Source organism: Caulobacter sp. DMC95 (assembly GCF_056313785.1).
The window spans coordinates 259259-372861 of record NZ_JBQUZP010000001.1 but is presented as its reverse complement, the minus strand read 5'-3'; the positions used below and the strand labels follow the sequence as shown (position 1 = coordinate 372861).

The 113603-nt window shown below is 65.6% G+C and carries 100 protein-coding genes, 1 tRNA gene, 3 pseudogenes and 1 riboswitch (2 of these 105 running past the window's edge); of the genes and pseudogenes, 43 read left to right on the top strand and 61 right to left on the bottom strand.

Annotated elements, in window-relative coordinates:
• The 6 genes from recG to ACT53N_RS01780 all read right to left on the bottom strand — a co-directional run.
• Positions 1 to 742, bottom strand: partial view of an ATP-dependent DNA helicase RecG gene (gene recG / locus ACT53N_RS01805; RefSeq protein WP_476062279.1) — the beginning only. Its footprint begins 1340 nt before the window's first position; only the first 742 of its 2082 coding nucleotides appear in the window; the start codon lies at positions 740 to 742; its stop codon lies beyond the left edge, outside the window.
• A 153-nt stretch (positions 743 to 895) separates the two neighbouring features.
• Entirely contained in the window at positions 896 to 1198 is a 303-nt protein-coding gene (locus tag ACT53N_RS01800; protein ID WP_476062278.1) for a hypothetical protein, read from the bottom strand.
• Between the two features lie 66 nt (positions 1199 to 1264).
• Complete coding sequence (locus ACT53N_RS01795) at positions 1265 to 2005, bottom strand: amino acid ABC transporter ATP-binding protein (protein WP_476062277.1); 741 nt, start codon at positions 2003 to 2005, stop codon at positions 1265 to 1267.
• On the bottom strand, positions 2002 to 2661 hold the full coding sequence (gene tcyL / locus ACT53N_RS01790; RefSeq protein WP_476062276.1) for a cystine ABC transporter permease: 660 nt from the start codon (positions 2659 to 2661) through the stop codon (positions 2002 to 2004). Before tcyL ends, ACT53N_RS01795 begins: the two co-directional genes overlap by 4 nt.
• 4 nt (positions 2662 to 2665) lie before the next feature.
• Positions 2666 to 3451: a cystine ABC transporter substrate-binding protein gene (gene tcyJ / locus ACT53N_RS01785; RefSeq protein WP_476062275.1), complete on the bottom strand. Its 786-nt coding sequence runs from the start codon at positions 3449 to 3451 to the stop codon at positions 2666 to 2668.
• Between the two features lie 107 nt (positions 3452 to 3558).
• Positions 3559 to 4674, bottom strand: coding sequence for a beta-ketoacyl-ACP synthase III (locus ACT53N_RS01780; RefSeq protein WP_476062274.1), 1116 nt, complete (start codon positions 4672 to 4674; stop codon positions 3559 to 3561).
• Between the two features lie 238 nt (positions 4675 to 4912).
• On the opposite strand from ACT53N_RS01780, the gene ACT53N_RS01775 reads away from it, so the two are divergent.
• The 3 genes from ACT53N_RS01775 to ACT53N_RS01765 all read left to right on the top strand — a co-directional run bounded on the left by ACT53N_RS01775 (position 4913) and on the right by ACT53N_RS01765 (position 6858).
• Positions 4913 to 5446, top strand: coding sequence for a porin family protein (locus ACT53N_RS01775; protein ID WP_476062273.1), 534 nt, complete (start codon positions 4913 to 4915; stop codon positions 5444 to 5446).
• Between the two features lie 126 nt (positions 5447 to 5572).
• Complete coding sequence (locus tag ACT53N_RS01770; RefSeq protein WP_476062272.1) at positions 5573 to 5956, top strand: hypothetical protein; 384 nt, start codon at positions 5573 to 5575, stop codon at positions 5954 to 5956.
• Complete coding sequence (locus ACT53N_RS01765) at positions 5956 to 6858, top strand: sterol desaturase family protein (RefSeq protein ID WP_476062271.1); 903 nt, start codon at positions 5956 to 5958, stop codon at positions 6856 to 6858. Before ACT53N_RS01770 ends, ACT53N_RS01765 begins: the two co-directional genes overlap by 1 nt.
• Before the next feature lie 35 nt (positions 6859 to 6893).
• Here ACT53N_RS01765 and ACT53N_RS01760 read toward each other — a convergent pair whose 3' ends face one another.
• From ACT53N_RS01760 to ACT53N_RS01750, 3 genes are all read right to left on the bottom strand, one after another.
• On the bottom strand, positions 6894 to 7526 hold the full coding sequence (locus ACT53N_RS01760; RefSeq protein WP_476062270.1) for an NAD(P)H-dependent oxidoreductase: 633 nt from the start codon (positions 7524 to 7526) through the stop codon (positions 6894 to 6896).
• Between the two features lie 137 nt (positions 7527 to 7663).
• Entirely contained in the window at positions 7664 to 8644 is a 981-nt protein-coding gene (locus ACT53N_RS01755; protein ID WP_476062269.1) for an NUDIX hydrolase, read from the bottom strand.
• Positions 8645 to 8653: 9 nt separating this feature from the next.
• The gene (locus ACT53N_RS01750; RefSeq protein ID WP_476062660.1) at positions 8654 to 9298 is read right to left on the bottom strand and encodes a YfbR-like 5'-deoxynucleotidase; all 645 of its coding nucleotides are present in this window, start codon (positions 9296 to 9298) and stop codon (positions 8654 to 8656) included.
• Between the two features lie 106 nt (positions 9299 to 9404).
• Between ACT53N_RS01750 and ACT53N_RS01745 the strand changes: the two genes are divergently transcribed.
• Positions 9405 to 10217, top strand: coding sequence for a universal stress protein (locus ACT53N_RS01745; protein ID WP_476062268.1), 813 nt, complete (start codon positions 9405 to 9407; stop codon positions 10215 to 10217).
• A 31-nt stretch (positions 10218 to 10248) separates the two neighbouring features.
• Positions 10249 to 10623 (top strand): hypothetical protein, encoded by a 375-nt coding sequence (locus tag ACT53N_RS01740; RefSeq protein WP_476062267.1) that lies wholly within the window; start codon positions 10249 to 10251, stop codon positions 10621 to 10623.
• A 70-nt stretch (positions 10624 to 10693) separates the two neighbouring features.
• Here ACT53N_RS01740 and ACT53N_RS01735 read toward each other — a convergent pair whose 3' ends face one another.
• The 4 genes from ACT53N_RS01735 to ACT53N_RS01720 all read right to left on the bottom strand — a co-directional run bounded on the left by ACT53N_RS01735 (position 10694) and on the right by ACT53N_RS01720 (position 15089).
• Positions 10694 to 11512 carry a hypothetical protein gene (locus tag ACT53N_RS01735; protein WP_476062266.1) on the bottom strand — a complete coding sequence of 273 codons (819 nt, stop codon included), beginning with the start codon at positions 11510 to 11512 and terminating at the stop codon, positions 10694 to 10696.
• Positions 11513 to 11610: 98 nt separating this feature from the next.
• The gene (locus ACT53N_RS01730) at positions 11611 to 12480 is read right to left on the bottom strand and encodes an AAA family ATPase (RefSeq protein WP_476062265.1); all 870 of its coding nucleotides are present in this window, start codon (positions 12478 to 12480) and stop codon (positions 11611 to 11613) included.
• A 107-nt stretch (positions 12481 to 12587) separates the two neighbouring features.
• On the bottom strand, positions 12588 to 13169 hold the full coding sequence (gene pseH / locus ACT53N_RS01725) for a UDP-4-amino-4,6-dideoxy-N-acetyl-beta-L-altrosamine N-acetyltransferase (RefSeq protein ID WP_476062264.1): 582 nt from the start codon (positions 13167 to 13169) through the stop codon (positions 12588 to 12590).
• A 129-nt stretch (positions 13170 to 13298) separates the two neighbouring features.
• On the bottom strand, positions 13299 to 15089 hold the full coding sequence (locus ACT53N_RS01720) for a flagellar protein FlbA (RefSeq protein ID WP_476062263.1): 1791 nt from the start codon (positions 15087 to 15089) through the stop codon (positions 13299 to 13301).
• Between the two features lie 198 nt (positions 15090 to 15287).
• Between ACT53N_RS01720 and flbT the strand changes: the two genes are divergently transcribed.
• The 12 genes from flbT (at position 15288) to ACT53N_RS01660 (ending at position 25927) form a co-directional block, all read left to right on the top strand.
• Positions 15288 to 15713, top strand: a complete 426-nt coding sequence (gene flbT, locus ACT53N_RS01715) for a flagellar biosynthesis repressor FlbT (RefSeq protein ID WP_268067312.1) — start codon at positions 15288 to 15290, stop codon at positions 15711 to 15713.
• The gene (gene flaF, locus ACT53N_RS01710) at positions 15673 to 16035 is read left to right on the top strand and encodes a flagellar biosynthesis regulator FlaF (protein WP_096051364.1); all 363 of its coding nucleotides are present in this window, start codon (positions 15673 to 15675) and stop codon (positions 16033 to 16035) included. Before flbT ends, flaF begins: the two co-directional genes overlap by 41 nt.
• A gap of 248 nt (positions 16036 to 16283) precedes the next feature.
• Positions 16284 to 17105, top strand: a complete 822-nt coding sequence (gene fljL, locus ACT53N_RS01705) for a flagellin FljL (protein ID WP_476062659.1) — start codon at positions 16284 to 16286, stop codon at positions 17103 to 17105.
• A gap of 276 nt (positions 17106 to 17381) precedes the next feature.
• On the top strand, positions 17382 to 18203 hold the full coding sequence (fljK, locus tag ACT53N_RS01700) for a flagellin FljK (RefSeq protein ID WP_476062262.1): 822 nt from the start codon (positions 17382 to 17384) through the stop codon (positions 18201 to 18203).
• Positions 18204 to 18316: 113 nt separating this feature from the next.
• Positions 18317 to 18685 carry a flagellar protein FlaG gene (locus ACT53N_RS01695; protein WP_476062261.1) on the top strand — a complete coding sequence of 123 codons (369 nt, stop codon included), beginning with the start codon at positions 18317 to 18319 and terminating at the stop codon, positions 18683 to 18685.
• A gap of 182 nt (positions 18686 to 18867) precedes the next feature.
• Positions 18868 to 19704, top strand: coding sequence for a flagellin (locus tag ACT53N_RS01690; protein ID WP_310211550.1), 837 nt, complete (start codon positions 18868 to 18870; stop codon positions 19702 to 19704).
• A 65-nt stretch (positions 19705 to 19769) separates the two neighbouring features.
• Positions 19770 to 20324: a UDP-4-amino-4,6-dideoxy-N-acetyl-beta-L-altrosamine N-acetyltransferase gene (gene pseH / locus ACT53N_RS01685; protein WP_476062260.1), complete on the top strand. Its 555-nt coding sequence runs from the start codon at positions 19770 to 19772 to the stop codon at positions 20322 to 20324.
• Positions 20325 to 20403: 79 nt separating this feature from the next.
• Positions 20404 to 23268, top strand: a complete 2865-nt coding sequence (locus ACT53N_RS01680; protein ID WP_476062259.1) for a hypothetical protein — start codon at positions 20404 to 20406, stop codon at positions 23266 to 23268.
• A 61-nt stretch (positions 23269 to 23329) separates the two neighbouring features.
• Complete coding sequence (locus ACT53N_RS01675; protein WP_476062258.1) at positions 23330 to 24019, top strand: hypothetical protein; 690 nt, start codon at positions 23330 to 23332, stop codon at positions 24017 to 24019.
• A 17-nt stretch (positions 24020 to 24036) separates the two neighbouring features.
• Positions 24037 to 24435, top strand: a complete 399-nt coding sequence (locus ACT53N_RS01670; RefSeq protein ID WP_476062257.1) for a hypothetical protein — start codon at positions 24037 to 24039, stop codon at positions 24433 to 24435.
• Positions 24436 to 24590: 155 nt separating this feature from the next.
• Positions 24591 to 25097, top strand: a complete 507-nt coding sequence (gene ssb, locus ACT53N_RS01665; protein WP_476062658.1) for a single-stranded DNA-binding protein — start codon at positions 24591 to 24593, stop codon at positions 25095 to 25097.
• 149 nt (positions 25098 to 25246) lie between these two features.
• Entirely contained in the window at positions 25247 to 25927 is a 681-nt protein-coding gene (locus ACT53N_RS01660) for a hypothetical protein (protein WP_476062256.1), read from the top strand.
• Between the two features lie 235 nt (positions 25928 to 26162).
• Here ACT53N_RS01660 and ACT53N_RS01655 read toward each other — a convergent pair whose 3' ends face one another.
• On the bottom strand, positions 26163 to 26699 hold the full coding sequence (locus tag ACT53N_RS01655) for an N-acetyltransferase family protein (protein WP_476062657.1): 537 nt from the start codon (positions 26697 to 26699) through the stop codon (positions 26163 to 26165).
• A 321-nt stretch (positions 26700 to 27020) separates the two neighbouring features.
• On the opposite strand from ACT53N_RS01655, the gene ppdK reads away from it, so the two are divergent.
• Entirely contained in the window at positions 27021 to 29711 is a 2691-nt protein-coding gene (gene ppdK, locus ACT53N_RS01650; RefSeq protein WP_476062255.1) for a pyruvate, phosphate dikinase, read from the top strand.
• Positions 29712 to 29889: 178 nt separating this feature from the next.
• Positions 29890 to 30813, top strand: a complete 924-nt coding sequence (locus ACT53N_RS01645) for a DUF4861 family protein (protein ID WP_476062254.1) — start codon at positions 29890 to 29892, stop codon at positions 30811 to 30813.
• A 99-nt stretch (positions 30814 to 30912) separates the two neighbouring features.
• Here the strand turns inward: ACT53N_RS01645 and ACT53N_RS01640 are convergent, their stop codons facing one another.
• A complete protein-coding gene (locus ACT53N_RS01640; protein ID WP_476062253.1) occupies positions 30913 to 31611 on the bottom strand; it encodes a pirin family protein in 699 nt (232 codons plus the stop codon).
• A gap of 126 nt (positions 31612 to 31737) precedes the next feature.
• On the opposite strand from ACT53N_RS01640, the gene ACT53N_RS01635 reads away from it, so the two are divergent.
• Entirely contained in the window at positions 31738 to 32634 is an 897-nt protein-coding gene (locus tag ACT53N_RS01635; protein WP_476062252.1) for a LysR family transcriptional regulator, read from the top strand.
• A gap of 107 nt (positions 32635 to 32741) precedes the next feature.
• Here the strand turns inward: ACT53N_RS01635 and ACT53N_RS01630 are convergent, their stop codons facing one another.
• Together ACT53N_RS01630 and ACT53N_RS01625 are read right to left on the bottom strand one after the other, a co-directional pair.
• Positions 32742 to 35180, bottom strand: coding sequence for a hypothetical protein (locus ACT53N_RS01630; RefSeq protein ID WP_476062251.1), 2439 nt, complete (start codon positions 35178 to 35180; stop codon positions 32742 to 32744).
• An 89-nt stretch (positions 35181 to 35269) separates the two neighbouring features.
• Positions 35270 to 36610: an Hsp70 family protein gene (locus ACT53N_RS01625; protein ID WP_476062250.1), complete on the bottom strand. Its 1341-nt coding sequence runs from the start codon at positions 36608 to 36610 to the stop codon at positions 35270 to 35272.
• A 144-nt stretch (positions 36611 to 36754) separates the two neighbouring features.
• Between ACT53N_RS01625 and ACT53N_RS01620 the strand changes: the two genes are divergently transcribed.
• Together ACT53N_RS01620 and ACT53N_RS01615 are read left to right on the top strand one after the other, a co-directional pair.
• Positions 36755 to 37936, top strand: a complete 1182-nt coding sequence (locus tag ACT53N_RS01620) for a BaiN/RdsA family NAD(P)/FAD-dependent oxidoreductase (protein WP_476062249.1) — start codon at positions 36755 to 36757, stop codon at positions 37934 to 37936.
• 11 nt (positions 37937 to 37947) lie between these two features.
• Positions 37948 to 38056 (top strand): annotated as a pseudogene (locus tag ACT53N_RS01615) (hypothetical protein); the annotation flags it as partial.
• A 10-nt stretch (positions 38057 to 38066) separates the two neighbouring features.
• Here ACT53N_RS01615 and ACT53N_RS01610 read toward each other — a convergent pair.
• The 4 genes from ACT53N_RS01610 to ACT53N_RS01595 form a co-directional block, all read right to left on the bottom strand.
• Positions 38067 to 40301 carry a DEAD/DEAH box helicase gene (locus tag ACT53N_RS01610; RefSeq protein ID WP_476062248.1) on the bottom strand — a complete coding sequence of 745 codons (2235 nt, stop codon included), beginning with the start codon at positions 40299 to 40301 and terminating at the stop codon, positions 38067 to 38069.
• A gap of 235 nt (positions 40302 to 40536) precedes the next feature.
• Entirely contained in the window at positions 40537 to 40989 is a 453-nt protein-coding gene (locus tag ACT53N_RS01605) for a hypothetical protein (RefSeq protein ID WP_476062247.1), read from the bottom strand.
• A gap of 121 nt (positions 40990 to 41110) precedes the next feature.
• Complete coding sequence (locus ACT53N_RS01600; protein ID WP_476062246.1) at positions 41111 to 41755, bottom strand: DsbA family oxidoreductase; 645 nt, start codon at positions 41753 to 41755, stop codon at positions 41111 to 41113.
• Between the two features lie 81 nt (positions 41756 to 41836).
• A complete protein-coding gene (locus ACT53N_RS01595; protein ID WP_476062245.1) occupies positions 41837 to 43162 on the bottom strand; it encodes a diguanylate cyclase domain-containing protein in 1326 nt (441 codons plus the stop codon).
• 227 nt (positions 43163 to 43389) lie between these two features.
• Between ACT53N_RS01595 and ACT53N_RS01590 the strand changes: the two genes are divergently transcribed.
• On the top strand, positions 43390 to 44517 hold the full coding sequence (locus tag ACT53N_RS01590; RefSeq protein ID WP_476062244.1) for a CaiB/BaiF CoA transferase family protein: 1128 nt from the start codon (positions 43390 to 43392) through the stop codon (positions 44515 to 44517).
• Between the two features lie 140 nt (positions 44518 to 44657).
• Positions 44658 to 45644, top strand: coding sequence for a YihY/virulence factor BrkB family protein (locus tag ACT53N_RS01585; RefSeq protein WP_476062243.1), 987 nt, complete (start codon positions 44658 to 44660; stop codon positions 45642 to 45644).
• Here the strand turns inward: ACT53N_RS01585 and ACT53N_RS01580 are convergent.
• The 4 genes from ACT53N_RS01580 to ACT53N_RS01565 form a co-directional block, all read right to left on the bottom strand.
• Complete coding sequence (locus tag ACT53N_RS01580; RefSeq protein ID WP_476062242.1) at positions 45616 to 45849, bottom strand: sulfurtransferase TusA family protein; 234 nt, start codon at positions 45847 to 45849, stop codon at positions 45616 to 45618. The two genes, ACT53N_RS01585 and ACT53N_RS01580, sit on opposite strands and share 29 nt — an antisense overlap.
• Complete coding sequence (locus ACT53N_RS01575) at positions 45842 to 46582, bottom strand: pseudouridine synthase (protein ID WP_476062241.1); 741 nt, start codon at positions 46580 to 46582, stop codon at positions 45842 to 45844. Before ACT53N_RS01575 ends, ACT53N_RS01580 begins: the two co-directional genes overlap by 8 nt.
• Positions 46579 to 47487: a class I SAM-dependent methyltransferase gene (locus tag ACT53N_RS01570; protein ID WP_476062240.1), complete on the bottom strand. Its 909-nt coding sequence runs from the start codon at positions 47485 to 47487 to the stop codon at positions 46579 to 46581. The genes ACT53N_RS01575 and ACT53N_RS01570 overlap by 4 nt, the downstream gene beginning before the upstream one ends.
• Before the next feature lie 39 nt (positions 47488 to 47526).
• Positions 47527 to 47616: transfer RNA gene (locus tag ACT53N_RS01565), tRNA-Ser, on the bottom strand.
• Between the two features lie 103 nt (positions 47617 to 47719).
• Here ACT53N_RS01565 and ACT53N_RS01560 point away from each other — a divergent pair.
• From ACT53N_RS01560 to ACT53N_RS01535, 6 genes are all read left to right on the top strand, one after another.
• Complete coding sequence (locus ACT53N_RS01560) at positions 47720 to 48703, top strand: septal ring lytic transglycosylase RlpA family protein (RefSeq protein ID WP_476062239.1); 984 nt, start codon at positions 47720 to 47722, stop codon at positions 48701 to 48703.
• Between the two features lie 46 nt (positions 48704 to 48749).
• The gene (gene tmk / locus ACT53N_RS01555; protein ID WP_476062238.1) at positions 48750 to 49376 is read left to right on the top strand and encodes a dTMP kinase; all 627 of its coding nucleotides are present in this window, start codon (positions 48750 to 48752) and stop codon (positions 49374 to 49376) included.
• Entirely contained in the window at positions 49373 to 50383 is a 1011-nt protein-coding gene (locus ACT53N_RS01550) for a DNA polymerase III subunit delta' (RefSeq protein ID WP_476062237.1), read from the top strand. The genes tmk and ACT53N_RS01550 overlap by 4 nt, the downstream gene beginning before the upstream one ends.
• Entirely contained in the window at positions 50380 to 51168 is a 789-nt protein-coding gene (locus ACT53N_RS01545) for a TatD family hydrolase (protein WP_476062236.1), read from the top strand. Before ACT53N_RS01550 ends, ACT53N_RS01545 begins: the two co-directional genes overlap by 4 nt.
• A complete protein-coding gene (locus ACT53N_RS01540) occupies positions 51165 to 51977 on the top strand; it encodes an MBL fold metallo-hydrolase (RefSeq protein ID WP_476062235.1) in 813 nt (270 codons plus the stop codon). Before ACT53N_RS01545 ends, ACT53N_RS01540 begins: the two co-directional genes overlap by 4 nt.
• Positions 51978 to 52202: 225 nt before the next feature.
• Positions 52203 to 52409, top strand: coding sequence for a hypothetical protein (locus tag ACT53N_RS01535; RefSeq protein ID WP_096051306.1), 207 nt, complete (start codon positions 52203 to 52205; stop codon positions 52407 to 52409).
• A gap of 150 nt (positions 52410 to 52559) precedes the next feature.
• On the opposite strand, the gene ACT53N_RS01530 is transcribed toward ACT53N_RS01535, so the two are convergent.
• On the bottom strand, positions 52560 to 53192 hold the full coding sequence (locus ACT53N_RS01530) for an arylesterase (protein ID WP_476062234.1): 633 nt from the start codon (positions 53190 to 53192) through the stop codon (positions 52560 to 52562).
• Positions 53193 to 53249: 57 nt separating this feature from the next.
• Between ACT53N_RS01530 and ACT53N_RS01525 the strand changes: the two genes are divergently transcribed.
• Both ACT53N_RS01525 and ACT53N_RS01520 read left to right on the top strand, forming a co-directional pair.
• Positions 53250 to 53936, top strand: a complete 687-nt coding sequence (locus ACT53N_RS01525) for an ABC transporter ATP-binding protein (protein ID WP_476062233.1) — start codon at positions 53250 to 53252, stop codon at positions 53934 to 53936.
• The gene (locus tag ACT53N_RS01520; protein WP_476062232.1) at positions 53933 to 56455 is read left to right on the top strand and encodes an ABC transporter permease; all 2523 of its coding nucleotides are present in this window, start codon (positions 53933 to 53935) and stop codon (positions 56453 to 56455) included. The genes ACT53N_RS01525 and ACT53N_RS01520 overlap by 4 nt, the downstream gene beginning before the upstream one ends.
• Positions 56456 to 56477: 22 nt before the next feature.
• Here the strand turns inward: ACT53N_RS01520 and ACT53N_RS01515 are convergent, their stop codons facing one another.
• Entirely contained in the window at positions 56478 to 57497 is a 1020-nt protein-coding gene (locus ACT53N_RS01515) for a glycoside hydrolase family 43 protein (protein ID WP_476062231.1), read from the bottom strand.
• A 214-nt stretch (positions 57498 to 57711) separates the two neighbouring features.
• Between ACT53N_RS01515 and ACT53N_RS01510 the strand changes: the two genes are divergently transcribed.
• Positions 57712 to 58668, top strand: coding sequence for an alpha/beta hydrolase (locus ACT53N_RS01510; RefSeq protein ID WP_476062230.1), 957 nt, complete (start codon positions 57712 to 57714; stop codon positions 58666 to 58668).
• Positions 58669 to 58722: 54 nt separating this feature from the next.
• On the opposite strand, the gene ACT53N_RS01505 is transcribed toward ACT53N_RS01510, so the two are convergent.
• The 5 genes from ACT53N_RS01505 to ACT53N_RS01485 form a co-directional block, all read right to left on the bottom strand.
• Positions 58723 to 60132 carry a glycoside hydrolase family 30 protein gene (locus ACT53N_RS01505; RefSeq protein ID WP_476062229.1) on the bottom strand — a complete coding sequence of 470 codons (1410 nt, stop codon included), beginning with the start codon at positions 60130 to 60132 and terminating at the stop codon, positions 58723 to 58725.
• Positions 60132 to 62420 carry a beta-glucosidase gene (locus ACT53N_RS01500; RefSeq protein ID WP_476062228.1) on the bottom strand — a complete coding sequence of 763 codons (2289 nt, stop codon included), beginning with the start codon at positions 62418 to 62420 and terminating at the stop codon, positions 60132 to 60134. Before ACT53N_RS01500 ends, ACT53N_RS01505 begins: the two co-directional genes overlap by 1 nt.
• 23 nt (positions 62421 to 62443) lie before the next feature.
• Entirely contained in the window at positions 62444 to 63967 is a 1524-nt protein-coding gene (locus ACT53N_RS01495; RefSeq protein WP_476062227.1) for a tryptophan halogenase family protein, read from the bottom strand.
• A gap of 114 nt (positions 63968 to 64081) precedes the next feature.
• A complete protein-coding gene (locus ACT53N_RS01490) occupies positions 64082 to 66943 on the bottom strand; it encodes a TonB-dependent receptor (RefSeq protein ID WP_476062226.1) in 2862 nt (953 codons plus the stop codon).
• A 135-nt stretch (positions 66944 to 67078) separates the two neighbouring features.
• A complete protein-coding gene (locus ACT53N_RS01485) occupies positions 67079 to 68125 on the bottom strand; it encodes a LacI family DNA-binding transcriptional regulator (RefSeq protein ID WP_476062225.1) in 1047 nt (348 codons plus the stop codon).
• A gap of 201 nt (positions 68126 to 68326) precedes the next feature.
• Here ACT53N_RS01485 and ACT53N_RS01480 point away from each other — a divergent pair, with 201 nt between their 5' ends.
• Both ACT53N_RS01480 and ACT53N_RS01475 read left to right on the top strand, forming a co-directional pair.
• The gene (locus ACT53N_RS01480) at positions 68327 to 69397 is read left to right on the top strand and encodes an alginate lyase family protein (protein WP_476062224.1); all 1071 of its coding nucleotides are present in this window, start codon (positions 68327 to 68329) and stop codon (positions 69395 to 69397) included.
• A gap of 55 nt (positions 69398 to 69452) precedes the next feature.
• On the top strand, positions 69453 to 70028 hold the full coding sequence (locus tag ACT53N_RS01475; RefSeq protein ID WP_476062223.1) for a DUF2939 domain-containing protein: 576 nt from the start codon (positions 69453 to 69455) through the stop codon (positions 70026 to 70028).
• Here ACT53N_RS01475 and ACT53N_RS01470 read toward each other — a convergent pair.
• From ACT53N_RS01470 to ACT53N_RS01450, 5 genes and pseudogenes are all read right to left on the bottom strand, one after another.
• Complete coding sequence (locus tag ACT53N_RS01470) at positions 70025 to 71479, bottom strand: cobyric acid synthase (protein WP_476062222.1); 1455 nt, start codon at positions 71477 to 71479, stop codon at positions 70025 to 70027. The two genes, ACT53N_RS01475 and ACT53N_RS01470, sit on opposite strands and share 4 nt — an antisense overlap.
• A 70-nt stretch (positions 71480 to 71549) precedes the next feature.
• Complete coding sequence (locus tag ACT53N_RS01465) at positions 71550 to 73502, bottom strand: TonB-dependent receptor plug domain-containing protein (RefSeq protein WP_476062221.1); 1953 nt, start codon at positions 73500 to 73502, stop codon at positions 71550 to 71552.
• Between the two features lie 136 nt (positions 73503 to 73638).
• Positions 73639 to 73827: riboswitch (cobalamin riboswitch) on the bottom strand.
• Between the two features lie 116 nt (positions 73828 to 73943).
• Positions 73944 to 74063, bottom strand: coding sequence for a hypothetical protein (locus ACT53N_RS01460; RefSeq protein ID WP_476062656.1), 120 nt, complete (start codon positions 74061 to 74063; stop codon positions 73944 to 73946).
• Between the two features lie 275 nt (positions 74064 to 74338).
• Positions 74339 to 76390 carry a matrixin family metalloprotease gene (locus tag ACT53N_RS01455; protein ID WP_476062220.1) on the bottom strand — a complete coding sequence of 684 codons (2052 nt, stop codon included), beginning with the start codon at positions 76388 to 76390 and terminating at the stop codon, positions 74339 to 74341.
• A 473-nt stretch (positions 76391 to 76863) separates the two neighbouring features.
• A pseudogene (locus tag ACT53N_RS01450) lies at positions 76864 to 76934 on the bottom strand (hypothetical protein); the annotation flags it as partial.
• Between the two features lie 450 nt (positions 76935 to 77384).
• Between ACT53N_RS01450 and ACT53N_RS01445 the strand changes: the two are divergent.
• Together ACT53N_RS01445 and mazG are read left to right on the top strand one after the other, a co-directional pair.
• Positions 77385 to 78794: an MFS transporter gene (locus ACT53N_RS01445; RefSeq protein WP_476062219.1), complete on the top strand. Its 1410-nt coding sequence runs from the start codon at positions 77385 to 77387 to the stop codon at positions 78792 to 78794.
• Positions 78757 to 79584: a nucleoside triphosphate pyrophosphohydrolase gene (gene mazG / locus ACT53N_RS01440; RefSeq protein WP_476062218.1), complete on the top strand. Its 828-nt coding sequence runs from the start codon at positions 78757 to 78759 to the stop codon at positions 79582 to 79584. The genes ACT53N_RS01445 and mazG overlap by 38 nt, the downstream gene beginning before the upstream one ends.
• Here the strand turns inward: mazG and hflX are convergent.
• The 8 genes from hflX to dusB form a co-directional block, all read right to left on the bottom strand.
• Complete coding sequence (hflX, locus tag ACT53N_RS01435) at positions 79581 to 80921, bottom strand: GTPase HflX (protein ID WP_476062217.1); 1341 nt, start codon at positions 80919 to 80921, stop codon at positions 79581 to 79583. The genes mazG and hflX overlap by 4 nt on opposite strands.
• Positions 80922 to 80933: 12 nt before the next feature.
• The gene (hfq, locus tag ACT53N_RS01430) at positions 80934 to 81182 is read right to left on the bottom strand and encodes an RNA chaperone Hfq (RefSeq protein WP_010919613.1); all 249 of its coding nucleotides are present in this window, start codon (positions 81180 to 81182) and stop codon (positions 80934 to 80936) included.
• Between the two features lie 157 nt (positions 81183 to 81339).
• Positions 81340 to 82203, bottom strand: coding sequence for a D-amino-acid transaminase (locus tag ACT53N_RS01425; protein WP_476062216.1), 864 nt, complete (start codon positions 82201 to 82203; stop codon positions 81340 to 81342).
• A complete protein-coding gene (gene ntrX, locus ACT53N_RS01420) occupies positions 82204 to 83592 on the bottom strand; it encodes a nitrogen assimilation response regulator NtrX (protein ID WP_476062215.1) in 1389 nt (462 codons plus the stop codon). It lies immediately after the preceding gene.
• Entirely contained in the window at positions 83589 to 85832 is a 2244-nt protein-coding gene (locus ACT53N_RS01415; RefSeq protein WP_476062214.1) for a sensor histidine kinase NtrY-like, read from the bottom strand. The genes ntrX and ACT53N_RS01415 overlap by 4 nt, the downstream gene beginning before the upstream one ends.
• 63 nt (positions 85833 to 85895) lie before the next feature.
• On the bottom strand, positions 85896 to 87317 hold the full coding sequence (locus ACT53N_RS01410; protein WP_476062213.1) for a sigma 54-interacting transcriptional regulator: 1422 nt from the start codon (positions 87315 to 87317) through the stop codon (positions 85896 to 85898).
• On the bottom strand, positions 87314 to 88435 hold the full coding sequence (locus ACT53N_RS01405; protein WP_476062212.1) for a two-component system sensor histidine kinase NtrB: 1122 nt from the start codon (positions 88433 to 88435) through the stop codon (positions 87314 to 87316). The genes ACT53N_RS01410 and ACT53N_RS01405 overlap by 4 nt, the downstream gene beginning before the upstream one ends.
• Entirely contained in the window at positions 88432 to 89439 is a 1008-nt protein-coding gene (gene dusB / locus ACT53N_RS01400; RefSeq protein ID WP_476062211.1) for a tRNA dihydrouridine synthase DusB, read from the bottom strand. The genes ACT53N_RS01405 and dusB overlap by 4 nt, the downstream gene beginning before the upstream one ends.
• Positions 89440 to 89538: 99 nt before the next feature.
• Between dusB and ACT53N_RS01395 the strand changes: the two genes are divergently transcribed.
• Positions 89539 to 90687, top strand: a complete 1149-nt coding sequence (locus ACT53N_RS01395) for a bifunctional 2-C-methyl-D-erythritol 4-phosphate cytidylyltransferase/2-C-methyl-D-erythritol 2,4-cyclodiphosphate synthase (protein WP_476062210.1) — start codon at positions 89539 to 89541, stop codon at positions 90685 to 90687.
• Between the two features lie 38 nt (positions 90688 to 90725).
• On the top strand, positions 90726 to 91217 hold the full coding sequence (locus tag ACT53N_RS01390) for a CinA family protein (protein ID WP_476062209.1): 492 nt from the start codon (positions 90726 to 90728) through the stop codon (positions 91215 to 91217).
• A 3-nt stretch (positions 91218 to 91220) separates the two neighbouring features.
• Here ACT53N_RS01390 and ACT53N_RS01385 read toward each other — a convergent pair whose 3' ends face one another.
• Both ACT53N_RS01385 and lipA read right to left on the bottom strand, forming a co-directional pair.
• Positions 91221 to 91673 carry a type II toxin-antitoxin system RatA family toxin gene (locus ACT53N_RS01385; protein WP_476062208.1) on the bottom strand — a complete coding sequence of 151 codons (453 nt, stop codon included), beginning with the start codon at positions 91671 to 91673 and terminating at the stop codon, positions 91221 to 91223.
• 3 nt (positions 91674 to 91676) lie between these two features.
• The gene (lipA, locus tag ACT53N_RS01380) at positions 91677 to 92654 is read right to left on the bottom strand and encodes a lipoyl synthase (protein WP_096033277.1); all 978 of its coding nucleotides are present in this window, start codon (positions 92652 to 92654) and stop codon (positions 91677 to 91679) included.
• Positions 92655 to 92736: 82 nt separating this feature from the next.
• Between lipA and ACT53N_RS01375 the strand changes: the two genes are divergently transcribed.
• Both ACT53N_RS01375 and ACT53N_RS01370 read left to right on the top strand, forming a co-directional pair.
• Positions 92737 to 93813, top strand: a complete 1077-nt coding sequence (locus ACT53N_RS01375; protein WP_476062207.1) for an alpha/beta fold hydrolase — start codon at positions 92737 to 92739, stop codon at positions 93811 to 93813.
• A gap of 88 nt (positions 93814 to 93901) precedes the next feature.
• Positions 93902 to 95455 (top strand): AMP-binding protein, encoded by a 1554-nt coding sequence (locus tag ACT53N_RS01370; RefSeq protein WP_476062206.1) that lies wholly within the window; start codon positions 93902 to 93904, stop codon positions 95453 to 95455.
• A 14-nt stretch (positions 95456 to 95469) separates the two neighbouring features.
• On the opposite strand, the gene ACT53N_RS01365 is transcribed toward ACT53N_RS01370, so the two are convergent.
• The 8 genes from ACT53N_RS01365 to eno form a co-directional block, all read right to left on the bottom strand.
• Positions 95470 to 96927, bottom strand: a complete 1458-nt coding sequence (locus ACT53N_RS01365) for a DUF6880 family protein (protein ID WP_476062205.1) — start codon at positions 96925 to 96927, stop codon at positions 95470 to 95472.
• 19 nt (positions 96928 to 96946) lie between these two features.
• Entirely contained in the window at positions 96947 to 98347 is a 1401-nt protein-coding gene (gene lpdA, locus ACT53N_RS01360; RefSeq protein WP_476062204.1) for a dihydrolipoyl dehydrogenase, read from the bottom strand.
• A gap of 83 nt (positions 98348 to 98430) precedes the next feature.
• Entirely contained in the window at positions 98431 to 98913 is a 483-nt protein-coding gene (locus tag ACT53N_RS01355) for a glutathione peroxidase (RefSeq protein ID WP_476062203.1), read from the bottom strand.
• An 18-nt stretch (positions 98914 to 98931) separates the two neighbouring features.
• Complete coding sequence (locus ACT53N_RS01350; RefSeq protein WP_476062202.1) at positions 98932 to 100230, bottom strand: pyruvate dehydrogenase complex dihydrolipoamide acetyltransferase; 1299 nt, start codon at positions 100228 to 100230, stop codon at positions 98932 to 98934.
• Between the two features lie 141 nt (positions 100231 to 100371).
• Positions 100372 to 101730, bottom strand: a complete 1359-nt coding sequence (locus tag ACT53N_RS01345) for a pyruvate dehydrogenase complex E1 component subunit beta (protein ID WP_476062201.1) — start codon at positions 101728 to 101730, stop codon at positions 100372 to 100374.
• Positions 101727 to 102758 (bottom strand): pyruvate dehydrogenase (acetyl-transferring) E1 component subunit alpha, encoded by a 1032-nt coding sequence (gene pdhA, locus ACT53N_RS01340; RefSeq protein ID WP_062099884.1) that lies wholly within the window; start codon positions 102756 to 102758, stop codon positions 101727 to 101729. Before pdhA ends, ACT53N_RS01345 begins: the two co-directional genes overlap by 4 nt.
• 164 nt (positions 102759 to 102922) lie before the next feature.
• Positions 102923 to 103225: an FtsB family cell division protein gene (locus tag ACT53N_RS01335; protein WP_096033270.1), complete on the bottom strand. Its 303-nt coding sequence runs from the start codon at positions 103223 to 103225 to the stop codon at positions 102923 to 102925.
• A gap of 354 nt (positions 103226 to 103579) precedes the next feature.
• A complete protein-coding gene (gene eno, locus ACT53N_RS01330) occupies positions 103580 to 104860 on the bottom strand; it encodes a phosphopyruvate hydratase (RefSeq protein ID WP_310211404.1) in 1281 nt (426 codons plus the stop codon).
• Positions 104861 to 104973: 113 nt separating this feature from the next.
• On the opposite strand from eno, the gene ACT53N_RS01325 reads away from it, so the two are divergent.
• Positions 104974 to 105744, top strand: a complete 771-nt coding sequence (locus tag ACT53N_RS01325; protein ID WP_476062200.1) for an enoyl-CoA hydratase — start codon at positions 104974 to 104976, stop codon at positions 105742 to 105744.
• A gap of 12 nt (positions 105745 to 105756) precedes the next feature.
• On the opposite strand, the gene ACT53N_RS01320 is transcribed toward ACT53N_RS01325, so the two are convergent.
• The 4 genes from ACT53N_RS01320 to secG form a co-directional block, all read right to left on the bottom strand.
• Positions 105757 to 106755 (bottom strand): retropepsin-like aspartic protease, encoded by a 999-nt coding sequence (locus tag ACT53N_RS01320; RefSeq protein ID WP_476062199.1) that lies wholly within the window; start codon positions 106753 to 106755, stop codon positions 105757 to 105759.
• 112 nt (positions 106756 to 106867) lie between these two features.
• Positions 106868 to 107050: a 50S ribosomal protein L32 gene (gene rpmF, locus ACT53N_RS01315; RefSeq protein WP_010919589.1), complete on the bottom strand. Its 183-nt coding sequence runs from the start codon at positions 107048 to 107050 to the stop codon at positions 106868 to 106870.
• Between the two features lie 114 nt (positions 107051 to 107164).
• Positions 107165 to 108817 (bottom strand): CTP synthase, encoded by a 1653-nt coding sequence (locus ACT53N_RS01310; protein ID WP_476062198.1) that lies wholly within the window; start codon positions 108815 to 108817, stop codon positions 107165 to 107167.
• Positions 108818 to 108931: 114 nt separating this feature from the next.
• A complete protein-coding gene (secG, locus tag ACT53N_RS01305; RefSeq protein ID WP_476062197.1) occupies positions 108932 to 109393 on the bottom strand; it encodes a preprotein translocase subunit SecG in 462 nt (153 codons plus the stop codon).
• A 140-nt stretch (positions 109394 to 109533) separates the two neighbouring features.
• Between secG and ACT53N_RS01300 the strand changes: the two genes are divergently transcribed.
• Positions 109534 to 110049, top strand: coding sequence for a GNAT family N-acetyltransferase (locus ACT53N_RS01300; protein ID WP_476062196.1), 516 nt, complete (start codon positions 109534 to 109536; stop codon positions 110047 to 110049).
• Between the two features lie 470 nt (positions 110050 to 110519).
• Here ACT53N_RS01300 and ACT53N_RS01295 read toward each other — a convergent pair.
• Together ACT53N_RS01295 and mfd are read right to left on the bottom strand one after the other, a co-directional pair.
• A pseudogene (locus ACT53N_RS01295) lies at positions 110520 to 110894 on the bottom strand (hypothetical protein).
• Between the two features lie 66 nt (positions 110895 to 110960).
• On the bottom strand, positions 110961 to 113603 hold the 3' portion of the coding sequence (gene mfd, locus ACT53N_RS01290; RefSeq protein WP_476062195.1) for a transcription-repair coupling factor. The gene runs 825 nt beyond the window's last position; only the last 2643 of its 3468 coding nucleotides appear in the window; its start codon lies beyond the right edge, outside the window; its stop codon occupies positions 110961 to 110963.

Genomic DNA, 113603 nt, shown 5'->3' with positions numbered 1-113603 from the left:
GGCCAGGGTGGGAGCGCCGGGCGGCCTTGCGCTGCGCCAACGCCAGCTGATGCGCCAGAAGTTCATCATAGGCCAAGCGTCGGCGTGGCCGCGCCAGAGGGGATAGGTCTGCTTCGCTCGCGGGCGCATGCAGCGCCGCCAGGGCCTCTCGCCAGGTCGGAAGCTTTTCGCGCTCGCGCCAGGCCGCGTCCTGCCATTCCTGCAGTGCGGGCGCGCGCTCCAGCGACTCAAGCGCGAATTTTCGAAACGTCCGCGAGGGCAATCCATGGGTGGCCGGATAGACCGTCTCCACGAGTGGAATGTCGCCGGCCTTGTCCTCGGCGACGATGTAGTCGGGGTGGGCGATCTGGAGCTCGGAGGCGAATCCTTCTGGCCGCTCGACCTTGCCGCTGACGGCGCGGCGGGCGCCCTTGGGGTGTTGGCGCTCCAGATGCGGGCCGTGACCCTTGAACCAGACGAGCGTGAGAAAGCCCGTGCCGTCCCAGGCTCTGATCTTCCACGGCTGCCCCAGCCGATGCGGCGGCTGGTGACCGTCGATGGTGACGATGAAGGTCTGGACCTGATTCTCGATCGCTTGGTCGACCGTCGTGGTCGTGCGCCGGATCAGGCCCGACGGTGCGGTGAACAGCACGTCTCGCACGATCGGTCCGGCCAGCTTTTCGACCAGCGGCGCGACGCGCGGTCCCACGCCCTTGAGCGTGGAAACGGAGCTGAACAGGGGGAAGAGAATCTCCGGGCGCATGCGTCACGACCTTAGCCGCGTCACCGCCCGGCGGGCGAGCCTAGAGCGCGTTAGGTTTGAGAGTAAGCGGCTAAACCCCTCGAACGCGCTCTAAGTATATGAATTAGAGCCTGTTTCTCTAGTTTAAATGATTCCATCTAAACCAGACAGGCTCTAGTCGGCCTGATTCATCACAGGCTGAAGCGCGATCACCAGATCGGAATACTCCTCGGCGCGCGAGGCTCCCGAGACGTTGAGACGCGTGTACAGGCCCGTAGCGCCGTGGCGGGTATAGGCCTCGACCCAACGCGCCTTAGCGTCCACGAGATTGTTGGCCTGGCCAGCGAACACGACCGCGCCCTTGGCGTCGAGATAAACGAAGTTCCCGGCGATCGTCGTCCCAGGTTCGCCGTTCTCGGCCAGCTTATAGCGGTATACGGCGCCCGAGGCGCCCTTGAGTTCGATGTAAGGCTTCACGCTGTCCTCGCCATAAAAAGCCACCCGGCGTCGGCGGTCAGGTCCTGAAGCGTCCCGTGGGCCAAATTATGGCTGCAGAACGCCCGATCTGGCCAGAAACCGCCGAGTCCGCTCTTCGCGCGGCGAGGCGAGGAGCTTGCGGGATGGTCCTTGCTCTACGATCACGCCGCCGTCCATGAAAATCGTTCGCTCAGCGACGTCGCGGGCGAAATCCATCTGGTGGGTGACGATGACCATCGTGCGTTTCTCTGCGGCGAGGTCGCGGATAACGGCCAGAACCTCGCCGACCAGTTCGGGATCCAGGGCGGAGGTGGGCTCGTCAAAGAGAATGACCTCAGGGTCCATCGCGAGGGCGCGGGCGATGGCGCAGCGCTGTTGCTGACCGCCGGACAGCGCCGAGGGATAGGCGTCTGAGCGATCGGCCAGCCCGACCTTCTCCAACAGGGAGAGGCCCCTGGCCCGCGCCTTGCCGGGATCTTCCTTGCGAACGACGATCGGGCCCTCAATGACGTTCTGCAGGGCCGTGCGATGCGGGAAGAGGTTGAAGCTCTGGAAGACGAAGCCGACGCGTCCATTAAGGGCCTTGGCGAGGGGCGTCTTGGCGTCGGCGTTCACCCCGGCGATGGTCAGAGCGCCGCCGTTGATAGGCTCAAGACCGGCCAGGCAACGGAGCAGGGTGCTCTTGCCCGAGCCGCTGGGACCAATGATCGCCACCACCTCACCCGGCGCGACAGTCAGGTCCACGCCAGCGAGGACGGGTGTGTCGCCGTAGCTCTTTTTCAGAGTTCTGACGTCGATCGCGCTCATCGGCGACCCTCCGCGGCGCGGCGTTCAAGGCGCGTCTGAACGGCGGCCAGGATCGTGGAAAGGATCCAGTAGATCGCGGCTGCGGCCAGATACATCGTGAAGATCTCGTAGGTCCGAGCGGTGATCAGCTGCGCTTGTCGGAATAGCTCCGGCACCTGGATGGTCGCGGCCAGCGAAGTGTCCTTCACCAGGCTGATGAAGCTGTTCGAGAGGGGCGCGACGGCGGTGCGCGCGGCCTGGGGCAAGATCACGCGACGCAGGGCCTGGCCGCGGCTCATGCCCAGCACGCTGGCGGCTTCCCACTGCCCCTTGTCGACGGCGGCGATGGCGCTGCGCAGAATCTCGCAGCTGTAGGCGGCGACGTTGAGCGAGAAGCCGATGCCCGCCGCCATCAGGGGCGGCATCTCGATCCCGAACTCGGGCAGCCCGTAGTAGATCAGGAACAGCTGGACCAGCAGCGGCGTGCCCCGAAACGCCGACACATAGACAGCAGCGGGCCATCGCAGCAGCGCCGATCCCGAAAGGCGCATCAACGCCAGGACAAAGCCCAAGACGACCCCGATGCTCATGCCGATAACGCTCAGGATGATCGTGTAGCCCGCACCTTTCAGCAGGAGCGGGGCGGACTGGCGCAGCAGGTCGAGGCCGGTGTCCATGGCGCTATTGGGTGACGTCCATGCCGAACCATGTTTGCGAGATCGCGGCGAGTTTGCCGTTGGCTCGCAGGGCGTCGATGGCCTGGTTGATCACGACCTTCAGGCCCGGATCCTTCTTCATGGCGACGCCAGAACCTTGCGCGGCGAAAGGCTGGCCAGAGGCGACGAACTCCGGGGAGGTCTTCACGAAATCGGCGGCGACCAGACGATCGTTCAGCACTGCGTCGATCCGGCCGGCGCGCAGGTCCTGATACTTTGTGGGGTCGTCCTCGTAGCTGCGCACGTCCGCGCTGGGCACGTTGGCGCGGAGCCACTGCTCGTAGTTGGTTCCGAGACCGACCCCGACCTTCTTGCCTGCGAGGTCTTCAGGCTTGCTCGGCGCCGGCTTGCCCTTCAGCGCAATGATCTGGATGCCCGAGACGGTGTAAGGCTCGGAGAAGTCGTACTTGGCCTGCCGGTCGGGGGTGATGGTGATCTGGTTGATGACCACGTCGACGCGGCCCGACTCCAGAGCGCCCAAGAGACCGGCGAACGGCGCTGGGCTGAACTCGACGGTAAGGCCCAACTGCTCGGCCAGAGCCTTGGCGAAATCGACCTCGAACCCCGCCAGCTGGCCCGACTTGTCCTGGAAGTTGAACGGCGGGTAGGTGCCCTCCAGACCGACGCGCAACTTGCCCGACGCCTTGATCCGGTCCCAACCGCCAACATCGGCCACTGGCTTCTTGCCGCACGCGGCGAGCAGGGCGAGGCCAAGACCGGAGAGGACGGCGCGGCGGGCAGGGAATCGCATCGAACGGACCTTACGGCGAAACAATGTCGCGCATTTCTATACAGGCGCACGCGGTCCGCTAGCCTGCTTCTGGAGAAAGGGGGCGCATACGCCCCCGCAGGTCCAGATCAACGCTTGCGGACGAACACCGTGCCTGCCGAATAGCCCGCGCCGAAGCTGCAGATCAGGCCCGTCTCGCCAGGGGCAAAGTCGTCGTTCGCTGAGTGGAAGGCGATGATCGAACCGGCCGAACTGGTGTTGGCGTACTCGTCCAGGATGATGACGTTCTCGCCCGGCGCCGGATCGCGACCCAACACCTTGCGGCCGATCATCTCGTTCATGTTGATGTTGGCCTGATGTAGCCACAGGCGCTTGAGGCCCGTCGCATCGACGCCCAGGTCCTGGGCGTGCTGCACGATCATCTCGCTGACCATCGGCACGACCTCGCGGAAAACCTTGCGGCCTTCCTGAACGAAGAGCTTGTCCTTGGCCCCGATCCCTTCCGGCGCGGCGCGATTCAGGAAGCCGAAGTTGTTGCGGATGTTGTTCGAGAACTGGGTCTTCAAGCGCGTGCCCACGATCTCCCAGCCGCCAACGGCCTGGTCGGCGTCCTCAATGATAACCGCAGTGGCGACGTCGCCGAAGATGAAGTGGCTGTCCCGATCCTTGAAGTTCAGGTGACCCGAGCAGATTTCGGGATTGACCATCAGCACCGCCTTGGCGCTGCCGCTTGTGACGAAGTCGGCGGCGGTCTTGATGCCGAAAGTCGCCGACGAGCAGGCGACGTTCATGTCAAAGGCGAAGCCCTCGATGCCCAGGGCCTGCTGCACCTCGATGGCCATGGCCGGATAGGCGCGCTGCATGTTCGATGCCGCGCAGATCACCGCGCCGATCTCCGAGACGGGCTTGCCCCAGCGCTCGATCGCCTGCTTGGCCGCCTCAACGGCGATTTCGGCCAGGATCGAGATCTCTTCGTTCGGGCGCTCAGGAATGACGGGCCGCATCAGGTCGGGGTCGATGATGCCGTCCTTGTTGACGACGAAGCGCGACTTGATGCCCGAGGCCTTCTCGATGAATTCAGGCGAGGAGGGGGCCAGGGCCACAACGTCGCCGGCGGTGATGGCCTCTGCGTTGGCGGCGTTGTAGCGCTCGACGAAGGTGTTGAAGGCCTCGACCAACTCGGCGTTCGAGATGCTGTGAGGCGGGGTGTACAGCCCCGTGGCGGCGATGACGGCTTGCGGCAAGACGACGGTCCCGATGATGCGCGCGGACCTCGCTCCTGAGGGAGACGGGCCCGCGTTCTGACGCTTGTTTGAACCCGTAGATAGCACGGTTGGCGGCCTCGTCATCCACCCTCGGTCGGGCGATCGACACGCAATGGCCCCAAACGGGGCCGTGAACCGCCGCATGGTCGCCGCGTTATGATCCTAGCAAGGGATGGCTGAGTGGGCTGAAGACTACGCGTAGATTAGGAGTAAAAAAATGAAAACTCTCATCGCCACCACCCTGGTTGCTGGTTCGGTTCTTGCGGCCCCGATGTTTGCTCAAGCTCAAGCCTCGCCTGACATCTATGGTTTGGTGAACTATGGTCAAACTCGAACCAAGGGCGCGGACACTGGTGCAATTCAGGGGCGCGTCGGCGCCAAGATTACGCCTTATTTCGGCGTCGAGGGCGAGGTCGCTGGCGGCGTCGATAGCGACAAGGTCTATACCCCCGGTGGTCCGGCTCGCGTGAAGATGGAGCATCAGGTCGCTGGCTACGCCGTGGGCTATCTCCCGGTGAACCCGAACTTGGACCTGACCGCGCGTGTGGGCTACGGCACGACCAAGTTCAGCACCAACAATCCGGCCGCAACGCAGTTCGACGGCAGCCGTGACAGCTGGAACTATGGCGTCGGAGCCGAGTACAAGCTGGACGGCAAGAACGGCATTCGCGCCGACTGGACGAAGTCGGAGTACACCAAGAGCGACCTGAGCTCGAACACCGTGTCGGTCGGCTACGTCCGCCACTTCTAGTTTTACGGGTTCCCCAGCCCTGAGCGTGGCGCGTCCTTAGGGGCGCGCCATTCTCTTTGGGCGCTTGACGATGGTCCCCCGGTCGTCAATCTGAACGGCAATAAGTTACGGGGGAACGCGTCGGTCTTGGACAAGGCGATGTTGATTCAGTTAGGCGGCTCTGTTGTCGCCGTGACGCTGTTGGTGGCGTTCGTTCGTTGGCTGGGCGTGGCTCGCCCGACGCCGCCTCTGGACGCCGAGTCAGCCAAGGCGCTGCTTGATGTCGAATTCCCAGATCATCATCCCAAGGCGACCTGGATCGCGGCCGATGGTGCCGGTCTGATCGCTCGTGCCGCGGACCTCGCGCTGATCCTTTATCGGCGTGGCGACGGTTATGTCGCGCGCGACCTCCCCTGGAGCGCCGTCGCGGCGCTGAAGCCGACGGGCGGCCGCTTGGCTGTTCGCGTTTCCGACGCGCGCCCCACCTTCGCCGTCAACGACGACGCCTGGCCGCCGAAAGAGCTCGCCTGATGCTGAAAGCCCCCTTCGACCCCGTCCAGCTGGCTATTCCGTTCTTCGTGCTGGCCATCATCCTGGAAATCCTGCTGGGCCGCTTCGGCAAGGCCAAGGCGAACTATGAGACGCGCGATACGGCCATGTCGCTCAGCATGGGCCTGGGCAGCACCGTGGCCGGGATTCTGTTCGGCGGCGTGATCTTCGCAACCACGGTCTGGGTTTATCAGCATCGCCTGTTCACGATCCCGATGACGGCGGTCTGGGCCTGGGTCGCGGTCTTTTTTCTGGAGGACCTGACCTACTACTGGTTCCACCGTTTGGCGCACGAGCGGCGGTTCTGGTGGGCCAGCCACGTGAACCATCACACCTCGACCCACTACAACCTGTCGACCGCCCTGAGGCAGACCTGGACCGGCGGTGTGGCCGGGACCTGGCTGCTGTGGTTGCCGCTCACCTTCCTGGGCTTTCCGCCAGCCATGGTGGCGATCCAGAAGGGGATCAGCCTCGTCTACCAGTTCTGGATCCATACCGAGGCGGTGGGGCGCATGCCGCGCTGGTTCGAGGCGGTGTTCAACACGCCCTCGCATCACCGCGTCCACCACGCTCGCAACCCGCGCTATCTGGACGCCAACTACGCCGGCATCCTGATCATCTGGGACCGGATGTTCGGCACCTTCATCCCCGAGGTCGACGAAGAGCCCTGCCGCTATGGCACGGTGAAGAACCTCGGCAACTTCAACCTGCTGCATAACGTCTTCCACGAGTGGGTCGGCATCGCCAAGGATGTCGCCGGCTCAAAGTCGCCGAAGGAAGCGCTGGGCTATGTGTTTGGTCCGCCGGGTTGGAGCCCGGACGGCTCACGGGACACCTCGCACACCCTCAAGGCCAAGTGGCGGGCGCGGGTGGAGGCTGAGTAGCGAGCGCCCCTTTCGGGGCGCTCCACCTGTCGAGGTTACTTCACCTCGGTGACAAACTGGTCGCGCGGGCGGCGGACCTTTTGCAGATCGACCAGCCAGTCGCCCTCGGCCTGACGGTAGCCCAGCGGGGCGATCGTCACCGAGCGCAGGCCGCGCTCCCGGAGGCCGAGGATCTCGTCCAGAGCCTTGGGATCGAAACCTTCCATCGGGGTCGCATCGACGCCCTCGAAGGCCGCTTGAGCCAAGGCGAGGCCGAACGCGATATAGGCTTGGCGGGCGGCGTGCTCGAAGTTCGTCTCGGCGTCGCGCTGCGGATACGTCGACAGAAGCATCTGGCGATAGTTTTCCCAGCCTTCGTTCCGGAAGCCGCGAACCTCGTTGACGAGATCGAACATGTGGTTGATCCGCTCGGCGGTGTAGTTATCCCAAGCCGCGAAGACCAGCAGGTGCGAGCCGTCGGTGATGGGGCTCTGGTTCCAGCCGATGGCCTTGATCTTTTCGCGGACCTCGGCGTTGGTGACGACAATGATCTCGAAGGGCTGCAGCCCGCTGGACGTCGGCGCCAGTCGCGCGGCTTCCACGATCCGCTCGACCTTGTCTTCGGAAACGACCTTGGTCGGATCCATCTTCTTGGTGGCGTAGCGCCAGTTCAGTTTTTCAAGCAGCACAGGAAACCCTCGTTTGCTCCGCCCGAAGCGGTGAGAGCCCGGATGTGGCGTCGCGGATCGAAATCGCAACCGGTTCGGTTTCAAAAAACTCAGCAATCGGGCGCGTGGGTAAGGACCCGGCGCTGTCGATAAGGGCGCTAGTCCCGAAGCAGCGGCAACGACAGTCCTGTCGCCTGGCGCGTCGCCAGCATCTCGCGGCGGAAGCGGAACAGCTCGGCCGGGCGGCCGCCGGTTTCAGCGTCCAGGCGGCCCAGGCCTTCGACCAGCTCCTCGCGCTCGACCACTCGGCGGAAGTTCTGCTTGTGCAGCGGCACGCCGGCGATGGCCTCGACCGTGCGCTGCAGGGTCGAGAGGGTGAACTCCTCGGGCGTCAGTTCGAACACGACCGGGCGATACTTGATCTTGCCGCGCAGGCGCGACAAGCCGGTGGCCAGGATCCGCCGGTGATCTGAGATCATCGGCTCGCCCAGCGCCGCCGAAAGGGCGGCCGGCTCGGCGGGGTCCTGGCCGTCTGCGCGGGCCCGGTCGCGAGCGGCTTCGGGGGCTAGGCCGGCTTCGTAGAGCAGCTCATAGCGCTCCAGCACCCTTTCCTCGTTCCATGGCGCGCCATCTAGGGCGAAGGCCAGGCGCGCGCGGGACCACTTGCCTGCGTCGTCAGCGGCCCAGCGTTTGAGCGCAGGCGCGATGGCGTCGTCGAGCAGGGCGGGCCGGCCGGCGCGCCAGTCCTCCCACGGGAAGAACCGCGTCCACGGCGCCCAGGCGGTGTCGGGGGCGTCGGTGTCGACCGCCTTGGGGGTCAGACCAAGATAGCCGACCGAGACCACGCGCGCCGCGCCGGCCCCGACCTCGGCGCGCGGGGCGTCACGGCCTTTGTCGCCGAAGGTGTAGAGCTGCTCGACATAGCCCAGCTGGAAGCGCGTCTGCTGAGTGACGAAAGCTCTCAAACCGAGCTCGAAGGTGCGATGGGCCTCGGGATCGAACGGACCGAACGGAAGGCCCGACAGTGGTGAGGCGATGTCGGTGATCGCGTCGTGCGGTCGGACGGTCAGGACAACGGCTTCGCCGTCGCGGATCGCGACGACCACCGCCGACAGACCGATGACGACCGCCGTGTTCATCGCGCCCCGCTACTCGGTTTCGAACGCCGCGTCGGGCGCGGACTCATAGCCCGCTGCGCGCGACAGCACGTGGAAGCGTTGCACATAGCGCGTCTGGGCCTCGAAGGGCGCCAGCGGCGTGATCTGCAGGTCATAGCCCGCCGGCGGCGCGCCGAAGATCGCCAGCGACTCTGCGTGCTCGAAACCCGCCAGCTGGGTGGCCTCGAAGAAGGCGCAGGCGCGGTCCGCCTGCTTGATCAGTTTCTTGATCGGGGCGGGGGTCTTCACCGGCAGGCCGAAACGGATGTGGATCGCGTCTTCCAGCCGGGTCTCGAAATCCTTGTAGCTGACGCCGAGCGCCGCCTTGAACGGGCTGATCATGTCGCCGATCACATATTCGCTGGCGTCGTGCAGCAGCGCGGCCAGCCGCCAGCGTGGTTCGAGGTCGGGCTTAATGTGCGCGGCGATCTCCTCGACGACCAGACTGTGCTGGGCGACCGAAAAGCCATGCTCGCCCACGGTTTGGCCGTTCCAGCGCGCCACGCGCGCCAGCCCATGGGCGATGTCTTCAATTTCGATGTCCATCGGCGACGGATCGAGCAGGTCGAGCCGACGTCCGGAGAGCATTCTTTGCCACGCGCGGGGCGGTCCGCCCCTTTGCAGCCCTTTGGCCACGAGATCGTTCCTCACGATGAAGTCGGTTGACTGGCGCATTGGTTGCGAAAGATCAATGAGGGCGTCGCCGTCATCTGTGGAAATGCCCTCGAAAGGGAGTTCGATCATGAGTTGGGCGAGAATTATGGTTCCGCTGGCCGGAACCCCGAACGACCAAGGCGTCCTGACTTCCGCCGCAACCTTGGCGGCCGCCTTCGAGGCGGAATTGGCCTGTGTCCACGCGCCCGCCGACATGGCCGACCTGATGCCCTGGATGGGCGAAGGGTTCATGGGCGGCGTGCAGGTCACCGCGCTTGAAAGTTTGAAAGAAGCCGCCCAGGAAGGGGCCAAGGCTGTTGGCAAGTTGGCCGCCGATCTCAGCTATGGCCGTACGCGCGTCATAAGCTTGGATTCCCCCGTCTGGGCCGGTTTGGCGATGGAGGGCCGGCTCTCTGACGTCATCGTGTTCGACGACGCTGCGGCGCGCGGGAAGGGGCCCTTGGCCGAGTCCTTCCAGCAACTGGTGGCCGACGAGCAACGTCCCACCCTGGTGGCGCGTCCCGGCTTCAAGACGGATGGAGTGGCCTTGGTCGCCTGGGATGGCGGCAAGGAGGCCAGCCGCGCGGTGCGGACGGCCTTGCCGCTTTTGGAAAAGGCGAGCGCCGTGGTCGTGGCCGGCGCGCCGGCGGCCTCGTCGCGGGCTTTCGAGCTTGATCGCCTCGTCGAATTCCTCGCCGCGCGTGGGGTCAAGGCCAGCGTGCGGGCGCTGGAGGGAAGCGGCGACGCAGGATCGCTCCTGCTGGGCGCGGCCAAGGACGTGAACGCTAACCTCCTGGTCGCGGGGGCGTTCGGTCATCCGCGACTTCAGGAGTTCATCTTCGGGGGCACCACCCGCACCTTGCTGAACAGCGACGGTCCGTCTCTGTTTCTGTCGCACTAAGAATCTGAAATTTCATAAGAAAGGGAGGCTTATGTCTCTTTCCCGGATCGTCATGCGCTTGGCGCGTAATCCTGGCACCGAGTTCGCCGGCGGCGATGATCATCGCGGCTACGCCCTGACCGCGCCGTTGACCGAGGACGGTCACATCGACGAGGGCGAGTACGCCAAGATCAAGGCGTCCTGCAGCGTCCGGCGCTTCTCGCCTGACGAGGACGCCGTCGACGGTCGTTTGAACAAACGCGGTCAGCGCTGGTTCTTTGACTATGACGCGGCTGAAGAGACCGACGACGAGCCGTTGCATCGCCTGGGCGAACATCGCTTTGCGCTGGGCGAGTACGTCACCGTGACGGATGAGGACGGGCGCCCGCTGACCTACAAGGTCATGGAGGTCACGCCGCTACCGTAGGCGTAAGTTCCAGCGTGTTCAGAACACGAACCCCGGCCGGGCGATCGCGCGGCCGGGGTTTCCTTTAGGGTCAGCCGCCGACGTTGTGGCGGACCAGAGCCTTCATGTCCTTGAACAGGTCATGATCGTCGGTGTTCCGGTCCTTGGCCTTGACCACGGCGACGGCCAGGGGGCCGCCTTTCGGGCCCCGGGCTTCGTAGCCCGCCACGCGATAGCCATTGGGCGCCTTGTCGTTGGCAAGGATCAGAGTGGAGCGCACCGCGTCGCCGCCCTTCAAGGCGCGGATTTCCGCACCATTGTCGTTGGCCTTGATGGTGACGTCACCTTCGTGCTCGTCCTGAGCGCTGACATTGACCAAGGCTTGGCCGCCGTCGCTCTTGATGTTGACGTTCTTGTTGACCTTGACCTCGGCGGTCCCGCCATCGCTGTTGATGGTCAGGTGGCCGATCCGGATGTCTGCGGTGTCTCCGTGAGCATCGATCGAGACGCCCGGCAGATGGATGCTGGTCTTGTTCTTGTCGTTCTTGCCGTCCTTAGCTTCAGGCGGCGTCGGCGGGGCTGCTGGCGTCGGGATCACGCCCTTCAGTTCAGCCTCGATCGGGGCCAGAGCCGCTTCGGCGTCGCCGCCGTTCAGGCGAACGAGGCGAAGATCAACCGTCCCTTCGCTCGACGTGTACGAACATGACTGACCGTCCGCAGCGGCGCTGACGCGGGTAAGTCCGCCTTGGCGTTCCGGGCAATCCAGACGCGCGATCGCGCGGACAGCCTCGCGACCCAGGCGGCGCTCTGCGCGCGCCTCCTTGTCCGACGCCGCAGGCTGACAAGCGGTCAAGGCGGACGCGCCAGCGCCGATTAACAGCGTCGCGACCAGCCATTTTGAGTGACGCATGGTGTTCCCTTGGCCTACCCCGGATAGCGGGGAAGGTGGCCGCGCGTCTGACGCGCGTCCAGTGAAATCCCGGTAAGGGCCGTTTCGTCGCAGCCTGGTTACTGGCCCGGACGCGCGCCCGAGCCTTCGCGACGGGCGAGGAAGGCCAGACGCTCGAACAGATGGACGTCCTGCTCGTTCTTGAGCAGCGCGCCATGTAGCGGCGGGATCAGCTTGGTGGGGTCCTTCTCGCGAAGCACTTGATCGTCGATGTCTTCGACCAGCAGCAGCTTGAGCCAGTCGAGCAACTCCGACGTGGACGGCTTCTTCTTCAGGCCCGGCACCTTGCGCATGTCGTAGAAGATACGCAGCGCCTCTGCGACCAGCTTCTGCTTGATGCCGGGGAAGTGGACGTCGACGATGGCCTGCATCGTGTCGGCTTCCGGGAAGCGGATGTAGTGGAAGAAGCAGCGGCGCAGGAACGCGTCCGGCAGCTCCTTCTCGTTGTTCGAGGTGATGATGATGATCGGCCGGACCTTGGCCTTGATCGTCTCATTCGTCTCGTAGACGTAGAACTCGTTGCGATCGAGTTCCTGCAGGAGATCGTTCGGGAATTCGATATCAGCCTTGTCGATCTCGTCGATCAGCAGCACCGGACGGACTTCGCTCTCGAACGCTTCCCAGAGCTTGCCCTTCTTGATGTAGTTCTTCACGTCTTTGACGCGTTCATCGCCCAGCTGGCTGTCGCGCAGGCGGCTGACGGCGTCGTACTCGTAGAGGCCTTGCTGGGCCTTGGTCGTCGACTTGATGTGCCAAGTGATCAGCGGCGCGCCCATCGCTTTGGCGACTTCGTAGGCCAGGACGGTCTTGCCGGTGCCGGGTTCGCCCTTGATTAGAAGCGGGCGCTCAAGCGCCACGGCGGCGTTGACCGCGACCTTGAGGTCGTCGGTGGCGACGTAGTCAGAAGTACCTTCGAAGCGCTGGCTCATGCCTATCTCCGCCGGAATCGGATCCGGTTCGAACAGTTGTTCAAATTCAGCGGACCAAACTACCGGCGCTCGCGCGCTTGGCAAGGGTGTCGATAGGGAAGGCGGCCCTAGGCCGCTCGGCAGGCGGCGGGCGGGATGTCGTATCCCTTCGCTCGAAGCCGCTCCGCCATCGCGTCGCGTCGCGTCGCCCAGTCGCTGGCCAGCAGCCCCAGGCCAACCACGTCGATCTCGTGGCCCTGCTTCATTACATGTTGCCGAAACAACGCCTCGCGCTGGAAACCGTAGAGCTCGTGCAATCGCCAGACGCTCTCGTTCGAAACCAGCACCTCACACCAAAGCTTGTTGAGGCCCAGTTTTCCGAACACGTACTCGATGACCTCGAACTCGACGAAGGACCCTACGCCAAGGCCCCGGACCTTCGGGCTAGCCAAGTAGTAGGCCCAGGCGCAGCGCCGGTGGACGAGATCGATATCGGCCAAGTTCGCCAAACCTACCGGCTCGCCATCGGCCTCGATGATCCAGTAGCGACGCCGCGGGTCGTGCCGAGCGACGTCGAACCAGTGATCGTGCTCTTCGTGACCGATCTTGTGATCTGAATACATGTAGGCCGAGACATCTGGGCTGTTGCGCCAGGTCAGAAGCCTCTCGCGATCCTCTTCTGCGACACTGCGCAGTTTCACCGCCACCATTGTCCTGAACTCCGGACCAGCGCGCCGGCTGAGCGCGCATGTGCAAGCACAGGGACGACACCCCAGCGCCCGTCCAGTCTGTCCTGTTCAAAGGCTCAGGCTTTGATCCGCCTCAACGGAGGCGGTCGGTCACGGTGCGGCGAAATCGCGCAGCGCGTCGGCCACGCGGCCCATGGTCGGCTCCCAGACGCCGTACTGCTCGGTGACGAAGCAGCGCACGCTTGGGTACCAGGGATAGTAGTCCGTCCCCAGGCGAGTCCAGGACGAGGCTCCGGTCAGCATGAAGATCGGCGTCCCAACTGCGCCGGCCAGGTTGATGGTCGCGTTGGAGAAGCCGATGACCAAGTCGACCGCCGCGCACAGCGCCGCGACATCATCAAGATCAGCCTTCAGGTCGATTTCTTCGGGCTGCCAGATCTCGACGCCAAGTTCCTCCTTGGCGAACGCGATTTCTTCGTCGCAATCACCGTATTGCAGGTTCACGAAAACCGCGCCGGGGGTATGCAGCACGGGCTCCCACAGATGGAACGGCGAGAATTGCCGCGCCCGCTCGGCGTTCAGCTTCAGGCTCTTCCACAGAAGGCCGACCTTGGGGCCCGGGCCAAGCTTCTCAAGCTGGGTCTTCCAATGCGCCACACGCGCCGGATCCGGCTGGAGGAAGGCTTGGCGCTTGGGAAACGCCGCGGCGGAGGCGCGAAGGCTCGGCAGGAAGTCGCCGATCGCCGCCCAGTAGTCGAAGCGGTCCCAGTTTTCGATGTAGGGCGCAGCGCGGAACACGCGGCCCTCATAGGCGACCGTCCGGTGAGCGGTGACCTCCACGTTCGGGAACGAGCGCTCGAACAGCGGCGTCAGGCGGCGTTCGACCGCCAGGGACAGAGATCCGTCCGGTCCAAGCGCCTTGAGGATATCCGGCAGCATGTTGGCGAACATGACTTCATCACCGAGACCCTGCTCGGTGGTGATCATCAGCGACTTGCCCTTGAGCTCCTGTCCCGACCAGCGGACGCCGGGGATCTGGAACCGTGGCGCATCGCTCAAGGCTGGCGAGAAGCGAGACTCGTAAGCTTCCCAGCCTTCGGCCACGCGGCCCAGCGCCAGGAGAATGGTGGCGCGGGCGAACTGCATCATCGCCAGATCTTCGGGCGAACCCGGGTTGCGCATGGCGGCCTCGCAATCGGCCAGCGCGCCTTCGATATCGCCAAGGTCCAGCTTGGCGAACGCGCGGTTGTGATAGGCCTTGGCCAGATCCGGCGCCAAGCGAAGGGCTTCGTCAAAGAACACGATCGAGCCTGCGCCATCGCCGATATTGCACAGCACCGTGCCCAGTGTGTTCCAGAGCACCGCCGCTTCGGGGTTGGCGCCGAGCGCCGCCTTAAGCACCTCGATCGCTTCGCTTTCGCGGTTCAGTTCGCGGAGCGCGCACGCAAGGTTATTGGCGCCTTCGACGTCGTCTGGCCGGGCCAAGCGGTAGTGGGCAAAGAACTTGGCTGCCAGCTCCGGCATGTTCATCCGGAAGGCGAGGCGGCCAAGGTCGCCCGCGACGGGGCCGTGGTCGGCCAGCAGGGTCAGCGCCGCTTCGTAAGCACGGAGCGACGAGGCGAAGTCTCCGGTCTTTTCGCGCGCGATCGCCAGGATGTGCCAGGCCAGGCCCAGGCGCTCGTCCTTCTCGAGGAGTTTTAGAGCTAGTTTGTCGGCCTTGGCGTAGTCCTGCAGTTGCACGGCCTGGATCGCGCGCGCTAACGCTTTGGCGTTGTCAGCGTTCTTGGTGTCCTGCGCCGCGCGCTTCAGGCGATCCAGCGCTTCGCCTGAGGCCGAATCGCCCATCGCACTGGCGATCACGCCGGGATGGATGCCCGATGCGCCAACATCGGCCTGGGCGAGGACGCTTGCTGAGGATTCCAGAGCGCTTTTACGGGACATGGCGGAGGCCTCAGACTTTGCTGTTAACCATGTTTTGAGGCGGTATGCTTAATTGAGTCCTAAGCTGCGTCTTACGGTCGCAAACGCGGTCGTCGGGGGTGGCAAGGTGGCGTTAACATGTGTTCGCCTAGCTTGCTGTCGAAGTCGTCGTCTTGACGGATCCGGGCTCGCAGCGTCAACGAAAGGGAGCGGCATCAAGTGCCTTTGAAGCTGTCGCTGAAGCCTGGAGAGAAGTTCGTTCTCAACGGCGCCGTGGTCCAGAATGGAGACCGGCGCGGTGTTCTGGTGCTCCAGAACAAGGCCTCCGTCCTTCGTGAGAAGGATATCATGCAGCCGGACCAGGTGACGACGCCCGCGCGTCACATCTATTTCCCGGTGATGATGATGTATCTCGATGAGAGCGGCGCTGAGAAGTTTTACGAGGAATTCGCCACCCGCCTTAACGAATTCATGGGCGTTGTGCGCAACCCTGCGGTCCTCCAGGACTGCATCGCCATCTCCAAGCACGTGATGGCGCGAGAATACTACAAGGCTCTGATGTTGAGCCGGAAGCTTATCGAGTACGAAGACGAGAGGTTGGGGCATGTCTCTTCGGGCGTATCAGCAGGCGGCGACGCGGGCTGAGAATCCCCGTGAAATGGAGTACCGCCTGTTCGGGCAGGTGACGCGCGCCCTGATGGACGCGTCGCAAGCCCCGGCGGACGACATCGCCACGCGGATTGACGCGCTAGACTGGAACCGAAAGGTCTGGTCCGCGCTTGCGACCGACTGCTCGCTTCCCGAGAACCAGCTTCCGATGGAGCTGCGCGCCAGCATCATTTCGCTGAGCCTTTGGGTCGGTCGTCACTCCAGCGCGGTGATGCGCAAGGAGGAGGATTTCGAGCCCCTTATCGAGATCAACCGTATGATCATGCAGGGCCTGGCTGGGCGCGCTGACGCCGCCTGATTCTGGCCTGCGTGCAAGACTGAACGTCTTGCCTAGCGTCTTTCGGAAAAACCTGCCGCCCGGCGAATAATGCATTCGCCGGGCGGTTTTCGTTTGAACGCCAACCTGAAAAATCTCCAATAAAATCAGCATGATAAAAGGGATTGGCGTTTGGCGCCGAGTTGGCCCGCCGCTTGCGATGGTTCGCGCGGGCAAAACGCCAGCCCGGCAATACGCCGGAAAAATCCCACCAAAACGGTAGGTATCAAATGCTGAATTCGATCAACACCAATCCTGGTGCGCTGCTGGCGCTCCAGAACCTCAACGCAACTAACACGGAGCTCGCCGCCACTCAGGGCCGTATCAACACCGGCAAGAAGGTCGCTAACGCCAAGGACAATGGCGCGATCTGGTCGATGGCCAAGATGCAGAGCGCGACCGCGTCATCGTTGAACTCCGTGAAGGACTCCCTCCAACGCGGTCAATCGACGATCGATGTGGCGCTCGCTGCAGGGGACACCATCACCGATCTGCTCACGAAGATGAAGGAAAAGGCTCTCGCCGCTTCCGACACCTCGCTGAACACCGCCTCGTTCAACGCTCTCAAGGCGGACTTTGAGTCTCTGCGCGACCAGCTTCAAAAGGCCGCGGAGAACGCGAAGTTCAACGGCGTCAGCCTCGCTGACGGCAGCACCACGAAGCTGTCCTTCCTCGCCAACGAGGATGGCAGCAACTTCACGGTGACTGCCCAGACTTTGTCCCTCACGGGTATCGGTCTGACAGCGGCTTCGACCTTCACGGACGCTGCTACGGCCAAGACCATGATCGCGACGATCACGACTTCGTTGCAGACGGCCACGAACAAGCTGTCGTCTCTCGGTACGTCCTCTGTCGGTCTGGATACTCACCTGACCTTCGTGGGCAAACTGCAAGACAGCCTGGACGCCGGTGTCGGCAACCTGGTCGATGCGGATCTGGCGAAGGAAAGCGCTAAGCTCCAGTCGCTGCAAACCAAGCAGCAGCTGGGTGTTCAGGCTCTCTCGATCGCCAATCAGACGCCGCAGTCGATCCTGTCGCTGTTCAAGGGGTGATCCCGATACGCCGGACGGCCGTCAAAAGCCGTCCGGCGCCTCTTTCCTGCTGGGTGCGCAGATAGTGCCCGGCAACAATTTCCCATGGCGAAAGGCTCTCGGCAGAAATTGCCGGGAGCCTTCGTCGTTAACGGAACTATAACGTATATTTTTCAGTGACTTAGCGACGCGTTGCCGGTGGGCAGAATTGGCCCGGCAATTGCTTCTGGTCCTTCCGAGCAAAATGCTCCCGGCAGCCAAAATGGCGTCGGACACCTTGAAAAGGACTCTTTCGTTATGGCGCTGAACAGCATCAACACGAATTCGGGCGCTCTGATCGCCCTGCAAAACCTCAACAGCACGAACTCCGAGCTGACGACCGTTCAGCAGCGGATCAACACCGGCAAGAAGATCGCCAGCGCCAAGGACAACGGCGCCATCTGGGCGACCGCCAAGAACCAGTCGGCCACCGCCAACAGCATGAACGCCGTGAAGGACTCGCTGCAACGCGGCCAGTCGACGATCGACGTCGCGCTCGCCGCTGGCGACACCATCACCGACCTGCTGGGCAAGATGAAGGAAAAGGCTCTGGCCGCTTCCGACACCTCGCTGAACACCGCCTCGTTCAACGCCCTGAAGTCGGACTTCGACTCGCTGCGCGACCAGATCGAAAAGGCGGCGACGAACGCCAAGTTCAACGGCGTCAGCATCGCTGACGGCTCGACGACCAAGCTGACCTTCCTGGCCAACTCGGACGGCACCGGCTTCACCGTCAACGCCAAGACCATCTCTCTGGCGGGTATCGGTCTGACGACCACCTCGACCTTCACCACGGCCGCCGCCGCCAAGACGATGATCTCCACCATCGACACGGCTCTGCAGACGGCCACGAACAAGCTGGCCTCGCTGGGCACCAGCTCGGTCGGCCTGGACACCCACCTGACCTTCGTCGGCAAGCTGCAAGACAGCCTGGACGCCGGCGTTGGCAACCTGGTGGACGCCGACCTCGCCAAGGAAAGCGCCAAGCTGCAGTCGCTGCAAACCAAGCAGCAGCTGGGCGTGCAGGCGCTGTCGATCGCGAACCAGTCTTCGTCCTCGATCCTGAGCCTGTTCCGTTAAAGGGCAGGGACGGGGGCGAGCCACCCGGCTCGCCCCCGCCTTCTCCGGTTCGGTTGCGGGGCAAGCCTCAACAGAAATGGAGGGCCGACCCAAAAAACGTCGGCAACTAAGATATGGAACCTAAAGCCGCACTGTCGGCCATCAGAGACTTTATTGCCCCTGTCGCGCCGTCGAACGCCCCGGATGTCTCCGAGGGCGCAAAGTCCGTTGTGGATCAGGCCGCGAAGGTCGCGGACGCCGAGGCGGCGCTGAAATTTGATCGCAACCAGGTCGCTGAGGCCGAGAAGCCGGTTGATGACGGCCCGCAACCTGGCGATCTGCGCCTGGTGATCGAACAGGACGACGCCTCCGGCGCCTTTGTCTACAAGACGGTTGATCGCCGGACGGGAGAGACGCTGCAGCAGTTTCCTCGCGAGGAGGTCCTGAAGATGCGTGATGGTCCCGACTATGAAACGGGCGACGTTTTTGACGGGCAGGCCTGAGGTCGACCGTCGGCCGAACAACTAGGGCGTCGTGCGGCTGCGGGTCGCAGGCGTAAACGGACATGGTTTATAAGCGTTAACCATAATCTTACTTTCTAGGGTCAATCTCGGCGGCGATTAGATCGCTCGCCGAATCGCGCGCGATCGCAACCAACGGCAAAATCGCCGATCGGAGGCCGCGCATGGCGCTTAGCGTCAACACGAACCAGCCCGCGCTGATCGCGCTGCAGAATCTCAACCGCACCAACGACGACATGCAGGCGGTGCAGACCCGTATCAATACGGGTGAGGCGATCTCGACCGCCAAGGACAACGCCGCTGTTTGGTCGATCGCTCAGGCGCAGCGCGCCGATATGAGCGCTCTCGGCGCTGTGAAGATGAGCTTGGACCGGGCCACGTCGATCGCCGATGTCGCTCTGGCGGCCGGTGAGTCCGTCTCCGACCTGCTCAAGCTGATGCGCGAGAAGGTTGTCGCCGCCAAGGACACCTCGCTCACCACGACATCCCGCCAAGCCCTGAACGCCGACTTCCAGGGGTTGGTGAAGAACCTCACCCAGGTGATCCGAAGCGCGACGTTCGACGGCGCCAATCTGCTCGACGGCAGCCAGGCCGCCGACATGAACTTCCTCGCTGATGCGGACGCGGGCCAAGCTATCACCCTGACGCTGCAGAACCTGTCGCTGGGCGGTACGATCAATACGCTGACTGCCACCGACGACATTCTGGACCCAACGAACGCTGGAAATGTTCTCACGCGCCTCGACGCGACGCTGAGCGCCGTCAACCAGGCCGTCGGCAACATCGGTACTCAGGCTAAACAGATCGACGCGCACAACACCTTCGTCTCGAAGCTCAATGACGTGCTGGAGACCGGCGTCGGCAACCTGGTGGACGCCGACCTCGCCAAGGAAAGCGCTCGCTTGCAGGCTCTGCAGGTCAAGCAGCAGCTTGGCGCCCAAGCCCTGTCGATCGCCAACGGCGCGCCGCAGATCATCCTCTCCCTGTTCAAGGGTGGCTAGGGCTAGGTCCCGCAGCGCCCAGGGTCTAAGCTGCCGCTGGGCGAACCGGGGATTCGGCTACGGGCATGATCGAGCTGCGAGACTTGTTGGACGAGGACGAGGCGATCCTCTTTCAGTGGCGGTCCGAACCCGAGGTCGACCGCTGGATGTCCGACGCCGATCTGCCTAGTCGAGAAGCTCACGCTGTCTGGTTTCAGGCGCTACGCAACGATCCGGACATGCGCGGCTGGATGATAACTCGCGGCGGAGCGCCGATGGGTCTTCTGACGCTGACGGGGCTAACCAGCCACCATCGTCGTGCAAGTTGGAACTGGTTCCTTGGCTCGGCTGAAGCGCGAGGCAGGGGCGTTGGTCGCGCCGCCCAGGTGCTGGGCCTGGATCGCGCCTTCCAGGAGCTTGGACTGCACAAGGTTTTCGCCGAGGTCATGGCCGACAACGACGCCGCTCTGAAGGCGCAGTCGACCGCAGGTTTCCGCCGCGAGGGCTACCTCCGCGGACACGTATTGAAGGGCGGCCAGCCCCGAGACGTCGTTCTGCTCGGGATCTTGGCGTCGGAGTGGTCCGGGCTGCGTGAGGCGGCTCGGCGTGCGCTCTCGGACGCGCACCTTATCGCCGCTTAATCTCAAGTCTTAACGAGTCGTCAGCGATCCTGAGGCAAGGGTAACAGCGGGGAGATTCGCGCCCCGGCCAGGACTCGCCGTGATCACTTTCGATTCCAGCGCGCTGCTCAGCTACTATCAGGCCCGCACGGGCCTGACGGGCGCTGGCGCGTCGAGTGTTTCGACCTCGCCATCGCGGTCCAAAGCCGTGGTCCCGAGCGCGCCTTGGCTCAGCAATGCGTCTCCGCCCGCCAGTGAACTGGTGCGATCGGCGCTGGCGGGGCGCAAGCTCATCGACGAGGGCGCCAACACTTCGAGCCTGAAGGGCGTCAGTCCCGACTACAAAAAGCTGTTCGCCACGTATCAGGCGCTCAACACCCTTTCCGCGATCGCAGCGCGTGCCGGTGAGAAGGGCGTGACCGATGGCGAGGTTTCGCGGTTGCAGACAGCCCTCACCAAGGGACTTGGCGAGGTCAGCAGCTACGTCCAGAACCTGTCCCTCGACCAGATGCGCCTGACGACCGGCGCTGTCATGACCAGCGACAAGGGCACGGTTGGCGTGCCTAAGGCCACCTACAGCTACACGACTGACACGCTGTACAGCGGCCAGGTCGATGACGAAGTCCCGAGGTTCCAGGGCAACGTCTCGTTCGACATCTCTGTGAAGAGCTTCGGCGTCACCTCGACCGTCACCATGAACTTGGCCGACATGGGCGCGACGCCGCGGACCATGTCGAACGTCGTCAGCTACATGAACGACAAGATGAAGGCGGCGGGTTTCAACACCGACTTCTCCGTACAGCGCACGGTTGGCGAGGAGCGCACCGTTCAGGTGAACGGCAAGCCCGTGAAGTTGCCGGCTACCGGCGATGACTTTGCTCTACGGGTCAATGGCGACTCCGTTGAGCAGTTGACCTTCAGTGCGCCGACCACGGCGCCGGCGGTCTATGTCACCACCCGGGCCGGCGATCCGGATCCCGACAAGAAGGCCGAGACCGACGACGGCGTCTTCGAAACGACCTTGACCAAGTACAGCGCCGCCGGAACCGCTGGCGGGCCCGGCGCAGGCGCGCCTGGCGGCAAGGTCTTCAGCGAGACGCTTCAAGGCACGATTTCCAGCGTCCGCAAGTCGGTCACCGGCGCGGACGGCTCGATCTATATGCTGGCGGACGTCGCCACCGAGGTTGACGGCAAGACCGACATCAATGGTCAACCGATCAAGGGCGAAAGCGATGTCGCGCTGCTCAAGTACGACAGCGCGGGCCACCTTCTGTACGCGCGCTCGTTGGGCGCCACTGACAACGCCAGCGGCTTGTCGCTGGCCGTCGCCGATGACGGCAGCGTCGCCGTGGCCGGGTCCGTCAGCGGCAGGCTGCAGGGCGCGGTCAACGGCCCAATCAACAACAGCGACAGTTCGGACACCACCGACAGCTTCGTCACGCGTTATGACGCCAAGGGCGACGAGCAGTGGACTGTCCGTCGCGGCGGTTTGCAAGAAGATGAGGCCACGGCCGTGGCTTTCGGCGCCAATGGCGTTCTGTATGTGGGCGGCCGCAGCAAGTCGGATCTGCCGGGGTCGGTGGGAACGGACCCCGCCGGCGGTTGGGACGCCTACCTGACGGCATTTGCGACGGACGCCAATGGCAAGCCCGCAGCGCTGTTCACCCAGAAGTTCGGGACGGCGGAGAATGACTCCGTTTCGGACATCGTGGTCAACGGCTCCCAGGTCATCGTCGGGTCCAAGGAAAGCGGCCAGGCGATGCTTCGCAGCTTCGAGGTCAATGCGTCGGTGGTGACTGAGAACGTCACCAAGATGAATCAGTACGGCGCCTACGAGAGCGTCCCCGTCACCTACACCAAGACCGCAACCTTGACGGCGGGCGCGACCCGCGACCTGGGCTCGCTGAAGGGCGGCGACATTGTCGGTCTGAAGATCGACGGCGGCCAACTTTATGTGGGCGGCTACACGGCCAACAACCTGATGTCGATCGGCGGCGCGACGACGTCGCCGTCGGGAGGCATGGACGGCTTCGTGGGGCGGATGTCCCTCGATATCTCGGACAACACCAACGACACGCTGACCTACTACGGCGGCACCGGAGACGATACCGTCACGGGCTTCGCCGTCTCCAACGGTACGGCGTGGCTGGTCGGCGCGGCCGGCAAGAACCTGGACGGCGAAGAGACGGTCGGAACCAAGGATGGCTACGTCGCTCAGATCAATGTCGGCACGGGCCTCGTCGATTGGAGCCAGCGCGTCACCGGCAAGGACGGCTATGCCGCCCCGACCTCGGTCGCCGTCTCTGCGTCCGGCGCGTCAGCCCTAGACGCTTTTGGCTTGCCGAGCGGCGCCATGGACTTCAGCCAGTCCAATCGCATCGTTTCCGCCACATCGGCGCGCGCTGGCGACACCTTCCAGATCCGCACGCGCGAACGCGGCGCTCTGACGACGGTCACCATCGACGCCAACGACACGCTGGAAACCCTGGCCGACAAGATCAAGCGCGCGTCGGGTTTCCGCGCCAAGGTGGAGACGGCCTCCAGCGGTAACAGTCGCGTTCTGAAGATCAGCCCTGCGTCGAGCAACGCCACCTTGGAGATCGTGCCCGGAAAGGGCGGAACCGATGTCCTGCGCTCGCTCGGCATCGCCGGCGGCGTCGTGCGAGCCACCAAGACCGAAGACGGCAAGACCGTTTCGGCTGATGGCAGCGGTCCGGTCTATGGCTTGCAGCTCCCGCCCGAACTGGACCTCACGACCGAGGCGGGGCGCAAGAACGCCAATATGGTCATCACCCGGGCGATGTCGCAGGTTCGGTCCGCTTATCGCGAAATCGCTGACACCGCGCTTGGCATCAAGGCGGACAGCGGGTCGAGCTCTGGCAAGACAGGTGGCACGGTTCCAGCCTATCTGAAGAACCAGGTGGCCAATTATCAAGCGGCTCTCAATCGCCTGACCGGCGGCTAACCTGATCTTTTCCACGACCGCCGCGCTTGAAAGCGTCATCGTCGCGTCGTAGCCAAGAGACATGGACCTTCTGAACGATCGACGGATCATCCTGGGCGGCGGCGCGGCGCTTGCGCTTGTCGCGGGTCTCGGCATCGCCGTGGCCCTGATGTCAGGCCATGACAAGAAGCCGGCGGAGGAGCCGCCGGCTGCGCGTGCGGGCCTGATCGTCGAGACCGGTCGCGCTGACGACACCAAGCTGGATCCCGCTCGTCCGCTGCGTTGTTTCGTGGGCGGCGCCTTCGTCGGCGAGATCACCCTGGCTGAGTGCGCCAAAAAGAATGGGGTCGCCACGGGCGCCTTGGATGTGGGCGTCGACGAGACGGGCGCGCTGGCCGCCGCCGATCAGGCTGGTATGGTGCTGACGCCGCTCCCTCCGCCCCCAACGGTCGCGACGCCGCCGGCGACCGCGCCGGTCCAGACCGCCACCCCGACCACGCCGGCGTCCGCCTCTGCGACTGCGCCGCTGGCGGCATGCTGGCGCTATGCCGGCAACGAGTGGCGGCGACTGCCTGGAGACATCACGCTGAACGCCTGCGCCCAGCAACTGTTCGGCGGGCGATGCGAGAAGGCAGGCGGCGCGACCTATGGGCGTTGGGGCGAGGAGACCTTGCGCCTGGTTCCTGGCCGCGTCGAGATTTCGTCGGATAACCGCAGCTTCCACACCGCGTTCGAGCAGGCCGCGAACTGCTCTATCCCGAACGCCGGATAGGTTTATAAGTGTAATCCATGAAGAAGATCGTCCTCGCCGCCGCCGTCCTCTCCGCTTCGGGTCTGGTGCTGGCCGGCTGCCAGAAGCAGACCAAGGCTCCGTTCGAGCAGGGCGTCTGCTTCCACGTCGCAACCAACAAGGACAAGACGCTGCGCTTCAATCCGGTCAGCCGGAACGTGCCGCAGCTGGAGGAATGCGCCGCGACGCTTGAGGGCATGCGCATGCGCTTCGTGCGCTTGGGCCAGTCAAACAGCCGCAGCATGGTCGGGTCGTATCAGGGGTCCTTCATCTTCATCGAGAAGGAAGGGATCTACGTCGGTCAGACCTATGAGGGGCCGCGCTTCATGTCGCTCGTGCGTACGGGCGATGGTCGGTTGGCGGTCCCGGGCGCCATCAAGCGCGTTCCGGCCGAGTAGGGCGCAAAGCCTACAGCGGCGCGGTCTGTCCACAATCGTCTGCCTTGCCCACAAGAACGTTGCAAGAACAAAACTTGCCTCCGGGTTAGTGGGTCGTTAACGTCTTGCCTCAGATTCCGGCGCATGGGTCGCCGGGCGAGAGCAAGGTCCAAGCGATGGCGGGCAGCGTCAACAAGGTCATTCTGGTGGGGAACCTCGGGGCGGATCCCGAGATCCGTAGCCTGGGTTCGGGCGACCGCGTCGCCAATCTTCGCATCGCAACGTCGGAAACCTGGCGCGACCGCAATAGCGGCGAGCGCAAGGAGAAGACCGAGTGGCACCGGGTTGTGATCTTCAACGACAACCTGGTCAAGGTCGCCGAGCAGTACCTGCGCAAGGGCTCCACCGTCTACATCGAGGGCGCGCTGCAAACCCGCAAGTGGACCGATAACACCGGTCAGGAAAAGTACTCCACCGAGATCGTGCTGCAGAAGTTCCGTGGCGAACTGACCATGCTGGGCGGCCGCGGCGGTGACGCCGGCATGTCTTCTGGCGGCGGCGACGAGTACGGCGGCGGCTATTCGGGCGGGGGCGGCTCCAACTTCGGCGGCGGCCAGCGCAGCCAGCCCAGCGGCCCGCGCGAAAGCTTCTCGGCGGACCTGGACGACGAAATCCCGTTCTAGGGCGTGGAGGGACCCCTCGTTCCCTTGCGCTTCTGGAAATGCGCGGCGGATGGTCCGGTGGGGGCATCCGCCGTTTTCATGTAGCGAGAAAGTTACCTCGACATCGTTTCTAGGTTGTGTTTTGCTCTCCGCATCAGCGGAGAGCGACCATGAAGAACGTGATTTTTGGTCTCGCAGTTACAGCCGCCGTGGCGGTCGCGTCGGGAGTTTCGGCGCGACAGGCCGACACCCTCATCGGCGACGCTCGACGTCAAAACGGTCTCGAGGCCGAGATGTCCCGTCTGAGGCAGGCGTCTCCCGGCAGCGCACGCGAAGGCCTGTGCCCGCTGGTTCGCGGCGCGTCCGCAGACGTGAACGCCTATGTCGCCGCGCGCCTGCACCAGGTGGCCAAGCAGGCCGGCGCCGCCTACGCCAAACGCGCTTGTGAACCCAATATCGTCGTCCTGTTTTCGGCCGAGCCGGATCAGCTGATCCTCGAGGCGACGCAGTCTAAGCGCTTCAACTATCGCGGCGTCCCAGCCCAGGCGGCGCAGTCGTTCAAGTCCGGTGCGGCCCCGGTCCGTTGGGTCCATGGCGGCGATGTGCGCGGTTCGGCCGCCGGCGACGCAAGGCCTCACAACGCCTTGATTATCGTCGACGTGAACCAGGCGCGGGACATCAAGGTGTCGGCGATGGCGGACTACCTTGCCCTCGTGTCCCTGGCGGATGTTCGCGTTCGTCCAGCGCCAACAGACTCGATCATGACCTTGTTCGAAGCCGGCGGTGGAGCGCCGCAGGCGCTGACGGAAGCCGATCAGGCCTATCTGCGGAGCGTCTATCGCGCGCGCTGAGAGTCTGATGCGCCGCAGGCGTAACGGACGCCCGTGCGCCAATGTGAGGATCGTCACATCGCGCAGCGTCGGCTGGTGACTATCACGCGAGGTGTCTGCTCTTGTGGGAGTCGGACCGGTGGGGCGATGGGCTTCGTGCGCAATGGCCATCAGAGCCAAAGGCGCGAACCGATCGGGGGTGAGCGACGGATGCCTGAGAGGGTTCCGTCGCTCTCTTCGCGGGAGCCGCCGGCGGTCAGATCAACAAATCCTCTGGACGTGACCATTGGAAGCGGACGACCTCCACTTCACGTCCGCCGGGCGGCGTTTCGCGGTAGCGCGCCACCTCCACCCCGCCTCTTCGCGTGTAGATCCCCAAGGCGTCCGTGTTCGGCGCATAGACCTCCAGGTGCAGCGGCGCGCTCCCGTGCTCATCGCGTAGCCATAGGGCTACCTCGACCAGTAGTCTTGAACCCAGTCCTGCGCCCTTGCGTTCGGGCGCGACATGAAGGTTGTCGACCAGAAGACCCACTGCTGGATTCACGCGGAAAGAGGCGTAGGCGAGGGCGAGCGGCTCTGTGTCCTCCATCGCCGCCAGTATCAGGTCGGTGGTCGGCGCATAGCTCCGGAAGCGCTCACGCCAGATCGCGCGAGAAATCTCGGGAAGCTGATGGTCCAGATAGTGGTCGCCGTAGAGGCCGCGATAGGCGTGCTGACGGCTGCGCGTATGCAGGTCGGCGATGGCGTCGGCGTCCCGCAATAAGGTCCCGAGTCGGATGATCCGTGCCGTCATGGAACGATCGAAGGCGTTTCGCAGCGCGAAGACAAGGCCCTGCAATCTTTCGGTCCAGGTCCAAGTCGAGCGATTGAGCCGGGATTGCCAAGAACATCGCCAGCCGCCCCCGGCGGACAACGTTGTCATTGGAATTATTTGCCGAATTCTCGCGTTGGCGCTTTGAAAGCGAACGGCCAGTGGACGGGTTCTTGACCGAAGTGCTACTGAGACCCCCGGATATTGCACTGCGGGATCGCAACAAAGCAGCGCTGTTCCAAGGCGAGACGACCCCCATAAGAGGGGCGCGGCCTTTTCACTTATCGCAGGGTGAATTCAAAGATGCCGGTTGAGACGCTGACCAAGGCCCAATGGGTTTATGCATTCGGCGGAGGCGGCGCGGACGGCGACGCCTCGATGAAGAACCTCCTTGGCGGCAAGGGGGCCAATCTCGCGGAGATGTCGTCTCTGGGCCTGCCCGTGCCGCCCGGCTTTACGATCACCACCGAAGCCTGCGTCCACTACTACGCCAACGGCAAGCAGTACCCCGCTGAACTGGCCGCTCAGGTCCAGACGGGCCTCGCCAAGATCGAGGAGATCACCGGCAAGCAGTTTGGCGATGTGGCCAATCCGCTGCTGGTCTCGGTGCGTTCGGGCGCTCGGGCCTCGATGCCGGGCATGATGGACACGGTGCTGAACCTGGGCCTGAACGACGAGACCGTCGAGGGCCTGGCCAAGCTGTCGGGCGACCGCCGCTTCGCCTATGACAGCTATCGTCGCTTCATCCAGATGTACTCGAACGTCGTGCTGAACCTCGAGCACCACATGTTCGAGGAGATCCTCGATGACCATAAGGATCGCCTGGACATCCACGTCGATACGGGCCTGACGGCCGACGACTGGGCGGCGGTGATCAAGGACTACAAGGCCGCCGTCCGCGAGCAGCTGGGCAAGCCGTTCCCGCAGGACGCCCAGGAGCAGCTGTGGGGCGCCGTGGGCGCTGTGTTCGCCAGCTGGATGAACGACCGCGCCAAGTTCTATCGTCGTATGCACGACATCCCCGAAAGCTGGGGCACGGCCGTCAACATTCAGTCGATGGTGTTTGGCAATATGGGGGAGACCTCGGCGACGGGCGTGGCCTTCACCCGCAACCCATCAAACGGCGACAACCGCCTGTATGGTGAGTTCCTGATCAACGCCCAGGGCGAGGACGTGGTGGCGGGCATCCGCACGCCGCAGTCGCTGACCAAGGCCGCCCGCGAGGAGATGGGCGACGTCGCTCCCTCGATGGAAGAGGCGATGCCCGAGGTGTTCGGCCAGTTCAAGACGGTCGTGGAGACGCTGGAGCGTCACTACCGCGACATGCAGGACATCGAGTTCACCGTGGAGCAGGGCAAGCTCTATATGCTGCAGACCCGCAACGGAAAGCGCACCGCCAAGGCCGCGCTGAAGATCGCGGTCGACATGGCGGCCGAGGGCGTGATCTCGACGTCGGAGGCCGTCGGCCGCGTCGAGCCCGCCTCGCTGGACCAACTGCTGCACCCGACCATTGATCCGTCGGCTCACCGCGACGTGATCGCCAAGGGCCTGCCGGCCTCGCCCGGCGCGGCCACCGGCAAGATCGTCTTCGACAGCGACGCCGCCGAGAAAGCCGCCGCTAATGGCGAGGCGGTGATCCTGGTGCGGGAGGAGACCAGCCCCGAGGACATCCACGGCATGCACGCCGCCCGTGGCATCATCACGGCGCGGGGCGGCATGACCAGTCACGCCGCCGTCGTGGCGCGCGGCATGGGCCGTCCCTGCGTGTCGGGCGCCGGCGACGTGGCTATCTTCGAGAAGGAGGGCCTGTTCCGCGTTCGTGGCCGTGACTTCAAGGTTGGCGAGATCATCACCATCGACGGCTCCACCGGTGATATCCTGGCCGGCGCGCCGAAGATGATCGAGCCCGAGCTGACGGGCGACTTCGCTACGCTGATGGGCTGGGCCGACGAGGTCCGCCGCCTGAAGGTGCGCGCCAACGCTGAGACCCCGCTGGACGCCAAGACCGCTCGCCAGTTCGGCGCCGAGGGCATCGGTCTCTGCCGCACCGAGCACATGTTCTTCGACGACACCCGGATCGCCGCCGTGCGCGAGATGATCCTGGCCGACGACGAGAAAGGCCGCCGCGCCGCGCTGGCCAAGATCGCGCCGTTCCAGAAAGCCGACTTCGTCGAACTCTTCACGATCATGGAAGGCCTGCCGGTCACGATCCGCCTGCTGGATCCGCCGCTGCACGAGTTCCTGCCGCACACCGAGGAAGATGTTCAGGCTGTCGCCGACGCGACGGGTCTCGACGCCGCCAAGCTGATGCGTCGCGCCAAGGAACTGCACGAAACCAACCCCATGCTGGGCCACCGCGGCTGTCGCCTGGGCGTCTCGTACCCTGAGATCTACGAGATGCAGGTCCGCGCCATCCTCGAGGCGGCCTGCGAAATCGCCAAGTCGGGCAAGGCTGCGCCGGTGCCGGAAATCATGCACCCGCTGGTCGCCAAGGGCGAAGAGATGAAGTACCTGCGCGATCTGACCGACCGCGTCGCCAAGGCGGTGCTGGAAGAGCAGGGTGTCGCGGTGACCTATACGGTCGGCACCATGATCGAGCTGCCCCGCGCCGCCCTGCGCGCGGGCGACCTGGCCGAGAACGCCGAGTTCTTCAGCTTCGGGACCAACGATCTGACGCAGACGACGTTCGGCATCAGCCGCGACGACGCCGGGAAGTTCCTGAACGCCTATATCGAGAAGGGCATCTTCGAGAAGGACCCCTTCGTCAGCCTCGACCAGGACGGCGTGGGCGACCTGATCCGTCTCGCCGCCGAGCGTGGCCGTGCGGTGCGCCCCGACGCCAAGCTGGGGATTTGCGGCGAGCATGGCGGCGATCCCGCCTCGATCGGCTTCTGCGAGAAGGTGGGCCTCGACTACGTGTCGTGTTCGCCCTACCGCGTGCCGATCGCGCGTCTGGCGGCCGCCCAGGCGGCTTTGGCGAGCAAGAAGAGCTAGGTCGACCCGCCGTTTCCGGTTCCCGAAGAGCCCCGGACGTTTACGTCCGGGGCTCTTTCGCGTTCAGGGGGGGGGGCTCGGCTTTGGTCTGTCCAGTCGCGATATTTGGCTAGACCAATTTTGCGCTGCGCGTTACGTCAGCAGGCTGCGGCGTCAACGTCGCATGCGAGGAGCGCCTATGATGTGGAGAACCCTTGTCGCCGCCCTGGCCCTGTCCCTATCCGGGGCCTGCAGTTTCGCCGACGCTCAAGGGCATGCCCCCGGCAAGGGGCTGACGCCTCCGGACCTCCAGGGCCAGAAGCCCCGTGCGGCGATCACTCTCGCGCCGTACCGTTTCAACGACATCCTCTGGGAGAACGACCGCACGGCGCACCGGATCTATAGCCGTGACCTGGAAAAGGCCGAGCCGCCGTCGACCTCGGGCATCGACGCCTGGGGCAAGGGCGTCCGCTGGCCCTACATGGACCGCCAGCTGCGCACCGGCGATCAGCATGCCAACCATGGCGAAGGCCTGGACTTCTACGATGTCGGCACGGCGCGCGGCGCAGGCGGCCTGGGCGTGTGGCACGATAACAAGCTGTGGACCTCACGTAACTGGAGCGACGTGAAGATCCTGAAGAACGGGCCGGATGTAGCTGCGTTCAGCGTGGACTATGCGCCTTGGCCGGTCGATGTGGAGCGTAAGGTCTGGGAGACGCGCGCCTTCACATTGCCGTTGGGCACGAACTTCACGCGCATGGTCTCGACGATCAGTTCCGACAAGCCGGGGCCGCTGGTGGTGGGGATCGGCATTTCCAAACGCAAACGCGCCAGCGGCTCAGGCGTGTTCCGAAAGGACCTCGCTCCCGGCCGCGTGACTTTCTGGGAGCCAGCGGATCCCGAGAAGGGCTCCATGGCCATCGCTCTGATGGTCGACCCGGCTGCCGTGGTCGAGGTGCGGCAGGACTTCGACAACTATCTCGTTCTGGTCAAGGTCGAGGCGGGCAAGCCGTTCGTCTACTACATGGGCGCGGCTTGGGACAAAGGGCTCGACTTTCACAGTCCTACCGAATGGGACGCCTATGTCGCGGCGCAGAAGCCCGACTTCGACCCCGCAAACTGACGGCCAAACGAAAGGCCGCCCCGAGGCGGGGGATCCTCGGGGCGGCGCATGGCCGTCCGCCATGGGGGGGAGGGCGCGGGCAGCCAGTTCGATACAGCGTTAGGCGGCGTCGACCAGCACCAGTTCGGCGTCTTCCAGGGCGGTGACGGTGATCACGTCCTCGTCCTTGATGCCAGCGCCGTCTCGGGCGTTCAACTTGACGCCATTGACCTCGACAGAACCGACCGCTGGCACCAGGTAGCCGCTACGGGTCTTGCCCAAGGCGTAGGTCGTGGTTTCACCAGCCTTCAGCGTCGCGCCCAGAACGCGGGCGTCGGTGCGGATCGGCAAAGCGTCGGCGTCATCCGAAAAGCCGCTGGCCAGTGTCACGAACTTGCCCGAGCGGTCGCCCTTGGGGAACGGCTTGGAGCCCCAGGAAGGCGCGCCGCCGAACGACTTGGGCTCGATCCAGATCTGGAAGATCCGGGTCGTTTCCGGCTCGAGATTGTACTCGGCATGACGGATGCCCGAGCCCGCGCTCATCACCTGGACGTCGCCAGCGACGGTACGGCCCTTGTTGCCCAGGTTATCCTGGTGGGTGATCGCGCCGTCGCGGACATAGGTGATGATCTCCATGTCGCTGTGCGGATGCGGCGGGAAGCCCGTGTTGGGAGCGATCTCGTCATCATTCCAAACCCGCAGCGCGCCCCAGTTCATGTTGTTGGGGTCGTAGTAGCTTGCGAACGAGAAGTGGTGCTTGGCCTTCAGCCAACCGTGGTCGGCGCCGCCAAGCTTGTCGAACGGTTTGCGGTCGATCATGGCTCTACCTTTCAGTCTCTCTGGCGCACCGCGTCGGCGCGTCCTGTTGAGAAGAAAATAGGGCTGGCAGTGGAATTATAAATGGAAACTATGGAAATTTATTGTTTCTAAAAATAGCATATATCCATGTCTAAGCTCCCGGATCTCGAAGGCCTCGCTGTGTTCGCTAAGGTGGCAGAGCTGCGTTCATTCGCGGCCGCTTCAGAGGCCCTGGCCATGTCGAAGGCCACGGTGTCGAAAGCGGTGACGCGGCTTGAGCTGCGCCTCGGTGCGCGGTTGTTCAATCGCACTTCACGCCGGCTCGCGCTCACAGACGCCGGTCAGGCGCTCGTAGAGCGCGCCAGCCGCGTGCTGGCCGAGGCTGAGGCCGCCGAGGAGGAAGCCTCCAGCCAGTCCGCCGCGCCGCGAGGCCTTGTCCGCATGGCCGCGCCAATGTCGCTGGGCGTCGCCAGCCTGGCGCCGGTGTTGCCGGCCTTTCTTGAGACCTATCCGGACGTGTCCATCGACCTGCATCTGTCGGACGCAACCGTCGACCTGATCGGCATGGGGTTTGATCTCGCACTACGCGTCGCGGACTTGCCGGACAGCTCGCTGGTGGCGCGGCGGCTACGGGCGGTCGAGCGTCATGTGGTCGCGGCCCCAGCTTATTGGGCGCGACATGGGCGTCCTGGCCATCCTGCCGACCTCGCCGACCATCGCGGACTGACCTATGGCCACCAGGCCTCGCCAGAAACCTGGCGCTTTCAGCGGGCAGGCGGGGAGGAAGCGGCGGTACGCCCGCGCTCGGTGCTCCGAGCCAACAATGGTGACGCCCTCCTGCCGCCGCTTCTGGCGGGGACGGGCGTAGCCATGCTGCCTGATTTCATCGTCGGGCCTGCGCTCGCCGAAGGTCGTCTGGAGCCCGTGCTAAGTGAATGGAAGGCCGCGCCGATCGCGCTGCATCTGGTCATGCCGCCTGGTGGTCCGCGCCCTGCGCGCGTCACGGCGCTGGCGGACTATCTGGCCAAGGTCCTGGGCCGCTGATCGCGGCTAGAGCATTTTCCGACGAAGTGGATCCGGTTCGTCGTCAGGAAATGCATCAATACAAAGGACTAGAGTATTTCTCCGATCCAAACAGATCGGAAAATGCTCTAGCCAAGGCTCTCGACCTGCGCCGGCGTGAACGCGCCGACCTGAAGCGGCGTCATCGCAGCGATATTGGTGGTCGAGAGCCAGTCCAACTGATTGATCGTCAGGCCCGGGATCTGGGTCGGCGCCAGATAGCCCACCTGGGTCGTAGTCAAGCTGGCGATGACCGATGTCGACAGCGAGCCAAGCTGGCTGGCGTTCAAGGCCTGGACCTGGGTCTCGCTGAGCTGACTGAACGCGCTGGGGGTGATGTTGCGCAGTTGGAAGGAGGACAGCCCCCTGAGCGCTGCGGGCGTCAGGGCGGCATACTGTTCGGCCGACAGCGCCGCCAGATTGGTCACGGATAGCGCCATCATCTGGCTCGCGGTCAGAGCGGCGATCTGGACGGGGGTGAAGTCGCCGATATCGGTCAGGGTCAAAGCGCTAAGCTGGCTCGCGCTCAGGCCTGCAATTTGCCCCGCTGTCAGAGCTTGAAAGGCCGTTCGGTCCAAGCCCGTAAGATGGCGTGTGGAAAGGCCGCCAATCTGGGCCCCGGTGAGCGCGGCGAACTGCGTCGTCGACAGTTCAGCCAGATCGGTATTGGTCAGGCCGCTCATCTGGGTCGCGCTGATCCCCGCCAGCTGGTTGGAAGAGAACGCGTCGATCTGGCTTTGGCTGAGGCTGTTGAAGTTGGTCGTCGACAGCGCCCCGATCTGCTCGCCGCTGAGTCCGGCGACTTGCGTCGCCGTAAAGCGCGCGAAGTCCGTTTCGCTCAGGCCGCCGATCTGGGTTGTGCTGATCGCCGCCAGTTGCGCCCCCGACAAGGCCTGGATCGCGCTGGCGCTCAAACGATTGAAGTTGGTCGTCTCCAACGCCGCCACTTGCGAGGGTGCGAACGCCCTGAGCTGTGCCGAGGAGAGCTTGTCGAAGCCGGTTGTCGAAAGGCCCGCGATCTGGGTCGGTGTCAGTGCTGCGAGCTGCGTTTCGGTCAGGCCCTGGATCTGGGTTTGAGCGATGGCGTTCAAGGTCGTCGTGGCGAGGGCCGCGATTTGCAAGCCGCTCAAGGCCGCCGCCTGATCTGGCGTGAACTCGGCGAAATCTGTTTCGGTCAGCCCCGCGATCTGGGTGATCGTCAGCCCGGCCAGCTGGGTCGCGGTCAGGGCCTGGACCTGACTGGCGTTTAGGCTGTTGAAGGCGCTGGGCGACAACGCGTTCAGCTGGGTTGTGCTGAAGACTTGCACTTGGTCAGGCGTGAAGGCCGCGAGGCTGGTTTCGGACAGGCCGCCGATCTGGGTCCGGCTGAGGCTCTTAAGTTGCGTCCCGGTCAGCGCCTGGACCTGATCACGACCAAGGCTGTTGAGGCTGGTCGGGGACAGAGCGGCCAACTGCGTCGTGGCCAGCACTTCCACCTGGGCCGGTGTGAACTCGGCCAGATCATCGCTGGTCAGGCTGGCGATCTGAGTGGTCGTCAAGGCCGTCAACTGTGTCGCATCGAACACCTGGACCCGATCCGCGGCCAGGCTGTTCAGGCCCGTCGTGCTCAGGGCCGAGAGCTGGGCGGCGCTGAAGTGGCGCATCTGGGCCGGCGTGAACTCGGCTAAATCATTTTCGCTCAGCGCCCGCAGTTGCGCCGGTTTCAGTCCGGCCAGTTGTGTGCCGGTCAGCCCTGCAACCTGCGTCGCCGAGAGCCCGGACAGACCGTCGGCGCTTAGCGCGCCAAGCTGTGTCGCCGTCAGCGCCCCCACCACCGCGTCCGACAGAACGCCAGACTGCGCCGCGGACAGCGCGCCGATCTGAGTGGCCCCCAGCGCTGTCAGGCTTTCGTCCAGGCCTTTCAGCTGGGTCGTCGACAGGGCCGCGACCTGCGTGGCGGTCATGCTCAGGAGCTGGGTGGTGCTCAGCGCTGACAGTCGGTCGCCTTGCAGCGACGGGATGAGATCAGCGGACAGGGCGCTGAGCTGGGTTCCCGTCAGCGCGGAGAGCTTTTCCGGCGACAGCTCTTCAAGGTCGGTCGCGCTGAAGGCGGCGATCTGGGTCGTGGTCAGCTGGGCCAACTGGGTCGTGCTGAGCGCCGCGATCTGGGTCGCATCCAGCGCCGTGAAGTGCGTGGCGTCCATGGCGCCGATCTGGATGGCGCTCAGCGCCTGCAGTCGGTCAGCGTCGAGCTTGGCCAGCTGGGTCGAGGTCAGGGCGTTCAGCTGCGCGCCGCTGAACGCCTGAAGCTGGTCGACATCGAACAAGAGATTCTGGGCGAAGGCCGGGATCTGAGTGGCGGTCAGGCCCTTGACCTGGGTCGCCGAGAGCGCGGAGACCTGACTGGCGTTCAGCGCGCCGATTGCGGTGTCTGACAGCGCGCCGACCTGCGTCTTGGTCAGCGACTCCATCTTGGTGGTGGACAGGGTCTGTATCGTCGTCGTCGCCAGGGCGGCGATCTGAGCGGCGGACAGATACGAAATCGGCACTGGACTCGTTGCCCCACAAGGTCGCGACGCGAATCGTTCGCGTTAACCCTAAGCCAAAGCGCCGGGCGCCACCATGCGGCGAAGAGGGCCTAGCTTGCGCGCATCGTCCAGCGGTCGAGGTCCGCCTCGCGGCCGATCAAAGCCAGGCCCGAGGCGATAGACTCGAACTCGCCACCGGTCTCGATCTTGTCGGCGCCGAAGCGGCGCAGAAAGATCTCGCGCACCGCGGGCACGAACGAGCTGCCGCCGGTCAGGAACACACGGTCGACGTCGGCCTCGGTGAGGTTGGCCTGCTCAAGGGCCTGGCCCACGGCCGTCTCGATCGCGGTCAGCTCGGGCGCGATCCAAGCCTCGAACTCGGACCGCGCAACGGGCTTTTCGATCCGAACTGAGCCGGCTTCGAATCGGAAGGTCGCCTGATCCTGGCTCGACAGGGCCTCCTTCAGCGCCGAGACCGAGCGGTAGAGGGCGTAGCCGTGATTGCCGTCCAGCACCTCGATCAGGGCGGCGATCTTGTCGGGCTCCAGCGCGGTGCGCTCCAGGGCGCGGATGTCGCGCATGTCCTTGGAGGCGCGCAGCAGGGCCAGCTGGTCCCAGCGGGCGAAGGCGGCGTAGTAGCGCTGCGGGATCGGCAGGCTGTTGGAGAACGATCGGTAGTCCGAGCCTTTGCCGAGCTCTGGCGAAACAAGTTGGTCGATGATCCGGTAGTCGAAGGCGTCGCCGGCGACGCCGACGCCCGAACGCGACAGCGGCGTCGAGCGCAGCGTACCGTCCGCCGCGCGTTCGAACCTGACCAGCGAGAAGTCGCTGGTGCCGCCGCCGAAGTCGGCGACCAACACGGTGGCGTCCTGCTTCAGTTGACGGGCGAAGAAGAACGCTGCGCCGACGGGCTCGTAGGCGTAGCGGATGTCGGTGAAGCCCAGGCGCTGGAAGGCGGCCTCATAGCGGGTCAGGGCCAGAGCCTCGTCCGGCGATGAACCGGCGAAGGTTACGGGGCGTCCGACGATGATCCGGGGCGGCAGATCTGAGAGCTGCGCGCCCGCATGGTCGCGCAGGCGCAGCAGGAACGCCGCCAGCAGGTCCTCGAACTGGTAGCGCTTGTTGAGGATCCGGGTCTCGGTGAAGGCGGCCGAGGCGGCGAAGGTCTTGAACGACTGGATGAACCGTGTCTCCAGCGGGTCCTCCAGATAGGCCTCGATCGCCCACGGACCGGCCTCGACCACCCGCTCGTTCGCCGCATCGCCCACGCCCTGGACGCTGTGAAAGCTGAGCGCGGATCGGAAGGCGAAGAGGTCGCGGTTGTCGATCGTAAAGCGCACCAGCCGTGCGTGGTCATCGCCAAGCGTCAACGAGACCACGGTGTTGGTGGTGCCGAAGTCGACGCCGATGGTCGGCGCGCCGGCGGCCGAAACGGGAGAAGCGGCCGTCATGGAGGGGCTCGATCAGTGCAGTGCGGGAGGGGGCGAGCGTCGTAGCGCCTTTCGTCGGAAGGTCAAGCCGATCTCGCCCTCCCGGTCGGTTGACTCGGACCGCCGCCTCCGGTCGAAGGAGGGGAAGCAAAGAACGGAAAAGTCTTGGAAACCTTCGACGTTGTGGTGATCGGCGCGGGCGCGGCCGGCATGATGTGCGCTATCGAGGCGGGCAAGCGCGGGCGCTCGGTGCTGGTGGTCGACCACGCCAAAGCGCCGGGCGAGAAGATCCGCATCAGCGGGGGCGGCCGCTGCAACTTCACCAACACCGGCGCGTCGATCCATAACTTCCTGTCGGCCAATCCGAAGTTCGCGCTTTCGGCCCTGCGGCGCTATCGCCCGCGCGACTTCATCGCCCTCGTCGAGCGGTACGGCATCGCCTATCACGAGAAGACCCTGGGGCAGCTGTTCTGCGACGGCTCGGCCAAGCAGATCATCACCATGCTGCTGACCGAGATGAAGGCCGCCGGCGTGACGCTCCGCCTTGAGACCAGCGTGGGCGAGATCCGCAAGACCGAGGGCGGCTTTGAAGTGGGACTTTCCACTGGCGTGGTCGCCTGCGCCTCCCTGGTGGTGGCCAGCGGCGGCAAGTCGATCCCGAAGATGGGCGCGACGGGCCTGGGCTACGACATCGCCAAGCAGTTTGGCCTCAACATCATCGAGACGCGGCCGGCCCTTGTGCCGCTGACCTTCGAGGCCGGCATGCTCGCCAAGCTCACGCCGCTATCGGGTGTGGCGCTGGACGCCGTGGTCGCGCGCGGCAAGACCAAGTTCCAGGAAGGCATGCTGTTCACGCACCGGGGACTGTCGGGGCCCTCGATCCTGCAGATTTCGTCCTACTGGCGTGAAGGTGATGAAATCCGGGTCGACATGGCGCCCGGCGTTGACGCTCTGGCGGCGCTGAAGACCGCGCGTACAGCCACGCCGCGTCAGGCTGTGGCCACGGTGCTGTCGACCCTGCTGCCCAAGCGTGTCGCCCAGGCGATCGCCGAGGAAGAGGCGGCCGACAGGGGCAACATCGCCGACTGTTCTGACAAGGTGCTGGGACGGTTGGCCACGGCGGTCAACGCCTGGACCTTCAAGCCGGTCGGTTCGGAGGGCTATCGCACGGCCGAGGTCACCCTGGGCGGGGTCGACACCGAAGCGCTCGACTCCCGCACCCTGGAGGCCAAGGCCGTGCCGGGGCTCTATTTTGTTGGCGAAGTCGTCGACGTCACTGGCTGGCTGGGCGGGTATAACTTCCAGTGGGCCTGGGCGTCGGGTTGGAGCGCCGGGCAGTCGGTGTGATCAAATCCTCCCCCGGGTGGGGGAGGCGGCCGAAGGCCGGAGGGGGGAGTGCTGCTGACCCTGCCGCTTCCCCCTCCGTCGTCTCTCCGAGCCGACACCTCCCCCGCGAGGGGGAGGATTTGACTTCAAACTACTTCTTCTTGAACGGCTTCCCAGCCGGCTTGCCGCCGGGCTTGGCGTCGAAGCTCTTGGCCTTGAAGGGCTTGGGGCCTCGGAACGGCTTGGCGGGACCATCGCCGTCGCGTTTGCCGGCATACGGCTTGGCATAGGGCTTGGGGCCTGCAGCGTTGTCGCTGAAGCTCTTCTTGAACGGCTTCTTGGGAGCGTCGCCGTCCGCGCGCGGCGCGCGCGGCTTGTATTCGCGGGGGGCGTCGGCGCCGGCCTCGTGACGCGGCTTGAAGGCGCGCTTGGGCGCGCCGTCCGAGTCTTGCGGCGAGTAGGGACGCGGCGCGTTGTTGTCACGCGGGGCCCGGCGCGGCTTGTAGTCGCCCTTGGGCTCCTCGCCACGGCTATACGGCTTGGCGTTGCTGAAACCGTCTTCGCCGAAGCTGGACGGACGCGGCGTGTGGTCGCGCGAGCCAGGCGCATTGGCGCGCGGCGAGCGCGGGGCGTCTTCACGCGGCCGATCCTCACGCGGAGCGCGCGGCTTATACTCGCGCGGACCATCGTTTTCGCCGCGAGGGGGACGCGGAGCATACTCCCGGCGCGGGCCGGCTTCGCGCGGCGCCGGCGCCGTCGTCGGGGTGATCGAGACGTCCTCGCGCACCGTCGTTTGCACGGCGGCGCCGAACTTCACCGACGCCTCGGCCGAGATCTCGAACTTGGTGTCGTAGTCGAAGATCCGGATCGCGCCGATGTCCTTCTTGGTGATGTGGCCCAGGCGGCAGATCATCGGGATCAGCCACTTCGGATCGGCATTGCCGCGACGGCCAACGCTGATGCGGAACCACTCCGAGCCTTCCATGCTGACACGCGGCTCGCGCTCGGGGCGTTCGCCGAGCTCGCGAGGCTCACGCGGCTCACGCGAGCGCGGACCGGGATCCGCGCCGTGGCGCGGGTCGTCATAGATGTCTTCCGGCGACGGCAGCTTGGCGCGGCGGGTGCGGATCAGCGCGGCGGCGATCTCGACCGGGGTGCGCTTGGCCAGCATGGCTTCAGCCAGGGCGATATCCTCGTCGGTCGAGGTCTCGCTGAAGATCGGGTCCTCGAGCAGGCGCTCCTGGTCCTTCTCGCGGATCGAGTCGGCGCTGGGGGCACCGCCCCAGTCGGCTTCGACGCCGGCGGCGTATAGTAGCTGCTCGGCCTTACGGCGACGGGTGTAGGGGACGACCAGGGCGCTGACGCCCTTCTTGCCCGCGCGGCCGGTGCGGCCCGAGCGGTGCAGCAGGGTCGCCTTGTTGATCGGCAGCTCGGCGTGGATGACGAGGCCGAGGTCAGGCAAATCAAGGCCGCGCGCGGCGACGTCAGTGGCGACGCAGACGCGAGCGTGACCGTCGCGCAGGGCCTGCAGGGCGTCAGCGCGTTCACGCTGCGACAGCTCGCCCGACAGGCCGACAACGGCGAAGCCGCGCTCACGCAGCTTGGCGTGCAGGCTGCGGACGCTTTCGCGGGTGTTGGCGAACACCAGGGCGCCGGGGGCTTCAAAGAAGCGCAGCAGATTGACGACCGCGTGCTCGACCTCGTTCGGAGCCACGCGCACGGCGCGGTACTCGATGTCGCGGTGCGGCTCGTTGCGGCCGATGGTGTCGATGCGGACAGCGTCGTTCTGATAGCGCTTGGCCAGCTCGACGATGTCGCGGGCCAGGGTGGCCGAGAACAGCAGGGTGCGGCGCTCGGGCGGGGCGGCGTCGAGGATGAATTCCAGGTCCTCGCGGAAGCCCATGTCCAGCATCTCGTCGGCCTCGTCTAGGACGGCGACCTTCAGCTTGGAGAGATCCAGGTGTCCGCGCTCGATATGGTCACGCAGACGGCCGGGCGTCCCGACGACGATGTGCGCGCCGTAGTTCAGTGCGCGCTGTTCGCGGCGAGCGTCCATGCCGCCCACGCAGTTGATCACCGCAGCCTTGGCCTCGGCGTACAGCCAAGCCAGCTCGCGATTGACCTGCATGGCCAGTTCGCGGGTCGGGGCGATGACCAGGGCCAGCGGCTCGGCGGCCTGACCGAAGGTTTCGGCGTCGCCGAGCAGGGTCGGTGCGGCGGCCAGGCCGAAAGCGACGGTCTTGCCGGAGCCCGTCTGGGCGCTGACCAGGAGGTCGCGGTCAGCGGCGTCGGCGGCCAGCACGGCGGCCTGGACGGGGGTGGGCTCGGCGTAGCCTTGAGCGGCGAGAGCCCGCTCAAGAGCGGGGTGGGAGGCAGGGAAGGGCATATGGGTCCAATTCACGTCTGCGGCCGCACACAAACACGCGCGGCTCGCGCCATGACCAAATCGGGCCCCTTTGAAGCCTTGAACGCTTCCCTCGGACCGCTTCTTGGTCGAATTCAAACAAAAATAGCCCCCTTCCGCCGCCGAAGCGACACGAAGGGGGCCCGATGAGCGACCTTATGCGCTTGCTGCGGTGCAAAAAGCAAGCGGGGTTGTGCGAACGGCGTTTTTGTCGCGGCTAGGCGAGGTTAGCTTCGCCCTCGCGCCGTGCCGTCAGTTCTCCCGCCAGGCGGGCGACGCCGGCGGTCAGCAGGCCAAGCATGGCCATCATCAGCGCTTCGGCCAAGCCGGGCGCCATGACCGCGAGGCTCGGGGCCGTCCCGAGGTTGGCGATACCCACCGCGCCGGCCAGGAGGGTGTAGGTCGCTGCGGCGAAGCCGAGGGGCAGGGCGCTCTTGTTGATCGCCGGTAGCAAACGTGCGTGCGGACGTAGGGCGGCTAAGATCGGGCTGACGAAGAGTCCGGTGACCAGAAGCAAGGCGATCAGTTGCACGGGCGCGGCGGCGTTCGCGAAGATCGCGATGAGGGTCAAGGACTTGTGGCCCGACTGCGCCAGAGCCGTCGAGGCCAGGGCGGGAGTCGCCAACATCGCAGCGGCGGCCGCGAGGGTTGATAGGTGGCGTAGGCGCATCATCAGCTCCTGTTCGATTACATCCGTAATATGCGGCGGATAATTACGATTGTAATTCTACGTGTCAAGCCGGCGCCTTGTCTGCCTTCATCCCGACCGGAACGCCGGGTGTCAGGGTATGCTAACTCGCCAGGGCCTGATCGATCGCCTGAGCGATGCGCTCTGGGGACTCGGCGCCGACGACCGCGACCTTGCCGGCGAAAATAGCAAACGGCACGCCCGTCACACCGCCCTGCACGGCCATGGCGTGCTCGCGCGCGACGGCTTCCTTGTCGGCCCCTTCGGAGAGCAGTTGCAGCACCACCAAGCGCTCCATGCCGGCCGCCTCGGCGATATCGCCGAGTAAGACGGGGTCGCCGATGTCCTGGCCCTGTTCGAAATAGGCCTGGAACAACGCTTCGACGACCTGATCCTGAACGCCGGCCGTCAGCGCCCAGCGGATCAGGCGATGGGCGGCGTTGGTGTTGGGCGACAAGGCGATGGCGTCGAAGTTGAAGACGATGCCTTCCTCGGTTCCGCCCTCGACCAGTGCGGTGTGGACGGCCTTAAGCTTGTCAGGATCCTTGAACTTCTGCGCCATGTAGGTCTTGCGGTCGACGCCTTCCTCGGGGAGCGTCGGATCCAGCTGATAGGGACGCCAGATCAGTTGCGCCTTCAAGTCCGGGCGCAGGGCGACCGCCGACTTGAGGCGACGCCAGCCCAGATAGCACCACGGGCAGACGACATCGGCCACGACGTCGATGATCATGGCTTGCGGCTGGCTCATGGAGAACTCCAAAGGAAATACCGTCCGCTACAGGACGTGTTCCATATAGGACGCGCGACCTAGAGCCCCAAGCGCCAAGCTTCAGCCGGCCTCGCGCTTGAGCGCGGCGGCCGCCGCACGTTCCAGGGCCTTCACCGCGCCTTCGCCCGGCTGGACCTCGGCCACGCCGATGTCGAACTCGCAGACAAACGGCGCCCGATCCTCGCCGGCGTCGAAGGCGGTGCAGCCGATGACCGCCGCGATCCGTTCGGCGGCGGCGCGCGCCGCGCTTTGATTGGTGGCGGGCAAGGCCAGGGCGAACACTTCGGTCGCCAGACGCGCTGGCGTGTCCTCGACCCGCACCAGGCGTCCCACCATCGAGCCGATCTGCGGAATGGCCCGGTCAAGCCAGCCGTTCTGACGCGCCCAGACGGCCTCCGGCTTGTCGGCGATGCGCAGCACGCAGATCGACAGCGGCCGCGCCCGTTCCCGCGCGGCGCTGGCCAACCGCGCGAGGTGCGCGGCGAAGAGGTCGCGCGTGAAGAGGCCGGTGGCGGCGTCCATCAGGCCCGAACTGCGCGCCTTTTCCAGCGCGCCCCGGATGGCTTCGCCGCGTCGGAAGCTGCGGGCCAGTTCCATGACGCGCATCGCGGTCTCGCTCTCCGGCGTTTCGGGCGAAGCGACGTCGGATACGCCCCGATGAAAGGCCTCCGACATCGTCACATAGCTTTCGGCCTTCAGGTAAAGCAGGGCCGGAATGTGAAACAGGCGCGTGTTGCGCCGCATGCCGGCGGCGATCGACAGGGCTTCCTGCTGGCTGTCGCCGGCCCACAGCACCACCGAGTCGAACGGCCGCTCATGCAGATAGTCGAAAGCGGTGTAGGCCGTGAACGCGCCGACCACCTCGGCGCCGCTGGCTTGCAGGGCGTTGGACAAGGCCAAGAACTGCGGCGCGGGCTCGCCCACGGCCAGGATGCGATAGGGCGCGTCCGACGGTTCCGGCAGATCGAGCCGTCGGCCGCGCTCGCCGAACGTCTCGAGGCGGAGCTCGAACTCCTCCTCGGCGATCGCCGTACGCACCAGGGACTCCAGCCGCAGGGCGGCTTGAGAGGGGTGCAGGGGCGGGGAGAGCGTCAGATCGAACGACTGACTGCGAAAATCGGCGTCGGGTTCGCTGATCGCGATGACCGGCAGGCGGCGCGGCGCGACGGCCGCCTTCAGGCGACGCGCCAGGGTTTGGGTTTCGGGACCGGCGCTGGCCAGATCGACGATCACCGCCTCAATGGGCAGGTCACCCAAGGCGGCGAGCGCGGCGTAGGGGCCGCGCGCGGTGATCGTGCGCCAGCCCAACCGATCCAGCCCTTCGGCCAGCGGTCCGGCGCGAACATCATCGCGCGCCACGATCAGGATCCGGGCGTCAACCGCCAAACCAACCTCCGCCCGAACACACAATGCGGCGACCCTGAGGGGGCGCCGGGATTCGACGCCGCACCATAGCAGAGGGTGAGCGCCATCAAAGCCGCGCAACGCCGCAGGCTGGGGGTGAATCGAAGAACCGCGGCGTCTCGCCGATCCTGGCTTGCCTGACCGAACGTCAGTATCGCTCTACTGGCTCCAATCAGCCAGGTTCATAGGGCTGACAGGGAGATTGCGTCATGGGCCAGGGGCCGCTTTCGGGACTGAAGATCGTTGAGTTCGCCGGCATTGGACCGGGCCCCTTCTGCGGCATGCTGTTGTCGGACCTCGGCGCGGATGTCGTGCGCATCGACCGCAAGGGCCAAGGGCGCGGCTCGCCGGCCGATGTCACGGCGCGCGGTCGGCGCTCGGTGGCGCTGGACCTGAAGAACCCCGAGTCGATCGAGACCTGCCTGAAGCTGCTGGAACAGGCCGACGGCCTGATCGAGGGCTTCCGTCCTGGGGTCATGGAGCGCCTGGGCCTTGGTCCCGATGTGGTGCTCGCCCGCAATCCAAAGCTTGTTTACGGCCGCATGACCGGCTGGGGGCAGACTGGCCCCTACGCCAAGGCGGCCGGCCACGACATGAACTACATCGCCATCACCGGCGCGCTCCACGCCATCGGGACCACCGACAAGCCGGTGCCGCCGCTCAACCTAGTCGGCGACTTCGGAGGCGGGGCGCTCTATCTGGCGTTCGGTCTGCTGGCGGGGGTGATCCACGCCCGGTCGACGGGCCAAGGCCAGGTGATCGACTGCGCGATGAGCGACGGCGCGGCCTCGCTGATGGCCATGTTCTACGGTTTCAAGGCCGCCGGGATGTGGGGCGAAGGACGGCGCTCGAACATGCTCGACGGCGGAGCCCACTTCTACGACACCTACCAGTGCTCGGACGGCAAATGGATCTCGATCGGCTCGATCGAGCCGCAATTCTACCTCTTGCTGCTGGAAAAGACCGGGATCAGCGATCCGCAGTTCCAGCACCAGATGAGCCGTGAAGAATGGCCCGAGCTGCACGACAAGCTGGCCGCCGTCATCGCGACCAAGACCCAGGCCGAGTGGTGCGCGATCATGGACGCCACTGACGTCTGCTTCGCCCCGGTCCTGACCATGGACGAGGCCCCCAAGCACCCGCACAACGCCGCCCGCCAGACCTTTGTCGAGGTGGCCGGCGTCACCCAGCCCGCGCCCGCGCCTCGCTTCTCGGCGACGCCGGGCGCGATCCAGGGACCGCCGCCGAAGATCGGCGGGCACAATGACGAGGCTCTCGCCGATTGGGGCTTTAGCCCCGAGGCGATCGAGGCGCTGAAGGCCTCGGGCGCGCTCTGATTTTGTTCAGGCGCCGTTCAGGCGGGACTTTCTAGGGTGTCAGCGTCGATCGGTCGCCGCGCCCATCCGTCCCTCGAAGCGGCGATCGGTTCTCAGGCAAGTCCTGCGGAGACGCGTCACCTCCCCCAGGTGGCGCGTCTTTGACTTCGCAGGGCCGCGCGGCCATGGTCCGCCGGATGCACGACCCTTTGCAGCGCATCCGCTGGCGCGACCTCGACCTTGATCCAACCCACTGGGTCCGCGAAATCCTCCGCGTCCTGGGCCTCGCCCTGTCTCGGCTCTGGGGGCGCGATGTGATGCTTTACGTCGGCGGGGTCTCGTTTTTCGCGCTTCTGGCCGTCTTCCCGGGGCTGGCGATTCTGATCGGGCTCTATAGCTTCTTTCTCACGCCCGAGACCGCCGCCTGGCAGGCGGTGAAGCTGGCCGAACTGATTCCGGCCGGCGCGCGATCAATCGTGCAGGACGAGCTCACCCGGCTCGCCCACGCGCCCGGCCAGACCATTTCGCTGCAGAGCGGCGTTGTGCTGATCGTCGGCGCCTACGCTGCGCACCGGGGCTTCAAGGCCCTGCTCGCCGGCTTGTCCTTCATCCACGACGAAGAGAACCAGCGCGGATTTCTGGGCTTCAACCTGATGGCCTTGCTCGTGCTGATGGCGGCCTTCGGCCTGCTCTTCATCATGTCGGGTATCTTCCTCACGCTGCGACTGCTTGGCTCGGCCCTGGAGCTGCGGCCGCTGGCGGGCGTCTCATGGATTCAGTCCGAATGGACCTGGGCCAGTTTTGGCATCGTGGTCGGGATGAGCCTTATCTATCGCTACGCCATGTCGCGCGAAGTGGTCGGCTGGCGCGCCTCGATCGCAGGGGGCGTCACCGCCGCAGCGCTCTGCGTTTTCATGTCGTGGGCCAGCGCCTTCTACGTCGAGAAGATCGTGCATCTGGGCGCGACGTACGGCTCGATCTCGGCCGTGATCATCTTCCTGATCTGGCTGTCGTGGAGCGTCAACGCGATCTTTTTCGGCGGGGCGCTGGCCACTGAGGTCGAGATCGCGCTGGACGAGCGGCCGCGGGCGCTGCTGGAAGGCCCACGCCGGATCGCGCTCAAGGCGCCTTCCGAACCCGAATCCTGATCACGCCGCCGCCCAGGTCGGTGACGTCCAGAACCGTCGCCCCGACCTGGCCTGCGAAGTGCGGCGCATCGATCCTGGCCATGGGGTCAGTGGCCAGCAGCACCAGTTCCGCGCCCGCCGCCGCGACCTCATGCGCCTTGCGCAGCTTCAAGGTCGGCACCGGACAGTGGTGCCCCCGTGCGTCGACGATAATCGGCTCAGACATCGGCGAACACCTGCTCGGCTTGCGCCGCTGGCAGAATGCGATGCTGTCCAGGCGTGAGGTCGTCAGGCAGGGCGATGCCGCCGATCCGCTCGCGGTGCAGGGTCACGACATGGTTGCCAACCGCCGCGAACATGCGCCGGACCTGATGGTAGCGCCCTTCGGTGATCGTCAGGCGCGCTGTCCGGGCGTCCACGACGTCCAGCTTGGCCGGGAGCAGGGGCTTTTCCTCACTGTCCAGCATCAGCGCTCCGGCGGCGAAAATCTCACCTTCAGAGCCGTTCAGGGCGCGGTCCAAGGTCGCCAGATAGGTCTTGGGCACATGGCGTTTGGGCGAGATCACCCGGTGCAAGAAATCGCCGTCGTCGGTGATCAGGATGAGGCCGCTGGTGTCCTTGTCGAGGCGGCCGACCGTCGAGAGCCCAGGGTCGCGCAAGCGCCACCGGCGAGGCAGGAGATCGTAGATCTTCTCGCCGTCTTCCTTGTGCGAGCACACCACGCCTAGCGGCTTGTGCATCATCAAAACGAGCGGGGCGGGCGGATCCACCGGGACGCCGCGGATGGTCATGCGCTCGGGCAGGCTTGCGTCGACCGCGATACGAGCCCCGGCGTCCTTCAGCACAGCGCCGTCCAGCATCACCTTGCCGCCGGCGACCAAGGCCTGGACGTCCTTGCGACTGCCATAGCCGAGGTTGGCCAGCAGCCGGTCCAGGCGCGCCATCAGCGCCTTGCTCACTTCTTGGCCTCGAACACCTTGTAGCCGCCGCCTTCGCCGACCAGACCGACCTTGGCGAAACTCTCGGTCAGGATCGCCTCGTAGGGCAGGTGACGGTTGGCCACGATCCACAGCGATCCGCCTTTGCGCAGGGCGTCCGCTGCGGCTCGAATGAAAGCCTGCCCCAAAGCCTTGTCTTCGCCGCCGCCGTCATGAAATGGCGGGTTGCTGACGATGAAGTCGAGATCCTTCAGGCCGGTCTGACGCGCGTCAGCCCAGACGATCTCCGCCCGAGGATCGGTGACATTGCGCCGGGAGACCTCGACCGCGCGATGGTCCAGTTCAACCAGTGTCAGCTTGGTGACCTTCGGCGAAGCCAGCACATTCAGGGCCAGTAGCCCGATACCGCTGCCCAGGTCCGCGCCGACCCCGGAGAAGGGCGGCAGGACTTGCAGGAGCGCATTGGTGCCGGCGTCCAGGCGATCCCAGCTGAAAACGCCGGGCTGGGTCCAGAGGCCGTTTTCGGAAATCTGGCGCGGCGCGCCGGCCGCGATGGCGTCCTCAAGAGCAGTGATAGACCCGGGGCGCAGCGACACGCAGATCCGGTTGTGGCGACGCGCGCTCTCGCCAACCTCACAGCCCAGCGCCTGGAGCTCCTTCTTCAAGCGCAGACCGCCGCGATCCTTGGGTGCGAAGGCCGTCAGGCGGCCGCCGGGCGCCAGGATACGCAGCGCGTGCGCCAGCACATACCGACGCTCGATCGCACCTGCCGGCGCGCGCACCGTCACAGCGTCAAAAGTCTCGTCGGCGACGACGTTGAGATTCGTGGATCCGACGATCAGGGGTGAAAGCTGCACGGCGTCGGAAGCGGAGGGCGCCAGATCATGATCGGGCTGGCCATAGAGCGCGGTTCGGGTCGCCGACATGCTTGTCCTGAAAGCGTTTTCCGCCTGCGCGGAAGCGTCTGGCGGACAGGGTGGGATTCGAACCCACGGTAGGCTTCCACCTACGGCGGTTTTCAAGACCGCTGCCTTAAACCACTCGGCCACCTGTCCGGAGCAGGCGGCTATATCAGCGTGCTCGCGCCTTAACCAGACTTCAAAACAAACCTGCCAACTTTAACGCTCGGAAGGGTGCGGCCCGTCGGACGGCGATCGGATGAACCAGGGTATCGAACAGGTTTGGCGGTTTGCGCGGCGCTTTAGCCTGATGGCTTTGGCGGCCTTCAGCCTCGCCGCCTGCGCCACGCCCAAGTACGAGGTCGGCCGCACGGTGGCGACCAGTACGGGGAGCGCGCCGCGCCCGGGCTCCATGATCGGCCGTGACGGCAAGCCGCTGCGTGGGACGGAAAAGCCCTATCAGATCAAGGGTATCTGGTACTACCCGCACGAGGATAAGGACTACAACGTCACCGGGATCGGGTCCTGGTACGGCGAGCAGTTCCATAACCGCAGGACGTCGAACGGCGAGATCTTCGACATGGATCTGCCGTCGGCCGCTCACAAGACGCTGCCGTTGCCGAGCCTTGTCGAGGTGACCAACCTCGATAACGGGCGGAAGATGATTGTCCGCGTCAATGATCGGGGACCCTTTGTCGGCGACCGCATCATCGACTTGTCCAAGGCCGCCGCCGAGGAGCTGGGTTATCGCCGCCAGGGCGTCGCCCGTGTTCGGGTCAAGTATGTCGGCCCTGCGCCCCGCCGCGCCATCGAGGCTCCCCGCCAGTACGCCCAAGCCGCGCCGCCCCCACCGCCGCGACAAAGACCGTCGCTGCGCAGCTTTGAGGACATCCAGGAGCCGCCGCAGCGCGTTCAAGTCCTGCCGGCGCGCCGCGAACCGACCTGGACTCCCGCGCCGATCCAGCAGTCCGCGCCGCCGATCAATCCTCCAGATCCGGTGTTCGCGAGCAGCAAGTCGGCGTTCCGAATTCAGGCCGGCTCATTCTCAAGTCGCGAGAACGCCGAGAAGGCCGTGAGGCAGCTCACGAGCGCTGGCCGCGCGTCCATCGAAGCGATCGAGCGGGCGACAGGCACGCTGTATCGGGTCACGGTCGCCGCGGGCGAGGACGAGAGCGCGGCCTGGAACCTGCGGCAGCAGGTCGAGGCGCTGGGCTATTCCGGCGCCACCATCCTTAGGCCCTAGGCCTGCGGCCCTAGACAAGCCTCTCAAACCGGTCGAATGGAGACCGGTGACCCAGGGTTTCTTCATCAGTTTCGAAGGCGGGGAGGGGGCAGGAAAGTCCACCCAGATCCGTCGCCTCGCCGACCGCCTCAGTGCGGCCGGTCACGACGTTGTTGTCACGCGCGAGCCGGGGGGCAGCCCCGGCGCTGAGGCGATCCGCGACCTTCTGGTCAACGGCGCCGCTGATCGCTGGTCGCCCGTCACCGAGAGCCTTTTGATGTATGCGGCTCGCCGCGACCACGTCGAGCGCGTGATCAGGCCGGCCCTGGCGCGCGGCGCGGTCGTTTTGTGCGACCGCTACGCGGACTCCACGCGCGCCTATCAGGGGGCGGGCGGCGATGCGCCGGCCAGCCTGATCGCCGCCCTGGAAGAGCACGTGCTTGGCGGGACGATCCCTGTCCTCACGCTGATCCTCGACCTGCCTGCGCAGGTGGGCCTGCAACGGGCTGAAGCGCGAGGCGGCGCGGCGCGGTTTGAGTCGAAGGGCCTAGCGTTCCACGAACGGCTTCGCGCCGGCTACCTGGAGATCGCGCGTCGGGAGCCTGAGCGCTGTGTGGTGATCAACGCCGACGCCGAGCTCGACGCGGTGACGGCGGCGATCGCGGATGTGGTCGCGCAACGCCTGGGCCTGTGATGCAGGCGCCGGCTCACCCTCGCGACGTCTACCGCCTGGACGGCCAGTCGGCCGCCGAGGCGGCGTTTCTGGACGCCCTGGACCGCGGGCGGCTGCACCACGCCTGGCTGCTCACGGGCCCCGAGGGCGTCGGCAAGGCGACCCTGGCCTACCGCATGGCCCGCCGCCTCCTGGGCGCTCGTCCGGACCCGTCGCAAGGCCTGCTAGGGGCCGCGCCTTCGGACGTCGTCAGCCGTCAGGTCGCCGCGAGGTCGCATCCCGATCTGATGGTGCTGGAACGCCTGACCGATGATGGCAAGGCGCGCAAATCCATTCCGGTCGATGAAGCGCGCAAGCTGCCGGAATTCTTCGCCAATTCGCCCGCTGTCTCACCCTATCGCGTGGCCATTATCGACGCCGCCGACGACCTCAACGTCAATGCCGCCAACGCCGTGCTGAAAACGCTGGAGGAGCCGCCGGCGCGCGGCGTGATCCTGCTGATCAGCCATGTTCCGGGCAAGCTGCTGCCGACCATCCGCTCGCGTTGCCGCCGGCTCGCCATTCCCGCGCCGGGCGTGGCGGCCGCCGCCGAGATGGTCGAGCGCATGGCGGACGTTCCGCACCGCGACGCCGAACGTCTGGCGCGGATGGCCCATGGCGCGCCGGGGCGAGCGCTGCAACTGGCGGCCGCCGGGGCGATCGCCATCGACGACGCCGCCAACGAGATTCTGCGCAGCCTGCCCAAGCTCGACGAGGGCGCGCTTTTGGCCATGGCCGACACCTTCCGCGGCGCCGACGGGGCCGCCAGGTTCGAACTCTTGATGGATCGTCTTGCCGATCAGGTCCGCATCTTCGCAACCCAGGTCGCCGCCGACGGCAAGAACTCTTTGGGTCTCGACCGTTGGGCGGCGGCCTGGGAAAGGCTCTCGAGCTGGCCGGCCGAGGCCGAGGCGGTGAACCTCGACCGGGCCGATGTCTTCTGGAGTGTGATCTCGGACTTGCGCGCGGCGGCCAAGACGGCGATGTGAGCCGCATGCTCATCGACAGTCACGTAAACCTGCACGCGCCCCAGTTCGCCGAAGACAAGGACGCCGTCATCGCGCGGGCCCGCGAGGCCGGGATCGCGATGATGGTGACCATCTGCGACAAGGTCTCATCCTTCGAGGCCGTCCACGCCATCGCCATGGCCGAGCCGGATATCTGGTGCACGGTCGGCACGCACCCTCACGAAGCCAAGGAAAACCCTGCGCTGACCGCTGCGACCCTGGTGGACCTAGCCCGGCGTCCTCGTGTGGTCGGCATCGGCGAGTGCGGCCTGGATTTCCACTACGATCTTTCGCCGCGCGAAGTTCAGGCTGAGGTGTTTAGGCAGCACTGCGTCGCGGCGCGCGAGAGCGGATTGCCCTTGGTTGTTCATACCCGGGAAGCCGATGAAATCATGGGCGAGATCCTTGAGGCCGAGCACGCGGCCGGGCCGTTCAAGATCCTGATGCACTGCTACACCAGCGGGGCCGAGCTGGCCGTGCGCGCCGCTTCGCTGGGCGCCTGGTTCTCGGTCTCGGGCATAGCCACCTTCAAGGCCGCGGAAGAGGTGAGGACGGTCATCCGCGACATGCCGGCCGACCGCATCATCGTCGAGACCGACTGCCCTTATCTCGCTCCGGTTCCGATGCGCGGCCGTCGCAACGAGCCGGCCTTCCTGCCGCACATCTACGACAAGCTCGCCGAGATCCGGGGCTGGAGCCGCGCCGAGACCGAGCAGCGGACCGAAGACGCGTTCTTCGCCTTGTTCGATCGGATCCCGCGTCCATGAGCGAGGCGCTCGAGTTCACGATCCTGGGCTCTGGGTCCTCGGGCGGCGTGCCGCGTGCGGACGGCAACTGGGGCGACTGTGATCCGAGCGATCCGCGAAATCACCGGTCGCGCTGCTCGCTGCTGGTGCGTCGCCGGTCGCTGGCGGGCCCGTTGCACGAGACGACTGTCATCATCGACACCTCGCCGGACCTGCGGCTGCAGACGGCGAGGGCGGGCGTGCGCCGGATGGACGCGGCGCTGTTCACCCACGACCACGCTGATCAAGCTCACGGCATCGATGACCTGCGTCCGTTCTTCCTGAACCAGCGCGCCCGGATCCCCACCTATATGGATCAGGCCACGTACGACGGCCTGACGCAGCGCTTCACCTACATCTTCGTCAGTCAGGGCGGTTACCCTGCGATCTGCGAGCCCCGGCTGATCCCGCCGCTCGGCGTGGACTTCATGATCGAGGGGCCCAGCGGCGACATCGCGGTCCAGACCTTCGACGTGGATCACGGAGAGGTGCGCGCGGTTGGCTATCGGATCGGTGGCGTGGCCTACACGCCGGATGCGCGCGCCATCCCCGAAGAAAGCTGGTCGGCGCTGCAGGACCTGGACGTCTGGATTGTCGATGCGCTGCGCTGGACCCCGCACCCCACACACGCTCATGTCGATCTGGCCCTGGAATGGATTTCGCGCGCCAAACCCCGCCGCGCTATCCTCACCAACCTTCATATCGACCTAGATTATCAGGCGCTGGCGGCGCGTTTGCCGGCGAATGTCGAGCCAGGCTACGATGGCATGCGCTTCAGTGTTTCCGGGTAGCGTTCGGGGCTCAGGGGCGATTGGCGCATCTGCGCGTTTGCACGTATTGTGTCATCATTGCTTACCGCAGAGGCGGCGACATGACGCGTGGTCGCGTAAACCCACCGAAGCGTCGGTTCGGCGAAAACTTGGCCTTACGTAACAGCGTTGAAATAAGCTCGCCCAACAACACCGTCATAGGGACGCGGTAGAGTCATTTTCCCGAGATTCACTCGCCCAAAGACCATGGCCGAAACCGTCACCATCTCGCGCGAAGTGTTCCAACGCCTGCGGGCGCGCCTGCCGGCGGTCACGCGTGAGCATCTGTTTGACTGCTATGCGATCAGCGAAACGACCTGGACGAAGCTGCGCGACGGCAAGCCGGTGAAGCGCTCGACGCTTGATCGGGTGCTCGCCAAGCTGGCCGCTCTGGACGCTCGCGTCGCGGCCTAGGCGCTGCTTTTCCCAGAGTACCGTACGTTATGCGTTGCGCAGCTGAAGCGCGGCGAGTCGATCACTTCTATCACATATTTCCGATAATATATCTTAGGCGAAGTATGGATCATGCTATTCGCCGTCCCGTCTCGTCGGCAATGCAACAGCCTACCGGACCGCCTTGGCGACGACCGCAGCTAGCGCCTCGCCGATCTTCTTGGCGCCTTGGGCGTTGGGATGGATCCCGTCACGCTGCATCAGCGCCGGATCGCCGCTGACCCCCTCAAGAATATTGGCGTAAAGCGGCACGCCGAACGCCTTGGCCAGGCTCGGATAAATGGCGTTGAACTCACGCGCGTAGCTGGCGCCGATCCTGGGCGGCGCCGCCACGCCGACCAGCACCGCTCGCACATTGCGCGCCTTGAGCTTCTGCAGCACGCCGCGCAGGTTCGCCTTGGTCTGGGCCGGATCGACGCCTTGCAGAAGATCGTTGCCGCCCAGCGCCACCACGCAGATTTGTGTGTCTTTCGACACGCTGAAGCCGACGCGGGCCAGGCCGCCGCCGCTGGTGTCACCGGATACGCCAGCCGCCCGAACGATCGCCGATACGCCACGTCGCCCCAGCGCCGCCTGCAGCTGAGCGGGCATCGCATCGCGCGCGGGCAAGCCGAGGCCTGCGGTGATGGAGTCGCCCAGCACAGTGATCACGACCGGCTTTGGCGCGGCGGCGATCTGGCTCAGCAGGCCGATCCCTAGCAAAAAACGTCGACGATTGGGAAAACGGTGTGCGGTCGGGCTCATGCTTTCCTATGTAGTCTAGCTGCCGGCCAAACAAGGACCGGCCCTGCAGGAAAAGCCATGTCCGACGACGTTAAGCCCGCCGCGCCCCTGGTCCTCGACGCCGTCGCCCTGACCCTGCCCTCGACTGCCGGTCCCGTGAATATCCTCCGTGGCGTCGATCTCGTCGTGAACCCCGGTGAACGCGTCGCGATCATCGGTCCGTCAGGCTCTGGCAAGTCGTCGCTGATCGCTGTGGGCGCAGGCCTTGAAGAGCCGACGGCGGGCCAGGTTCGCTTGTTCGGCCAGGATCTGGCCAAGCTGAACGAGGACGGCCGCGCGCGCCTGCGACGCGGTCGCGCGGCCCTGGTCTTCCAGTCGTTCCACCTGCTGCCGAACATGACGGCCGAGGAGAACGTCGCGACGCCGCTCGAGATCGACGGCGCGCGAGACGCGATGTCCACAGCGCGCGACTGGCTCGCCCGGGTCGGCTTGGCCGGTCGCCTCACCCACTACCCCCACCAGCTCTCGGGCGGCGAGCAGCAGCGCGTCGCCCTCGCCCGCGCTCTGGCCGCCCGCCCCGCCCTGCTCTTCGCCGACGAGCCCACCGGCAATCTCGACGGCGCCACGGCGACGTCTGTCGCGGACCTGATGTTCAACCTGGCGTCCGAGGTCGGCGCGGCGATGGTGATGGTCACCCACGATCCCGTGCTGGCCACCCGGGCTGACCGGATCGTGCGGATGGCCGACGGACGGATCGTCTCGTGAGCCGTACGCCCCTCGCCTTCCGCCTCGCCGCTCGCGAACTGCGCTCGGGCGTACGCGGCTTTCGTATCTTCCTGGCCTGCCTGGCGCTGGGCGTCGCGGCGATCGCGGCGGCCGGCTCGACCGCTGAAGCCTTCCGCCAGGGGCTGGCCAGCCAGGCGCGCGAGATCCTGGGCGGCGACCTGGCGTTCTCGATCGAGAACCGCGATTTCACGCCTAAAGAGCGACAGGCCTTCGACAAGCTGGGCGTGACCACCTACGCCGCCACCGCCCGCGCCATGGCTCAGGCGCCGAGCGGCGAGCGGCGACTGGTCAATCTGCGCGGCGTGGACGGACAGTTTCCGCTCGCCGGCGCCGTGACGCTCGAAGGCGCGCCGAACCTGCAGGCCGCCCTGGCCGATCGAAACGGCGTGCCGGGCGCGGCGGTGGAGCCTGCGCTCTTGGATCGCCTGAACCTGAAGATCGGCGACCGGTTCGAGGCCGGCCCCATGACCCTGATCGTGGGCGCGCGATTGACTGGCGAGCCCGACGGCCTGTCGCGGGGCTTCGCCATCGCGCCCCGCGTGCTGGTCAGGGGCGAGGTGCTGGAGCGATCCGGCCTCCTGGCGCCCGGCGGCCTGACCAGCCGGACCGTCCGTGTCGCGCTCTCGCCCGATCAGGATCCTCGCGCCATCGGCAAGGCGGTGCAGGCTTCGCTTCCAGACTCTCGGATGCGGGTGCGAGACCGACTTGACGCCGCGCCAGGCGCGCGCCGGCTGATCGACCAACTCGAATACTTCCTGGGCTTCATCGGCCTCGCCTCGCTGGTCGCAGGCGGTCTCGGCGTCGCGGGAGCGGTCTCCGCCTACCTTTCGGCGCGAGAGCCGGCGATCGCCGTCCTGAAGGCCCTGGGCGCGCAGAGCGGCCTGATCCGCGATCTGCATCTGATCCAGATCGCGGTTCTCGCCTTGCTGGGGATCGCGATCGGCCTTGTCGTCGGCGGCGCCGCGCCTCTGATCCTGGGGCAGCTGGCGGGCTCGAGCCTGCCGGTGCCGGCGCTGTTCAAGGTCTATCCCCTGCCCCTGGCCAAGGCCGCGCTGTTCGGCCTTCTGGCTGCGGCGGCCTTCTCTTTGCTGCCCCTGGCGCGAGCGCGAACCACGCCGCCTTCGGCCCTGTTCCGGCGCGCGCCCAAGGGACGGCTGCCATTTGGCGTCGAGACAATCGGCGCTGCCTTGGCCGGCCTGGGCCTGGCCGCGCTGGCGGTCGTCACCGCCCCGACTGCGATGGCCGCCGCGATCATGATCGCCGGTGTGGCGGTGTCGTTCGGCTTGCTGGCCGCGCTGGGGCGCTCCGCCGCCTGGGCGGCCGGTAAGGCGCGTGGCCTGACCCGAGGCCCCGCCAAGTTGGGGCTCGCCAATCTGGCCGGCCCCCGCTCAGCCGCCCGAACAGCCAGCCCGGCGATCGGTCTGGGCGTGGCGCTCCTAGCGTGCGTTGTGCTGATCCAGTCGGCGCTTCTGGCCCAGGTCAGCGACGTAGCCCCGCGCACCGCCCCGGCCATGGTGTTCACCGAGATCCCGGCCGATCAGGCTGCAGCCTTCGACGCGACGGTGGCGTCCGTCCTCGGTCCGCTGAACGAGGACACCTATCTGCGCATGCCGTTCGTGACGGGCCGCATCATTGCGGTGAAGGGCAAGCCGATCGACCCGAAGAGCGTAAAGCCCTCGGCGCGATGGGCGTTCGATAACGACATCAGCCTGTCGACCCTGGGCAAGGAGCCTAAAAACGCCGGTGTCGTCGCCGGACGCTGGTGGGCCTCGAACGACGCCGGTCCGCCCAAGCTGGCCTTGAGCGCCGAGATCGCGGAAGCCGCCGGTCTCGCGCTGGGCGACACGGTCACCCTGCTGGTTCTCGGACAGGAGATCGAGGCTCGGATCACGGTGTTGCGGAAGGTGGAGTTCGGCGGCTTTGGCCCGAACTTCAACCTGATCCTCAACCCCGCAACGCTGGAGGGCGCCGAACTTCGCAGCGTAGCCATCGCGCGGATGGACAAGGCCCAGGAAGCCGCCCTCACCCGCAAGCTTGGCCAGACCCTGCCGACGGTCAACGTGATCAGCGTGCGCGAGCAGTTGGAGTCGGCCGCCGCCCTCTTCGACCGTCTGGCCCTGGCGGTTCGCGGCGCTGCGGCGGTGGCGGGCCTGGCGGGCCTGCTGGTGCTGGCTGGCGCTATTGCGGCCGGAGCAAGGGCCCGGGCGCGCGAGGCGGCCACCCTGAAGGTGCTGGGCGCCACCCGAGGTCAGATCCTCCTGGCTTACGTGATCGAATATGGCGCCGTCGGGCTGATCGCCGGAGCGGCCGGCGTGCTGTTCGGCTTCGCTGCGGCTTGGCCTGTCGTGGTCAAGGTCTTCGAGGCGACTTGGAGCGTCGACTGGAGCGGCGTCCTGGCTCTGTTGGCGGGCGCGACGGGCCTTGCGACCCTCGGCGGTCTCATCGCCGCCAGCTTGGCCCTTGCGCAAAGGCCGGCGCCGGTTCTGCGGGGCGACTAGCGCTCCGCAGAAGCGGTCTGGCTCACTTCGCCGGAACGACCGTCGCCACAAAGGAGCCGGCTCGGTCGGTCTGGATCACCGGCTTCATCGTGCCGTCGGGATTGTAGCTGAGCGGCTCAACAGTGACCGCACGGCGTCCGATCGCCCCGTTCAGGTCGCCGATCGTCAGGGTCGCGTTGTGCAGGAAGATGTACCAGGCGCCCTTGAACTGCACGATTCCGGGATGGATCGTGAAGCTGTACTTGCCTGAGCCTGTCAGCAGCCCGCGATAGGTCCATGGCCCCGTAATGGCCGGCGCGGTGGCGTAGGACACGTGCTCATCGCGCTGGGTGGACCGATCCAGAGAGGCGTAGGTCAGGTAGTACAGCCCGTCGCGCTTGTGCAGCCACGGCCCCTCCTCGAAATGCGGCGGGGTGATCTCGGTGATCGGGCCGTCGATCTCGATCATGTTGGGCTTGAGCTTGGCGATGTAGCATTGCCGATTGCCCCAGGCGATCCAGGTTGTGCCGTCATCATCGGTCCAGACCGTCGGATCGATATCCTCCCAGCTGTGCGTGCCCTTGGGCGTCATGTCATTGGTGATCAGCGCCGAGCCACGCGCGTCGACGAACGGTCCGGTCGGGCTGTCGGACACCGCCACCGCGATCGCCTTGCCAGGTCGCGTCTTGTCGTGCTCGACGGCGGCGTAGAAATAGAACTTGCCGTTCTTCTGGATCGCCTGCGACGCCCAGGCGTCCTTCTGCGCCCACTTGAAGTCAGCGACCTTCATGATCGGCGGATGCGAGGTCCACGTCTTCATGTCGGTGGTGGAATAGACCAGCCACTCGCGCATGTTGAACATCTCGTCACGCTGCGCTTCGTCACGGCCGACATAGAGATACAGGCGATCGCCGACGACCAGCGGCGCGGGGTCGGCCGTGAACTTGTCGCGGAAGATCGGGTTGGCGCCCAGGGGCAGCCAGCCCCCCTCCTCTGCGGCGAGGCTTGGCCCGCTCAGGCTTGCGATCAAGGCCAGCGTGGCCGCGGCGAGCTTCAGCTTCATCATGCGCCTCCCAAACGACGGTTGACATTTACTCGGACAAATCAAAGCGTCAACGCCAATGGGAAGCGGAGTTGGCGCGACAACATGCACCGAACCTCTGGCGTTTCGCGGATTATTTTGTCAGACATGAATGGATTAGGGGCACGCGCCAGATGACAGCGAACGGTGGCAAACCGGGCTTGGCGCGTGGTCAGCATGCGAAAGGGAGAGACGCATGGACAGCAAGGTGCAGCGCTCGCGCGGGCTGCGAACATCTATGGGTGTGGCTCTGGCCACGTTTGCGTTGTGCGTCGCGACGGCGGGCGCTACGGCCGCCCAGAATGACAAGATGACCCCGATCGCAATTCCGGCGCAGCCGACCGCCATCGCGCTCGGTACGGGTCCCCTGCCCGGCGCGACGGCTGCGGAGTCCTGGCACAGCCAGTATGGCAGCGTCTTCGCCCGCAATGTCACTGAGGCGACGCTGACGCCGTTCCTGCCCGATCCCGCCAAGGCGACGGGCGCGGCGGTGATCATCGCGCCGGGCGGCGGCTTCCGCACTCTGTCGATGGAGAACGAAGGCTGGGACGCCGCGCGCGCCCTGGCCGACAAGGGCGTCGCCGCGTTCGTCCTCAAGTACCGCCTCAACCAGACGCCGCCTGACATGGCGGGCTTCGAGCGGTCGATGCAGGAGATGTTCTCTGGAACGGCCCAACGTCCCCGACCCGATCCGCAGGCGGCGATGGCGGGCCTGGCGCCGCAACTGGCCGACTCTCGCGCCGCCTTCGCTCTGGTTCGCAAGCGCGCAGCCGAATGGCGGGTGGATCCGGACCGCATCGGCATGCTCGGCTTTTCGGCCGGCGCCATGCTGACCCTGGCGACGACCCTGAGCGGCAATGACGCCAAACCCGCCTTCATCGGCCTGATCTATGGCCCGTTGTCGCCGGTCGCGACCCCGGCCGACGCGCCGCCGATGTTCGTGGCGTTGGCCGCCGATGATCCCTTCTTCGCCAACAGCGGCTTTGGCCTGATCGACAGCTGGCGCGCCGCCAAGCGTCCCGCCGAGTTCCATCTGTATGAACAGGGCGGCCACGGCTTTGGCATGTACCCGAAGACCACCACCAGCACCGGCTGGTTCGACGCCTATGTTCGCTGGATCGGCATGCACGGCATGCTGAAGCCCAAGGGCTGAACCGATAGCGCGGCCGGCGCCTTGGGGCGCCGGCCATTGACTACCAGACGAAGACTACCAGACGAAGGTGCCGGCGGACCTTGCGGGCAAGGCCAGTTTGAACCGCGCGCCCGCTGACGCGATGGCGAAGTCGGCTGCGGCGGTCGACACGTTCAAGACGATCAAGACCCGTTGGCCGTCGGGGTTCTGGAACGCGACGGTTCGCAGCCCCTCGACCTTGGCCGGCGAGCCGATCCGCACCGCGCCGGGCTTCACGAAGCGGCTGGCGTGGCCGAAGGCGTAATACTCCTGGGTGCGGGTCACCGCGCCGGTCTGGCTGTTGATCGAGACCACCCCGCGACAGTCGCCGCATCCGCCGGCGTGCGGTCCGAACTTTTCGTCCAGCGCCAGGTTCCACATCAGTACGCCGCGCGCGCCGCCGCGCGTCGAGCCGATGATCAGCTGCTCGACCATCCAAGAGAAGCTCTCGTCGAACTTCGGCGCCCACTCGCCGCCCGAACACTCTGTGAAGAACACCTCCTTGTCCGGATAAGCCGCGCGCACCTTGTCCTGCGCCGAGACGTCGCCGGCGTAGCAGTGCCAGGCCACGCCCGTCAGGAACGCCCTGGCCTTCGGATCGGCCAGCACCGCCAGCGGCTGCTGCGGCTGGTCCCAGTTGTGGTCCCAGTCGAGCACGCGAGTCCTGATCCTCTCGCGCTGAAACGCCGGGGCCAGATGCTCGCCAAAGAACCGCGCGCGGTCCTGAGGGAGCCATCGCATGCCCGGATAGTTCTCGGGTTCGAAATCCGGCTCGTTCTGGACGCTGAGATAGTCGGTTGGCACGCCGACCTTGGCGGCTTCGCGGATATAGCGGGCGAAGAAGCGGGCGTAGACCGGATAGGCCTCGTCCTTCAACTGACCTTTGACCAGCGAGCCGGTGGTCTTCATCCAGGCGGGCGCGCTCCAGGGCGAAGCCATCAGCTTCAGGTCAGGATTGATCTTCAGAGCCGCGCGGACGGTGGGAAACACGTGCTGCTGGGGCCTCGCCAGCGAGAAGTGCTTCAGGTCCGGATCCGGCGCGCCGCCCGGCGTGTCGTTGAGGCTGTAGTGGTCCAGCGAGAAGTCGGACGCGCCGATCGTGACGCGGGTGAAGCTGAAGCCCAGACCGCCCTCCCCGCGTCCGAACAGTTCGCGCAGCAGGGCGTCGCGATCGGCGGGCTTGAGCTTGGTCTGGATCAGCCAGGCCGAGGCGTCGGTGATCGACGCGCCGAAGCCCACCATGGACTGGTGGCGCTCCTGCGCATCGACGGCGATCACCGGCAGTCCGGAGAGCTCCTCGATTGACGAGGCCGCCACAGGCGCTTGCGCGTTCAGCAACTGGCTCCTGTCGCCGGTCGTCACCCAGGCGCGGATCTTGGGCGCGGCCAGGACCGGCGAGGTCGCGGCAAGTGCCGCGACCGTCAGGGCAACAGAGCGCAGGCGCATCAGGGCTTCCTCGACCAGGCCTTCAATTTGGCGCTGCCGGTCAGGACCGGCTCGCCCGCATTGCGGCCCACATACAGGGGATAGGTCCCCGCCGCGATAGTCCAGCCCGGCTTGGCGGTGTCGTAGTCGGCCAGGATGCGCGGCTCGACGCTCAGGGTGACGCGCTGGGTCTGGCCCGGGGCCAGATCGACCTTCTGGTAGCCGGCCAGGCGCAGCATGGCCTTGCGCTGGCCCGAGGTGACATAGAGCTGGGGCGTGTCGGCGCCGGCGACCTTGCCGGTGTTGGTGACGTCGAAGCTCACCTTCAGGTCATCGCCGTCCTCGATCTTGAGGTTCTTGTAGCCGAACGTCGTGTAGGAAAGGCCGTAGCCGAACGGATAGAGCGGCTGGCGCTTTTCCTGGGCGTGCCAGCGGTAGCCGACCGCCGCACCTTCAACGTAGCGCACAGGGAAGCCCTTGATCGGACCCGCCTTCTGGCCGGCCCGGCGGGCGTCGTCGATGGCCGCCTGTTCGGCGAAACCGGGGGCGCTGGCGCGCGGCGCCTGGTCCTCGGTCTTCGGGAAGGTCATGGCCAGGCGACCCGACGGATTGACCTCGCCAAACAGCAGGCGCGCGATCGCTTGCCCGCCGCGCTGGCCCGGATACCACGCCTGCAGCACCGCCCCGACCTTGTCGAGCCAGGGCATCAGCACCGGACCGCCGGTCTCGAGCACGACGACCGCGTTTTTGTTGGCCCCCGACACCGCCTCGATCAGGGCGTCCTGGTTGTCAGGGAGCGCGATCGACGGCGCGTCCTGGGCCTCGGTCTGCCAGTGCCAGGCGAAGATGATGGCCACGTCGGCGCCTTTGGCGGCGGCCGCTGCGGCGAAGGGGTCCTTGCCGTCGACATAGGTCACCTCGGCGCCCGGATTAGCGGCCTTGATCGCTTGCAGCGGCGAGGACGCGTGCCAGGTGACGCGTACAAACGAGGCCGCCTCGCCGCCGTTCAGCGGGATCTCGACCGGCGCGCCGCCCACCGAGCGGACCTGCGAAGAGCCGCCGCCCGAGAGCACGCCGACATCGGCGTGGGCCCCGATCAGCACGATCTTCTGGGCGGTCTTGGCCAACGGCAGCAGGCCGCGATCGTTCTTCAGCAGCACCGAGCCGCGCTCGGCGACGGTCTGGGCGACGTTGGCGTGAGTGTCGTAGTCGATCGGCTGGGCGGTCGCCGGGGTCGGGTTGTCCATCAGGCCCGAGCTGATCACCCCGTGCAGGATGCGGCGAACCATGTCGTCGACACGGGCCTGGCTGACCTCGCCCTTGGCCACGGCGGCCTTCAGGTCGTCGCCGAAGAAGATCTGGGTGTCGAGCTCCTGGCCCGACTGCTGGTCCAGCCCGGCCAGCGCGGCCTTGACCGTGCTGTGCACCGCGCCCCAGTCCGACATCACCCAGCCCGGATAGTTCCAGTCGCGCTTGAGCACCTTGTTGAGCAGGAAGTCGTTCTCGCAGGCCCAGTCGCCATTGACCTTGTTGTAGGCGCACATGACCGAGGCGGGGTTGCTCTTCTCGATCGCGATCTGGAAGGCCAGGAGGTCGCTCTCGCGCAGGTCCGCCTCATCGATCTGGGCGTCCATCACGTGGCGACCGGTCTCCTGGGCGTTCAGCGCGAAGTGCTTGATCGTCGAGACGATGTTGTTGGACTGAACGCCCTTGATCTGTTCGGCGACCATCTCGCCGGCCAACAGGGGATCCTCGCCCAGATACTCGAAGTTCCGCCCCGCCCACGGATCGCGCGTCAGGTTCACTCCGCCGGCCAGCAGCACATTGAACGTCTTGGCGCGAGCCTCGGCGCCGATCATCGCGCCGCCCTCGAACGCCAGTTTCGGCTCGAAGGTCGAGGCCAGGGCCAGGCCCGACGGCAGGGCCGTGGCCACGTCGCCCTTGCGCTGCTCCACCTGATTGGCGACGCCGAGGCTGGCGTCGCTTTCACGCAGGGTCGGGATCTTCAGGCGCGGGACGCCGGGCACATAACCCGCCGAGGGGATCATGTCGGCGGGCGCCGGCTTGGTGTTGGGCGGAAAAAGACCGTGCAGGTAGGTGATCTTCTCGTCGAGCGTCATCTGCTTGACGAGGGCGTCGGCGCGCACCCAGGCTGGATCGTTCGCCCGAGCGACCAGAGGCGCGCTGTCCTGCGTTGGCATCACCTGCGCGACCGCGCCCGACATGGGCAGGAATGCCAGCAACGCCACGGCGGCGGTTGTCCGGCGCAGGATCCGCAAGGCGGATGAAGGCTGGGCGGCGGTCGTCATGGCGATACTCCGGGTAAGCGTGGCTATGAGGTGGGAACGGGCGTGAGCGGCGGCGCTAGGCAAGCGTGCGCGACGAACTCGGCGTGAGAGGGCATCACGTTCAGGCACTTGCCGATGACCCTCTCGATATCGCCGAGGAATTGAGCGATCTCGTCGTCGGACTGGACGCGGACGAGCGGGTCGTAGGCCTGCGGGATGACGCCTTGGCCCAGGAACACCTGGATCCAGCTTTCCTCGGTGAAGAGCTCGTCGTCCTCTCGGAACACGCGGCCATTGGCGCGGAAGAGATCCATTTTCCGCTGCAGCGTGGCGGGGATCTCCATGTCGCGGCAGTAGCGCCAGAACGGGCTGTCGTCGCGCTCGGTGGCCTTGTAGTGCAGGATGATGAAGTCGCGGATCCGCTCGTACTCGAAGTCGCTCTGGCGGTTGAACTCGTCGATCGTCGCCTGATCGAAACCAGCGTCCGGCAGCAACCGCACCATGCGGATCACCGCTGACTGGATCAGGTGCAGGCTGGTCGACTCCAAGGGTTCCAGGAAGCCGCTGGCCAGACCGATCGAGACGCAGTTCTTGTTCCAGATCTTCTTGCGCTTGCCGGTCTTGAACCGGATGCGCAGCGGATCGGCGCGCTGGGCGCCGTCGAGGTTCGACAGCAGGACGCGCTCGGCCTCGTCGTCGTCGATGTACTGGCTGGAATAGACGTGGCCGTTGCCCGTGCGGTGCTGCAGCGGGATGCGCCACTGCCAGCCGGCCGAGTGCGCGGTGGAGCGCGTGTAGGGCGTGAAGTGCTCCGAGCGATCGCAGGGCACGGCGACCGCGCGATCGCAGGGCAGCCAGTGCGTCCAGTCCTCGTAGCCCGTCTTGAGCGCCTGCTCGATGATCAGGCCCCGGAACCCCGAGCAGTCGACAAAGAGGTCGGCGGTGATCACCTCGCCGTCGTCCATCGTCACCGACTGCACGAAGCCGTCGTCTGGACGCAGGGTCACGTAGACGATCTTGCCTTCGCGGCGCTTGACGCCGCGCGCCTGGGCGTAGGTCGACAAGTGCTTGGCGTAGAGGCCCGCATCGAAATGGAAGGCGTGCGCGATATGGCCGATCGGCGAGTCCGCCATATCGGCCCGGGCGCGCATGAACTTGTTGCTCAGCGCCATCGCGTTGTTGATCGACAGGTTGTTGAAGTCGCCCGCCCGGCCCAGCGCCCGCATTCGCAGCCAGTACTGGTGGCAGCGCAGCCAGCCCAGGTCCTGGCCAATGACGCCAAAGCCGTGGAGATAGCTCTCGCCCTGCCGCCACCAGTTCTTGAACTGGATGCCCAGCTTGAACGAGCCCTGCGTCTTGCGCAGGAAGTCGTCCTCGTCCAGCCCGAGCAGTTCGTTGAACTTCTTGATGGCGGGGATGGTCGCCTCCCCCACCCCGACCGTGCCGATCTCCTCGGACTCGACGAGGACGATCTCGTAAAGACCGTGGAACAGGCGCGAGCAAAGCGCGGCCGTCATCCAACCGGCGGAGCCGCCGCCGGCGATCAGAATCTTCTTGAGCGGTTGCAACCACCCGCCTCCCGTTAGGTCGAAGGTCGGGATCGCCTTGCGACGACCCCGCCCCGATAGGTTCTTGCCTGGCGAACAGGTCCGCTGGGGAGAGCGACCCGTTCAGCCCCTTGCCTAGAACCGATAGTTCAAGCCGAACAGGATCTGACGGCCGTACTTTTCGTAGGTTTCGGGCAGCGCGCCGCCGCCGCTGGTCTTGGTCCCGCCGCCATCCAGGCCCAGACGGGTCCGGTACGGCGAGTTGGTCAGGTTGTTGACCTGCAGCAACAAGCCCAGGTTTTCCATCGGCCCGTCCTGGAAGGTGTAGCCGATCTGGGCGTCGACCTGCTTGTCGGCCAGGATCTCGGTGAAGCCGCGCGTGGCGAACAGCTGCACCACCTCGCCCTTGAAGGCCGAGCGATAGCGCTGGCTGATCCGCGCTTGGAAGCCGGCGCGCTCATAGTAACCCGTCACGTTGTAGACCGTGCCTGACAGGCCCGGAATGCGGACCTTCTGCTTGGGGTCGGTGCTGGTGGTCGGGTTCAGGTTCGACTTGGTCAGCGAAAGGCTGCCCTGCATGCCGAAGCCCTTCAGCAGGTCGGCGAACTGGCCAAGGTCGACCGCGCCGCTGAACTCCAGCCCCTTGACCACGCCGCCGTTGCCGTTGGCCGGCAGGGTGATCTGGCCGATCGGGCTGATGGTGATGCCCGGCGGGATCGCCGTCGCCGTTGTCGGCAGCGGGATGCCGGTGAAGTCGAACTTGCCGCTCTGCGAGTAGATGTAGGTGTCGAGCTTCTTGTAGAAGCCGGCCACCGAGACGTAGGTCGCGGGGCTGACGTACCACTCGTAGGCAAGGTCCGCGGCCTTCGCCATCCAGGGCTTCAGGTTCGGGTTACCGCCGCTGGCCGACCACGGATTGACTGTCGTCCCCGGCGCGCAGGGCTGGCCCGAGCAGACCAGAGAGTTGAAGCCCGGCGTCACGTTGGCGCGCATGTCGTCCATGCGCGGACGCGCCATGGTCTTGGACAACGCAAAGCGCAGGCGATGGCCGCCGCCCAGATCATAGATCAGGTTCATGCTGGGCAGAACGTCGGTGTAGTCGTCCTTGACGTTGATCTTGGTGGGCGTGATCGGCTTGCCCGGTTCGGTGCCGTTGATCACGACGCCCGAAGACGCTTGCTCCTGCTTGACCACCTGAACGCCGAGGTTGCCGCGCAGGTCGCCAGCCTGGAAGTTGGCGCGCGCGAAGAAGGTCGTGACCTTCTCGGTGATGTCCCAGGTCTTGTCGTAGTAGTTGGCGTCGAGGATCGGCGCCCAGTTATAATACTTGCGCCAGACGTCGCCGATGTTGACGCTTAGCACCCCGCCGAACCCGGCGAAGCCCAGCTGGGTCGGATCGACGAGATCGGCCGCGTCGACATAGACCTGTTGGCGACCGTTTTTCAGGAACAGGTCGTTGTCCGAGACCGTCTTACCCTTATCGCGCTTGGTGTGGTTCACGCCCGCGCTGACCTGGGTGATGAAGCCGTCCAGCTCGTGTTCGAGGTGAACGTCGATCGTGGTGACATCTTCCTTGACCTGCGGGAAGCGAATGGCGCCGTCGTGGCCCCAGCCGCCCCACGGCGCGCGGTCGCCCAGCGTCACCTTGCTGGCGTCGGCGTAGTTGAAGCCCTCGTCGTACTGCGAGAAACCGTTATCGGCGACCTGGAAGCCGATCTTGTCGAACACGCGGCCGATGTCCGGCGTGCTCGGGGTCACGCCGCCGACGCCGCGGCCGTAACCAGCGTACGTCTCCATGATCTGTTCCTTCCGCTTGTTGGACGAATAGGACAGATCGGCGACCAGCTTGGTGCGCTCGGAGAGCTGGAACTCGTTGTTAAGCCCGGCCGCGAACAGCTGGTCCATGCGGGTGTTGTAGTCGTTACGAAGCTGCGGAACTGCGTTGTTCAGCAGCCCGCTGCGGGCGAACTGAGAGCCGCCCAGATCCTCGGTCTTCACGTTGGTGAAGGTGGCGCCGTCGGCCCAACCGTTTGAGAACCACTGCGCCCCGCGCGTGGTCTCCTTCTGGCGGAAGGTCGAATAGTAGAGGTCCAGCGTCGAATGGATCTGGTCGTTCGGCTGGTACTCGAAGATGCCGATGACGGCGTCGCGCTTGTTCAGGCGCGAGGTCGCAAACAGCTCCTGGCCGTTCAGGATCAGGGCATTGTCGGCGCTGTCCGGCGTAACGGCGAAGCCGAAGGCCTCATAGCCGTAAGCCTTGTAGTGCTTCACCTGCGACGGCGAATCCAGGTGGGCGTAGCCAAGCGCCACGCCGAACGTGCCGTCGGCGAACTGGTTGATGTAGCTGGCGCTATAGCGGCCGCCCCAGTTGCTGACGTCGTCATTCAGCTTCTTGCCGGCGGTCTTCTCGCCACGAATGTTGACCGCGAGCGCGCGCTTGCCGAATTCCAGCGGACGCACGGTGCGCAGGTCGGCCGTGCCCGACAGGCCCATGCCCGAGACCTGGGCGTCAGGGGTCTTGTAGATCACCACGCTGGACAACAGTTCCGACGGATACTGGTCGAACTCGACAGCGCGGTTATCACCGGAGCTGGCCTGCTGGCGACCGTTCAGCAGCGTCGTGGTGAAGTCCGGGGCGAGGCCGCGGATCGAGATAACCTGCGCACGGCCGTTGACCCGCTGCGCGGCCAGACCCGGCAGACGCGCGATCGACTCGCCAATCGAGACGTCGGGCAGCTTGCCGATGTCCTCGGCCGAGACGGCCTCGACGATCGAGGTCTCGTTCTTCTTGATGTTGATCGAGTTCTGGATGCCGGCCTTGATGCCGGTTACGACGATGGCTTCGACAGCGTCGTCTTCGGGCGTCGTCTTCTGAGGCGCGGTTTGCGCCCAGGCGGCGCCCGATCCGGCCAGAGCCAGGGTGATCGCAGCGGCCGAAGCCGTGCCGTAGAATCGCTTGTTGGACGGACGCGCGCCGCTGTTGGTGCGGTTTCGCATTAGCTCTCCCCCTCTGATCTCGCCCTGCTACGGCGACGTATCGTTCTCGTTGTCAGGCTCAATAGCCGTGAAAGCGCCTCTATGGAAGCGCTTCCAATTGCGCTCAGGGCGACAACGTTGTCAAGATCAGTCGATCTAGAGCGCGGGGGCGGTCGTGGTTTGCCGCGTGACGACGGCGTGCTCGAGCTCGTCGAAGATCGCCGCGTTGGAGACGTTCACGCCGGTCAAGCGCGCCACCAGAAGTTCGACGGCGCGCTGGCCAAGGACCTTCACCGGCTGGTGCACGGTGGTGAGCGGCGGCCAGACGATGCCGGCGACCGGGGCGTCATCGAACCCCGTGATCGACAAGTCCTGCGGGATGCTGAGACCCCGCGCGTGGGCTGCGGACAGCACGCCCGCCGCCATGTCGTCATTGGCGCAGACCAGCGCGGTGGGCTTGAGCGGATGGTCGAGAAGCTCCGGCGCTAGGCGGGTGCCGGATCGGAACGTGAAATCGCCCCGCAGGACGACACAGTCGCCCTCCCCCAACCCTTGCTCGGCGAGCGCCTTGCGAAAGCCCCGGAGGCGGCGGTCGGCCGAAAGGTGCCCTTCCAGGCCGGCGATGAAGCCGAATCGCCGATGACCCAGGCGCAGGAGCTCGCGGGTCATGTCGTAGCCGCCGGCCTCGTCGTCGACGCCGACCCCGTCGGCCTTCCCGCGTCCAGGCCCGCCGGGCGAGACCGTCACGACCTTGCAGCCTTGGGCGAGCGCCGCCTCGATCAGCGCCACGTCGTCGCTGTAGGGCGGTGACAGGATCAGGCCTTCGCAGCGCTGGGTCTTGATCAGATCCAGGATCCGCTTCTCACGATCCGGCGTCTGTTGCGGAACATTCTGGACCAGAACCTGATAGCCCAGCGCCAGGCAGGCTCGCAGCGCGCCCAGCTCCAGCGCGGACTCGTAGTAGGAGTTCGGCTCGTTTTCGGGGTCGGACGCAAAGACAAACGCCAGCAACCGGCTGGCCCCGCCCGCGAGGCTACGAGCCTGCGGATTGACCTTGTAATCCAGTGTCTCGACCGCCTGCATCACCCGCGCGCGAACCTCGTCGCGAACGTTTGGGCCGCCATTCAGCACCCGCGAGACCGTCACGCGCGCCACGCCCGACAGCCGGGCGACATCGTCGATTGTGGGTCTTTTGGTGGTCAAATGGGCTCCCCCTACGAGCGCCGGGAACATGATCAGGAAAGCAGAGCAACACAAGCCGCTCAACGTCCACGACGTGTGGCAGTCATCTGAAATGGCCAATTTTCAATTATTGGCATGACCAATTATTGACATGCTGCGCCAGTGGCCAGATATCTTTCGCCAGGCTCGCGGTTTCGTGACGAGCCATTTTGGGAGATCGTCATGAGGACCAAGGGGCTCGCCATCCTGGCCGCTGCGCTTTTAACGCCGGTCGCAGCGCACGCTGCGGAGTTTGCGATCCTGGGAAAGACCTTCGGCCAGGGTCCCGTCGCCCCCGCGCTGCGCGACGCGGTCGTCGCCCGCGCGCTGGAAACCGTTGACCGTCCTCCCGCCCCCCTGCCCCGCCTGCATACCGAAGGCACCCTTCCCGGCCAGGGCATCCGCGACATCAGCATCAAGGCCAAGCAGGACCAACCGATCGTTCTGAACCTCGCCATCGCGTGGCGCCTGACCGGGGATCGCCGCTTCCTGGACGCCACAGGGCGCTATCTGGAGGCCTGGGCGGACGTCTACCAGATGTCGTTCAACCCGATCGACGAGACGGGTTTCGACACCCTGATCCTGGCCTACGACCTGACGCGAAACGAGCTGCCCCCGTCAGCCCAGGCCAAGCTCGACGCCTTCTGGCGCAAGATGGCGGTCGGCTATCTCGACGCCATGGACGCCGGGCCGCGTAACGCCGAGACCAACTGGCAAAGCCATCGGATCAAGCTGGCGACCCTCGCCGCCTACCAGACCGGCGACGCCGCCGTCATCGCCCGCGCTCGGCAGGCGTTCCGCAGACAGATCGCCGTCAATCTCTACGCCGACGGGTCGACGTACGATTTCCACGAGCGCGACGCCCTGCACTATGTGACCTACAATCTGGATCCGCTGATGATGGCCGCTCTAGCGGCCCAGGCCCACGGCGAAGACTGGTTCGCCTGGAAGAGCGAGAAGAGCGCCAGCCTGCCCAGATCGCTCGACTGGCTGGCCGCCTATGCCCGGGGCGACAAGACGCATATCGAGTTCGCCAACTCCAAGATCCAGTTCGATCGCGACCGCGCCGCCTCGGGCCAGAAGGAGTACGCGCCGCACGCCTGGGATGTCGGCAACGGTGTGGGAACCTACAGCTTGGCCAGCCTCTTGGACGCACGGTTCGTTGCGCTCAGGGACGACCTGGCAGGGCGAACCGGTAAGCGGCCGCCGGTCTGGATCCAGATCCTTGGGGCCTCCCGCGCTCCAGCCGGGTAGCGCTGTCGGTTGACCGCCCCGCCCGGCTCTGACCCAATCAGGTCTGGAGGACGTCATGACTCGTGCCAAGCGTATCTTGACCGGCGGGGCCATCGGCCTTGTGCTGGCCGCCTTCGTTGCGGCCTATTTCGCTTCCCCGGTCCTTGCCCTGCACAGCCTGACGGAGGCGGCCAAGGCCGGTGATCGCGCCAAGCTGGAGCGCCTCGTCGACTTCCCCGCCGTCCGCGACAGTCTGAAGTCCCAGCTCAAGACGGCGATGACCCGGGCGTTCGAGCAGGATCCGGAGCTTCGCGACAATCCGTTCGCGGCGTTCGGCCAGCTCCTGATGGTCGGCGTGGTCGACAAGGCGGTCGACGCTTTCGCCACGCCGGACGCCATCGCGCAGATGGTCGCGACCAGCCGCGCGCCGACGAAGATCTCACCCTCCGAGCAGGGCCCACGCGTCGAGACCGCCAAGCCGCGCGCTAAGTCCGACACCGAGATCCGCTACGGTTATCAGGGACTGGACCTCTTCAAGGCGACCTATCGCGACAAGGCCAAGCCCGAGGAGCCCGTGTTCGGCCTCACCCTGGAGCGTCAGGGCCTGTTTCGCTGGAAGCTGGTGCGGATCGACCTGGCGCCAGCGACCTAGAGCGATAGGCCGGCGATGCGGGCCAAAGCCGGAACATCGAATATGGTCTCAAGGACGGCGGCGATCTCGTCCAGGGCCAGCTCTACCCGGCGGGCCTGATCAACGACATCAGACGTTACGCCCAGCTCCGACAGTAAGGCCGCGCGGGCCTCGCCGCCATCGAACAGGCCGTGGACGTAGCAGCCGCTGACGCGCCCATCCGCCGAGACGGCGCCATCGGCCTCTCCTGTGCCGAACGTCAGCATCGGCTGCGTCGCGCCCGTGGTGCGGCCGACATGCATCTCGTAACCCTCGAAGCGCGCCCCGGTCGCGAGACGCCCCGAGACAGGCCGAAGCGTCTTGTCGCCGGTCATCACGGTCTCGACGTCGAGCAGGCCAAGACCTTCCGAAACGCCCGGCGCGCCCTCGACCCCTTCAGGATCGGCCACGCGCCGGCCCAGCATCTGGTGGCCGCCGCAAATCCCCAGAACGCGACCGCCCCGGCGGACGTGGGCATAGAGATCGATGTCCCAGCCCTGAGCGCGGAGGAAGTCCAGATCCGCCCGCGTCGCCTTCGTACCGGGCAGGATCACGAGGTCCGCGTCTCCTGGCAGGACTGAGCCGGGCGGAACGAAGGCGAAGTCGACAGAGGGCTCGACCCGCAGCGCGTCGAACTCGTCGAAATTGGCGATGCGGGACAGCATCGGCACGACGATGCGGACCTTGCCGTCGCGTGCGGCGGACCTCGCGTCCAGCACGACTGCGTCCTCAGCCGGCAGGCGTCGCGCCGCCGCCAGCCATGGCGCCATGCCTAGGTCCGGCCAGCCGGTGTGCTCGACGATCGCGCGTCGACCGTCGTCGAACAGCGAAGGATCGCCGCGAAACTTGTTGATCAGGAAGCCCTTGATCATCGCCCGGTCCTCGGGATCGAGCACGGCGTGCGCCCCGACCAGCGCGGCGATCACATGTCCCCGGTCAATGTCGCCGACTAGCACCACGGGCACGTCTGCGGCGCGGGCGAAGCCCATATTGGCGATGTCGCCGGCCCGCAGATTGATCTCGGCCGGGCTGCCGGCGCCCTCGACGATGACGAGATCGCTTTGGCTTTTCAGCGTGCGAAAGCTTTCCAGCACGGTCGGCAGAAGGCTGGCCTTACGGTCCTGATAGCCGCGCGCCGCCCAGGATCCCGCCATCCGACCGCGCACGATGACCTGCGCGCCGACGTCGCTCTGCGGCTTGAGCAGCACGGGGTTCATGTCGACCGTCGGCGGCGTGCGACAGGCGATGGCCTGCAACGCCTGGGCGCGGCCGATCTCGCCGCCGTCGGCGGTGACGGCGGCGTTGTTAGACATGTTCTGGGGCTTGAAGGGGCGCACGGCGAAGCCGCGATTGGCGAACACACGGCACAGCCCGGCGACCAGCACCGACTTTCCGACATCCGAGCCGCAGCCCTGGATCATCAAGGCGGCCATTCGCTGGTCTCCTCCAAGACAAGGTGGCCAGGAGCGGGGGGCACAGCCCCCGCCCCCGCCCCCGCCCTCGCTAAAAGCGCGCCCGCAGACCCAGGAATGCGCCCCGGCCCGGCGTGCCGTAGTTCAGGATGGTCTGATAGTCCTTGTCCAAGGCGTTCTCGACCCGGCCATAGACCTCCAGCGTGTCGCTGATCGGATAGGACGCCCGCAGATCCACTGTGGCGTAGTCCGACACCGCTACGGTGTTGGCCTCGTTGTTGTAGGTCTTGCCCACATAGCGCACCGCCACCGTGGTCGAGAGACCGACCGGCCAGCGATAGGTCGCCGAGAGGTTGGCGAGGTCCTTCGGACGACGCGACAGCTGCTTGCCGTCGTTGGCGCCCGCCGCCAGTTCGACCTGGGTGTAGGTGTAGTTGCCGGTGATCGTCAGGCCCTCGACCGGGCGCGCCTCGGCGATCAGTTCGAGGCCTTGCGCCTTGGTCTTCTGCAGATTGCGGTAATAGCCGAAGCGGAAAGCTCCGCCCGGCGCGCACAGCGAGTCGGTCGCGCCGAACGAACACGAGAAGAACCGGATCTCGTTGTCGGCCTCGCGGTGGAAGACCGTCGCCGAGGCGCGGACCTTGCCCTCCAGGAAGCGCTGCTCGACGCCGGCTTCCCAGCTGTCGAACTCTTCCGGCGCCAGCGCAGCGTTGCCGTACTCGCTGAACAGCTCATAGAGGCCCGGCGCGCGGAAGCCCTGGCTGTAGCTCGCGCGAAGCACCGTGGCGTTGTCATTCAGAGCCCAGGCCGCGCCGACTTGACCCAGGGTGTGGGCGCCGTAGGCGTCGTGGTCCTCGTAGCGCAGACCGCCGGTCACCGTCAGGCCGGGCGCGATCTCGGCTTGCATCTGGCCATACAGGCTGTCGGCGCTGATCTTGCCGGTCCGGAACGCCACGTTCGGGTTGGCGACCGACGGCGAACGGGTGCGCATGCGCGAACGCTCGCTCGCGGCGCCGAAGGTGGCGGTCCAGGTTTCGGTGATCGCGAAGACGCCCTGATACTCCCAGCGCTTGTTCTTGCCGGCGGCGTCGAACGTCATCGGCACGGCGGCGCGGGCGGGGTTGTAGTTCTGGCGATCGGTGTCGGTGTAGGCGAAGCCGACGCGGTTGTTCCAGCGGTCGTCCAGCAGGGCGGCGTTCAGGCCCTGATAGACCACCAGCTCCTTGGTCCGACCAAACTCGGGGCTGTCGACGTTGAAGCCGTCGAAGTCGTTCTTGCCGCGCGAATAGACCGCGCGGGTCTCGACCGAGACCGCGTCGGTCAGCTTGACGCGCAAGCGGCCCGACATGCCCGTGTTCTGATAGCCGTCCTTCTCCTGGCCCAGCTTGTAGGAGGAAAAGCCGTCGGTGGTGTAGTAGCCGCCAGCGATCCGCCAGGTGACCTTGTCCGAAGCGCCGCCGACAGCGCCGCGCAGATAGCCGGTCTTGCGCGCGCCGGCTTCGGCCGACAGCGAACTGGTGAAGGGCGTGGTCGGTTCGGCGGTGACGATGTTGACGACGCCGCCGATCGCCTGACTGCCCCAAAGCGTCGATTGAGCGCCGCGCAGCACTTCGATGCGCGAGACATCGCCCACGAGCAGGTTGCCGCTGTTGAAGCCGCCTTGCGTGGACGACGGATCGTTCAGCTTCACCCCGTCGATCAACACGACCGTGTGGTGGCTTTCCGCGCCGCGGATGTAGAGGCTGGTCGCCGAGCCGACGCCGCCGTTGCGGGCGAACGAGACGCTCGGGGTTTGGGCCAGCAACTCGGTGACCGAGATCGCCTGGCTGGCCTGGATCACGGGCTCGGTCAGGACGGTCACCGAGGCCCCGACCTTCTCGATCGGTTGCGCGGTGCGGGTGGCGGTGACGACGAGTTCGGCCACGCCATTGGCGCCGGCGGCGCCAGCGACATCGGCCTCGGGGGCCTTCTGGTCGTCAGCGAAAGCCGGTGCGGCGAGGAGCGCGGTGGCCAGGGCGGTGGAGCTTAAGAGGGCTCGGATCATAGTACAGTCTTCCCGTTACGAACGACCCACACGACATCCCAAGCGCCCGCGAAGCCGCGAACGCTCAGGCCGCCGCGCGGCCTGGTGACTGTCGTTTCTCGGGAGATCCCGTTCGTTCGGCGCACCCCGGCCGAGCGATGAACGACTGCGCCGGGCAGGTCTCCTGGCTCACGGGTCAATGCTTCTGGGCGTCGCCTTCCCAGGCCTTGAAGGCCCAGTGGCATGTGACGCGAAGCTCGCCGCTTACAGTTGCGGGGGCAGCCGAGGTCTTGAACCTCGTTCCCTTTTCATCCTCTCGCGAGGAACCTGACGCGTGGCCAGAGCTATAGGCTGCGCCGCACACGGTCAATGTGGAGGTTGAGTGCTGGGATGTCTGGGATGGGGCGCGAGCCTTGTTTCGGTTCGCGACCCTGGTCGGACGTTCAAATGGCCCGCCTCACTTTATCCCGACCTCCCCGGCGAATGCCGGGGCCCAGATTCATCCGGAACGGCTGGGGATGACGCGCCCAGCCTCCGCGCTTTACGGATGAGCCGCGGTGGGTTCGATCTGGACCCCGGCATTCGCCGGGGAGGTCGGGTTTCTGGAATCATGCTCCAGACTGTTCCCGACCCGTTTCGGACCCTTGCGCCATACGCTAAGCGGCGCCCTTCAGTTTCTTCGCCGACCGCTTGCTGACCGGCCTTGGTGCTTGATCGCGTCTAGGCCGTTCAAAACATCGCTGCCATCACCAACCACGTGCACCTGGAGATGCTGGCCCCGGCGGCGACCGCGTGAACGCGGCGCAGCCGGTCACGCCGAGCATGGTGGAGGCGGCCAAGGCCGGGGCTTCCAGAGACTAGCCGCCGAAGATGAAGTCGGCCTTGTAGTAACCCTTGGCGGGATCAAGGATGTCGATGGCGAACGGGGCCGAGCCGTCGGCTAGGTCGGTCAGCCAGGCGGCGTTCGAGCGAGCCATGACGCCCAGATCGGCCTTCTCGGCCTCGGCCAGCAGCCAGCCGACCATCGCCGCCTTGGTCCCCTGGCCGTTCGCCCCGTCACCGCCGTAGCTGGCGAAGTAGTCGACGCGGGTGTCGATCAGGGCATGAACCTTGGCGTCGGTGGGCGTACCGCCAAAGATCGCCGCATAGGCCTTCCTGGTGGCGTCAAACAACGACAGGGAGCCGTACTCCGCCGTGAACTTGGCCGCGCCTTCGCCGACTTTGCCCAGATTGACCGCGAAGTTGATGTAGCGGTTCTCTAAATTGAAGCTCTGGTAGTAGGCGCTGTTGAGGTTGTTGGCGTTTGGCCCCGTCGGCGAGACCAGGTAGTCAACACCTGGCTGCCCCGGGATCTTTCCAGTAAAAAACTCGTAGGACAAGGTTGCGACCGAGGTAGTGGCGTCTGCAGCGGAGACGACCGCCTGGGTCACTTGCTCAGCATTGAGCGCCCCAGAATTCCAGCGACCATATAGATCGTTCGCAAGCGCTGACGCCTTTGGGGACGTGGCTGATGTGCGCAGGATCGCAGTGATACGCGATGAGATATCCTCCAGACTGGGCGCTGGTGCAAAAAGGATGCTCTCGATGTTGAACAGGGTGTCGACGCCGTCTCTGCCCTGCACGAGATCTGTTACAGTCACGGATCCATCGGCGTTCTTGGCCACGGTGTATTGCGCCATATGGCCCGTGTAGAGGGCAGTATCGTTGCCGCTCCCACCATCAATCACATCGTCCCCTGCACCGCCTGTGATCACATCGTCGCCATCACGTCCGTAAATGCTGTCGGCGCCTCCGTTGCCGGCGAGCGCATTTGCGGTCGAGTTACCGAATATGATGTCGTCGCCCGATCCCGCCTGAACATTCTCGATGATCGTGGAGTACGCGATCCCGAGGTTGTTCTCTCCAGTGTAGATGTCTTTGAACGAGACCATCTCCTGTATAAAGGAATCTATGGTCGCCGCTTTGTCTGGGAATTTCGCTTTCCAGTAAGCCAGTTGTTCCTGGACAGTAAATATGTCGATGCTGCTGTAGGTGCCTGGCGTGAGGTCAATAATCGAGCGCCGATCGTGATCACGCAAATCGATCGTATCGATGCCCCCGCCGTCGAAGATAGAGTCGATGAACATCCCATCAAGCGCCCCGGAGTCTAGGGCATGGATCTTTGAGAAGGTGTAGGTGTCGTTGCCGGACTTGTAGTTGGTGTTGACGCCGTAAATCGATTGAATGGCTAGAATGTCGAACACCATGGGCTTGGTAACGTAGGCGATTTGAGCGCCGTAAAAGAACGCCGATGGGTCCGCTCCGGACTTTTGGAAGTACGGGAGCTGGCTGTTGATGTGTGAATACTCGTAGGCCATTATCGAATATCGGTAATTTTGATATTCGACCGGAATTTCCGAACCCGTCGAGAAGGGGTGGTTGAGGCCCAGCGCATGACCGATTTCATGGAGCATTATAGCAATCGGGATGGTGGGATGCGCGTCCGTACCCACCCCTGCTCCCAAGGTAAAATCGTAGTTTTTAGTGTCCGTCGAAAGCCAGATATCGCCGGCGAGAGCCAAGCTCGTCCCTGGGCCGCGCACGTAAGCGTACCCGCCATCGGGGTAGGTGTTGGTGAAGGCTATGCGAATGTCGCCGGGGTTAGTCTTGTCGTTCGACTCGACAAAATTTAGCGGCGCGTAGTTGGCCCACATTTGAAGGAAGCCGCGGAAGCTGTCTGCCTGTTGAGAGCTCAGAACAGAATAATAGCTGCTGTAGGGTTCAGAGCCCTTTACTCCCTCGCCACCGGGGGAGTAGCCGTCCCAAGTGCTGCCGGCGCTCGGAATGCTGAAAGTGATTGTGGTGCTCGGCCACTTTGCCCCGTCGAAAACCATCGCGTTGATGATTTGGGAAGCAGTGGGAGCAGCCATCGGAACCTCGCTGAAGCTACAGCCCAGATAGTCACAATTTCAGATCAGTCAATCCGACTTTTGTAACTTTAAGATGAACAAACCATCCCGTACGGCTGGTCACTGTTGGCAGCCAACGCAAATGCACCGAGTTAGGGTCTCGCCCGCTCAACCCGCGCACCCGCTCGACTTCAAGAAGCTGCCATCCTGTCCGATGAAGGCCATCGGGTCGACGATGCACCAGTGCGGCGCGGCCTCCACCGCCCCTGCCCACTGATCAAGGCGTCGCACCGATGACCGCTTCGCGCAGCGGCGCCAATTTCCGGTCCCCACCCATCGCCGACGCTACCAACTTCTGCTTCCCAACGCCGCAATCCCTGGCGCCGCGCGGTGATTGGCATGCCCCATTGCCAACATGATCAACGCCTTAGCCCGCCGAACGAAGGGCCTATCCAAAATCGACGCATCGCCCACCAAACCAGCTGAACAATGATCCCACCTCGTCGCAAGGAAAGGGCGCATGGCCAGCGACCATTTGCGCGGCGAGGGGCGGTCGAGCGGGACGCGCTCGCCGGTGCGGGGGGCACCCCGCAACGTTGTCCATCCTACGGCGGTCGGCCCTGGAACACAAAAGCGACGGTGGACATCGGCTGGCGAGGGCGACAGGGACGCTGAAAGGCGTCTGTCCGGGATCAGGCTTCGCGGCCTGACCCGCCCGTCGGAGGCTTCAAGGATTCTGCGGTGCGAACAGCATCACAGGATCACGCTTCCGGATAACGATCGCGCGGAGCGTCGGGCTTCGTCGAAACGGTATTCAACTCACTCACTCCGGACGGACGTCCGGCGCTCCGCAGCCCTTTCCACACCTTCAGCGGCGAGCCGCGTGAAGCGGCGGCGGCGCGCCCATATCGAGGAACAGGCTAGCGCTTGCCGCATATTCCTCGCACACTCGTTTGAAACGGCCATCCAAGGCTTGGCGCGAAGCGCGATCAACGGCGCGGGGAGAAGTAAGAGTATGTCCGAGGCCCAGTCTCCTCAGAAGGCGTCATCGTGGACGCTCGCGGCGTTCGCCGCCCCCTGCATTCCGGTGGCGGCCATGGGCCTGCCGCTCGTGGTCTATCTCCCCGAATACTACATCAATTCCTTGGGCCTCTCGCTGACCGTCGTCGGTTCGGCGTTCCTCATCGTCAAACTGATCGACATTCTGTTCGACCCGCTGTTCGGCGGCCTGCTGGATCGAACCCGCATGAAGATGGGGCGCTTTCGGCCCTGGATGCTGATCGGCGCCCCGATCCTCACCGCAGGCTGCTATGCGCTGTTCATGGCCGAGCCGGGCGTAGGCTCGCTGTATCTCTGGTTCTGGCTGGCGGTGCTCTACGGCGGCTATTCGATCGTGGTGCTGTCCCAGACCGCCTGGGGCGCGGTGTTGTCGAGCGACTACGAGCAACGCTCGCGCGTCTATGGCTGGTGGCAGGCGGCGAACGTCGTCGGGATGATCCTGGTGTTGTGCCTGCCGCCGTTCATCACCGGCGTGCTCAAGGGCGACCATATCGACAGCGTCCGGGCCATGGGCTGGTTCATCGTCATCCTGCTGCCGATCACGGTGATGCTGGCCGTCGCCACAGTGAAGGAGCCGCAGGCTCCGCCGCAGCACGGCAAGACCGGCCTTGCACAGTACTGGCGACTGCTGATGCGCCCTTCGGTGCAGCGCCTGTTGTTCGCCGACCTTCTGATGGGCCTGGCGCCCGGCATCGCCGGCACGCTGTTCCTGTTCTTCTTCGAGCGGATCAAGGGCTTCGACAAGACCCAGGCCGGCGTGCTGCTGCTGGTCTATTTCCTGGCCGCGCTGGCGGGCGCGCCGCTGTGGCCGATTCTGGCCAAGAAGCTGGGCAAGCACAAAGCGCTCGTCGTCGCCGCCGTCGTCTACGCCTTTGTCCAGGTCGCCGCGATGTTCATGCCGGCCGGAAGCTCGGTGATGGGCATGTTCCTGCTGGTGCTGGCTGGCCTGCCCTACTCGGCCGCGCCGGTGCTGGTGCGTTCGATGATGGCCGATATCGGCGACGAGGAGCGTTTGGAGAGCGGCGTCGACAAGACGGGCCTGCTCTACGCCATTGTCACCGGCACGGTGAAACTGGGTTACGCCCTGGCGGTGGCGGTGTTCATCGCGCTGGGCTGGATGGGTTTTGATCCCAAGGTCTCCACGCCCGAAGGCGACGCGGCCCTGATCGGCATGTACGCCATTGCGCCGGCCGCGCTGGGACTGGTGGTCGCCGCCATCATGATGCGCTATCCGCTGGACGCGGCCCGTCTCGCCGAGATCCAGCGCCAGCTTGCGGCGCGGGATGCGGCGGCGGACGCGTCCAAGTCCTCAGGCCCCTCGGATTCGCATGTCCCCTCAAACGCCGCCCTTGGCCCCGCCGAGTGACGACCAGCACCCGCTCTTCGCCCTGATCGACATCATGGCGAAGCTGCGAGACCCCCAGGGCGGCTGCCCCTGGGACCTGGAGCAGACCTTCGCGACCATCGCGCCCTACACGGTGGAAGAAGCCTATGAGGTCGCCGACGCCATCGAGCGCGGCGATCTTTCGGACCTCAAGGAGGAGCTGGGCGACCTCCTGCTGCAGGTCGTGTTCCATTCGCGCATGGCGCAGGAGCAAGGCGCTTTCGACATTGCCGACGTGGCGCGCGCCATCTCCGACAAGATGATCCGCCGCCACCCGCATGTGTTCGGCGATCATGCCTATGAGACCCTCTCGGACCAGGTCGCCGGCTGGGAGCAACTGAAGGCTCAGGAACGGCAGGCCAAGGCCAAGACGGGCGTGCTGGACGACGTGCCCACCGGCCTACCCGCCCTCACCCGCGCGGTGAAGCTGACCAAGCGCGCCGGCCGCGTCGGCTTCGACTGGCCGACCGCCAACGAGGTGCTCGACAAGCTGCGGGAAGAGACCGACGAGATCGCAGTCGAGATCGAGGCCGGCGATCTGGCCAAGGCGCGCGAGGAACTGGGCGACATCCTCTTCGTCTGCGCCAACCTCGCTCGCAAGCTGGACGTGGATCCCGAGGACGCCCTGCGCGCCACCAACGCCAAGTTCACGCGCCGCTTCGGCTTCGTCGAAACCGAGCTGGCCAGGCGCGGCAAGACGCCGGACCAGTCTGATCTCGCCGAAATGGACGCGCTCTGGAACGAAGCGAAAGCAGCGGAGAAAGAGCCTTAGTCGACGGCGGCGGACACCTGCGCGCCGGGGAACTGGCGCTCAAAACGGCCCAGGGCCTGGGCGTCGAGGCGGGCGACCAAGGTCACCTCCCCGCCTGGGCCGTCATAGCGGCTGAGCACGCGGCCGTTGCGATAGATCCAGGCCAGGGCCTGCCCGTCCTGCGCAGCCAGACTCACTTCCACCGGGGGCGAGTCATCGATGAGGCCGGCGATCCGCCGCAGCAGCGCCTCGCAGCCCTCGCCCGTGACCGCCGAAACGGCCGAGGCGTCCTTGCGGCGCGCATGGCCTTCGACGATCTCGCGATCGTCCTCCGACAGCAGGTCGATCTTGTTCCAAACCTCGACGACGGTCTTGCCCTCGTCGAACGTGACGCCCAGTTCGGACAGCACCGTCTCGACGTCGCGGGCCTGGGCTTCGCTGTCGGGATTGGCGACGTCGCGAACGTGCAGCACGACGTCGGCTTCCTGCACCTCCTCGAGGGTGGCGCGGAAGGCCTCGACCAGCTCGTGCGGCAGGTCGGAGATGAAGCCCACGGTGTCGGACATGATCGCCGGGCGACCGTCGGGCAGCTTCACGGTGCGAAGGGTCGGATCCAGCGTCGCGAACAGCATGTCCTTGGCCAGGACCTCCGCCTCAGTCAGGCGGTTGAACAGCGTGGACTTTCCCGCGTTCGTGTAACCGACCAGGGCGACCGTCGGGTACGGAACCTTCTTGCGGGCGCTGCGATGCAGGGTCCGGGTGCGACGAACCTCATCGAGCTCTTTCTTGAGCTTGACGATCGTGCCGGCGATCAGGCGGCGGTCGATTTCGATCTGGGTCTCGCCGGGGCCGCCGGTCGAACCGGTGCCGCCGCGCTGGCGTTCCAGGTGGGTCCAGGTCCGCACGAGGCGCGAGCGCTCGTACTCAAGCCGCGCCAGCTCGACCTGCAGACGGCCTTCTCGGGTCCGGGCCCGGCGGGCGAAGATCTCGAGGATCAGGCCGGTTCGGTCGACGACCTTGACCTCCAGCGCCTTCTCGAGATTGCGCTGCTGGATCGGCGTCAGCTGGTCGTCGAAGACGGCGACGTCGATGTGCTCGACCTCGCATATGGAGGCGAACTCCTCGACCTTGCCCTTGCCGAACAGGGTGGCGGGCGTAACGAGGCGCAGCGGCGCCACCAGCGCCTCCACGACCTCAAGGTCAAGCGCCACAGCGAGGCCCACGGCCTCCTCGAGCCGGGCGTTGGGATCCCGGGCTTCGAGGGCCGCCTGGCCCCGCAAAGGACGCGAGGGATGGATCACGAGCGCCTTCAGGATCGGCGCGGCGTGGTCAATCGACTTGGAACTGGATTTGGACAAACGGCTCTAGGGTCAGTCGTCGGCGTCGGCGCTCGGCTCGTAGAGCTGAACGGGCTGAGCCGGCATGATAGTGGAAATGGCGTGCTTGTAGACCAGTTGAGACTGGCCGTCGCGACGCAGCAGGACGCAGAAATTGTCGAACCAGCTGACCACGCCCTGCAGCTTCACGCCGTTGACGAGGAAGATGGTGAGCGGCGTCTTCGACTTGCGAACGCTGTTCAGGAAAGTGTCTTGAAGGTTCTGCTTCTTCTCGGCGGACATACGGGGGTTCCCCTCTCATTGTTCTCGGAGGGCCACACGCCCCCCACACAAACAAGGTCATGCTAGATGATTTTTCGCCGAAAGCGACACGCCCGCAGCGAAAAATTCCATCCAGCCTTGCGGCCCCACGCCGCCGAGCCTCAGGATTGTTCCGACCTCAGACGGCTTTTTGGCGCGCTCGCTCGATATAGAGAGCCCGCAGGCGTTTCGCCACCGGACCGGGCTTTCCGTCCCCCAGCTTCACCCCATCTACTTGAACGATCGGGGTCACAAGAGACCCGGCGCCCGTAATGAAAGCCTCCTTGGCCGCTTGCGCTTCGGCGATGGTGAAAGGTTTCTCGTTGACGGTCATGCCGCTCTCGCGGATCACGTCCAAGAGCGTGTAGCGCGTCACACCGCGCAGAATGTTGGCGTTGGTGTCGCGGGTCCGCAGCGCGCCCTCGGCGTCAATGATCCAGGCGTTTGACGAGGCGCCTTCGGTGACCAAGCCCATGTCGTCGACAAACCACGCCTCAATGGCGCCGCGCTCGCGGGCGGCCTGTTTGGCCAAGGCGTTGGGCAAGAGGCCGATCGACTTGATGTCGCAACGGCCCCAGCGATTTTCCGGCACGGAGATGACCGAAGCGCCTTGCGCCGCCTTGGCCTCGCTGGCCGCACGATCCAGCGAGCGGGCCGTCACGACCACGGACGGGAGAACCGCAGGGTTCGGGAAGGCATGGTCGCGCCGCGCCACGCCTCGCGTGACCTGCAGATAGCAAAGGCCTTCGCGCACCTTGTTGCGACGGACAGCTTCGCGCAGGACCATGGTCAGGGCCGCCTCGCTCATCGGATGGGCGATCCGCAGCTCATCTAGGCTGCGCCACAGGCGTGCGAAGTGGCCTTCCGCGTCCGCCAGTTTGCCGTCGAAAACCGCCCAGACCTCGTAGACGCCATCGGCGAGCTGGTAGCCGCGATCCTCGATATGCACGGCGGCCTCGCCATGCCGGACGAAACGGCCATTCACATAGGCGAAACGCGACATCTATTCTTCCTCGTCGCCCCGGGCGCCGGACACGCCCAGAGACTTCAGCTTGCGGTGTAGGGCGGAGCGCTCCATGCCGATGAAATTGGCGGTGCGCGAGATATTCCCGCCGAACCGCAGGATCTGCGCGTTCAGATACTCGCGCTCAAACAGTTCCCGAGCCTCCCGCAAGGGCAAGGCGATGATCCGCTCGGCGCCGATCGCTCCGGCGTTGCCGGCGCTGGGCTGCTCCGTCCCAGACAGCATCTCGGCGGTGATCAACTCGCCCGGCTCGCCGGACGCCAAGATCAGCATGCGCTCGACGTTATTGCGCAGCTGGCGCACGTTGCCGGGCCAAGTCTGGACCTGAAGCGTGGCCAGAGCGTCTTCGCCAAGTCGACGCCGAGCCAGCCCCGTGGCCTCGCTGATACGATCGACAAAGTAGCTGATCAGCTCCGGAATATCCTCTCGCCGCTCTGCAAGACCCGGCACGCGCACAGGAACGACGTTGAGGCGATGGAAAAGATCCTCCCGGAACCGTCCGGCGGCGATCTCGTCACGCAAGTCGCGCGAACTGGACGAAATCACACGCACATCCACCTGGACGTCGTTGTCGCCGCCGACCCGGCGGAAGCGCTGCTCCACCAACACACGTAAGATGCGGCCTTGAGTCTCGCGAGGCATGTCCGCCACCTCGTCGAGATACAATGTCCCGCCGTGCGCGCGCTCGAACACGCCGATCTTGCGGGGGCGTCCCCCCTCGCCTTCTTCGCCAAAGAGCTCGACATCCAGCCGCTCTGGGGCCATGCCCGCAGCGCTGACCGCGACGAACTCCTGGCGGGCGCGGGCGCTCGCGCCGTGGATCAGCCGGGCGACAAGTTCCTTGCCCGAGCCGGGCGGACCAGAAACGAGGACCCGACTGTTCGCGGGCGCGACTTTCAGGATCAGCTGGCGCAACGCTTGCGCAGCTGCAGACTTGCCGATCAAACCATCCGGCGCCAGCGTCTGGGCGCGAAGTCGGCGGTTCTCCCGGCGCAGTCCGGCGGCCTCCAGCGCGCGCTCGACGACCAGCAGAAGACGGTCGGACTTGAAGGGCTTCTCGAGAAACTCGTAGGCGCCGCGCTTGATGGCGCTGACCGCTGTCTCGATGTTGCCGTGGCCCGAAATCATGATCACGGGCAGGTCCGCATCAAGCGCCTTGACCATGTCGAGCAGTTCCAGCCCGTCCATGCCGCCGCCCTGCATCCAGATGTCGAGGACCAGCAACGCGGGCTTGCGAGCGCGGATCGCCGCGAGGGCCTGATCGGAGTCCGCGGCGGTCCGGACGGCGTAGCCCTCATCCTCGAGGATGCCGGCCACGAGGTCCCGGATATCGGCCTCGTCATCCACCACTAGAACGTCGGCGCTCATATCATCTCCTCAACGCCACTCTGGGCCGCGACGGGCAGGCGCGCGGTCGTTGGAAACTTCATGACGACGCGCGCGCCAGGCGGTTCGCGCGCATCGACGAGGGCCAGGCTGCCGCCATGGTCCTCCATGATCCGCTTGACGATGGCCAGGCCAAGGCCCGTGCCCTTCTCGCGGGTGGTCACATAGGGTTCGGTCAAGCGGTCTCGGTCCTTGGCGGGCAGGCCCACGCCATTGTCCTCGATCGTGACGCAGAGTTCCTCACCGTCGCAGACGAGAGTCGCCATGATACGCCCACGAAGCTCAGGTTCGTTCACGCGACGGGCGCCGACCGCTTCCCCAGCATTCTTGAGGATGTTCGTCAGCGCCTGACCGATCATGCGCTCATCGCTCGTGATCCAGACATCGCCGTCGCCTGGTTCCTCCAGCTTGACCTCGATCTCAGCGTCCTGGAAGCGCTGGGCGAAAACCGCCTGCCGCAGCATTTCGGTCAGGTTCGAGGGCTCGAAGCGCGGAGCCGGCATCCGGGCGAAAGCCGAGAACTCGTCGACCATCCGTCCTATATCGCCAACTTGGCGGATAATGGTGTCGGTGCAGCGATCAAAGGTCTCGAGATCGCTGGCAATCTCTTTCCGATACTTGCGTCGCAGGCGTTCCGCCGACAGCTGGATCGGGGTCAGAGGATTCTTGATCTCGTGAGCGATCCGTCGCGCGACATCTTTCCAGGCGGCGTTCCGTTGGGCCGCCACGAGGCGTGTGATGTCATCGAAGGTGAGCACCAAGCCTTCGGCGAAATGGCCCGCTGCGCGCACGCGCAGGCGCCGCGTTTCCCCTTCGCGCATGATGTCGACCTCGACGTCCGTATCGGGTCGACTTTCCAGAAGCGCGGTCATGACCGTTTCGAATTCGGGAGCCAGCTCGATCAGATCGACCCCGATCGCGTCGTTCGGCAGGCCAAGCAGCGCAACCGCGCGTCGGTTCACAGCTGAGATCTTGCCGCGATCATCCAGGCTGACAACGCCAGCGCTGACGCCTGAGAGCACTGTCTCGATGAACTGCCGACGACTCTCTGCGTCCAGACTGGCGGCCTTCAGCGCCGCTTGTTGCAGCTGTAGCTCGCTGGTCATCATGTTGAAGGCGTTTGAGAGCGCCCGGATCTCCTCGGGCCCGCTTTCGACTTCCACGCGAGCGTCGAGATCCCCCCCAGACACGCGTCCCGCAGCCTCCACCAATCCGGCCACAGGTCCGGCGATCGAGTTCGCGGCGGCGATGCCCACCCAGATGGCGGCCACAAGCACAAGCAGGGCCGTCTCCAGATAGCTCAAGCCGAAAATGGCCTGGATACGCCCCCGACTGCGCTCGGCGTCACGATACGAGATCAGGGCGTCCTGGGTCTCGATCAGGTGGTTGAGAATGCCCTTCTCGATCGGTCGAACGACGTAGAGATAGCCGTCGTCGAAGCCCTTGAGCTTGTAGAGGGTACGGAACAGGTCGGTCGAAACGAAGCGCTGCGCGCTCGCCTCACCGCCATCGGCCCAATCGAAGCTCGCCGGCGGCGGCGCCAGGAAAGGCGGCGCGCCTTCCGACTCGGTGCGGGCGAGGATTCGACCGTCGCGGTCGAGCACATAAGCGGCTGAGAAGCCGTTGTCCTGCGTCAAGCCGGCGAGGAAATGACCAAAGGCGACAGGCGATTGCGCCAGCGCCGGAGCCGCCTGGTTCAGGCTGGTCGCCATCGGTCCGATATGTTCGGAGATGTAGTTCTTCTGCTGCTCGACATAGGAGTTGGCGACCTTGGCCGAATTGCCGACCACGGTCTGGACGCGCTCGCTGAACCAGCCGTCGACCCCACGATTGACCAGCACGCCAAAGAATAGGGCCACAATCACGGCGGGCGCGACGGCCGCCAGCGAAAACAGGCCCACGAAGCGCAAGTGCAGCCGGGCCCCGGCGTCGCTCGCTCGCGCATCGATCAGCTCATAGAGCCGGAGCCCGACGACGGTCGCCACCCCCAGAATGAGCACCAGATTGAAGCCGAGAACGACCAGGATCACCGTGCTGGCGGCGCCGATCGAGTCGGTTCGCGGCGGCGACGAGGCCAGAGCCACGCCGGCGACGGTCAAGATCACCGCCAACGCGTAGCCGCCGCCGATCAGATAGCGCGACCGCAAAACCCCCCGCCACCAGACCCGGCTGAACCGGGTCGGCGGACTATCGGATCCCGTCGCATAAGCCACTGAAGACATCGCTCCCGAGTTTAGGAGCGTGTGGCCCAAATTCAACACTTATGTGCCGAGAAAGCTGCAGCCTTAACGGCGGCCCCGGGTCATCTCCACGCCAAGATCCTGGATCTTCTTGCGGAGCGTGTTCCGATTCAGGCCCAGGATCTCGGCGGCCCGCACCTGGTTTCCGCGGGTCGCTGAGAGCGTCAGCTGGATCAGCGGCCGCTCCACCTCTTCCAGAATACGATCATAGAGGCCTGGTGCGGGAACGCCGTCGGGCTGATCTGCGAAGTGCGACGCCAAGTGACGCTCGACCAGCATCGACAAGGTGACTGGACCCTCATCCGCCCGGACTGCAGGCGCGTGGTCTTGCAATTCTCTGTCGACGATACGCGCTGTGATCAGCTCTTCGGCGTAGAGCGCGCACATCCGACGCATAAGGTTCTCAAGCTCGCGGACGTTCCCAGGCCAGGGGTGGCTCTTGAGGCGATCTAGAGCGCCTTGATCGATCGTCTTGGCGGGCAGCCCTTCGCGCGCGGCTCGGAGCAGGAAAGTCCGCGCTAGGTCCGGAATGTCTTCGGCGCGATCGCGCAGCGGCGGCAAGCGGACGGGCGCGACATTGAGCCGGAAGAACAGATCCTCGCGGAACAGTCCCTGTTGAATCAGGCCCCGCAAATCCCGGTTGGTGGCCGCAATGATGCGTACATTCGGCCGCCGTCCCGTCTTAGGGTTGATCACCGGCTCGGTGCCGTCGATCACGCGCAGCAGGCGGGTCTGGGCGTCGAGCGGCATGTCACCGATCTCGTCGAGGAACAGCGTGCCGCCGTCAGCCTCGACAAGGCGACCGTTGTCGCCCTCCCCGCGCCCGAAAAGCTCGGCCTCGACGCGCTCGCGCGGGACGGCGGCGAGGTTGATGACGACGAACTTTCCATCGCGGCGGCGGCCGAGCTCATGGAGCGCGCGCGCCACCAGCTCCTTGCCCGTCCCGCTCTCGCCGAGGATCAGGACCGTGAGGTCCGCGCCGACCAGCCGCGCGATCGTGCGATAGACCTCCTGCATCGGCGCCGAACGGCCGATGAGGGGCAGGCGTTCGTCACGCATTGCACGCGCCTGGGCCTTCGAGGCTTCGGCGTCGGCAGGCCGCGACAGGGCGCGTCGCGCCGCAGCCGTGACGTCGTCCAGATCAAAGGGCTTGGAAACATACTCGAAGGCTCCGGCGTCTGCGGCGTTGACGGCCGTCAGAAGCGTGTTCTGTGCGCTCATCACGATGATCGGGAGCTTTGGTCGCTCCTTGCGGATCCGCGGCAGGACGTCGAAGACGTTTTCGTCGGGCATCATCACGTCAGTGACGACAAGGTCCCCTTCGCCATCGGTCACCCACTTCAAGAGCGTCGTGGCGTTTCCGGTGGCGCGGACCTGGTAGCCCAGGCGGGTGAAGGCTTGGCTGAGGACCAGACGAACCGAGCTGTCGTCGTCGGCGATCAGGATTTTCTTGCTCGCGGCGTTCATGCTCGGACGTCTCCGGAACTGACTTCAGGGGCAACAGGCAACAACACGCGGAAGACCGTCCGACCGGGTTCCGATTCAAAATCAATCAAACCGCCGTGGGCGGTGACCAATTTTGTGACCAACGCCAAGCCGAGCCCCGTGCCATTGGACTTGGTGGTGACAAACGGCTGGAAGAGATGGTCGCGCAGAGTGGATGGCACGCCCGGTCCATTGTCGATCACACGGACCTCGATCGGCGCGCCGCTGGCGGCTTTTCCATCGGCGCCGCGGACGCGGACGCCGGGCCGCCACGCCGTATGGATCGACAACACGCCGCGATCATCGCCGCGCATGTGCGCGGCCTCGGCGGCGTTCTTCATCAGGTTCAGGAAAATCTGGATCAGGTGATCCTCATCGCCCCAGACCGGCGGTAGCGAGGGATCATAGCTCTCCTTGAGCGTCAGGCCGTCGGCGACGCCATTGGCCACCAAGGCGCGAACCCGATCCAGCACTTGGTGGATGTTGACGGGCTCACGGGACGTCGGCGCCTGCTCGGAGAACGCCTCCATGCGATCCACCAGACGTCTGATCCGGTCCGTCTCATCAACGATCAACTGGGCCAAGGGCTGGTCGACCGCGCTCGCGCCGGTCTTCAGCAACTGCGCAGCGCCGCGGATCCCGGCAAGCGGGTTCTTGATCTCGTGGGCCAGCATCTTGCCAAGGCCCACCACCGAGCGAAGCCCCGCCGCGTCGGCGCTGCGGTCCACGCCGAGCACGCCCTTCACGTGCAGGGTCAGCAGCACCGAGCCGTCGCCCAGCGGAACTGCGGCGCCATCGGCTTCGAAGGGCGGTTGGCCGAAGAGATTGACCTCGACGCCGTGCTCCCGAACCAGGGCGCCTTCAAAGACCGCCCGATCAAGCAGGGAGACCAGCACCGAACCGGGAGGCAGCGCCGCCCGGAAACGTCCGCGCGCCAGGAGCGACAGGCCATGGCCGAACAAGGCCTCCGCAGCTTCGTTCACCGCGACCAGACCGCCGTCGTGGTCGACGACGAGAGCCGGTTCCGGGCTCAGATCGAAAGCGGCGGCCTTCAGAGATTCGGTCGCGAGACCGCCGAGAACGCGAGCACGGTCCGTCATGCGGCTTGTCTCCCGCCCGCCAGCCAAAGGTCGCGCAGCGCGCGTTCTACGGCCGTGGGATCTTCAAGTCTGCACAAACTGGCGCGCGCCGCCCGGCGCGCCTCAGCGGTGTCCGGCCACGGCGCCGCCTCAATGTACGATGCAAGATGCTTGCGGAACATCTTCAGCCCGAGGCGTTCCCCATAGAATGAGAGGCTCCGGCGAAAATGAGTGACCGCGATCGCCAAGCGCTCCTCGGCGGCCGGCTCTTCGAAGCCTAGCCCCTCCAGAGCCGCCTCGATCGCACCTGCGATCCAAGGCCGGCCGTAGACGCCGCGACCGATCATCACGCCGTCAGCGCCGGACTGCTCCAGCGCCTCGCGGGCGCTGTCACCGTCGACAATGTCGCCATTGACCAAAACCGGGACGGAGACCGCGCGCTTGACCGCCGCAACGGCCGACCAGTCTGCGACACCCTTGTAGAACTGATTGCGCGTCCGCCCATGCACCGTAACGGCCTTGGCGCCGGCGGCCTCAGCGCGTCTCGCGATATCTGGCGCGTTCAGGCTGTCGATGTCCCAGCCCAGCCGCATCTTGACCGTCACCGGCACATCAACGGCCTCAACGGCGGCGGCGACCAAGGCTTCTGCGAGATCCGGCTCGCGCATCAGCGCTGACCCGCAAGCCGCACCGGCGGCGACCTCTTTGGCCGGACAGCCGAAATTCAAGTCTATGATCTCAGCGCCGGCCTCTTGAGCCATCCGCGCGCCTTGCGCCATGAAGTCGACGTCGCGACCCACCAGTTGGATCACCGTCAGTGGAAGGCCTTCGCCGACCGCAGCCCGCCGGACGACGTCGGGGCGCCCTTTCGCAAATTCCGCGCTGGCGACCATTTCGGTGGCCACATAGGGCGCGCCAAGCGCAGAGGCCGTTTCTCTGAAAGGCAGATCCGACACGCCTGTCATGGGTGCTATCCACACCCGGCCCGGAACCTCGACGCCACCAATATCGAGCGCTTTGCTCATTTTGTAATCATCCCCGAAGCCATCTTTTTAGGCATATTGTGCGCCGCAGTAAAGCCCGTATCGACTGGACAAGCGGCGGCGCACGACTAAACAGCCCGCATGACTTTTTCCGTCGTGATCGTGGCCGCCGGCCAAGGAACGAGAGCCGGGCCGGGCCAGGCTAAACAGTGGCGGCTTCTCGCCGGCAAACCGGTGCTGCGCTGGTCGGTAGAGGCCTTCCTCGCCGCGGGCGCGGCGGACATTATCATCGTCACCACCCGTGAGGGCCAAGACGCGGCCAACGGCGTCCTGGAGGGCCTTCGCGGCTGGCGCACGACGCTCGGCGGCGCGACACGGGCGCTTTCTGTCCAGTCAGGCCTCTCCGCGCTTTCCGATCGCCTCCGCGACGAGCCTGTCTTGATCCACGACGCCGCGCGTCCTTTCGTCAGCCGGAAGACCATCGACGATCTTCTGCACGCGCTGGCCAACGCCGATCTCGCCCTGCCCGCCTTGGCTGTTGCGGACACCCTCAAGCTAGCGTCGCCCGGCGCGTCCGCGAGGACCGTTTCGCGAGAGCACCTGTGGCGCGCACAGACGCCTCAAGCGGCGGCGCGCGACAGACTTCTTGCCGCATACGCCCGATGGGCGGACGGCGAACCCACCGACGACGCCCAGGTAGTCGAAGCCGCCGGCGGTCGTATCGCCATGATCCCCGGTGATCCGCTCCTGAACAAACTCACCTACCCCGAGGACTTCGCCATGGCCGAACGTCTCGCCGGCGCCGCGCGCGTCACCCGTGTCGGCCAAGGCTTCGACGCGCACCGCTGGGGGCCAGGCGAGGAGGTCTGGCTCTGCGGCGTCGCCATCAAGCATGACGAGACCCTGATCGGCCACTCTGACGCCGATGCGGGTCTGCACGCCCTGACCGACGCGATCCTGGGCGCCATCGGTGAAGGCGACATCGGCGACCACTTCCCTCCGACCGATCCAAAGTGGAAGGGCGCGGCGTCGGACCAGTTCCTCAAGCATGCGGTCGACCTTGTGACGGCCAAGGGCGGCGCGCTGGTCAATGTCGACGTGACGCTCATCTGTGAGCGCCCCAAGATCAAGCCATACCGCCAGGCGATGCGTGAGCGCCTCGCCGAGATTCTCTCGCTTCCTGTTGACCGCGTGAGCGTGAAGGCGACCACGACCGAGAAGATGGGTTTCACGGGGCGCGGCGAAGGCCTGGCGGCGTCTGCGGTCGTCTCGGTCGAGACCCCGGCCTGATTGGGCTAGTCTGCAAACTCGCGAAATCGGAGGTCCTGATGTTCCCGCTTGAAATCCAGACCCTGGCGCGCTTGCTGATCGATGAGGCCCGTGCGCGGTCCCTACGCCTTGTCGCTGCCGAGAGTTGTACGGGCGGTCTTGTCGCCGGGGCGATCTGCTCGATTTCCGGTGCGTCTGACGTGTTCGAGCGCGGCTTTGTGACCTACACCAATCGCGCCAAGTCCGAGATGCTCGGCGTTCCTGGCGACCTGATCGCCGACCATGGCGCGGTTTCGGAACCCGTCGCGCGGATGATGGCTGAGGGCGCCCTGCGCGAGAGCCACGGCCATGTTGCAGTCGCGATCACCGGCGTTGCGGGGCCAGGCGGCGGTTCGCCGATGAAGCCCGTGGGCACGGTTCACTTCGCCGTCGCCCGCGCCAATCGCTCGGTCGTTCACCGCCTGGAGCGCTTCGACGGCGAAACCCGCGAGGCGGTGCAATTGGCGGCGGTGCGCACCGCGCTCGAGATGCTCAGGGAAGTGGTGGCCTGAGCCTTAGGCCTGAGCGCCGTGCAGCTGACGCGCGCGCTCTTCGAAACAGGCGATCAGCTTGCCGGCAGCCTTATCGACATTCGCCGCCAGCATGGCGTCCAGAAGCGCTGACTTGAAGGCGAAGTCGATCACGAACTCCACCCGCGTCGCTTCGCCCTCGGGCCGGAACCGCCAGCCATTGCTGAGACGCTTGAAGGGGCCGTACAGAAGGCTGACATCGATCGACAGGGCGTCGCGATCACGCCGAACACGGGTGGCGAACTTCTCCCGCAGGAACGAGAACCCGACCTGGGCTTCGGCGTCGACCGTGCTGACGGCACCGTCCACACGGCCGTTCCAGGTCCGCATGCCGGTAATCCACGGGACAAACTTCGGATACGCCTCGACATCGCCGACCAGCTCGAACAGCTGCTCGGGCGTATAAGGTAGCACCCTCGAAACGACGTGTCGGTGCAAGGCTTACGCCGTGCGCGCGTCGAGGGCGCGCCGCGCCGCCTGCAGCTTGGCGAAGTCCTCGCCCGCATGGTGCGACGAACGCGTCAGCGGGCTGGAGGAGACCATCAGGAAGCCCTTGGCCCGCGCGATCGCCTCATAGGCCTTGAACTCTTCAGGCGTCACGAACCGGTCGATCGCCGCGTGCTTGCGGGTCGGCTGCAGGTACTGGCCAATAGTGATGAAGTCGACGCCCGCCGACCGCATGTCGTCCATGACCTGCATGACCTCTTCCTTGGTTTCACCCAGGCCGACCATCAGACCCGACTTGGTGAACTGTGAAGGATCGCGCTGCTTCACGCGGTCGAGCAAGCGCAGCGAGTTGTAGTAGCGCGCGCCAGGGCGGATCTTGAGATAGAGCCGCGGCACGGTTTCGAGGTTGTGGTTGAAGACGTCCGGCTTGGAGTCGATCACCACGTTCTCGGCGCCCTCCTTGCGGAGGAAATCCGGCGTCAGGATCTCAATCGTCGTGCCCGGTGCGGCGGCTCGTATGGACGTGACGACTTCGGCGAAATGGCGCGCGCCACCGTCCAGCAAGTCGTCGCGGTCCACCGAAGTGATGACGACGTGCTTTAGGCCCATCTTGGCGACGGCTTCGGCGACGCGGCGCGGTTCATCGGGATCCAGCTGTGTGGGCAGGCCCGTCGTGACGTTGCAGAAGGCGCAGGCGCGGGTGCAGATCTCGCCCATGATCATCATGGTGGCGTGCTTCTGGCTCCAGCACTCGCCGATGTTCGGGCAGGCGGCCTCTTCGCAGACCGTGTGCAGCTTGTGCTCGCGCACGATGCCCTTGGTCTCGTTGTACTGGCCCGAGCCTGGAGCCCGCACGCGCAGCCACTCCGGTTTGCGGAGCACCGGCGTATCCGGGCGGTTCTGCTTTTCGGGATGGCGCGCCGCCCGGTCTTCCGAGCCGCGAGCCTTCAGCGTGTCGATCACCGTGGCCATGGCACCTAAATCGGTCTTCTTGCCCTCCGGATCAAGCGCTTGATCTTGCGTAAGACCCCAAGGCGCGAAATGACTGGGGCGTATGCGTCGCCGCCTTCTTACAGCCGCCCCGGCTATCGCGCTCTGCCTGGCCGTTTCCGCGTGCGGTGACGGGGCCTCCCGCGCGCCGTTCGCCGAGAGCCGCACGCCGCCGACCCTGACCTCCCGCTTCTATCCGCCGCAAGGTTGGGCGTGGGGATACGTGAAAAGCGGCGAGGCGACGGTGCAGCGCTATGGGGTGGCCGCGCCCCCTGTTGCGCCCCGCGCCACGGTCCTGGTGCTCCCGGGCTATGGTGAGAGCGCTGAAAAGTGGTTCGAGACCGTCACCGATCTCACACGTCAGGGCTTTAGCGTCTGGGTCCTGGAACGCCAGGGGCAAGGCGGATCGGAGCGGTTGACGCCTTGGCGCGACCTTGGACACGTCGATAGCTTTGATCCGGACGTTGAGACGTTGAAGGCGCTCGTCCGAACTGTGATCCGCCCGCGGGGCGACACGCCGTTGATCGTACTGGGTCATGGCGAAGGCGGCCTGGCAGCCCTAAGAGCCGCGCAGACCGGTCTCCCCATGGAAGCTCTGGTTCTTTCTGCGCCGACGTTTGGCCTGAAGACCCTCCCCCGCCCTCGCGCCGACTTCGCCCGGTTCACGCCTGCGCTCAGGACGCTGCGTCTGGGCTGGGTTCGATCCCCAGACCAGCATGGCTGGCGTCGGGACGCGCCTGACGGCGCGGTCCAGGGACTCACCCACGACAGCACGCGCGGCAAGGTGCAGGCCGCATGGATGCTCGCGAACCCGGACCTTCGGATGGGCGGTCGAAGCCTTGGCTGGTTCGCCGCCTTTTTCGACGCCTCAGAAGCGGCCGCAAAGGACGCGCGGACGGTCGCGGTCCCGGTCCTGCTGCTCAGCGGGGAACAAGACGGCGTCGCCACGGCCGGTCCGCAGGCGCAGCTATGTCGCGAGATGAAGAACTGCCGACAGGTCCGATACCCCGCAGCGGGTCATGATCTCCATATGGAATCGGATGGCGTGCGCAACGCCTGGCTGGCGCAGGTGACGACGTTCGCCGCACCTCGAAAACCGGCCCAAACCCCGTCCAGCAAGGATGATCGTCACGGATTGTGACTCTTTCTTGCAAAGCTGGACCTTCCCCGGCAGACTCGACGTTTAACGAACGAGAGCGCTCGTCGCTCATCGGGGAGGTTTCGCCGGGATGCCGGTAGCTTACGACGTGCGGAACGGCCAAAAGGCCATCTTCGACGCCCTCATCGACGCCCGCGATAAGTATGGCGCCAAGAAACCGATCCTGGAGGACCAGGATCGCAATCCGCTGACCTATACCGATCTGATCCGGGCCAGCTTCGCCTTGGGCCGCAAGATCGCCGCGATGACCAAGCCGGGCGAGCACGTCGGCGTGCTCCTGCCCTCGGGCGCGGGTTCTGTCGTCACCTTCTTCGCGCTGCACGCCTTTGGGCGCGTGCCGACGATGCTGAACTTCACGGCCGGGCTCCGGAACATCAAGGCCGCCTGCAAGCTGGCCAAGATCAACCGCGTGCTGACCGCGCACAAGTTCATCGAGTTGGGTAAGCTGCACGACATCGTCGATGCGATCGGCGAGCAGGCGCAGGTGACTTACCTGGAAGACGTGCGCGGCACGATCGGCCTCCCGGACAAGCTGTTCGCCGCTGCGGCCGGACTGTTCCCGCGTCAGTTCCGGGCGCCGGCCAAGCCATCGGACAAGGGCGTGGTTCTTTTCACGTCCGGCAGCTTTGGCGCGCCGCGCGGCGTGGTCTTGAGCCAGGAGAATCTGGTCCAGAACGCCATGCAGGTCGCCGCGCACATTGAGCTCGACCCGGACTGGGTGATGTTCAACCCCCTGCCCGTCTTCCACTGCTTTGGTCTGACCGGCGGCGTCATCTTGCCGATCCTGACAGGCATGAAGGCGTTCCAGTATCCCTCGCCCCTGCATACCAAGCAGATTCCGCCGCTGATCAAGGACGCCAAGGCGTCCATCCTGCTGGCGACCGACACCTTCGTGAACCAGTATGCCCGTGCGGCGGAGTCCGATGAGCTGGCGGGTCTTGAGTTCGTGGTCTGCGGCGCCGAGAAGGTGCGCGATGAAACCCACACCCTGATCAAGGAGCGCTTCGGCGGCGTGCCTCTGCTGGAAGGCTACGGCGCGACCGAGGCCTCGCCGGTCATCGCGGTGAACAAGCCGACAGATAACCGTCCTGGCACCGTGGGCGGCCTGCTTCCCGGTCAGGAGGTTCGTATCGAGGCCGTCGAAGGCATTCCTGAAGGCGGTCGCTTGTTCGTGCGGGGCCCCAACATCATGGCAGGCTACCTGCGCGAGGACGGTGGCGTCGACGCCCCTGAAGGGGGCTGGCATGACACCGGTGATGTAGTCACCATGTCCGACGACCAGTGGATCACCATCAAGGGCCGCGTGAAGCGCTTCGCCAAGATCGGCGGCGAAATGGTCTCGCTGACCGCCGCTGAAGACCTCGCCTCTGCGGTCTGGCCGGACGGTCGCCATGCGGTGATCTCAATGCCCGACAAGAAAAAGGGCGAGAAGCTCATCTTGGTCACCGATCGCCATGATGCGGACGTTGGCCCTCTGGTAGCGCACGCTCAGACGATCGGCGCCCCGGAGTTGGCTGTGCCGCGCAAGATCCTGAAGGTCACGGAAGTGCCCGTACTGGGCAGCGGCAAGACGGACTATGTCGCGATCCAGCGCATGGCGGAAACCGACACTCAAGCCGCCTAAGGCGGCTCTGCCGGTTAGAAGGACGCGCCGAGCGCTTCAAGCTCGGCGCGGAAGCCCTGCTTGCGGGCGTGCGTCGCTCGGAGGTCCACGACGAAACTCGCGTGGTCAGGATACTCGCCAAAGTCGCCGACCATGACGGCCAGAGACTCGGCCTCCAGCAGTTGGCGCGCGGCGTCGGCGTAGCGCGTCGCCACGCCGTAGGTCAGCACATGCTGGATGGAGGCGCGCAGCAGCAGCGTGGCCGCCAGCGGATAGCTTCCCTCCAGCCGCCGCGCCGCCTCGGTGATCAGAATGTCGTCCGCGCCGTTGATCTCGCCCGAGCGGGAGAGGACCAGACGCGAAGCCGCCGAGAAGTCCGGCCAAGACACGAAGAACGCCAGCGCGGTGTCAAAGCGCGGGAAGCGTCGCGCGACCGCCTTGGCCTGATCTTCGGCCTCGACATCGTCGAAGTCTGGAAGGCCCTTCAGATAGGTTCTCAGGAGCGGAATGGAGAGCGTACGTTCGAACTCCGCCCAACGGCGTTGCTGCGCCTCCTGATGATGTCCCGTCGCCTCCAGCGCCTCGAGCATGGCCTCTTCCCAGGCGGCGCGCTCCTCGACAGACGTGGGATGGCGGCCTCGGGCTTCGCCGGGCGCGCCGGCCTGTAGCGTGGCGAGAGCGTCTTCGCCCCGACCGGCCGCGAGCAGGCGCCGGGCGATCTCGGCCGAGACGAGCGGCGTCCGACGAAGCTCCGGCGCAAACGTAGCCTCGAAGGCCTCGATGTCGCCGCTGGCGTCCGCGAGGCGACGCAAGGCGTCCTTGTAGACCGCAGCCATGGGATCAGAGCCGCGCAGCCTCTTGGCGTTCATCGCCAGAACGGTTTCCAGCACCTGCCGCAAATGGGCCCGCCCCTGCGGTCCCATGGCGGGCGCCAGGGCGCTGGCGAGCGGGCCCATCTGAGCGTGGTAGTCAGTCGCCAGGATCTTGGCTGTTCGCTCCGCCAGCGCGATCGGCTCAGGCACGGCCTTTTCGGCGATGGCGCCGATGGAGTCACGGGCCGCCAGGAACACATCACCGATCGGCCCATCGGGTTGGCTCAACCGATCCAGGGTCGGAGAGGCCAAGTCCAGCAGATCGAGCATGAGACCAAGCGCGGCGGTCGCATCGTCCTGCGCCAGCCGTTCGATCATCCGGCGATGGAGGTCGAGGTCCCGGGCGAACGCCGGCCGCTTGCGCCAGTGAATCCGCGACGAGGACTTGCCGATCGTCACGAGGCGCTTGGAGATCTCCAGAGCCAGGCCTTCGGCGCTGGCCTCAGCGAACAGTTCCAGCCGAAGCACGCGCTTGACGTGACTGTCGCTCGATAGATCGAGCAGGATGGCGGCCAAGCGCTCGGGACCGAGGTCAACCAGATTAGCCTCAGAAAGAGTCGTCTTCGACCCCTTCCGAACCTTCGGCTTGTCACCCGCTGCCGCGGCGGCCTTGCGCGCCATCCAGACTCCCTATGCTGCCCTAGATGTGCAGCACGCGTCCGTAGGCGTCCAGAGCCGCTTCGTGCATCGCTTCCGACATGGTCGGGTGGGCGTAGACGACGCCGTGCAGATCTTCCTCGGTCGCTTCCAGGGTGATGGCGGTGACGAAGCCCTGGATCATCTCGGTCACTTCGTGGCCGATCATGTGCGCGCCGATCAGCGCGCCGGTCTTGGCGTCGAACACGGTCTTCACGAAGCCCTCGGTCTCGCCCGCCGCCACGGCCTTGCCGTTGACGCGGAACGGGAAGCGGCCCGCCTTAACCTCAATGCCCGCCGCCTTGGCGCCGGCTTCGGTGTAGCCCACCGAGGCGACCTGCGGATTGGCGTATGTACAGCCCGGGATCGGCGAGTGGACGTTCGGGGTCTTGTAGCCAGCGATCGCCTCGGCGGCATGGATGCCTTCGTGGCTGGCCTTGTGGGCGAGCCACGGCGCGCCGGCGATATCGCCGATGGCGTAGAGGCCGGGCACGTTGGTGCGGCAGTGCTTGTCGGTGACGACGTGCCCGCGATCCAGGCTGACGCCCAGAGCTTCCAGGCCGTCATTGTTAGGCGCGATGCCGACCGCGACAATGCACTTCTCGGCGGTCAGCTGCTCGATCTTGCCGCCGGCCTCGACCGTCACGGCCACGCCGTCCTTGGTCTTGTCGATCTTGCTGACCTTGGCGCCGACCCGGAACTTGATGCCGCGCTTCTCGAAGGCCTTCTGGGCGGCCTTGGAGACCTCCTCGTCCTCGACCGGCATGATGCGATCGATGGCTTCGACGACGGTCACTTCCGCGCCTAGAGCCCGGTAGAAGCTGGCGAACTCGATGCCGATGGCGCCCGAGCCGATCACGACCAGGGACTTGGGCATCGACTTCGGAGCCAGGGCGTCGCGATAGGTCCAGATCTTGTCGCCGTCAGAGACCGCGCCAATCGCCGGGATCTCGCGAGCGCGCGCGCCGCTGGCCAGGATCACGTTCTTGGCCTGCACCGTGCGGCTGCCGCCGGCCTTCAGGGCGACGACGACCTTGGGGGCCGGAGCGCCCTTCTCAAGCTTGGCCTCGCCCTCGATCACCTCGATCTTGTGCTTCTTCATCAGGAAGGCGATGCCGCCCGACATGTTCTTGGCCACGCCGCGCGAGCGCTCAATGATCTTGCCAAAGTCGAACGAGGCCTTCTCGACCGACAGGCCATAGCCGCCCAGGTGCGACAGCTGCTCATAGACCTCGCCGGACTTCAGCAGCGCCTTAGTCGGGATGCAGCCCCAGTTCAGGCAGATGCCGCCCAGGTTCTCACGCTCGACGATGGCCGTCTTCAGGCCCAGCTGGCTGGCGCGGATCGCGGCCACATAGCCGCCAGGACCGGCGCCGATGACGACGACATCGAATTCCGTGGACATGTTCTTCTAACCCTGACTTTGGCGGCCGCACGAGGGAGCGCGCAGCGCCGATCGACCAGTCTGCAAACCGGTCTGGGAGAAACTTAGAGCAGCGCTTCGACCGCGACCTTGAGGTCTTCCGGCTTCACGGTCGGCGCGAAACGATCGACGACCTGGCCGTCCTTGCCGATCAGGAACTTGGTGAAGTTCCACTTGATCGCCTCGGTGCCCAGCACGCCCTTCTGTTCCTTCTTGAGGAAGCGATAGAGCGGATGCGCGTCGGCGCCGTTGACGTCGATCTTGCTCATCACCGGGAAACTGACGTCGTAGGTCAGCGAGCAGAAGTTCGCGATCTCGGCGGCGTCACCCGGCTCCTGAGCGCCGAACTGGTTGCAGGGGAAGGCCAGCACCGTGAAGCCACGATCCTTGTACGCCTTGTAGAGCGCCTCCAGGCCTTCGTACTGAGGCGTGAACCCGCACTTGCTGGCGGTGTTCACGATCAGCAGAACCTGTCCGCGATAGTCGGCCAGGCTCACGTCCTGGCCGTCCAGCGTCTTGGCGGAATAGTCGTAGACCGACATGGCCATCCCCTCCCCGCGCCCCGATCAGACGATCAGGGTCAGCGGCTCTTCGATCAGCGGCTTGAAAGCCGCCAGGAACTTGGCGCCGACCGAGCCGTCGACCACGCGGTGATCGCAGGTCAGGGTCACGGTCATGACCGTCGCGACGGCCAGCTGGCCGTTCTTGACGACCGGACGCTGCTCGCCGGCGCCGACGCTCATGATCGCGCCTTGCGGCTCGTTGATGATCGAGGCGAACGATTTGATGCCGAACATGCCGAGGTTGCTGATCGAGAAGGTGCCGCCCTGGAACTCCTCGGGCTTCAGCTTCTTGTCCTTGGCGCGCTGGGCCAGGTCCTTCATCTCGGCGGAGATCTGAGCGAGGCCCTTGGTCTCGGCCTTGCGGATGATCGGGGTGATCAGGCCGCCATCGACGGCCACGGCGACGGCGATGTCGGCGTGGTGGTGCATGGCGATGCCTTCGGGCGTGTAGCTGGCGTTGGCTTCCGGCACCTGCTTCAGGGCCACGGCGGCGGCCTTGATCACGATGTCGTTCACCGAGACCTTCACGCCCTGCTTCTCAAGCAGGCTGTTGATCTTGGCGCGCGCGGCCAGCAGCGCGTCGATCTCCAGATCGATCTGCAGCGGGAAGTGCGGCACGTCGCGGAAGCTCTCCGTCATGCGACGGGCGATGGTCTTGCGCATGCCGTCCAGCGGAATGAGGTCGTAGGAGCCGGCGGGGATGCCCATCTGCTCCAGCGATTGAGCCTGACGCGGCGCAGCGGCGGCGGCCGGAGCCGCAGCGGCCGGCGCCAAAGCCGGAGCGGTCTTGGCGGCCGGCGCGCCGGACTTCGCGGCCTCGACGTCCGACTTCACGACACGGCCATGCGGTCCCGTGCCCTTGATGGTCTTCAGGTCCAGACCGGCCGCCGAAGCCAGGCGGCGGGCCAGCGGGGAAGCGAAGACGCGCGAACCGTCAGCAGCGACCTGAGAGGCCGGTGCGGGAGAGGCCGGAGCAGCGGCGGGAGCAGCAGCAGCCGGAGCCGGCGCAGCAGCGGCGGCCTTCGGCGCTTCGGCCTTGGGAGCGGGCGCGGGGCTTTCGCCCTCGCCCGCCAGCTTGGCGATCAGGGCGTTGACCTTGACGTTCTCGGTCCCAGCCTCGACAAGGATGGCTTCAACCACGCCCTCATCGACGGCTTCGACTTCCATCGTCGCCTTGTCAGTCTCGATCTCGGCGATCACGTCGCCGGCCTTGACGGTGTCCCCGACTTTTACGTGCCACTTGGCGAGGGTTCCCTCCTCCATGGTGGGCGACAGGGCGGGCATCAGGATGTCGATCGACATTGAGCTTGTTCCTCAATCCTTCGGGACGGTCGCGAACCCTTTCGTCTTCGAGGGCCGGCGTCCACGATACCCCGCTTTGGGGCGGGATGAATGTCTTGGCCAAGAGCAGCGGCCCCCGCCAGGGGCGAGGGCCGCGATCTCCTAGCGGTAGCAGACCGTCTTGGCCGCCTTCACGATCTTCTCGACCGACGGCAGCGACAGGGCTTCCAGGTTCGCCGCATAGGGCAGCGGCACGTCTTCCTGGCAGACCCGCAGCGGCGGGGCGTCCAGATAGTCGAAGCCGAACTCGGTAATACGGGCGACGATCTCGGCGCCGACGCCCATAGGACCCCAGCCTTCCTCGACCGTGACCAGACGGTTGGTCTTCTTGACGCTTTCCAGGATGGTCGCGTGGTCCATCGGACGGATCGTGCGCAGGTCGACGACCTCGGCGGCGATTCCTTCCTTCTCCAGCTCCTCGGCCGCCTTCAGGGCGAAGCCGACCATGCGGCTGTAAGCGACCAGAGTCACGTCCGAGCCCTGGCGACGAACCTTGGCCTTGCCGATCGGCACGACCCAGTCTTCGACGTCCGGGATGTCGAACTCGTGGCCGTACATCATCTCGTGCTCGAGGAAGACGACCGGGTTCGGATCGCGGATCGCGGCTTTCAGCAGGCCCTTGGCGTCGGCCGCGTCGTAGGGCGCGATGACCTTCAGGCCCGGCACATTGCCGTACCAGGCGGCGTAGTCCTGGCTGTGCTGAGCGCCGACGCGCGAGGCCGCGCCGTTCGGGCCACGGAATACGATCGACGACTTGATCTGACCGCCCGACATGTAGAGCGTCTTGGCGGCCGAGTTGATGATGTGGTCGATCGCCTGCATGGCGAAGTTCCAGGTCATGAACTCGACTATCGGCTTCAGACCGGCCATCGCCGCACCGACGCCCATGCCGGCGAAGCCGTGCTCGGTGATCGGGGTGTCGATGACGCGACGGTCGCCGAACTCCTGCAGCAGCTCACGGCTGACTTTGTAGGCCCCCTGATACTGGGCGACTTCCTCGCCCATCAGGAACACGCGGTCGTCGCGGCGCATCTCTTCGGCCATAGCGTCGCGCAGGGCGTCGCGGACCGTGATCTTCTTCAGCGGCTTACCGTCGATCTCGGGATCGGCGAAGGTCGACGCGGCGGAGATCGGGCTGCCCGCAGCCGGAGCGGCGGCGACCGGGACCGGCGCGGCTTCAGCGGCGGGAGCGGCGACCGCAGCGGCCGGAGCCGTAGCTTCGCCTTCGCCCTTCAGGCGCGCGATCAGGGTGTTGACCTTGACGTTCTCGCTACCGGCCGGAACCAGGATCGCTTCGATCACGCCTTCGTCCACCGCTTCGACTTCCATCGTCGCCTTGTCGGTCTCAATCTCGGCGATGACGTCGCCGGCCTTGATGGTGTCGCCTTCCTTGACCAGCCACTTGGCCAGGGTGCCTTCCTCCATCGTCGGGGAAAGCGCGGGCATCAGGATGTCCGTCACTCGGCGGCCTCCAGGTAGACGTCTGTATAAAGTTCCGAGGGATCGGGCTCGGGGCTCGTGCGGGCGAATTCGGCGGCCTCAGCGACGATGCGCTTCACTTCCGCGTCGACGCCCTTCAGGTCGTCTTCGGTGACGCCGGCCTTGGCCAGGCGTTCCTTGATGTGGTCGATCGGGTCGCGGGTCGTCTTGACCTCGTCGACCTCTTCCTTGGTGCGATACTTGGCCGGGTCGGACATCGAGTGGCCGCGGTAGCGATAGGTCTTCATCTCGAGAATGTAGGGACCTTGGCCGCTGCGAGCGTGCTCGGTTGCGCGTGCGCCGGCTTCGCGGACGGCGATGACGTCCATGCCGTCGACCTCTTCGCCCGGGATGCGGAACGAGACACCGCGCTTGTGGAACGCGGTTTCCGAGGCGGCGCGCTCGACGGCCGTGCCCATGGCGTACTGGTTGTTCTCGATCACGTACACGACCGGCAGCTTCCAAAGCTGGGCCATGTTGAAGCTCTCGTAGACCTGACCCTGGTTGGCCGCGCCATCACCCATGTAGGCGTACGAGACGTTACCGTTGTTCTTGTAGCTGTTGGCCAGCGCCAGGCCGGTGCCGAGCGCGACCTGCGCGCCGACGATGCCGTGACCGCCGTAGAAGCCGGTGGCGATGTCGAACATGTGCATCGACCCGCCCTTGCCCTTGGACGAACCGCCGGCCCGGCCGGTCAGTTCAGCCATGACTTCGCGCGGGTCCATGCCGGCCGCCAGCATGTGGCCGTGGTCCCGGTAGCCCGTGATGATCTGGTCGCCCTTCTGCGAGATCGACTGCATGCCGACCGCGATGGCTTCCTGGCCAATGTACAGGTGGCAGAAGCCGCCGATCAGACCCATGCCGTACAGCTGTCCAGCCCGCTCCTCAAAGCGGCGGATCAGCAGCATGTCCTGATAGAATTTCAGGAGTTCGTCCTTGCCGACGAAGGCGTTGACACCGGTTTCCGGCGCCTTTCCCTCAGAGGCGTCAGCCTTGCGCGTGCGCGCCATTCAAATCTCCCTGGCCAATCTTCATCGCGGCCTTCATCCGATGAGCGCTTCCCGCCGAAAATTCGTCGGTTCCGCGAAGGTCACGCCCTGGTGTCTACTCAAATCGAACGCGGATCTTGGCGATCCTCGCGCGATCCGCCGTCATTCCCGAGTGTAGAGACGGATCAGCGCGAACGCTTGACCCGGATCACATAGTCCCTCGGATCGGCGTATCCCAGAAGCGAGCGTGCGCGCTCCTCCAAAAGATCAGCCGACAGACTGCCGCTGCGTAATAGACGAGCGCGGGCCTCCAGGTCCATCCTCTCTGCGCGTATCTTCCTGAGTTCTCTCGTTTTTGCTGCGAGGTCCGCATTGCGTTGCGAGATGGAAAGCAGGCCCCGATCGCCCGTCAGAGCGTGAAAGGCGAAGTAGAAAATCAGGAAGAAGATCGCCGCAGTCGGCAGGAAGGGTTGCAGTCGGGCGAACATCTTGGCGTCCCAAAGAGGGATTCGCAGGATCGCCGACTGGCCTTAACGCCTTCTAAATCCGGGTGTTGAGCAGGGTTATCGGCGGATCGCCCGACACGGGAATGATGCTTTCATCTGAGATCGTTTCATTCGCATCTAGATACCGCGCCGCCGAAGCCATTTCGCGCTCGCGAAGGCGAAGAAACTGGTCTCGTTTGAAACGACTGACCCGCTTTTAGAAAATTTGTGGGTAAACGGCGTTCGGCGAAGTCTGCTTACGCCACCGCGAAGCCGATCTGAGCGGGAATCGGATACGAAAAGGGCGCGCCCGCTTTCGCAGACGCGCCCCTTCAAGTCGGACAAGGACCGGTCGCCTTAGCGCCCCTTCAGGGCCGCCCGGCCGGCGTAGACGCCCTGATCATCCAGCATTTCCTGGATCCGCAGGAGCTGGTTGTACTTGGCCGTGCGGTCTGAGCGCGCCAGCGAGCCCGTCTTGATCTGACCGCAGTTCAGCGCGACGGCGAGGTCGGCGATCGTGCTGTCTTCGGTCTCGCCCGAACGGTGGCTCATCACACTGGTGTAGCCGTGACGATGCGCCAGCTCGACGGCGTCGATGGTTTCCGACAGCGTGCCGATCTGGTTGACCTTCACCAGGATCGAATTGGCCAGGCCCTTGTCGAGGCCGATCTGCAGGCGCTTGGGGTTAGTGACAAAGAGGTCGTCACCGACCAGCTGCACCTTCTTGCCCAGCGTATCGGTCAGCAGCTTCCAGCCGTCAAAATCGTCTTCGGCCATGCCGTCCTCGATCGTCAGGATCGGGAACTTGGCGACCAGGCCGGCCAGGTAGTCAACCATGGCGGCCGGATCCAGCGACTTGCCCTCGCCTTCCAGTTCGTACTTGCCGTTCTTGAAGAACTCGGTCGAGGCGACGTCGAGGCCCAGGACGAAGTCGTCGCCGGCCTTGTAGCCCGCCTTCTCGCCGGCCTTGACGATGAAGTCGAGCGCAGCTTCAGCCGACGCCAGGTTCGGGGCGAAGCCGCCCTCGTCGCCAACGTTGGTGTTGTGGCCGGCGTCCTTCAGAGCCTTCTTCAGGGCGTGGAAGATCTCAGCGCCCATCCGCAGGCCTTCGCGGAAGTCCTTTGCGCCGGTCGGCAGGATCATGAATTCCTGGATGTCGATCGGGTTATCTGCATGGGCGCCGCCGTTGATGATGTTCATCATCGGAGTCGGCAGGACGCGGGCGTTGACGCCACCGACGTACTTGTAGAGCGGCAGGCCAGCGGACTCGGCCGCCGCCTTGGCGGTGGCCAGCGAGACGCCCAGGATGGCGTTGGCGCCAAGGCGGGCCTTGTTCGGCGTGCCGTCCAGCTCGATGAGCAGATTGTCGACCCGGCGCTGGTCTTCGGCGTCGACGCCCGACAGCGCGTCGAAGATCTCGCCGTTGACGGCGTCGACCGCCTGCTGGACGCCCTTGCCCAGATAGCGCGCCTTGTCGCCATCGCGCTTTTCGTTGGCTTCGTGCGCGCCCGTCGAGGCGCCCGACGGCACGGCGGCGCGGCCAAAGGCGCCGTCCTCGAGAATGACGTCGACTTCGACGGTCGGGTTGCCCCGGCTGTCGAGAATTTCGCGGGCGATGATGTCGACGATCTCGGTCATGGACTTCTCCTCAAGGCCAAAGGCGCGGGAGCCTTAGCCGCCAAGCGTCCGGGGCGCAACTTGACTTCCCCATGGGAGGCCGCGTGATCGTCAATAATCCAAGGGAGGACCCCATGCTGCTGGTCGAACGACATGGATCCGTGGCGGTTGTCACGATGAACCGACCCGAAGCCATGAACGCCCTTTCAAAGGCCCTTCGGCTGGCGTTGCATGACGCCATGGTGCAACTGGACCAGGATCCCGATATCAGCGTGGTGGTCCTGACGGGCGCCGGTGATCGAGCCTTTACCGCCGGACTGGATCTCAAGGAGCTTGGCGGCGATCCCACAGCCCTGGGCGCGGCGAACGATCAGGACGCCCGCTCCAACCCCGTGCGCGCGATCGAACGCTGCAGCAAACCCGTCATCGGAGCGATCAACGGCGTCGCGATCACCGGTGGGTTTGAGCTGGCGCTGGCTTGCGACGTCCTCCTGGCGTCTGAGAACGCGCGGTTCGCTGACACCCATGCGCGCGTAGGTATCATGCCGGGCTGGGGCCTTTCGCAGAAGCTTTCGCGCCTCATCGGACCCTACAGGGCCAAGGAGTTGTCCTTGACCGGGAACTTCCTGGACGCGCGAACCGCTGCGGACTGGGGGCTGGTCAATCGCGTCACGCCCCCGAGCGAACTGATGCCGGCGGCGCTGCGGTTGGCCGAGGAGATGGCCAGCATCCCCGTGGACGCCCTCTCGTTCTACAAGGCCCTGATCGACAACGGATACGAGTTGGCCCTTGGCGAAGGTCTTTCGCTTGAGAATAGCCGGTCAAGCGATCGCAATCGCGGGGTGACGCCTGAGGCGGTCGAGCAGCAGCGACGTCACGTCATGGAACGCGGTCGAGGGCAGTAGGGCGAGCCGCTTCTAGGCCTGGAGCACAGAGGGAAAACCGCCCTGCCCCAATCGGAAGAGCACTTTCCCGGCGCCAAAATCCAACTCGACCCTGGCGAACAGCCTCAGCAGGTCGACCCCAAACAGCGCCGCAGGCCGCTCGTTGAGACCCCAGTGGTTGAAGACGTGCAGATCGGCAAACGCCATCGGCGTATTGGTCAGGCGCAGGTCGCCCATCTTGATGTTTGGAATGATGCGGAATTCGCCTAGCTGAATTTCGCCGCTCGCGGTGAGCAAGCGGATCCGCTCGACCGGATCGGGTGAGCGGCGGCGCTTCGCCGCGATCGAGCGCGCCAACGCCATGTTGCCGATGCTGACCCCGCCGCCTGAGTCGATGAAGGCCAAGGATCGGGCGCCGGCGATCCGCGAGTCCGCCAGCGTTAGCCGCCCGTATCGCGAATCCGCGACGACCGTCACCTCACGTGAACTGACATAGGGCTCGAAGCTGGGCGAGCTTCGCCGGACCTCGAGTTGGTTCCGACGAAAGTCGATGACGACATTTCGTCCTTCGAGAGCATCGACGCCAAGCAGCCCATCGGCGCCAACGCGATCGTAGGGCAAGACCGGCAGGATGCTGTTCGTCAGGCCGGTTTCTCCGGCCCGCAATGTCTGAACAAGCGCTGTCTGGCAGGTCACGGCGGCGGTGGCGCCATGGACGAGGACATCGGGTCCTCTCGGCAAGTTCAAGCGCGCGGCCAAGCCGGGGGTCAGCACGGTCCTATCCGCGCCGGTATCGACGACAAAGCGGAAGCCGCTCACGCCATTAATCGTCGTCGCGACCGTGAGCCGGGAATCGCTGTCGAGCGCCGCATCGAGAATCACGAGCGGCTCTTCGTCCAGCTTGGCGGCGCGCTCGTTCCCGCCCTTAGGCGCTGTCTGGCCCACTCCGCCGGCGACGGCGGTTGCACCCAATAAGCCAGGCCCGGCGAGGATTGATCCCAATCCTCCGGCCAGCGCGCGACGTGTGAACATCGGCTCGCTCCTCCCGACTGGAAGGGTAACACCGTTTTTCGACACGTACGACGAAAAGCGCCGCCGGTACCAGCCCGGCGGCGCTTTCACATCGTCAGAGGCCAAAGGAGACTTAGTCTTCCTTCGGCGTCAGGATCTGCTTGCCGTTGTACATGCCGGTCTTCAGATCGACATGGTGCGGACGACGCAGCTCGCCCGTGTCCTTGTCCTCAATGAACGAGTTGGCGCCCAGGGCGTGGTGCGACCGGCGCATGTTCCGGCGAGAAGGCGAAGTTTTTCTTTTAGGAACGGCCATCGAAGTGACTCTGCTCGCTGAGCGTGAAAATCGAGAGCGGCGGCCTGGGAACGCCCGAGCCGCCGCGTGAGGGCGGGCTTATGCCCGAATCTGCAGGAAGATGCAACCTCGTGATCAGACGAGGCGTCCGTGCTCCTTCGCAGCGGCGATGAAGCTGGCGAAAAGCGGGTGTGGGGCGAACGGACGGCTCTTCAGTTCGGGGTGATACTGCACCCCGATGAACCACGGATGGTCGTCCCGCTCGACGATCTCAGGCAGCACGCCGTTGGGTGAGCGACCGGTCAGCTTCAGGCCCGCATCCTCCATCAGGTGGACATAGCCGATGTTGACCTCGTAGCGGTGGCGGTGGCGCTCGCTGATCTCGGTCGCGCCATAGATCTCGGCGACCTTCGAACCGGCCGTCAGGACCGCGTCATAGGCCCCCAGGCGCATGGTGCCGCCCAGGTCGTCGCTGGCGCGGCGCTGGACGGTCTCATTGCCCTTGATCCATTCGGTCATGATGCCGACCACCGGACGCTCGGTGGGGCCGAACTCGCTGGAGCTGGCGTCCTTGATGCCGGCGACGTTCCGCAGGGTCTCGATGACCGCCATCTGCATGCCAAAGCAGATGCCGAAGTACGGCACCTTGCGTTCGCGGGCGAACTGGGCCGCGCGGATCTTGCCCTCCGCGCCGCGTTCGCCGAAGCCGCCGGGCACCATGATGGCGTGAGCGTTCTCCAGGCGCGCCGCAGCCGCCCCCTCGTCGCCCTCGAAGGTCTCGCTCTCGACCCAGTCGAGATTGACCTTGACCTTGTTGGCCAGGCCGCCGTGGTGCAGGGCCTCGATCAGCGACTTGTAGGCGTCCTTCAGCACCGTGTACTTGCCGACGACGGCGATGGTGACCTCGCCGTCGGGATGCTGGACGGTGTCGTCGATGGTCTTCCAGCGCGACAGGTCCGGGGCCGGCGCGTCGCGCATGCCGAACACGTCCAGCACCTCGGCGTCCAGGCCCTGCTCGTGATAGTCGATCGGCACGGCGTAGATCGACGATGAATCCATCGCCTGGATCACCGCGCTGGGCCGCACGTTGCAGAACTGGGCGATCTTGCGCTTTTCTTCCGGCGGGATCTCCTGCTCGCAGCGGCACAGCAGAATGTCCGGCTGGATGCCGATCGAGCGCAGCTCCTTGACCGAGTGCTGGGTCGGCTTGGTCTTCATCTCGCCGGCCGTCTTGATAAACGGCAGCAGGGTCAGGTGGACGTAGCAGCTCTGGCCGCGCGGCAGGTCCTGGCGCAGCTGGCGGATGGCCTCGAAGAACGGCAGGCCCTCGATGTCGCCGACCGTGCCGCCGATCTCGACCAGCACGAAGTCGACCGGCTTCTCGCCCGTCTCGTCCATAGCCGGCGACAGGACGAAATCCTTGATCTCGTTGGTCACGTGCGGAATCACCTGGACGGTCGCGCCCAGATAGTCGCCGCGGCGCTCCTTCTCGATGATCGTTTTGTAGATCTGGCCGGTGGTGATGTTGTCGGCCTTGGTCGCCGAAACGCCGGTGAAGCGCTCGTAGTGGCCAAGGTCGAGGTCGGTCTCGGCCCCGTCGTCGGTCACGAAGACCTCGCCGTGCTGATACGGGCTCATCGTGCCCGGATCGACGTTGAGATAGGGATCGAGCTTACGGAGGCGGACCTTGTAGCCGCGCGCTTGCAGCAGCGCGCCGAGCGCCGCCGAGGCCAGACCTTTGCCAAGCGAGGAAACCACGCCGCCGGTGATGAAGATGTACCGCGTCATGGGCGACCAGATTACCCGTGATTCGTGGACGCGGGGAGAAAGACCCGCGTTCATCAACAAGATTAAACCCCCGAGGTGGTCCTCGGGGGTCGGTGAAAACGCCGTCGATGACGGTTAGGGCTTGGGCTGGCTCGCCGGCGCCGGGGCGGGCTCGGCGGGGGCCAGGAGCGCGGGCTGCTGAGCGGCCGGCGCGGGCGCGTTGATCTGCGGCGCCGGCGCCTGGATGCCGCCCGGCTGGGCCGACGAGGGCAGCGAGTTCAGCGAGCCCGGCGCCGGGGTCGGGGCAGGAACGTTCTGCAGCGTCTTGGCGTCCAGGCCCTGGATGCTGTCGGCGACCGAGCCGCTCTTGTCCAAGCGCCCCGTCAGGATCGTCAGGGTCAGGCTGATGATCAGGAAGATCGAGAACAGGATCCAGGTGATGCGCGTCAGCAGGTCACCGGCGCCGCGCGCCGTCATCAGGCCGCCCGAGTTGCCGCCCATGCCCAGGGCGCCGCCCTCGGAGCGCTGCAGCAGCACCACCCCGATCAAGGCGAGGCAAACGACGATGTTGATGGCCAGCAGAACGCCGATGAGCATGACGAATGTATTCTCGATCCGGGCGCGGGCGAAACCCACGCGAAAAACGAAGCGGCCCCTCTACCACTAGAGGCGGCTACACGCCATAGCTGGGAAGCGTCGTCGCGAACACAAGCCCTCAAGCCTCTTCCAAGGACCGCATGATCCTCGAGACCGAACGCCTCTTCATCGCTCCCCTGACGGTCGAGGACGCGCCGCTGATCTATCCGTTCTTCAGCGACGCCGAGGTGATGTCCAGCCTCGACCAGGAGCCGGTCGAAGATCCTGACGAGGTGGCGCGTCTGGTCGCCGCCCAGGTCGAGGAGATGGCCGCTGGTGACGCCGCCTACTGGGCAATCCGCCGCGCGGCCGACGGCGCCTTCCTCGGCTTCTGCGAACTCTTCGAGATCGACCGCCGCCGCGACACCGCCGAGATCCGCTTCGCCGTCGCCCGCGAAGGCTGGGGCCAGGGCTTTGGCCTGGAGGCCCTGAGCGCCCTCCTCGCCCAGATCGCCGCCGACAACCTCAAGACCATCACCGCCCGCGTCCACGTCGGCGACGCCCCGGCCGAACGCCTGCTGACCAAGCTGGGCTTCCGCCCTGACGGCTACATGAAGGGCGCCGTGCACCGCGACGGCGAACGCCGAGACCGGCGGGTCTATGAGCTTAAGCTTTAGGATCGGGTCGCGCCGAGCGCCCCCTCCGTCACGCGGCTGCGCCGCGCGCCACCTCCCCCGTTGCACGGGTGAGGAGGGTGATCTGTCATCCTCCCCCGCGTGCGGGGGAGGTGGATCGGCGCGGCTAAGCGACGAGACGGAGGGGGCGTTCTGGACGCATTTCATCGGCCTCACGCGATCGCTCGCTGAAGTTCATGGGGAGGCGACGGAGCGGCCGGGCGAACCCGGAGACCGTGAGTTTGTGTTTGCGTTTCGGCTCGACTGTCCGCTCCGCCAGGTTGTTCTTGCCCGTGAGGATGGGGGGCGTGAGCGTCTTTCAGCTCGGGACCCCAGGAGCCCCCGGACGGGCGCGGACCAACTGGAGCGGCTACACCCGTGTCCAGCCCGACGATCCACGATAGGCGGCTTGTACGATCACCGCCCTGTCGCTCCGCGCTCGCCCCTCCACGGTTCCTTCCGAGGTCCCGGATCTATCCAACGAACAGACCCCAGTCGAAACCGCTTCGAGACCACGCGGCCCCGCTCAACCTAGCCCCGCCGCCGTGACTCCTTGCGAGAGACCGGTCTGCAAGCAGACCGTTGGGCCGGATCCAAACGCCCTCCCCCGCGACGGGGATGGCTATGAGTATGGGTGTGGTTTTAAACGCGGATCATTCAGCGACGCGTAAAATTGACAAGGCGTTGATTTCGTTGGCTTCGGTTCCGCCAATTCCGAGCGTTCAGACGCGCCAATCACCATAACTCGGTGTCATCCCGGGCGGCGCAGCCGACCCGGGACCGCCACAAGCACAAGCACTCGCCGTGGTCCCGGCTCTCCGCGCTGCGCGCTCCGGCCGGGATGACAAGAGAAAGGACGGGCGGGCGCTGTGCTGCTTCTCTCCCCCCCGATTGGGAGAAGAAAAGAATGTATTCTACGCCTTCGCCAGTTTCGACAGGACCGCGAGGATCTTTTCCGCCGCGTCCAGGCGCTGGGCGGGGGTGTCCCATTCGCCCTTCACCACCACCTTCTGGTCAGGGCGGACCTTCCAGATCAGGCTGTTCTTGGCGACGTGCTGCATCAGCCCCAGCGGGTTGGCGTAATTGTCGCCTCGGAAACTGGCCACCGCGCCCTTGGGGCCGACGTCGATCTTGGCGACATTGGCTTCGCGGCACAGGCCCTTGATGGCCACGACCTTGAGCAGGCTGTCGGTTTCAGGCGGCAGCGGGCCGAAGCGGTCGATCATCTCGGCGGCCAGGGCTTCGCGGTCGGCGGCCTGCTCGGCCTCGGACAGGCGGCGATAGAGCGACAGGCGCACGTTGAGATCCGGCACATAGTCGTCGGGGATCATCACGGCCGCGCCGGTGTTGATCTGCGGCGACCAGCCGCGATCCTCCAGCAAGGCTTCCTGGCCCTGACGCTGCTTGAGCTCGGCGACGGCGTCCTCCAGCATCTGCTGATAGAGCTCGACGCCGATCTCCTTGATGTGGCCGCTCTGCTCGTCGCCCAAGAGGTTGCCGCCGCCGCGCTGATCGAGGTCGTGGCTGGCCAGCTGGAAGCCGGCGCCCAGGCTGTCGAGTGACTGCAGCACCTGCAGGCGCTTCTCGGCCGACAGGGTCAGCGACTTTTCGACCGGTGTGGTCAGATAGGCGTAGGCGCGGGCCTTGGAGCGGCCGACGCGGCCTCGGATCTGGTAGAGCTGGGCCAGGCCGAACATGTCGGCGCGGTGGACGATCAGGGTGTTGGCCGACGGGATGTCGAGGCCGCTCTCGACGATCGTCGTCGCCAGAAGCACGTCGTACTGGCCCTCGTAGAAGGCCGTCATCACGTCTTCCAGCTGGGTGGCCGCCATCTGGCCGTGGCCGACGACGTACTTCACCTCGGGCACCTGGGTGCGGAGGAACTTCTCGATGTCCTCCAGGTCCTTGATGCGCGGCACCACGTAGTAGGACTGGCCGCCGCGATACTTCTCGCGCAGCAGGGCCTCGCGCAGGGTCACCGGATCGAACGGGCTGATATAGGTGCGCACCGCCAGGCGATCGACCGGCGGGGTGGCGATGATCGACATCTCGCGGATGCCGCTGAGCGCCATCTGCAGGGTGCGCGGGATGGGCGTGGCGGTCAGGGTCAGCATGTGCACGTCGGCGCGAAGCTCTTTCAGCTTCTCCTTGTGCTTGACCCCGAAGTGCTGCTCCTCGTCGACGATGACGAGGCCCAGGTCCTTGAACGACACCTGCTTGGACAGCACCGCATGGGTGCCGACCACGATCTCGAACTGGCCGTTGGCCAGGCCCTCGCGGGTCTCGGAGGCTTCCTTGCCAGTGACAAGCCGCGACAGGCGCGTGACCTTGACCGGCCAGCCCTGGAAGCGATCCTTGAACGTCTTGTAGTGCTGGCGGGCCAGCAGCGTGGTCGGGCAGACGACGGCGACCTGCTTGCCGCTCATCGCCACCACGAACGCAGCGCGCAGGGCCACTTCGGTCTTGCCGAAACCGACGTCGCCGCAGATCAGGCGGTCCATCGGCTTGCCGGACGACAGGTCTTCCAGGACGTCGTGAATGGCGCTGAGCTGATCGTCCGTCTCCTCGTAGGGGAAGCGGGCGCAGAACTCGTCGAACACGCCGGACGGCGGGTCAGTCTCTTCGACGGATTTGAGCTGGCGGGCGGCGGCGATCTGGATCAGGCCCTCGGCCATGACCCGCAGGCGCGCCTTGGCCTTGGCCTTGCGCCCCTGCCATGCCGCGCCGCCCAGCTTGTCGAGCTGGACATTATCGGCGTCGGCCGCGCCGTAGCGGGTCAAGAGGTCGATGTTCTCGACGGGCAGATAGAGCTTGGCTTCACCGCCATACAGCAGGTCCAGACAGTCGTGCGGCGCGCCCTGGACGTCGAGGGTCTTGAGGCCCTCGTAGCGGCCGATGCCGTGGTCGATGTGGACGACGAGATCGCCCGGCGTCAGGGCGCTGGCCTCGGCCAGGAAGTTGGCGGCGCGGCGCTTCTTGCGCGGGCGCGCCAGGCGATCGCCCAGGATGTCGGTCTCGGAAATGACCGCCAGGCTGTCGGTCTCAAAGCCGTGGTCCAGCGGCAGCACAACCCGCTGGGGGACCTTCGGATCATTGGCCTTGGCCGCCTGCCAGTACCCGGCATAGGGGATCTTCTTCAGGCCGTGGTCGGACAGCATGGTCCCCAGGCGCTCGGACGAGCCCTCGGACCAAGAGGCGAACAGCACCCGCTTGCCTTCGGCCGCCAACTTCTTGGCGTGGTCAGCGGTCGCTTCGAACAGATTGACGCTGTCCTGGGCCCGCTCTGCGGCGAACACGCGGCCGAGCTTGGCGCCCAGGTCGACGACGTCCAGTCCCTGCGGCTGGAACGGCGTGAAGCGGCGATGCGTGCGGTCGGAAAGCTCTCGCTCCCACTCGTCGGCGGTCAGGTACAGGGCCTCGGGCGCCAAGGGGCGATAGGCTGACTTGCGGTCGGCGCTGGCGCGCGCGTCATAGGCGTCCTGGATCATCGCCAAGCGCTCGTCGCGGGCCTCAGTGGCCTGGTTGTCGACGCCGATCAGCGCCCCGGCGGGCAGATA

What these genes read in the sequence shown, in the direction of transcription:
- ACT53N_RS01795 (WP_476062277.1), bottom strand. Translation starts at nt 2,005, where the DNA reads ATGAGCGCGATCGACGTCAGAACTCTGAAAAAGAGCTACGGCGACACA.
- tcyL (WP_476062276.1), bottom strand. Translation starts at nt 2,661, where the DNA reads ATGGACACCGGCCTCGACCTGCTGCGCCAGTCCGCCCCGCTCCTGCTG.
- tcyJ (WP_476062275.1), bottom strand. Translation starts at nt 3,451, where the DNA reads ATGCGATTCCCTGCCCGCCGCGCCGTCCTCTCCGGTCTTGGCCTCGCC.
- ACT53N_RS01775 (WP_476062273.1), top strand. Translation starts at nt 4,913, where the DNA reads ATGAAAACTCTCATCGCCACCACCCTGGTTGCTGGTTCGGTTCTTGCG.
- ACT53N_RS01765 (WP_476062271.1), top strand. Translation starts at nt 5,956, where the DNA reads ATGCTGAAAGCCCCCTTCGACCCCGTCCAGCTGGCTATTCCGTTCTTC.
- ACT53N_RS01755 (WP_476062269.1), bottom strand. Translation starts at nt 8,644, where the DNA reads ATGAACACGGCGGTCGTCATCGGTCTGTCGGCGGTGGTCGTCGCGATC.
- ACT53N_RS01745 (WP_476062268.1), top strand. Translation starts at nt 9,405, where the DNA reads ATGAGTTGGGCGAGAATTATGGTTCCGCTGGCCGGAACCCCGAACGAC.
- ACT53N_RS01740 (WP_476062267.1), top strand. Translation starts at nt 10,249, where the DNA reads ATGTCTCTTTCCCGGATCGTCATGCGCTTGGCGCGTAATCCTGGCACC.
- ACT53N_RS01735 (WP_476062266.1), bottom strand. Translation starts at nt 11,512, where the DNA reads ATGCGTCACTCAAAATGGCTGGTCGCGACGCTGTTAATCGGCGCTGGC.
- ACT53N_RS01730 (WP_476062265.1), bottom strand. Translation starts at nt 12,480, where the DNA reads ATGAGCCAGCGCTTCGAAGGTACTTCTGACTACGTCGCCACCGACGAC.
- pseH (WP_476062264.1), bottom strand. Translation starts at nt 13,169, where the DNA reads ATGGTGGCGGTGAAACTGCGCAGTGTCGCAGAAGAGGATCGCGAGAGG.
- ACT53N_RS01720 (WP_476062263.1), bottom strand. Translation starts at nt 15,089, where the DNA reads ATGTCCCGTAAAAGCGCTCTGGAATCCTCAGCAAGCGTCCTCGCCCAG.
- flaF (WP_096051364.1), top strand. Translation starts at nt 15,673, where the DNA reads ATGTCTCTTCGGGCGTATCAGCAGGCGGCGACGCGGGCTGAGAATCCC.
- fljL (WP_476062659.1), top strand. Translation starts at nt 16,284, where the DNA reads ATGCTGAATTCGATCAACACCAATCCTGGTGCGCTGCTGGCGCTCCAG.
- fljK (WP_476062262.1), top strand. Translation starts at nt 17,382, where the DNA reads ATGGCGCTGAACAGCATCAACACGAATTCGGGCGCTCTGATCGCCCTG.
- ACT53N_RS01695 (WP_476062261.1), top strand. Translation starts at nt 18,317, where the DNA reads ATGGAACCTAAAGCCGCACTGTCGGCCATCAGAGACTTTATTGCCCCT.
- ACT53N_RS01690 (WP_310211550.1), top strand. Translation starts at nt 18,868, where the DNA reads ATGGCGCTTAGCGTCAACACGAACCAGCCCGCGCTGATCGCGCTGCAG.
- pseH (WP_476062260.1), top strand. Translation starts at nt 19,770, where the DNA reads ATGATCGAGCTGCGAGACTTGTTGGACGAGGACGAGGCGATCCTCTTT.
- ACT53N_RS01675 (WP_476062258.1), top strand. Translation starts at nt 23,330, where the DNA reads ATGGACCTTCTGAACGATCGACGGATCATCCTGGGCGGCGGCGCGGCG.
- ACT53N_RS01670 (WP_476062257.1), top strand. Translation starts at nt 24,037, where the DNA reads ATGAAGAAGATCGTCCTCGCCGCCGCCGTCCTCTCCGCTTCGGGTCTG.
- ssb (WP_476062658.1), top strand. Translation starts at nt 24,591, where the DNA reads ATGGCGGGCAGCGTCAACAAGGTCATTCTGGTGGGGAACCTCGGGGCG.
- ACT53N_RS01660 (WP_476062256.1), top strand. Translation starts at nt 25,247, where the DNA reads ATGAAGAACGTGATTTTTGGTCTCGCAGTTACAGCCGCCGTGGCGGTC.
- ACT53N_RS01655 (WP_476062657.1), bottom strand. Translation starts at nt 26,699, where the DNA reads ATGACGGCACGGATCATCCGACTCGGGACCTTATTGCGGGACGCCGAC.
- ppdK (WP_476062255.1), top strand. Translation starts at nt 27,021, where the DNA reads ATGCCGGTTGAGACGCTGACCAAGGCCCAATGGGTTTATGCATTCGGC.
- ACT53N_RS01645 (WP_476062254.1), top strand. Translation starts at nt 29,890, where the DNA reads ATGATGTGGAGAACCCTTGTCGCCGCCCTGGCCCTGTCCCTATCCGGG.
- ACT53N_RS01640 (WP_476062253.1), bottom strand. Translation starts at nt 31,611, where the DNA reads ATGATCGACCGCAAACCGTTCGACAAGCTTGGCGGCGCCGACCACGGT.
- ACT53N_RS01635 (WP_476062252.1), top strand. Translation starts at nt 31,738, where the DNA reads ATGTCTAAGCTCCCGGATCTCGAAGGCCTCGCTGTGTTCGCTAAGGTG.
- ACT53N_RS01625 (WP_476062250.1), bottom strand. Translation starts at nt 36,610, where the DNA reads ATGACGGCCGCTTCTCCCGTTTCGGCCGCCGGCGCGCCGACCATCGGC.
- ACT53N_RS01610 (WP_476062248.1), bottom strand. Translation starts at nt 40,301, where the DNA reads ATGCCCTTCCCTGCCTCCCACCCCGCTCTTGAGCGGGCTCTCGCCGCT.
- ACT53N_RS01605 (WP_476062247.1), bottom strand. Translation starts at nt 40,989, where the DNA reads ATGCGCCTACGCCACCTATCAACCCTCGCGGCCGCCGCTGCGATGTTG.
- ACT53N_RS01600 (WP_476062246.1), bottom strand. Translation starts at nt 41,755, where the DNA reads ATGAGCCAGCCGCAAGCCATGATCATCGACGTCGTGGCCGATGTCGTC.
- ACT53N_RS01590 (WP_476062244.1), top strand. Translation starts at nt 43,390, where the DNA reads ATGGGCCAGGGGCCGCTTTCGGGACTGAAGATCGTTGAGTTCGCCGGC.
- ACT53N_RS01580 (WP_476062242.1), bottom strand. Translation starts at nt 45,849, where the DNA reads ATGTCTGAGCCGATTATCGTCGACGCACGGGGGCACCACTGTCCGGTG.
- ACT53N_RS01570 (WP_476062240.1), bottom strand. Translation starts at nt 47,487, where the DNA reads ATGTCGGCGACCCGAACCGCGCTCTATGGCCAGCCCGATCATGATCTG.
- ACT53N_RS01560 (WP_476062239.1), top strand. Translation starts at nt 47,720, where the DNA reads ATGAACCAGGGTATCGAACAGGTTTGGCGGTTTGCGCGGCGCTTTAGC.
- ACT53N_RS01540 (WP_476062235.1), top strand. Translation starts at nt 51,165, where the DNA reads ATGAGCGAGGCGCTCGAGTTCACGATCCTGGGCTCTGGGTCCTCGGGC.
- ACT53N_RS01535 (WP_096051306.1), top strand. Translation starts at nt 52,203, where the DNA reads ATGGCCGAAACCGTCACCATCTCGCGCGAAGTGTTCCAACGCCTGCGG.
- ACT53N_RS01530 (WP_476062234.1), bottom strand. Translation starts at nt 53,192, where the DNA reads ATGAGCCCGACCGCACACCGTTTTCCCAATCGTCGACGTTTTTTGCTA.
- ACT53N_RS01525 (WP_476062233.1), top strand. Translation starts at nt 53,250, where the DNA reads ATGTCCGACGACGTTAAGCCCGCCGCGCCCCTGGTCCTCGACGCCGTC.
- ACT53N_RS01515 (WP_476062231.1), bottom strand. Translation starts at nt 57,497, where the DNA reads ATGAAGCTGAAGCTCGCCGCGGCCACGCTGGCCTTGATCGCAAGCCTG.
- ACT53N_RS01510 (WP_476062230.1), top strand. Translation starts at nt 57,712, where the DNA reads ATGGACAGCAAGGTGCAGCGCTCGCGCGGGCTGCGAACATCTATGGGT.
- ACT53N_RS01505 (WP_476062229.1), bottom strand. Translation starts at nt 60,132, where the DNA reads ATGCGCCTGCGCTCTGTTGCCCTGACGGTCGCGGCACTTGCCGCGACC.
- ACT53N_RS01500 (WP_476062228.1), bottom strand. Translation starts at nt 62,420, where the DNA reads ATGACGACCGCCGCCCAGCCTTCATCCGCCTTGCGGATCCTGCGCCGG.
- ACT53N_RS01490 (WP_476062226.1), bottom strand. Translation starts at nt 66,943, where the DNA reads ATGCGAAACCGCACCAACAGCGGCGCGCGTCCGTCCAACAAGCGATTC.
- ACT53N_RS01480 (WP_476062224.1), top strand. Translation starts at nt 68,327, where the DNA reads ATGAGGACCAAGGGGCTCGCCATCCTGGCCGCTGCGCTTTTAACGCCG.
- ACT53N_RS01475 (WP_476062223.1), top strand. Translation starts at nt 69,453, where the DNA reads ATGACTCGTGCCAAGCGTATCTTGACCGGCGGGGCCATCGGCCTTGTG.
- ACT53N_RS01470 (WP_476062222.1), bottom strand. Translation starts at nt 71,479, where the DNA reads ATGGCCGCCTTGATGATCCAGGGCTGCGGCTCGGATGTCGGAAAGTCG.
- ACT53N_RS01465 (WP_476062221.1), bottom strand. Translation starts at nt 73,502, where the DNA reads ATGATCCGAGCCCTCTTAAGCTCCACCGCCCTGGCCACCGCGCTCCTC.
- ACT53N_RS01460 (WP_476062656.1), bottom strand. Translation starts at nt 74,063, where the DNA reads ATGCCGGGGTCCAGATCGAACCCACCGCGGCTCATCCGTAAAGCGCGG.
- ACT53N_RS01455 (WP_476062220.1), bottom strand. Translation starts at nt 76,390, where the DNA reads ATGGCTGCTCCCACTGCTTCCCAAATCATCAACGCGATGGTTTTCGAC.
- ACT53N_RS01445 (WP_476062219.1), top strand. Translation starts at nt 77,385, where the DNA reads ATGTCCGAGGCCCAGTCTCCTCAGAAGGCGTCATCGTGGACGCTCGCG.
- mazG (WP_476062218.1), top strand. Translation starts at nt 78,757, where the DNA reads ATGTCCCCTCAAACGCCGCCCTTGGCCCCGCCGAGTGACGACCAGCAC.
- hfq (WP_010919613.1), bottom strand. Translation starts at nt 81,182, where the DNA reads ATGTCCGCCGAGAAGAAGCAGAACCTTCAAGACACTTTCCTGAACAGC.
- ACT53N_RS01425 (WP_476062216.1), bottom strand. Translation starts at nt 82,203, where the DNA reads ATGTCGCGTTTCGCCTATGTGAATGGCCGTTTCGTCCGGCATGGCGAG.
- ntrX (WP_476062215.1), bottom strand. Translation starts at nt 83,592, where the DNA reads ATGAGCGCCGACGTTCTAGTGGTGGATGACGAGGCCGATATCCGGGAC.
- ACT53N_RS01415 (WP_476062214.1), bottom strand. Translation starts at nt 85,832, where the DNA reads ATGTCTTCAGTGGCTTATGCGACGGGATCCGATAGTCCGCCGACCCGG.
- ACT53N_RS01410 (WP_476062213.1), bottom strand. Translation starts at nt 87,317, where the DNA reads ATGAACGCCGCGAGCAAGAAAATCCTGATCGCCGACGACGACAGCTCG.
- ACT53N_RS01405 (WP_476062212.1), bottom strand. Translation starts at nt 88,435, where the DNA reads ATGACGGACCGTGCTCGCGTTCTCGGCGGTCTCGCGACCGAATCTCTG.
- dusB (WP_476062211.1), bottom strand. Translation starts at nt 89,439, where the DNA reads ATGAGCAAAGCGCTCGATATTGGTGGCGTCGAGGTTCCGGGCCGGGTG.
- ACT53N_RS01395 (WP_476062210.1), top strand. Translation starts at nt 89,539, where the DNA reads ATGACTTTTTCCGTCGTGATCGTGGCCGCCGGCCAAGGAACGAGAGCC.
- ACT53N_RS01390 (WP_476062209.1), top strand. Translation starts at nt 90,726, where the DNA reads ATGTTCCCGCTTGAAATCCAGACCCTGGCGCGCTTGCTGATCGATGAG.
- lipA (WP_096033277.1), bottom strand. Translation starts at nt 92,654, where the DNA reads ATGGCCACGGTGATCGACACGCTGAAGGCTCGCGGCTCGGAAGACCGG.
- ACT53N_RS01375 (WP_476062207.1), top strand. Translation starts at nt 92,737, where the DNA reads ATGCGTCGCCGCCTTCTTACAGCCGCCCCGGCTATCGCGCTCTGCCTG.
- ACT53N_RS01370 (WP_476062206.1), top strand. Translation starts at nt 93,902, where the DNA reads ATGCCGGTAGCTTACGACGTGCGGAACGGCCAAAAGGCCATCTTCGAC.
- ACT53N_RS01365 (WP_476062205.1), bottom strand. Translation starts at nt 96,927, where the DNA reads ATGGCGCGCAAGGCCGCCGCGGCAGCGGGTGACAAGCCGAAGGTTCGG.
- lpdA (WP_476062204.1), bottom strand. Translation starts at nt 98,347, where the DNA reads ATGTCCACGGAATTCGATGTCGTCGTCATCGGCGCCGGTCCTGGCGGC.
- ACT53N_RS01355 (WP_476062203.1), bottom strand. Translation starts at nt 98,913, where the DNA reads ATGGCCATGTCGGTCTACGACTATTCCGCCAAGACGCTGGACGGCCAG.
- ACT53N_RS01350 (WP_476062202.1), bottom strand. Translation starts at nt 100,230, where the DNA reads ATGTCGATCGACATCCTGATGCCCGCCCTGTCGCCCACCATGGAGGAG.
- pdhA (WP_062099884.1), bottom strand. Translation starts at nt 102,758, where the DNA reads ATGGCGCGCACGCGCAAGGCTGACGCCTCTGAGGGAAAGGCGCCGGAA.
- ACT53N_RS01335 (WP_096033270.1), bottom strand. Translation starts at nt 103,225, where the DNA reads ATGTTCGCCCGACTGCAACCCTTCCTGCCGACTGCGGCGATCTTCTTC.
- eno (WP_310211404.1), bottom strand. Translation starts at nt 104,860, where the DNA reads ATGACCGAGATCGTCGACATCATCGCCCGCGAAATTCTCGACAGCCGG.
- ACT53N_RS01325 (WP_476062200.1), top strand. Translation starts at nt 104,974, where the DNA reads ATGCTGCTGGTCGAACGACATGGATCCGTGGCGGTTGTCACGATGAAC.
- ACT53N_RS01320 (WP_476062199.1), bottom strand. Translation starts at nt 106,755, where the DNA reads ATGTTCACACGTCGCGCGCTGGCCGGAGGATTGGGATCAATCCTCGCC.
- rpmF (WP_010919589.1), bottom strand. Translation starts at nt 107,050, where the DNA reads ATGGCCGTTCCTAAAAGAAAAACTTCGCCTTCTCGCCGGAACATGCGC.
- ACT53N_RS01310 (WP_476062198.1), bottom strand. Translation starts at nt 108,817, where the DNA reads ATGACGCGGTACATCTTCATCACCGGCGGCGTGGTTTCCTCGCTTGGC.
- secG (WP_476062197.1), bottom strand. Translation starts at nt 109,393, where the DNA reads ATGCTCATCGGCGTTCTGCTGGCCATCAACATCGTCGTTTGCCTCGCC.
- ACT53N_RS01300 (WP_476062196.1), top strand. Translation starts at nt 109,534, where the DNA reads ATGATCCTCGAGACCGAACGCCTCTTCATCGCTCCCCTGACGGTCGAG.